An 87,922-nucleotide genomic window follows, 5' to 3' on the forward strand; every position below is an offset into this window, starting at 1 on the left:
GGCGCCCACGGTCGACGGCTCTTCTACGCGCTCGGCCTCGACCACCCGACCACGGTCGAGGGATCGTCGACGCCCTTCGGCGGACCCGCACCAATGCGGCCTCCTTCCCGATGGCGACCAACGTGCAGTAGAGTTTGCAGCCACAGCGACGCGCCCGGCCTTCAAGATGTATTGGTATGATGGCGGACCGGCTCACGCGCCGCGGCCAGGCCGCGCTCCCGGACGACTTCAAGTACGTCACCGAGGGTGGTGTCTTCATCGTCGGCGAGAAGGGAGTGCTGGTGCACCAGACGTATGGTGCCAAGCCGCAACTCTTCCCGGCCGCCCTCATGGAAGAGGCCAAGAAGGTGCCCAAGACCGAGCGGCGCGTCACCACGACCCACGAGATGAACTGGGTCAACGCCATCAAGGGCACCGACGTCGCCTCGTCGCCGATTGAGTACGCCGCGAAGCTCGTCGAGACGATGCACCTCGGCGTCGCCGCCGTGCGTCACGCCGCCGCACTCAACTCGGGTCCGCAGAAGTTGCAGTACGACGCAGCGAAGATGGCCTTCACCAATCAGGTCGGTGCCAACCAGTACCTCACGCGACCCTATCGCGCAGGTTGGAACGTGGTCTGAGCCTGACGGACCGGCTCCCCGCCATCGGTGGCGGGGGGCGTGTGCGAGGGGTATCGTAAAGGAGAAATAGTTCTCACCCCTCTCGCGCAGGTGCCTCATGCGCCACTCGTCGTACCTTCTGGCGTGCGCTCTTCTTGCGGTCCTCGGCTGTGCCGAGGACCCTGTTGTCGCGCCCCCGGTGGCCAGTGCGCTGCAGGTCGTCAGCGGGAACTCGCAGAGCGGCACGCCGGGATATCGGCTCGGCGCCGAGGTGGCGGTGCGCCTCGTCGATCAGCGCGGCGATCCGGTCGCGGGCGCCACGATCAACTTCGCGAGCACCGAGTCGGGTGCGGTGGCCGAACCGAATCGCGCCGTCACCGATGCCGAAGGTGTCGCGCGCACGGCGTGGCGCCTAGGCTACGGCATCGGGAGTCAATCGCTCGCGGCCACGGTCGCTGGTGCAGAAATTCCCGCCGCGAACTTCACCGCGGCGGCTGCGAGTCAATCGCCGAAGTACGTCACTGGTGGCGGCCCCGGCATGTGCGTGGTGTATGCCGACGGCGTCTTGCGATGCGGCCTGCCGCCGACGCTCGGCGCGGCGAATCCGGCCTGGGCTGCGGTCGGCGGGACGATGCGGTTCAACGAGGTCGTGCTCGTGGATGACACCGCGATCGGCATGAAGGGATGCGCGATCGCGGAATCGGGGCGAATCTGGTGCTTCACACTGGGCGTTGACGGGACGGTCACCGGTCTGGCCGAGTTGGCGGGCAGTTATCCGATGCTGCACGGGATGAGTGGGAGTGGCGTGGCAACGCACGTACCCGCCTATTGCGCACTCAGTGCCGTGGGCGAGGCAATGTGCTGGGGTCGCAACGACAAGTTTCAGTTCGGCTTCATCCCCTCCGATGGTGTCGTGGTGCCCTCACCCACGCCGATCAACACCACGGAGCGTTTCACGATGATCGAGATCGGCTGGGAGGGCGGCTGCGCCCTGACCGCAGTCGGTGAGGTGTGGTGCTGGGGTCGCAATCGGCAGGGCCAGACAGGGCAGCTCCCCCCCACGACCACGACGATTCCCGCGCGCGTCTCCACCCCGACCCGTTTCTCGCGGATCGCGATGGGCGATTGGGACGACACGGCGTGTGGTGTTGCGATCACCGGCGGCCTCTGGTGCTGGGGGCTGGGGACGGGCATGCGTGGCACCGACGTGACCACACCGATTGGTCGGGTACCAGTCGCGATCCCGGGCCGGGAGAATGCGACCGACCTCACGCAGATAGCCTACGCGCTGGTCACCCTCAACGGCAACCGAACCGGCTCCGCCTGGGGTGCCTTCCCCTTCGTGGACGGGGCGGCCGTCAGCAATGATTTCGTCACCTACACGGCCGTACCGATCAGCGATTTCACCAACCGCACCGGCCGCGACGTCACCTGCGGTGCGGCCGCAGGCGCCTCTGGTACGCTCTGCGTCTCTGCGCGAAATCTTGTCGTCTCACGATATCCTGGCACCGGCCCGCTCCCGCCAGTGTTCGGCATTCCCCCGCAGTAGCACGCTCACGCTTCACCCACGAGGTCACCATGCGCATTGCCATGTCAGTGCTCGTCGCGGCCGGGGTCCTGGCCGCCTGTGGTGAGGATCCGGTCACCGGCCCCCCCGTCGCCACCGCCGTGCAGGTCGTGAGCGGCTCGGGTCAGACCGGGACGCCCGGCTACCGGCTCGGCAATGAAGTCGTCGTCCGCGTCACCGACCCCTCGGGTGTCCCCATCCCCGGCGAGACGGTCACCTTCACCACCACCGACGCCTATGCGGTTCCGGAACCGGCAACGGTTATCACCGATGACGATGGGATTGCACGGACCTGGTGGCGGCTCGGCGCCGTCATCGGGACGCAGCGCCTCCTGGCACAGATCGGCGATCTGCCATCAGCTCAGCTGACTGCCACGGGGTCGAGCCTCGCCATCCGTTCGATGACGAGCGGCTTTAATTTCGGTTACTGCATCGTGGATTCCGATGGCATCCTCTCCTGTGGTGGTCATCCCGGCTTCGGCGCTGCCAATCCGTCGGCGCGCGTGGTCGCGCCTGGAACGACCCGCTTCACGGAAGTCGTGAGCAGCTGTGCCGTCGCCGAATCGGGGCGGCTCTGGTGCTTCACCCGTGCCGCCGACGGCAGCTTCGCGACGTTCAATGAGGTCGCCGGGACGTACCCGGCGTTGCATGGCCTCACGAGCGGCTCCTCCTCAACCTCGGGCGCGTACTGTGGCCTCTCGGCAACCGGTCAGGGATGGTGCTGGGGGCGCAACACCGGCGACAATATCCTCGACGCCCCGGCCGCATCGAATACCGAGATTCCGCCGACGGCCATCTCCACCAACCAGCCGTTCGCGCGCATTCGCCTCGGCTTCGACACCGGCTGTGGCCTCACTGCGGAAGGGGTCGCGTGGTGCTGGGCGAGGAACGACGCTGCCAGGGTGGGCCAGCCCCAGCCGGGCGCCAGCATGCGCCCTACCGTCGTCAATTCGGCGGTGCCGTTCGCCGACCTCGCCCTCGACGATCTCCACTCCACCGTCTGCGGCGTCGCGTTGCTGGGCGGTGTCTGGTGCTGGGGGGAAGGATGGAGGTTCTCCGATGGCGCCGTCGTCGCCCTGATGGGCCCGACGCCGGTCGCGCTCGCCGGCTTTGGCAACGTCCGTGACATCACGATGAACCGGCTGCAGTTCTCCTCGCTCCATGCGGGCACGTCTGGCGCCACCAGTCATGTCGACTTTGAAGGAAGAGGGTCGATTGTCTGGCGGGCGGCCGACTTTGGTGGGCTCGTGCTTGAAAGCTGGCTCGACGGGGTTCAGGTCTTCCATGCGTGCGGCCGTGTCGCGGGCTCGTCCGCCGTCGTCTGCCGCGCCGTCGGTCCGAAGGCAGACGCGGTGCTGTTTGGGCCCAGGAACTACCGCCCCCTCGTCATCGGCGTCCCGCCGCAATAGTCTTCCGGAGACACCGCCGCGATGCTTACCCGCCTCCTCGACCACCTGATCTGGGCCGACCTCCGTACCGCGGATGCGCTGGCCACGTTGCCGATGCCCGACGCCGAGCTGCTGCGGCTTTACGCGCACGTCCTCGGCGCCGAGGCGGTGTGGCTGGCCCGGATTGCCGGCCGGAGCGGTGATGTGCTGGTGTGGCCGACACTCTCCCTCGAGGAATGTCGCCAGCTCGCGGCCACCAATCATGCCGAGTTCGTGATGATGCAGGGCGCGCTCGACGATGGTGATGGCGAGCGGGTCGTCAGCTACGCCAATACCCGCGGCGAACGGTTCGACAACACTGTCGCCGAGATCCTCCACCACGTCTGCCTGCACGGGATGTATCACCGCGGCCAGGTGATGCTCGGCATTCGCCAGGAAGAGGGGACGCCAATCTCGACCGATTTCATCGTCTTCGCCCGCGGCGCGTAACCACCCCCGCAGGACCGGCGGCCGAGGCAGGGAACTTCCCGCCTCGGCCGTTTTATTATTGGCGCATGATCACCCTACTCCTGGCGATGAGCGCCCTCGCGCCCGCCGACACGGCCAAGACCGTGAAGTTCACCGTGGACGCCGGCTTCGTGAATACCACCGGCAACACCGAGATCACCTCCGTCAACCTCGGCAACAAGCTCGAGGCCACCCAGAAGGGGTGGAAGTTCACCCAGACCGGTGGCGTGGTGTACGGCAAGAACGACGGCGAGGTGAACACCTCGCTCTGGCTCGCCTCGCTGCGCGGCGCTCGGGAGCTCTCCTCCAAGGTCTCGCTCTTCGTGGTCACCGAGTTCGACCGCAACACCTTCGCCGGCATCTCGTCGCGCTATGCGCCGCAGCTCGGCATCGCCGCGAAGCTCGTCGACGCGGAGAAGGACAAGCTCCGCGCCGAGATCGGCGGCGGCTACACCTGGCAGAATGCCGTGGCGGTCGGCGAGAGCGCGGAGTTCGCGGCGGGACGCGGGGCGCTGCTCTACGCGCGCCAGCTCGGACCCAAGGCGAGCTTCGGGCAGACGCTCGAGTTCCTGCCGAATTTCAAGACCAGCGACGATCTCCGCATCAACAGCGAAACCGCGCTCACCGCCCCGCTCGCGAGCGGGGTCGCGATGAAGGCCAGCTACGTGATTCGCTACGACGGACTTCCCGAAACGGGCTTCCGCAAAACAGATCGGATTCTCACCACGGGACTGCAGCTGGCATTCTGATCAGGCCGGGGGCGTCCGGGCCGCGGAAGGGTTACTTTCTGGGGATCCGGGCGCCTGGCAGGTGGCGGGCGTCGTCCTGTCGCGTCGTGCCCGCCGGAGCCACTCCATGTTCCCCATCGCCCGCCGTGCCCTCGTCCTCGCGCTGCTGCCCGTTGGGCTGGCGGCGCAGGCCGGCACGACGCCACCGCCGACCGGTGCCGTGGCCCCGCCGGTGGCACCGACGCCCGCGCCGAAGCCCCCCAACGTGATCAAGTTCACCGGCGACCTCGGCTACGTCAGCACCGCGGGCAATTCGTCGGTCCAAACCTTGAACCTCGGCGACCGGGTCAGCGCCAAGTTCGGCGTGGTCACCATCTCGCAGCAGTTCTCGCTGGTGCACGGGCGCAGCAAGGGGAAGACGGTCACCTCGCTCTATCGGGCGCAGGTGCGCTCGGACTATTCGCTGCAGACCACCTTCGGCATCTACGCCCAGGTCAACTACGAGCGCAACGTCTTTCGCCGGCCTCGCGTCCCGCATCGCGACCAACACCGGGCTGACGGCGTTGCTCCACGCTGACCCGCGCCACCGCCTCACCCTCGAGGGCGGCGTCTCGGTGACGGCACAGCGATCGGTCGACCCGACCAAGCGGCCGAATCAGGACTTCCTCGGTGGGCGCGCGGCGACGGCCTATACCCAGAAGCTCGGCGCCAAGGCCTCGTTTGCACAGACGATCGAGTTGCTGCCGAACTTCCGCGAGAAGGAAGACCTCCGCATCAACACCGAGAGCACCGTCGTCGCCCCGATCACCAAGGAGGTCGGCGTGAAGTTGAGTTATGTGATCCGCTACGACGGCCTGCCGCAGCCGGGCTTCCTTTCGACGGACCGCCTCTTCACCTCCGGCATCCAGATCACGCTCTGATGATGGCGCGCTCGATCCCCGGTCGCGAGCCATGCGCATGACCTCGCCCCGACCGCCGCTGGCCGAACCGCCCGATCTGCGGGCGGCGCTCCGCGCGGAGCCGGCGCTGCGCAAGGTGTTCAGCGCGCTCGCCTATACCCATCAGCGGGAACACATCGAGGCCCTGCTCACCGCGAAGAAGCCGGAGACGCGGGCGCGGCGGCTGGCGAAGACCCTCGACATGTTGCGCAGCGACCAGCCGGCGCGCGTCGCCACCAATTCGACCCGGCCGACCGTCGCCAAGATGAGCCTCCGCGCCGGGCAGCGGCTGCTGGTCCTCGATGCCGACACGGCGGCGCGCGCGACCTTCGCCGCACTGCCCGCCGGCGTCGAACGCGTCAGTCGAGCGGCAACGGCGAACGCTGACGTGGTGGTCCTCTACGCCCTCACAGCCGAAGCACTCGTCCGCCGTCTCCCGACGGCCCTCAAAGCACTCGTCCCTGGTGGCACCCTCTGGGTGGCGTACCCGAAGCAGTCCTCCGGCCGCGCCACGACGCTCACCCGCGACCATGGCTGGGCTGCGGTACACGCTGCCGGCTGGCGCGGCATCAACCTGATCGCCTTCGACGACCACTGGTCTGGAGAGAAATGTCGCCATGAGTGACCCACGCTACCCGATCGGACCCTTCGTCGCGCCCACCGGGTGGGACGAGCATCTCGTGGCCATGTGGCGCGGCGCCATCGCCGAGCTGCCGCGCGCACTCCGCGCGACCGTGTCGAGCCTCGACAATGCCGCGCTCGACACGCCCTATCGCGACGGCGGCTGGACCATCCGCCAGATCGTCCACCATCTGGCGGACTCCCACCTCAACGCCTATATGCGCTTCAAGCTGGCGCTGACCGAGGAGAATCCGGTCATTCGCCCCTATTCGCAGGAGGCGTTCGCCAAGCTCCCCGACTCGACGCACCTCACGGTGGCGCCGTCGCTGGAGATGCTCGAAGGACTCCACGTTCGCTGGGGGATGCTGCTGTCCACCCTTGACGACGCGGCGCTGCACCGCACCTTTGTGCACCCCGAGTACAACAAGACCTTCACGCTCGGCCACACCCTGGCGCTCTACGCCTGGCATGGTCAGCACCATACCGCGCAGATCATCGCCCTGTGCAACAGCCGGGGCTGGTAGCGGCACCGCAGCTCACGCTCGTTTCTTCCTTACTTGGAGATCGCAGATGGAGCGACAGAAGGTCGTCGGGATCGGGGGCATCGTCCTCTTTGCCGACAATGCGGATTCCCTCGCGCACTGGTACGAGCGCCACCTCGGCCTCTTCTTCACCCGCGAACCCGGCAGCCACGAGTGGTGGTGTGACTTCGGCGGCCTCTCCTTCTCGATTCATCAGGCGAAGCACCCGCTCGCGCATGACCGTCGCCAGGTCGAGATCACCTGGTACGTGAACGACCTCGACGCCCTCACCGAACAGCTCGGTGAACTCGGTGTCACCCTCGCCGAACGCCAGGAAACCATCGACGGCGACTTCGCCTGGCTCGATGACCCGGAAGGGAATCGGGTGGAGTTGTGGCAGGCGCCAGGGGTGTAACGAGAAGCGAGAAGGGAGAAGCGAGAAGCGTGGCTCGGCGGGAAGATCTCTCCGCTGGGCCACGCTTCTCGCTTCTCGCTTCTCGCTTCTCGCTTAGGGCCGTCTCGTCCGATCCGGAAACTCACTCCTCAGCTGTGCCGTCCCCTCGATCATCACCCGCATCGCCGCTTCGGGCAGGGCACTCACGCCGACCACGGTGAGGGCGGGTGGCGCGTCCTTCCCGAGCACGTCGAGGATGGCGGTGCGCACGGTCTCGACGGCCTCGGTCGAGGGATCGCGGAGGTAGACGGTCAGGCGGACCACGTCGCCGGGGACGCCGCGCGCGGCGCGCACGACGGTGACGAAGTTGCCCAGTGCCTGGCGGACCTGGCCGTTGAGGTCGGTCCCGACGAGGCGGCCGGCCGAATCGACCGGCACCATCCCCGAGACCTGCACCGTGAAGCCGACGCGAACCGCGGCCGGCATGCCATCGAGCGTCGGGACGGAGGGCGCGACGATCCGCTCCGGCGTGGCGGAGGGCGTCGGCATCACGCCCGGCGGTGTGCGCGGTGCGGGGGGTGCGCAGGCGGTGAGCGTCAGTCCGATGGTCAGCAGGGCAGCAGCAGTCGGTCGCATCGTCGTCCGGGGGAAGTGGGGAATGAGTCTCATGGCGCGCCGTACACCGCGCGGAGCCGATCGATCACGGCCTGGCGGATGTCGCGGTAATTGATGATCGGGCCGAGGCCGGCGTTGCCCGGGGCAAGGTAGCCGAGCCCCTTCTCCTTCCCTGTCAGAAGGAAGTCAGTGGTCGCCACGGTGTAGCGCCTCGCCGGGTCCAGTGGTGCACCGCCGACCAGCCAGCGCTCTCCGTCGCGCGTGACGCCAACGGGATGGAGATAACCGCCGGTGCCGCGATTGGTCTCGCCCTGCTGCAGCACCTGCTCGAGCAGCGCGCCGGTCATCGTGGTGCCGCTCACCCGGCCCCCGAAGGGAAGCACGCGGATCACGTCGTACTGGGTGATCGGCCCGGGGGCGATGACGTCGTCGATCCGGATCGATCCGCCGTTCATCAACCCCACCTCGGCGCCCGGCACTTCGGCCCGCAACGCCTCGGCGATCACGGTGGTGAGGCGACCCGGGCGCACCCGCACCGTCGCCTCGCGGCCGTCGAGTGCCTCGGTCAGCTTCGTGACGGTGGCGGTCGGGTCCATCCCGGCGGCACGATAGGCCGAGTCGCCGCGGGCCACCCAGGTGGATACCTCCCGCGCGACGGCTGGATCTTCGCGCAGGGACGAATCGATCGGCACGAAGCGCACATCGACCACAGGCCGGGCACCCCGACCCGGCAGGGTCAGCCGCACCAGCGCCACGCTGCGGATATTGGCGTCGGCCTTCACGATCGGCGTGAAGTGCGGTCCGCGGCGGATCAGGTAGTTCTCGTGTTCGTGGCCGCCCATGATCAGCGCGATCTGGGGAATCTGTTCCGCCAGCTGCTGGTCGGCGGCGAGCGTCAGGTGCGTCAGCGCGATGATCACGTCGACGTTGCTATCGGCGAGGGCGGTGACCTCGCGGGAGGCGGCCGCGAGCGGCTCCTCGAAGCGGGTCCACGCCGGGGCGTTGTCGCGGAGCACCACCCCGATCAGTCCCACCCGGAGCGTGCCGCCCGCCGTGCGGAGCCGCAGCACCGCCGAGGCGACGGTGTTCGGGAAGCGCGTCCCGCTGCTGTCGACCACGTTCGAGACCACCACCGGAAAGCGCGCCTCCGCCATCCGGGCGCGGAATTCGGCCTCGCGGACGTCGAACTCGTGGTTGCCGAGGGTGGCCCAGCTCACGCCGACGGCGTTCAGGACCGATACCATCTGGCGGCCGGCCAGTCGCTCCCCCCCGATCTCCGCCAGGCCGAGGGCCGAGGGAGAGAGGAAGTCGCCGCCGAGGGTGGTCACCACCCCGGGCAGGGTCCGCCGGAGCTGCTTGGCGAAGGTCGCCACGCGGGCCAGTCCGCCGATCTTCCCGCCGTCAATGGCGCCGATTTCGTAGACATCGTTGAAATGCAGAAAGGTCGCGGTCCGGGGGCCCCGCCCCTGCGCCTGGGAGGCGCCAGGGAGGGTCAGGACCAAGGCAATCAGCAGGTGCAGGGCACGGCGCATGGCGGGTCCGGGAAAGGGGCAACCCCGCAATCTGCCCCCGGGGGGCTGGCCCGCCAGCGCCCTTCTGTGCATCGTTCCGCCCGCGGGGCGTCCCCCCCGTCGTTCACCTTACAGAGGATGTTGCCATGCGGAAGATCGGTCTGGCCATTGCGGCCGTCGTTGCACTGAGCGGTTGTGTCAGCAAGAAGTCCTACGACCAGCTCGTGCTGGAACAGCAGCGGGTCACCGAACAGAAGGACTCCCTCGTGGCCGATGTGCTGGCCGCCACGCAGATGGTCACCGAGATCAACACCGATCTCGCCCGCGTCAAGGCGCTTGGCGTCTCGCCGGTCGCCGGTGGAGATCGGCCGCTCGCCGGCCGCGCCGAAGAGCGCGCGGTCCTCCTCGGCAAGGTACGCGAGGTGATCGCCCGCCTCGACGCCGCCGAGCAGCAGATCGAGGCCCAGAAGAAGCGGATCGGCGGCCTCTCGGCGGAGCGGACCAAGCTCGTCGCCCAGCTGGACACCTTCCAGAAGTCGATCAACGACCTCCGCACCGCCGCCCAGGAGCAGGAGGCGATGATCACGGAGCAGAAGGTCCAGATTGCGACCCTGACCTCGAAGGTCGACACGCTGAATCAGAAGACGGCGCAGTTGACCACCGAGAAGACCGCGGTGCAGGACACCCTCGTCCGCGTCATCGACGAGAGCCACGTCGTGTACTACGCGGTCGGCACCAAGGAGGAGCTGCTCAAGCGCGGCATCCTGGTGACCGAGGGGAGCAAGTTCCTGGTCTTCGGGAGCAAGACGCTGCAGCCGGCGCGCGATCTCAAGCCGGAACTCTTCCAGCGCCTCGATCGTCGTCGTGACACCGTCCTCACGGTGCCGGAGCCGAACAAGGAATACCGCATCGTGACGCGGCAGAGCGCCTCCTTCCTCGCCTCGACCGTGATGTCGAACGGCAAGGTGAAGGGCGACCTGCACATCTCGTCGCCGGAATTCTGGGACGGCGGGAAGTTCCTGATCCTGGTCCGCGATTGATGCGGGTCCGCTCGATCGTTGCGGCGACCGTGCTCCTCGTCGGGGCGGCCTCCTTGGCCGCCTCGACGGACGCACCGCCGGCACCGCTCGCGATTCGCGTGGTGAAGTCGCCGTCGTGCGGCTGCTGCCAGTCGTGGGTGGACTACCTGAAGACCAAGGGCTTCACCGTCACCGTCGAAGCGCGTGAGGAATTCACGGCGCTGAAGCGGGCGAACGGCGTGACGCCGGCGCTGGAGTCGTGCCACACCGCCTTCATCAACGGGTACGTGGTGGAGGGGCACGTTCCGGCCGAGCTGATCAAGAAGCTCGTCGAGACGAAGCCGGCGGGCGTGAAGGGGATCGCCGTGCCGGGCATGCCGATCGGCTCGCCGGGAATGGAGCAGGGGCCGCCACAGCGCTACACCGTCTACACCTTCGATGCGAAGGGGAAGGCGACGGTCTTCGCCGAGCGATGAGTATTCAGGACCGGGTGGCGCAGATCCGCGCCGCCGTGCTACGGATGGTGATCGGCGTCGTCGCGGTGGATGCGGTGGCGCTGATCGTCTTCTTTGTGGGGCACATCGACCAGCGGCCGACCTGGCGCTGGCCGATGCTCGGCATCTGGCTGCTGGCCACCCTCGCCGTGATCCTGCCGGGCCTCCGCGCCGTGCGGCTCGTCCGACGCAGCTAGGGCTGCGGCAGCGGCTCGCGCGCCAGTTCGTCCCGCAGTCGGTTCCGCGCCGCCAGAATCCGTTCCCGCACCCGCTCCCGCAATGCCGGGACATCGGCCTGGGTCAGCCCTTCCGTCGGTTCCGGCGCCAACACTTCGACAATCGCATGCGTCGCCCCGATGCGCCAATCGTGCTTGGCGATCGCGTAGCGCGTGCCGTAGAGGGCCAACGGGAGGATCGGGACACCCGCCTCGACCGCCAGCCGGAAGGCGCCGTCCTTGAACGGCAGCATCGCCTCCTCCGGTGAGCGCGTCCCCTCGGGGAAGATCATCACCGAGACACGGTCCGTCAGGCGCCGCTTGCACTCGTTCATCGCATCCTTCGCGCTGGTGCCGCGGCCCCGCTTCACGCCGATGTCCATCGCCGCCCAGAGCAGCCAGCCGAGGAAGGGGATCCGGAAGATCTCGACCTTGCTGAGCCACTTCATCTCCCACGGCAGGTGGGTGAGCAGCAGCATGTCGGCGAACGACTCGTGGTTGGACACCACCACATACGGGTGCCGCGGATCGGCCGGCATCACGCCCCGGGTCTCGAAACGCCAGCGTGGCGTGATGAACGCCACGAACGGCCCGATGTTCCGGAACCAGCGGCCACCCCGGTAGTTCCAGCGGTCCCACGGCCACGCCACCGCCCGGTAGAGCAGCACGCACGGCAGCGTCACCACCAGCGCCAGCGCCAGGAGTGTCCAGGTCCAGATGGAGGCGAGGGTGGTTCGGAAGCGGGTGAGCATGGGCCGGAAAAGTAAGTGACCGGTGACCTGTGACCAGTGACCCGTGCCTTGATCGCTGTTCCGGGTCACAGGTTACTGGTTACTGGTTACTCGTCACCCTATACTCTCCGCATGAACCAGACATCGATCGACCTCCTCGCCCGCCTCCTCGACGCCCCCGGGCCCTCCGGCTTCGAGCGTGCCCCGGCCCGCCTCTGGCGCGAGGCCGCCGCCTTTGCCGATGACGTGCACGCCGATGTCGGCGGCAACTCCTTCGCCACGGTGCACCCCGCCAGCGGGCCATCCGACGCACTCCGGGTGATGTTCGCCGGGCACATCGACGAGATCGGGGTCATGCTCGTCCACGTCGACGAGCACGGCTTCTGCTACTTCGAGCCGATCGGCGGCTGGGATCCGCAGGTCTTCGTCGGCCAGCGCGTCGTCCTGCTGGGGCGGAACGGCGCCGTCCCCGGGGTGATCGGCAAGCAGGCGATCCACCTGATGGATCAGGTCGATCGCGACAAGCTCTCGAAGCCGCACGACCTCTGGATCGACATCGGCGCCACGTCACGCGCCGAGGCGCTCGCGCTGATCGCGATCGGCGACGCCGGCGTGCTCGGCTCGACCGTCACGCACCTCCCGAACGGCCGCATCGTCTCGCGTTCCCTCGACAACCGCATCGGGGCGTTCGTCGTGCTCGAGGCGCTGCGCCGCCTCGCCGCCGATCGTCCCGCCCTGTCCGTCACGGCGGTCGCGACGACGCAGGAAGAGATCGCGTACACCGGCGGCGGAGCGCGCACGTCGGCCACCGCACTGGCCGCCCATGCCGCCATCGTGGTGGATGTCACGCATGCGACCGACTCGCCCGGGATCGAGAAGAAGCGCCATGGCGAGGTGAAGCTCGGCAGCGGGCCGGTCCTCTCGCGCGGTGCCGCCGTGAACCCGGTGCTCTTCGATCTGTTGGTGGAGACCGCAACCGCCGAGGGGATTCCGTTCACGGTGCAGGGCGCAGCGAAGTACACCGGCACCGACGCCGATGCCATCTTCACCGCGCGCGGCGGCGTCGCGACGGCACTGGTGTCGGTGCCGCTGCGGTACATGCACTCACCCAACGAATTGGCGGCGCTGAGTGATATCGAACATGCCGCGGCGCTGTTGGCGGCAACCGCGCGTCGACTCGAGCACGGCACCGACCTCATCCCGCGCTAACGCCAGCGCAGCTCAGGCCAGGGCGCGGCGGGCATCCGGGGTGTCGATCTGTTCGAGGGCGCGCCACGCCGCGGTGCGCACGACCTCCTCGTGGTGCTTGAGCAGTTGTGCCAGCGTCGGCACCGCGGTGAACATCATCCGACGGCCGGCCGCTTCTGCCACATCCGACACCACCTGCGGGTCGCTGCCGGTCAAGGCCGCCAGGATCGTCCCTTCGGCGTCCGGCATCTCCGCCAGCGCCGCGATGTAGGTGTGCCGGGCCGCGCGGTGATGGGCATCGCGCATCACTTCGACGATGGCGTCGGCGGCCTCCGCCCCGAAGGTCGTCAGCGCCTTGGCAATCACGGCAGGGGACATCGGCTCGGTGAGTCGACGCGCCATCGCCTCGAGCACGCGCGGCGGAGCCAGCCGACGCCGCTCGGCCCGGACACTCACCGCGTCGGCCGCCGAGACATCCAGGGTCGACAACTCGAGCAAGACCTCCGCCAGCGTCGCCTCATCGTTCGCGTCCACCGCCGCTCGGCCACGCTCGAGGATCGGGTCGAGGCGGGTCGACATCCCCGCGCGCTCGACGTCGGTGGTCCCGAGGGTGATCATCTCACTCCCACCCCATTCATCGGTCGGCATCGGACGCGGTGCCACGCCCGCATCACCGACCGGCGTCCGGGGGGAGGACATCGGATGCACACTGGCGCCCGGGACAATGAGGAGCAGTGCAGCGACGAACGAGGCCGGGTCGGGGTATTGCACCGGCGCCCCGACGAGCAGTTCGACGAGATCCCGCCACCGCGACGCCTCCACCTGGGGTGGAATGCTCAGGCCACCCAAGCGGAGTTTGGCCAGCGCCTCGACGACCTGCGAGACACCCGGGGCATTCGCCGGCACCGGAATGCCGTTGACGAGCAGGGCATCGTCGTCAACCGCAATGGCAACCGCCGAGCCTCCGACGGCACGCGCCAGCAACGACACCGCGCGCGCGTAGCTGGCCGGATCCTTTCCGGAGGCACTCGCCTCGTGCAACGACGAAGCGAGCAGGGCGATGAGTGGCACGGGCATATGCGCAATCTAGCGCGTTTGGCGGCGCGAGAGCGCGGCCGCGACCGCCACGTGGCGATCCTCTCCCGGCGGGAGGCCGAGGGCAAGGGCGGCGAGCAGCGTCGCGGGAAGGTCATGCCCCCCGGCGGAGAGGACGCTCCGGGTCGCTCCCTCCATGGTGATCCGCCCATCGCGCAGCCAGAGGGCGCGGTCGAGTGCCTCGTGGGCAAAGGCCGCATCATGCGTAATCGCCACCACCGCCCGCCCGCGCGCCACCCGCGCGCGAACGACCCCCGCGACGCGCGTGCGTGAGGCACCGTCCAGCGCGGCGGTCGGCTCGTCGAGCAGCAGGAGTTCGGGGTCGGTTGCCAGCACCGCCGCGAGTGCCACCAGGCGGCGGCGGGGCACTGGCAGGTCATACGGGTGTTCGTCGGCCACGTCCTCCAACCCGAGTTCGGTGAGCACGGCCGCGACCGCGTCGGCCACCTGCGTGCTGTTCCATCCAGCGAGCCGTGGGCCGACCGCGCATTCGGCCCGCACCGACGCCGAAAAGAGTTGTCGTTCCGGCTGCTGAAAGAGGAATCCAACGGCGGGGGCCAGGTCCTCGGGGTGCCGGCCGCGGGTGTCGAGCCCGCGGGCCGCGACGACGCCCTGCGTCGGATGATCCAGGGCCATGGCGAGCCGCAACAGCGTCGACTTGCCGGCACCGTTCGCGCCGAACAACCCGACCGCCTCGCCGGCGTGCACCGCGAGCGAGACGCCGCGAAGCACTGCGGGGCCGTCGCGATAGGCGAACTGCACGTCGCGGCATTCGAGCAGCGGTGCGCCGCTCCCGATCGGCGCCGCGAGCGTACTCGACACCGCGGCCGGTGCCGTGAGGCCCGCCGCATCCAGCAATGACGAGGTGTGGATCGGGCGCGGGGCCGGCATCTGCGCCGCGGCGGCGAGCGTCGCTGCCTCGGTGGTTGCCGCACCGGTGGCGAGGATCGCATCACTCGCGAGCAAGGTGGACGGCGCGCCGTCGAGTGCCACGGCACCACGCTGCAGCACGACCAATCGATCAGCCAGGTCGGCCATCGTGTCGGCCTCGTCGCAGGCGATCACCACGGTGGCGCCGCCCGCGGCGAGCCCGCGCAGCCACTGCTGTACGTGGGCGCGGCTGCTCGCGTCGAGGGCCGAGAAGGGTTCGTCGAGCAGCCAGAGCGTCGGAGACGTCGCGGCAAGCGCCGCGAGCAGCACGCGCTGCTGTTCGCCACCGGACAGGGCACGAGGCGCCCGATCGGCGAGATGCCCTATACCAAGCCGCTGCATCGCGTCGTCTGCCGCGGCGCGAATCTGCTCCACCGGCCAGCCGAGGTTCATCGGCCCGACGGCGATCTCATCGCGCACCGTGGCGGCGATCCCGCTCAACTGCAGCGCCGGGGTCGGCCCGAGGTGAGGCGATGCCGTGCGGCAGCGGTGCCAGCGTCGCCACGTCGCGCCCATCGAGGAGGACCGCTCCGGTCCGCTCGCCGCCCGTCAATCGGGGTGCGAGTCCGGCCATCGCCAGCAAGAGCGTGCTGGTGCCGCTGCCGAGCGCGCCGGTCAGCCAGGTGATGGCGCCGGGCGCGACGTCGAGCGTCACGCCGTCGAGGGCCCAGTGCGATTGCGCCGGGTAGCGAATGCGAAGTGCCTGCGTCGCGAGCGCGCTCATCGCGTCACTCGCCACCAGAGCATCACCAGCACCACCGCGAGCGCACTCCAGCGGACCAGATGATCGAGGGCACCGTCGGCCGGCGGATCCAGTGCCGTGCGGCGCCCCGGGGCGGTGAGCCCGCGGGTCTCGAGCGCGAGCGCCTGCTCGTCGGCCTCGGTCAGCGACGCGAGCAACAGCGGGAAGACCAGGGCGGGGATGGCGCGGGCGCGGGTCGCGATCGATCCGCGCACCTTGAGGCCGCGGGTGCGCTGGGCCTCACGCAGCCGGGTGGCCTGTTCGCCGAAGCGGCCCATGGCATCGAGGGTGGCGACGACCAGGAACGCCACGCTGAAGGGCCAGCGCCGGGCAATCGCCGCCTGAAGAAAGCGGTGCGGATCGAAGGCAAGGGCAAAGGCGAGCGAGGCGGTGACGATCGCGGCGAGTCGACTCCCTTGCTCAATGGCCCACGCGATGCCGGACGCGGAGAGCGTGCCACCCCACGGGGCGTCGATCCGCGGCCCCTCGCCCAGCACGCCATGCATCAGGAAGAGGAGGATCCAGAGCGGCGCGGCGAGCAGCATTCCTTGCCGCACAGCGCGCCCGACGCCGGTGAGGAGGGCGATCAGGCAGACCGCCGCGTAGAGCAGCGGCGGGCCATTCGGTGCCGGGACCAGCACGGCCAGCAGCACCATCGCCAGCGACACGCTCCCGGCGGTGAACGGGTGCGCCCGCGCGGCCAGGCCACGGCTCATCGGCCGACCGCCTTGGCACCGAGGGGGAAGCGGCCAAGAATCCGCCGCGGCAGGGCACGGAGCAGGGCGCCGACGACGAGGAAGGCGGCCGTCTTGTCGAGGACGTCGGTCGAAAGCGAGGCGGCGGTGACCGCCACCGACAGCGGCGCCCCCAGCGAGCGGAGCAGGGTGCTGACCGCCGTCACCCCGCCGGCCGTCACACCCCGAAACAACAGGTAGGAGATGACCGCGGAGGCCGCGCCGCAGGCCAGCCCGGTGCCGACGCCCCAGAGGCCGGTCCGCCACGACCCCCGAAATCCGCCGCTGCGTGCCGCCGCCACCGCCAGCAGCGCGACCAGCCACTGCAACGGGGTGAACGCCATCCACTGGTAGCCGGAGAGCATCCCGGAGAGCAGTTGGGAAATCGTTCCCACCAGCAACCCGCCGGGGAGGCCAGCCAGGACCGCGACCAGCATCGTCCCGAGGGTGTCGAGGTAGACCGGGAGCGAGAGCTCGTTCACGATCCGCCCGATGACCAGGTTGATCGCGACGGCGGCAGGGATGAGGGCGAAGAGGCGTGGTGACACGGCACCCGACGTGGTCTGGGGGGAGTGGAGCCGCTAGAATCTAGGGGTACCTCAACCCGGAATGTCTCATGCGCGTCCTCACTGCGCTCGCTCTCGTAGTTCTTGCCGCTTCGCCGGCGGCCGCCCAGCGGCCCGTCGATCCCAAGAAGCCGGCCCCCGCTCCCGCCCCGGTCACCGGCTACGGCGCCTGGTTCGGCTCGATCCCCGACATGGACAACTCCACGGCCGGGATCTACCTGAACGGCGTCACCGCCGGCTCGCCTGCCGAAAAGGCCGGGCTCAAGGCCGGGGACACCCTGCTCAAGATGGCCGGCAAGCCGACCATCGACCTGCAGTCGATGACCGAAGTGCTCCGGAACCACAAGCCGGGCGACACCATCACGGTCGTCTTCCAGCGCGAAGGCGCCGAGAAGTCGGTCGCGGTGATCCTCGGCGTGCGGCCCGGTTCGTGAGTCAGCCGGTGCTCGATGCCGATCGCGTCGTCACGCGACTGCGCTCGGCGTTCAACCACGCAGTCCCGCGGCAGGAGATGCTGACCCTCGCCGCGGAGCTGATCCAGGGAGCGGGTGCACCGTACACCTCGGTGTACCTCTACATGCTGCACGGCAACGAGCTGGTGCTCGAGGCCTACAGCGGGCGCGACACCGAGCACGATCGCATTCCGGTCGGCAAGGGCGTCTGCGGCACTGCCGTCGCCACGGGACAGGATCAGAACGTCGGCGACGTGCAGGGCCGCGAGAATTACATCGCCTGCAATCTCTTCACGCGCTCGGAGCTGGTCGTCCTGATCCGCCGCGGCACCCAGATCCTCGGCCAGATCGATGTCGACTCCGATGTCCTCGATCCATTCACCCCCGAGGAGGAGCGCGCCGTGCGGCAGGTGGCGGAGGCGCTCGCGGTCCTGCTGTGACGGAACGCACCATCACGCGCCAGGTGCGCGGCGTCTCGCTCTTCGAACGACGCATCGGCGAGGGCCCCGAGGTCATCGTGCTGCATGGCGGCCCCGGTGCGCATCACGACTACCTCCTCCCCGGCATGGATGCCCTCGCGACCCACCGCACGCTGGTCTACTACGATCAGCGCGGTGGTGGCCGCTCGCCGGTGGCGCGCGATGTTGCCGTCGGTTGGCGCGAACAGGTCGCCGATCTTGAGGCGCTGCGCGATGTCTGGGGGCTCGAGCAGCTGCATCTCCTCGGCTACTCGTGGGGCGGGCTGCTCGCGATGCTCTACGCCGTGACGCACCCGACGCGCGTCGCGTCGCTCGCGCTCGTCTCGCCGGCACCGGCGGCGAAGCAGGAACGGGCCGTGTATGAGGCGGCACTCGCCGCCCGCAATGCCACGCCGGAGCTGCTCGCCCAGCGGAAGGCACTGCAGGAGAGTGGCCTCCGGGCGCACGACATTCCGGCCTACAATCAACGCCTCTTCGAGCTCGCCGTCGCCGGCTACTTCCACGATCCGTCGCGGGTCGGTGAGTTGACGCCGTTCCGCCTCACCGGCCGCACGCAGCAGGAAGTCTGGAACTCCCTCGGCGAGGACTTCGACCTGCGCCCCGCGCTCCGTGCACTCGACGTGAAGGCCATCGTCGTGCACGGCGACGACGATCCGATTCCGCTCGCGACCGCCGAGGCCACGGCGGCCGCCCTGCGCGCGCCCTGCGTCGTGCTGCACGATTGCGGGCACGTGCCGTACGTCGAGGCGGCAGCGGACTTCCGTGCGGCCCTCGACCCGTTCTTGCCGCGCGCATGACAGACCGCCCGCATCCGTTCACGCTCGTCTTCGGCGGGCTCGCCGAGGAACATTTCCCGGCGGTACGCGACGCCGTCGGCGATGCGCCGGATCTCGACCACTTCCTGCTGGCCGAGGCGGTGGTGGAGCTGCTGCGGGGGATGCGGCCGGACGAGGGCGTCGGTGAGGCGATGGATGATTTCGTCGCCTTCACCCACGCCGCCTACTGTTTCTGGGCCGCGGGGTGTCACACGCAATCGATCGACCTCGCCACCACGCAACGCCTCTGTGCGCCGGCGATGGCGATCGGCACGCCGCCCCGAACCACGCAGTACATTCAGATCGCTCCGCGCCTGGTCTGGGCGCAGTTGTCCGATGGCGAGCCGCACGAGCCGCTGGACGGCTGGTTCGCGCTCCCTGATGGCAACGGGCTCCGGATGGTGGCGTGCTTCGGCGTGCATCCCGAGCGTCCGGGGTTGGCGGTGGTCGTGGTGCAAGGAGATGCCCCCGGGCCGATGGCACGCGAGGACGGCGTCGCGTTGTTTGCGCCGACGATGCCCGGTGGCGACACGGCAGGATTGCATTCGGTCGCGGCCCCTGAGGAGCTGATGCTGCTCGGGTGGCGCGCGGCCCGGATCGGAGAGGAGCGCTGAGATGGCGGTGATGGATCGGACGGCAGTCGCGCGCGCGCTCGACCAGATCGCGGCGTACCTCGAACTCAAGGGCGAGAACACCTTCCGCGTGCGCGCCTTCACCGCCGCCGCCAAGACGGTGGAGGGCTTTGCTGCGCCACTCGAGGAAGCCATCGCCGACGGCTCGCTGGCCGACGCGAAAGGCATTGGTCCCGCGATCCTGCAGACCATCACCGAACTGGTCCAGACCGGCCGTGCCGAACTCCTCGAGGAGTTGCGCCGCGAAGTCCCGCCCGGCCTCGTCGAGATGCTCCAGCTCTCCGGCCTCGGCGTCTCCAAGGTGCGCGCCATCCATCAGACGCTGCGCATCGACACGCTCGCCGAATTGGAAGTGGCGGCTGGTGATGGTCGCCTCGCGGCGCTGCCGCGATTCGGCGAGCGAACCGCGCAGAACGTCGCCAAGGGAATCGCCTTTCTCCGGCAGGCGAGCCAGTCGCGGCTGATCCACCACGCGCACGACGAGGCCGAAGGGCTCGCCGAGGCGCTGAGCCGCATGCCGCACGTCGTCGCCGTGCACATTGCCGGCGAGGTGCGCCGCCGGATGGAAACGGTGCGCGAGCTGGTCGTGGTGCTGGTGGCCGATGTCCCTCCGGAGGAGATCTTCCGGGCCTTGAGCGCGCTGCCTGGGGCCCGTGAAATCGCCGGACAGGACGAGCGTCGCGCCACGCTGCGGCTCGCAGCCGGCACCGCGGTGCAGGTCATCGTGACTCCGCCGCAGAATCTCGGCGCCGTCCTCGTGCAGGCCACCGGCAGTGCCGAGCACCTCGCCGACCTCGCGGCCCACGCGACGTCGCGCGGCTTCACGCTCGCCGGCACCGCGCTCTGGCAGGGGAGTCGCTTCGTCCCGACGCCAAGCGAGGAGTCCCTCTACCACGCGCTCGGCCTGCCCTGGATCCCGCCCGAGCTCCGCGAGGCCGGCACCGAACTGACGGCGCCGGTGCCGCGGCTGCTCGAGCGCAGTGATCTGCGCGGCTTCCTGCACTGCCACACCACCTATTCCGACGGCAGCAACTCGGTGGCGGAGATCGCGGCGGCCTGCCTCGCCGAAGGCTATGCCTACTGCGGCATCACCGATCACTCGCGCGCGGCGGCCTATGCGGGCGGGATGCAGCCCGATGACTTGCGCCGGCAGTGGGACGAAATCGACGCCGTCAACGCGGCGATGCCCGGCATTCGCGTGCTCAAGGGGATCGAGAGCGACATCCTCGCCGATGGTGCGCTCGACTATCCCGACGACATCCTCGCCGGTTTCGACTTCATCATCGGCTCGGTCCATTCGCGCTTCACGTTGACGCGCGAGGAGATGACCGTCCGGATCTGTCGTGCCCTGACCTCGCCGTATCTCGCGATTCTCGGCCATCCCACCGGGCGGCTGCTGCTGGCGCGGGAGCCGTACCCACTCGATCTCGACCGCATCTTCGAGGTGGCGGCTGCCAACCGGGTGGCGATCGAGATCAACGCGGACCCGCATCGCCTCGATCTCGATTGGCGCGTGCTGCGCGCGGCACGTGCCGCGGGCGTGATGATCACCATCGGCAGCGATGCGCACACCGTGGCGGGGCTCGCCAATGTGCGCTGGGGCGTCGGGGTGGCACGAAAGGGCGGCCTCGGCCGCGACGACATCCTCAACTGTCGCGACGCCGACGGCTTCCTCCGCTTCGCACGCGCTCGTCGTCCATAGATGGCACGGGAGGCCAAGGCCGCCAGGGCGAGCCGCGTGCTGGAACTGCTCGCGCGGCTCAAGGCCGAGTACCCCGACGCCCACTGCGAGCTCGACTACCGCAACGCCTTCGAGTTGCTCGCCGCAACGATCCTCTCGGCCCAGTGCACCGACGTGCGGGTCAACCTGGTCACGCCGGCGCTCTTTGCGCGCTACCCCGATGCGCACGCGCTTGCGGCGGCGAAACAGGAAGACGTCGAGGAGCTGATCCGCTCCACCGGCTTCTTCCGCAACAAGGCGAAGTCGCTCATCGGGATGGCCCAGGGGCTGGTGGCGGAGTTCGACGGCGAGGTGCCCCGGACCATGGCCGAGCTGCGGCCGCTGCCGGGTGTCGGCCGGAAGACGGCCAACGTCGTCCTCGGCAATGCCTTCGGGCTCAGCGAGGGGATCACGGTGGACACCCATGTCCTCCGCCTCTCCCGCCTGCTGGGCCTCTCGCGGGCCACCGATGCGGTCAAGCTGGAACAGGAGCTGATGCCACTCATCCCTCGGGATGACTGGGCCCTGGTCTCCCACCTGCTGATCTGGCACGGGCGGCGGGTGTGCATCGCGAATCGGCCGAGGTGCGGGGAGTGCGTGCTGAATGACCTGTGTCCGAGCCGGCAGGATGATCGATGATCGATGATCGATCATCGATGGACGATCATCGATCATCGTATATTGTAGCTTCACTTTTTGAGGATCTTTCCGATGTCCAAGACTGCCACTCTCGTCACCGCCCGCGGCACCATCACGGCCGAGCTCTTTCCTGAGGCCGCGCCGGGAACGGTCGAGAATTTCGAGAAGCTTGCCAACAGCGAGTTCTATGACGGCGTGCGCTTCCACCGCGTCATCAACAACTTCGTGATTCAGGGTGGCGATCCGCTCTCGAAGGATCCGAACAACCCGCGCGTCGGCACCGGCGGTCCGGGCTGGACCATCAAGTGCGAGACCAAGGGCAACCCGCACAAGCACGCGGCCGGCTCGCTCTCGATGGCGCATGCCGGCAAGGACACCGGCGGCTCGCAGTTCTTCATCGCGCATTCGCCGCAGCCGCACCTCGACGGCATCCACACCGTCTTCGGGCAGGTCACCGAGGGGATGGACGTGGTCAATGCGATCAAGCAGGGCGACGTCATCACCTCGATCCGGGTGAGCTGACCCTGCACGTCGAACTCGCAGCCCTCGCCGACTATGCCCTGGTCGATCAGTACGGCAAGCTCTCCATCCTGGGGATCTGGCGGCACCTGATGGTCGGGCAGTTTCCGGGCGTCCACCCGCGCGCGCACCTGGTGGTGCATGTGCGCGGGCGGCGCACGGAGGTGGGCCAGCATCAAGTCACCGTGCGATTGGTCGATCCCAATGGCGACTCCCTGTTCGAGCAGAACGGGATGATGGAAGTGAACGAGCCGCCGGCCGGCGTCATGGACCTCGACGCACCGCTGGTGCTGGTCTTCGACGTGCCGCTCTCGGTGCCGGGCGAGTACGCGTTCGTCGTGTTCCTCGACGGCGACGAGGCGGCGCGGGTGCCGTTTCTCGCCTCCGCCGCCGCGCCCCAGGGCGGGATGGTGCACTGATGACCGCCACGGCGTGGCCCCGCGAGCGCGCCTGGCAGCTGATGACCGAATGGACGGCGTCGCCCGCACTCCGGGCGCACATGCATGCCGTCGAGCTCTGCATGCAGCATCTGGCGCCCCGCTACGACGGTGATCCGGCGTGGTGGGGGGTCGTGGGGCTGCTGCACGACTTCGACTACGAACGCTTCCCCAACGCCGATCAGGCCGCCGACGCCGAGCATCCCTCGGAGGGCGTCCGTCACCTCCGCACGCTTGGCTTTCCTGACGAGGGGTGCGAGGCCATCCTCGGCCACGCGGCCTTCACCGGCGTGCCCCGGGTGACGACGCTGGCCAAGGTGCTCTTCGCCGTCGACGAACTCGCCGGTTTCCTGGTGGCCTGTGCGCTGGTGCGGCCGTCGAAGTCGTTGGCCGACCTCAAGGCACCCTCGGTGCTCAAGAAGCTCAAGGACAAGGGGTTCGCGCGCGGCGTCTCGCGCGATGACGTCCGGGTCGGCGCCGAGGAACTTGGTGTGCCGCTCGACGCCCTGATCCGCGACCTGCTCGTCGCCCTTCGCCCGCACGAACAGGCCCTCGGTCTGGGCAACGCATGACCCCCTCGCCGGTGCGCCTCCGCCCGGGAAGCGGTGGGCTCGCGCGCGCGCTCGATCGCGCGGCCGGCATCCAGGTCATCCCCGGCAACGCGGTCACGCTCCTGATCGATGGTCCCGACACCTACGCGGCCATGCATGCGCAGATCGCCGCCGCCTCCCGCCGAATTCATCTCGAGAATTACATCATTCACGATGATGCGGTGGGGCAGGGCTTCGCCGATGCCCTAATCGCGAAGGCGCGGGCCGGCGTGAAGGTGCGCGTACTCTATGATTGGGCGGGGTCGTTCGGCACGTCGCGTCGCTTCTGGCGGGCACTCCGCGAGGCCGGCGTCGAGGTGCGGGCCTTCGGACCACCGCGCCTCCGCGATCCGCTCCTCTTCTTTGCCCGAGACCATCGAAAGTTGCTGGTTGTCGATGGGGCGTCTGCGGTCACGGGCGGCCTCTGCATCGGCGATGAGTGGGTTGGCGACGTGGCCCGGTCCCGACGCCCCTGGCGCGACTCGGCGGTGGCCATCGTCGGTCCGGCGGCCCGGGCCCTCGAGGGAGCCTTTGGCCGGGCCTGGACCTTCGCCGGGGGCGCGTCGCCGGATGACGCCAACGAGCTCCCCCCCGACGTGGAGGAGGCCGGTGACACCGCCGTTCGGGTCGTGGCCACCGAACCGGGTCGGGAGCGCGCCTACCGGACGATCGACCTGATGCTGGGCGTGGCGGGGGAGCGGATCTGGGTCACCGAGGCGTATCTTGCGGCGCCCCAGCGGATGTATCAGGCGTTCCAGGACGCGGCCCGCGACGGGGCGGACGTCCGGTTGCTCCTCCCCGGATCGAGCGACCTGCCGACGATCAGGAACTTCGCGCGGGTGGGATATCGTCCGCTGTTGCGGGCTGGGGTCAGGATCTGGGAGTGGACTGGTCCGATGCTGCACGCCAAGACGATCGTCGCCGATCGGCACTGGACCCGGGTCGGTTCCAGCAACTTGAATGCGTCGTCGCTGTTGGCGAATTGGGAACTCGATATCTTTATCGACGATGAGGCTATTGGCGAAGCGATGGAACAGCAGTTTCGGTTGGACCTGACCATGGCTCGCGAGGTCCTCCTCCGGCCCCGCCGCCTCCCGGCCCTCTTCGGGCGAGTGGTCCCCGGCAAGCTTGCCCTGGCCGCGCCTGCCGGCGAGGTCCCGGCCCACGTCCGGAGCGGCTGGGAGCGGGTCCGGGTGGCCGCGGTGATTGCCGGCGGGCTGGCCCAGGGGGCACGGGCCGCCGTCTTCGGTCCGCTCGCGCTGCTCCTGCTGTTGCTGGCGGTGGCCTTCGTCCTCATCCCGGGGCCGATGGCCGTGGCAGCCGCCATTCTGACCGGGCTGGCGGGGACCGCCTTGGCCACGCGGGCGCTGGCCCATCGGGAGCGGGGATGAGGGTCAACCTCCCCCAGCGGGGAAGCGTATGACGGGCGTGGATGAAGCCGCGCTCGCCGCGCGTGCCGCCAAGGGAGATGCCGAGGCCTTCGGGGCGCTCGTGGACCGGCACGCACCGATGGCTCGACGGGTGGCCTACACCATCCTCGAGGACCGGGAAGACGCCGACGACGCGGCCCAGGAAGGGTTTCTCTCCGCCTGGCAGGCAATCGCCCGGTACGACCCCCGTCGGGCCTTCCGGCCCTGGCTGATGCAGATCGTGGTGAATGCCGCCCGGGACCTCCGGCGGCGTCGCCGGGTTCGCACGACGGAAATGCTGGACCACGTGTCGGCCGCCTCGCGCGACGACCCGGCGAGAGAAGTGGGAGCGATGGATCTGGGCGAACGGCTGAACGCCGCGCTGGCCACCCTCCCCGAGCGGCAACGACTGGCAGTAGTGTTGTTCGATGCAGAAGGGTATCCGCAGGCCGAAATTGCGGCGATGTTGGGGATTCCTGAAGGGACAGTGAAGTCGGATGTGTTCCATGGACGTCGAGCGCTCCGCAAGGTGCTCGGCTCGGTGAAGGAGGAGTGGGATGAGTGACATCAGTCCGTTTTCGGCGACGCGCGACGACGAGCTTGGCTCGGCGGTGCGTGCTGCGTTGGAACCGATGCATCACGAGGCGTTCGTCGCCCGCGTCCGGGCACGGATCGGCCAATCGGGACGCGCCTGGGAAGACGAGCTTGCCGGCTGGTTCTGGCAGGGCCTCGTCGCCGCGTCCCTGGCGACGGTCCTGGCCGGCTGGGGCTGGAGCCGCCCTGCAACCAATACCACGGTCGAAGCATCGGTTGCCAGTGAGCTCCTGGACGGCAAGCAGCCTGGCGCCGACATCCTGTTGGTTGCGATGACGTCGGGGGATCGTTGACCACCTCGCGCACCCGCGCGCTCACGCTGTTGATCACGGCCCTGGTGGTCGGGATCATCGTGGGCGGCACGGCCCTCACCATTGCGGTGCGCGAGGGGAAGGCCGACTTCGTCTTCCGTGGCCTGCGTGGCCCGGGCGGGCGTGGGTTCGGTGGTCGCGACGGTGGCGGGAAGCACACGGATTGGCTGACCCGGGAGCTCAATATCACGGTTGACGCGACGGTGGCGGACAGCATCAACGCGATCTATTGCCGACGCGTCGTCGGCATCGATTCGGTGCTCGCTTCGTACCAGGAACGGAATCGCCCGATGATGGATTCCCTCTACGAGGGCATCCGTCCGGAGATCGAAGCCCGTCGCGATCAGTCACGCTCCGGCATCCGGGCACTCCTGACGCCCGACCAACGTGTGAGGTACGACTCGATGATTGCTGTCGACGATTCCAGCCGCCGCGCCATGCGCAATTCCGGTCCACGACCGTTCCGACCGTCTGGACCCTGTTACCCAGGCACCACCGACGGACCGACCGGACGAGGAGGAGCACCCCGTGGCTCGCGCTGAACATCTCTTCCGCGCCGCAACTGCGGCGCTTTTGTTGACGGCTTCGGCCACCGCGCCGCTCGTGGCGCAGCAGGCCCCCGCGGCGATCACGCTCGCCGAGGCGCTTCGTCGGACGGAAGAGGTGACGCCGGGCGTCGTCTCCGGCCGCGGCTCGGTGCGCAGCGCCGAACTGGCCGTGCGTCAGGCCAAGTGGGCGTTCATTCCGCAGCTGACCTTGGTTCCGCAGGCCAACCTGCTGATGAACTCGGGGCAGCAGCGCGTCGACCCGATCACCGGTGCGGTCGTCAGCGGCAACACGACCAACCCCAGCTACGGCATGAACGTCTCGGCGTCGCTGCCGCTGTTCGACGGCTTTGCGCGCAACCACACGCTGCGCGCCGCGCGCGCCCGTGAGGATGCCGCCGATGCCAACTACACCACGTCGCGCTTCTCGGCGGCGCTGGCGGTGACCAACGCCTTCTTCGATGCCCTCGCCAACAAGGAGCTGCTGCAGGTGAGCGCGGCGGCCGTGGCACGGGCCGAAGAACAGCTGAAGGTGGCGACGGCCCGGCTTCGGTCTGGCTCTGGCCAGCGCACCGACTCGCTCACCGCCCTGGTGACGCTCGGCCAGGCCCGCCAGAACCGGTTGACGGCGCAGGCCAATCTTGCCAACGCCGAGGCCACCCTCGGCCGCCTGGTCGGCAGCGAGTCGCGGGTCGCGGCCATCGCCGATTCGGCCTTCTACCGCACACCCTCGTCCCTCGATACGACCGCGCTCCGCGGCGAGGCGATGCAGCAGGCGCCGGCGCTGGTTGCGTCAGGTGCCAACCTGCGCGCTTCCAAGGCGCAGCTCTCGCAGCAGAAGTCCGCCTACTGGCCGACGCTCAACATCTCGGCCGGCAGCAACTTCAACGCGAGCAAGACCAACGACTACACCCTCGAAGCCCGTCGCCAGCTGCAGATCGCCTTCACGATCCAGCCGTGGACGAACTACACGCGCGAGACCCAGATCGAGAACCAGTCGATCGCCGTCGACAACGCCGAAGCCACCCTCGCGGACCAGCGCCGGCAGATCTCGGCGCAGCTGACGCAGAACTTCGCGTCGCTGGCCAACGCGCAGGAAGCGATCGAGGTCGCCAAGGCTTCCGTGCAGGCCTCGGAAGAGAACGTGCGGGTGGCGGAGCAGCGCTACCGGCTCGGCGTGATGACGATCGTCGAGATGATGCAGATCCAGGAACAGCTCACGCAGGCGCAGGTCAACGAAGTGCAGGCCCGCTTCACCTATCTGCGCACCAAGGCGCAGATCGAGTCGATCGTGGGCCGGAGGTTGCCGTAATGGCGAAGGACATCAGCACGACCGCCGAGCGCATGGCGATGTTGCCGGCGGACGTGCCGCGGGACGCGATCATCGTGACCCGCAACCTGCAGCGCGAGTACATCATGGGCTCGGAGCGCGTCCGGGCCCTGCAGGGCGTCGACATGACGATCCGGAAGAACGAGTTCGTCGCCATCATGGGGCCGTCCGGCTCCGGCAAGTCGACGATGATGAACATGATCGGCTGTCTCGACACGCCGAGCGAGGGCGAGTACTGGCTCAACGGCTACCGCGTGAGCGAGCTCGATGACGACGCGCTGGCGCGGATCCGGAACAAGGAGATCGGCTTCGTCTTCCAGACGTTCAACCTGCTGCCGCGTGCCTCGGCGCTGGCCAACGTCGAGTTGCCGATGGTCTACGCCGGCGCCTCGTCGAAGGAGCGCCGGACCCGCGCCGAAGAGGCGTTGCGTCAGGTCGGCCTGCAGGACCGCATGCACCACCGCCCGAACGAGCTCTCGGGCGGGCAGCGCCAGCGCGTGGCGATCGCCCGCGCCCTGGTGAATCGTCCGTCCATCATCCTGGCGGACGAACCGACCGGCAACCTGGACTCGGCCACGTCGGTCGAGATCATGGCGCTGTTCGAATCCCTGCACAAGCAGGGGCAGACGATCATTCTCGTGACCCACGAACCTGATATTGCCGCGCACGCCAAGCGCCAGATCGTCCTCCGGGACGGCAAGGTGGCCAGCGATGCGAGCAGCATGGAGAAGCACTAAAGTGAAGCATCGCATCCGCTCCCTCGCCGTCCTCGCCCTCGTCGTGGCCACCGCCTGCAAGAAGGAAGAGCCGGCGCCGGTCTATGAGGCCGTGGCCATCGGCAAGCGCGACATCATCGTGACGGCGCAGGCCGCCGGCGCGATCAATCCCGACACGATCGTGGACGTGAAGTCGCGCGCCTCCGGCGAGATCACCGACCTCGCGGTCGAGACGGGGCAGCTCGTCCGGCGTGGCGCCCTGCTGGCGCGCGTCGATCGGCGCGTCCCGCAGAACCGGGTGTCGCAGGCGGAAGCGGCGGCGGAAGTGGCGACGGCACGGCTCCGGAACGCCGAGGCGCAGCTGCGCCGGGCCAAGGAGCTGTTCGCGTCGCGGGCGATCACCGAACAGGAACTCGAGACGACGACGCTCGACGTCGCCAACTCGAAGGCCTCGGTCATCTCGTCGACGATCGACCTCGAGAACGCCAAGATCGCCCTCGAGGACACCGAGGTGCGCGCCCCGATCAACGGGACGATCATCGCGAAGAACGTCGAGCGCGGCACCGTCATCTCGTCGCCGGTGAGCGACGTCGGCGGCGGCACCGTGCTCCTCAAGATGGCCGACCTGACGCTGGTCCAGGTCAAGACCTTCGTCGACGAGACCGACATCGGCAAGCTGCGCGTCGGGCTCGAGGCCAACGTCACGGTGGATGCGTACCCGAACCGGCCGTTCAAGGGCGAGCTGCTCAAGATCGAGCCGCAGGCCGACACGATCCAGAACGTGACGATGTTCCCGGTGCTGGTGCGGATCGACAACAAGGACGGCTTGCTGAAGCCGGGGATGAGCGCCAACGTCCGGATCGGCGTCGGCGAGCGTCGCGACGTGATCGCGGTGCCGAACGCGGCGCTGCGCACCGAGCGTGACGTGGCCAGTGCGGCGACGGTGCTGGGGCTTGCCGAGGCGGATTTCAAGACGATGCTCGAGGCGGCCAAGGCCGCTGCGGCGCCGCCGGCCGGGACGCCGAGCCCCGATGGCGCGCTGGAACTGCAGGGCAAGGGTGGCGCGCCGACCGATGCGAAGCCGGCGGCCGACCCGAAGGCGGCTGCCACGCCGGGTGCGGCGGGGCAGCGTGGCGGCGCGGGCGGGCAGACCGGCCGCGGTGGCGCCGGCGGGCAGATGGGTGGCCGTGGCGGGCGCGGCGGCGGCAACAGCGATGCCTTCAGCGGCGGCACCTATATCGTCTTCGTGCAGCGCGAGGGGAAGCCGACGCCGGTGTACATCAAGACCGGATTGACGGACCTCGACTACTCGGAAGTGAAGAGCGGGCTGAAGGAAGGCGACATGGTGCTCATGCTGCCGAGCGCCTCGCTGATCCAGGGCCAGCAGAACCTGCAGAACCGGATGAAGTCCATGAGCGGCGGCCTCCCGGGCCAGTCGAACACCACCACGCCGGCCGCTGGTGGGGCGGGCAAGGGTGGGGCGACGCCGGCGGCTGGTGGCGCGAAGCCCGGAGGGCGTTGATATGCTGATCGGCGAGACGATTCGAGTCGCGTTGGCCTCGATCCGGGCCAACAAGTTGCGGGCGTTGCTCACCATGCTCGGCGTGATCATCGGCGTCGCCGCCGTCATCACCGTCGTCGCGATGGGCACCGGCGCGCAGAAGGCCGTCGAGGACAAGATCAACTCGCTCGGCGCCTCGCTGGTCCAGATCAACGCCGGCCAGGGGATGAACCGCGGCGTCGCCACGCAGGATCGCGCGGCGCTGCTCGTGGCCGACTACGAGGCGCTGCGCCGCGACGCCACCACGCTCAGTGACGTGGTGCCGGAGCTGCAGAAGAACCAGCAGGTGCAGCTGGTGTCGACCAACATCAACACGTCCATCGTCGGCACCACGGCCAATTATCCCAAGGCGCGGAACTACACGCTGACGCACGGCCGGATGTTCACCGATGGCGATGACGCGGCGCGGCAGTTGTATGCCGTGGTCGGGTCCGACGTGCCGAAGATGCTGAACGTCAACGCCGGCGCCATCATCGGCCAGCAGATCCTGATCCGGAAGCTCCGCTTCGAGGTCATCGGCGTGCTGTCGTCGAAGGGCTCGCAGGGGTGGCAGAATCCGGACGAGCAGATCCTCATCCCGCTGAACACCGCGCGCTACCGCGTCTTCGGCACCGACCGGCTCCGCTCGATCGCCGTCGTCGTCCGCGACAAGGTGCCGATGGAGCAGGGGATGGTCGAGGCCGAGCGGATCATGCGCCGCGAGCACAAGATCCGCCCGGGCGCCGACAACAACTTCCAGATCGTCTCGCCGAAGGAATTCCTCGCGACGCAGCAGCAGACGTCCGAGACCTTCTCGCTCCTGCTCCTCGCGATCGCCGGCGTCTCGCTGCTGGTCGGCGGCATCGGCATCATGAACATCATGCTGGTCTCGGTCACCGAGCGCACCAAGGAAATCGGGATCCGGAAAGCCCTCGGCGCGACCAAGTTCACGATCATGGGCCAGTTCCTGATCGAGGCGCTGGTGCTCTGCCTCGCCGGCGGCCTGGTCGGAATTCTCCTCGGCTGGGGTGCCTCGTCGATCGTCTCGCAGAAGCTCGGCTGGAGCACGGTGATCTCGCCGGTCGCCGTCGGCGTCGCCTTCGCCTTCTCGGCGCTGGTCGGCCTCTTCTTCGGCCTCTGGCCGGCCCGTCGGGCGGCGAGCCTCGATCCGATTCAGGCGTTGCGGTACGAATAGCCGAGAAGCGAGAAGCGAAGCGAGGAACGAGCGGTGGCCCAGCGGAGAGATCTTCCCGCCGAGCCACGCTTCTCGCTTCTCCCTTCTCGCTTCTCCCACCGCTATCTTCGCCACCATGAAATTCCTCCCCATCGCCCTCGTTCTGGCCCCCGCGCTGCTCCCGGCACAGTCCCCGACCCATGCCGTGACGCCGCCGCGCGTCGTGGCCGAGGTCGTGATCGACGGGAAGACTGGACGAGGCGGTCTGGCGGCAGGCCACCCGGCTCGACGGCTTCCACCAGTTCCAGCCGGTGGATTCGCGCCCGGCGGAGGACTCGACGGTCGTGCTGGTGTGGTACTCGCCGACCGCGATCCACTTCGGCGTCCTGGCCTACGATCGGGTCCCCGAGGGGGTGCGGGCGACCGTCTCCGACCGCGACAACATCGGCAGCGACGATCAGGTCACCGTCTTCCTCGACACCTTCAATGACCGTCGCCGTGCCTACTTCTTCGGTGTGAACCCCTACGGCATCCAGGACGACGGGGTCCGGAGCGAGGGCGGCTTCTCCACCAGCAGTGGCATGTCGGGCAGTACCGACCGCAACCCCGACTTTCTCTGGCAGAGCAAGGGGATGAAGACGGATTTCGGCTGGGTGGCCGAGATTCGGGTCCCGTTCAAGTCGTTGCGGTGGGGGGGCGGGGAGGTGCTGACGTGGGGCCTGAACGTGCAGCGCACGACGCGCCGCACGGGGTACGACGACACCTGGACCGACGTCCGGCGAGCGAGCGCCTCCTTCCTGGCCCAGGCCGGCACGATCACCGGCATCCACGACATCACCCGCGGCGTCGTCACCGAGCTCCAGCCGACGCTCACGGCGGAACTCCCCGGGAGCCGGCTCTCGAACGGGACCTTCGATCGTGGCGACATCCGCACCGAGATCGGCGGCAACTTCCGCCTCGGCTTCACGCAGGTGACGCTCGACGGCACCATCAATCCCGACTTCTCGCAGGTCGAGTCCGATGCGGGGCTGGTGACGATCAACGAGCGTTTCGCCCTCTTCTTCCCGGAGCGGCGGCCGTTCTTCCTCGAGGGGATCGAGCTCTTCGCCTCGCCGAACAACCTCGTGTACACCCGCACGGTCGCGAATCCGCTCGCGGGCGGCAAGGTGACCGGGAAGTACGGCGCGTGGACGGTTGCGCACTTGACGGCGCTCGACGAATTCGGCGCCGCGCGTGATGGCAGTGCGACCGCCGACACCAAGAGCCTCGCCAACCTGACCCGCTTGCGCCGCGATGTCGGCGACAACTCGGTGGCCGGCATCACCCTCACCAACCGCGATGAGGATGGCCACCACAATCGGGTCATCTCCGCCGACACGCGCATCGTCTTCAACAAGCTCTACTACTTCCAGGGCCAGCTCGGTGCCTCGTTCACCAAGGACGACCGCTCCGACAAGTTCCGTTCCGATCCGCTCTGGGATCTCGAGGTCGACCGCACCGGCCGCGCCTTCGGCTTCAACTACAAGATCACCGCCATCGGCAACGACTTCGAGACGTGGAGCGGCTTCGTCAATCGCACCGGCATCGCCACGGCGCGCGCCTTCAACCGCTACTCGGTCTACGGCGCGCGCGGCGCCATGATCGAGCAGGCGACCGTCTTCGGCGGGATCTCGCGGATCTACCGCTACAGCGAACTCGGCGGCAAGGCACTCGAGGGCGGCCAGGAGCTGAACGCGTCGATGCGGCTCCGTGGCGGATGGAATCTGAGCAGCCGGGGTGAGCTGGCGTTTGTGCGCTTCGATCCTGCCGCGTATGCCAACTACACCGTCGATCGGACCACCGTCGGCCTTGGTGCGATCCCCGCGCCGTTCCCGCTCTCCTCGGGCATCTTCGATGCCTTCGGCGCCTCCCTGTCGATCACCACGCCGACCTGGCGACTCTGGCAGGGCTCGCTGCGCGTCGAGCGCGGCACCAAGGCGATCTTCCCCGAAGCGGCCGAGGCGCGCGGAACGTCGGCCACGGCGTCGATCACCATGCGCCCGTCGCCGGCAGTGCGCGTCTTCGGGACGCTCGCGGTGCAGAAGCTCGAACGGAAGCGCGACGGCAGCGAGTTTGCGCGCACGGTGCTGCCGCGCCTCAAGGTCGAGGTGCAGCCGAACCGGTCGCTCTTCTTCCGCATGGTGGGGGAGTACCGCAGCGAACGGCAGTCGATGCTGATCGATCCCGTCTCCGGGGATCCCATCCTGATCAACGGCAGCGCCTCGCCTGCTCGGCAGACCGACCGCCTCCGCGTGGACTGGCTCGCGTCCTACGAGCCCACGCCCGGCACCGTCGCCTTCCTCGGCTACGGCTCCACCCTCCGCGGCGACCGGCCGCTCACCTTCCGCGAGCTGGAGCGGACGGAGGATGGGTTGTTTGTGAAGGTGGCGTATTTGTTTAGAAGGTGAACGGCAAGCAGTAACCAGTAACCAGTAACCAGTAACCAGTGACCAGGGCATCGTTCCTGGTCACAGGTCACAGGTCACAGGTCACTCGATCAGCTCACGACTTCGCCCGCGTCCCCGTAATCGGCTGCGGCCCACCCATCTGCACATCCAAGCCCTCGATCGCGCGCTCGACCGTTCCCTTCAGGGCATCAGTCGCGACGTCGAAGACGTAGGTGCTGATGGAGATGCGGGTCATCTCCTCGCCGTTCATCGTCATCTTCGCTTCGCCCTTGGAGACGAAGGTGATGGCGCCCGTGGTGAGCTTGGCGGCGATCCGCTTCGCCGGCCGCGCCGGCTGCCCTTCGATCGGATCGGTCTTCAGCATGCCGATGAGCGAATCGCCGGCGACGGAGAAGACGAGGGTGCCCTTGGCCATGACTGGCGTGGCCTCGCCGTTCTCCATGCGCATCCCGGCGGGAACGTTGACGTCCCACGTCCCGATGAGCGGATGGGACTGGGCGGCGAGGGCACCCGGGAGGAGGAGGAAGGCGGCAAGCAGCAGGGGACGACGCATGGCGGGGCAGCTCCGGTCAGGGTAATGATGGGACGACTCCCCGGAAGGATGCCCCATGGGGCGCGACGGTCGCGACCCGGGGCCCCCGAGTTTGCGATACCTTTACATCACCAGCCCCCATCGCCGTCCTCCTCCAGCCCCGCGGATTCATGCGCCTTCGTGCGGCACTCCTGCTCCTCGTGGTCGGTTGCGGCGGGGCGCCATCTGTCGTGGCTCCACCACCGCCACCGGTCACCTTTCCGGTCGGCGTCCCCGTCTTCGGGCGCAACGATTACGTCGAGTACATCCCCGGCGATCTGGCCGTGATCATCAGTGTGCCGCATGGCGGGGCGCTGACACCCACCGAGATTCCTGATCGCACGGTGGGGACAACCGCGACCGACCTGAACACGATCGACCTCGGGCGGGAAATCGCGGCCGCGCTCATGACCCGGACGGGTCGCACCGCGCACCTCATTGTCAGCCATCTCAAACGCACCAAGCTCGATCCCAATCGCGAAGTGGTCGAGGGTGCTGCCGGCAACGCCGCGGCGATCACCGCGTGGGGAGAGTTCCAGGCGTTCGTCGACACGGCGGCACGCGCCGCGGTGGCGCGCCACGGCTTTGCCGTCTACATCGACTTGCATGGGCATGGCCATCCGGTGGCGCGCCTCGAGCTTGGCTATCTCCTCTCCGCCGCGACGCTGAACCTCGGCGATGCGCAACTCAACGCCGCCTACCTGGCCGGAAGCAGCCTGCGCACCCTGCCTCCGCTGCAACGTCCCTTCGCCGAGATCCTGCGTGGCGAGACCTCCCTCGGCGGAATGCTGGCTGCGCGCGGCTTTCCGGCGGTGCCGAGTCCGGCGATGCCATCACCGGGGAACGATCCCTACTTCGATGGCGGATACAACACCAACCGGCATACCGTGCAGGGCGTGGTCGGCTTGCAGATCGAGAGTCACTACGCTGGCGTGCGCGACAGCGACGCGAATCGCCGCGCGTTCGCGGCCGCGCTGGCCGATGCGCTGGACCAGTGGGTGCAGTTGCATGTGCGCATGGCGTGGTGACGGGCGTCCTTCTCCATCAGAGGATTGATCACCGCTGACCCGAGGCGCCACGTGCGGTCCGCCGGGGTATCTTGCGAGTCCCGCGACGATGGCGACGTTGGCGACGTGGTGGTGCGCGGCATCCTGCCGATTCCCGATTCCCGCCGTCCGAGGTTGCACCCATCGACGTCACCATGCCCCCGCGCTTGCTCGCGCGGCTCTTCCGGTCGTCGCACGACGAATCGGCTGACCTCCTCGCCGGTCCGATCCGCGGCGAGTTGCTTGGCAGCGAGCACCTTGCCGCCCGGGTCCGCGATGCAGCGCGCAACCAGCGGCTGATCAGCGGGCCGCGGTTGCGTAGCCGGCCCCGCCTCCTCACCCGGCTCGACAACACCCGACGCATTCTCGACGACGCCCATGCGCGGCTGATGGCCGTGGATGATCACGTGGATGTCTCGCCCGCCGGTGAATGGCTCCTCGACAACTACCACGTGGTGCAGGAGCAGATGCGGGAGGTCCGCACCACGCTGCCGCGTGGCTACTATCGCGAGCTCCCGGAACTCGCGAGCGGAACGCTCACGGGCTACCCGCGAGTGTATGAGCTCGCCATCCTCCTCATCTCCCACAGCGAAGGGCGTCTCGACGAAGAGAACGTCACGCTGGTGCTGCGGGCCTTTCAGGAGGCGACGCCACTCACGATCGGCGAACTCTGGGCCATCCCGGCGATGCTCCGGCTCGGACTGCTCGAGAATGTGCGCCGCATGGCGCTCCGGACGGTGCAGCGCCTCGACGAAATCGAGGCCGCCGACGAGTGGGTGACGCGCATGCTCGCCGCCGACGAGGAACGCCCGGAAGCGTTGCGCGAGGTGCTGGCCGAGTTCGTCGCGGACCCGCCGACACTCTCGGCGACCTTCGTCTCCCGGCTGTTGCGGCAGCTCCGGATCAGTCGGGGCGCCTTCCCGCCGCTGGCGCGCTTCGAGGCCTGGATCGGGGATCACGCGCTGCCGGCCGACGAGGCCGACGCGCAGGCGATGCAGCGGCTGGCGCTCACGCAGCAGATGATGGCGAACAGCATCACGTCGATGCGCCGGATCGCACAGCTCGACTGGCGCGACCTGGTCGAACAGCAGAGCGCGATGGACGCCGTGCTCCGGGGCGACCCATCGGGCGACTATCCCCGGATGACCTTCGCGACCCGCGACTGGTACCGCCACGAGGTCGAACGGATCGCCAAGCGGACGCGCCTGCGGGAGGATGAGGTGGCCCGACGGGCCATCGCGCTGGCGCTGGAGCACGACGCCCTCCCGGCCAGCGATTGCCGCCGGCACGTCGGGTACTATCTCGTCGATCATGGTTGGCGCCAGCTCGTGGAGCGCACCGGGTACCGCGCGGGCCCGCGCGAGGCGCTCCATCGCTGGGTCTGTCGCCATCCCACGGTGGTGTTCGTCGGCGGCCTGATGGCCGCGGTCGTGGGCGCCGTCGCCGCGCTGCTCTGGCTCGCGGAGCCCGTTGCCCACCCCGATTGGCGACTGCTCATCCTCTTGACGCTGGTCCCGGCGATCGACGTCGCCGTGAACGCCATGAACCAGCTGGTGACCGCGGTCCTGCCGCCGCGCGTGCTCGCGAAGCTTGACCTGAAGGAGCACGGCATTCCCGCGACGTGCCGCACGGCCGTGGTGGTCCCCACCCTCTTTGATAGTGTGGCAGCCGTCGAGGAGGCGCTCGAGAACCTCGAGGTCCAGTTCCTCGCCAACCGCGAACCGAACCTCCACTTCGCCTTGCTGAGCGACTTCACCGATGCCGCGACCGAACACGTCGACGGCGACGCGGCGATCATGGCGGCCGCCACCGAGGGGATCCGCCGGCTCAATGCACGCTATGCCCCCGAGACCGAGGATGCCTGCTACCTCTTCCATCGCCCGCGGCGCTGGAATGCGGCGCAGGGCGTCTGGATGGGCTGGGAGCGGAAGCGCGGCAAGCTCGGCGAGTTCAACCGCTTCGTGCGCGGCGACGACCACGGGGCCTTCAGCGAGACGATCGGCAACATGGCGGCGCTGCGCCAGCTGCAATACGTCATCACGCTGGATGCCGACACGATGCTGCCGCCGGATGCGGCCCCGCTGCTGATCGGCACCCTGGCCCATCCGCTCAATCGCGCCGTGTACGACAGCAACCGCGGCCGCGTGGTGCGCGGGTACGGCATCCTCCAGCCGCGCGTCGCGGTGTCGCTCCCGAGCGCGCATGCTTCCCACTTTGCGGCGATCCACTCGGGGCACCCCGGCGTCGATCCCTACACGACCGCCGTGTCGGATGTCTATCAGGACCTCTATGGCGAGGGGTCCTTCACGGGGAAGGGGATCTACGACCTCGACATCTTCGAGCAGGCCACGGGGGGACGCTTCCCCGAGAACACGCTCCTCTCGCACGACCTGATCGAGGGCAATCACGCACGGGCCGGCCTGGTCACCGACATCACGGTCTACGATGACTACCCCGCGCGGTACCTGACCTGGACGCGCCGCAAGCACCGCTGGATCCGCGGCGATTGGCAGCTGCTGGCGTGGCTGCGTCGGTGGGTGCCGGGGCCGGAGGGGCGGGAACGGAACCGGCTGCCGTGGCTCTCGCGCTGGAAGATCCTCGACAACCTCCGCCGCAGCACGGTCGAGATCGCGCAGCTGCTGATGCTGGTCGCAGGCTGGGCGCTGGTGACAGTCTCGCCGCTCCGCTGGACGCTGCTCACGCTCGGCGCGATCGCCGCCCCGTGGGTCATGTCGCTGCTCCTCGCGGCCGTGCGGCCGCCGCTCGACGGTTCGTGGCGCGCTTTCTACGGCTCCATCGCGCGCGATGCCCTGACCTCGCTCCAGCAGTTCGGGATCGCGGTCGCGGTCCTGCCCCATCAGGCATGGACCTCGGTCGATGCCATCGTCCGCACGTTGTACCGACTCGGGATCTCCCACCGCAACCTGCTGCAGTGGCAGACGGCGTCCCAGGCGGAGCAGGCCGGCCCCGGCACCTTCCGGGCGAGCTGGCGCGCGATGGCGCCGGCCGTGCTGGGGACGGGAGCGCTGGTCGCGCTCGCGGCCTGGGTCGCCTGGCATCGGGGCACCGACGGCGCGGCCCTCGCGATCGGCATGACACCGCTGCTCCTGCTGTGGGCGGCTGCGCCGGCCATCACGTGGCGGCTGAGTGCCACGCACCATGTGGAGCCACAGCTCCGGCCCGGCGATCATCCGGACCTGGAGCGCTACGCCCGGTTGCATTGGGCGTACTTCGAGCGGTTCGTGACGGCCCAGACGCACTGGCTCGTGCCCGACAACTTCCAGGACGAACCGAGGCCGGTGATCGCGATGCGGACGTCGCCGACGAACATCGGCCTTCAGCTGCTCGCGACGGTCAGTGCCCATGAGCTCGGCTTCATTTCGCTGGAAGCGATGACTGCGCGGCTCGAGGCCACCTTCGAATCGCTGGGGCGGATGGCCCGGTATCGGGGCCACTTCTACAACTGGTACGACCTCGACACGCTGGCGGTCCTGCCGCCAGCCTACATCTCCACCGTCGACAGCGGCAACCTGGCGGGCCACCTGGTGGCGCTCCGGCAGGCATGCCTCGCGCTGGCGACCCCGGGACCCTGCGCACCTCGACTGGCCGCGATCGCGGAGCGGGCCTACGGTCATGCGATGGCGATGGATTTCAGCTTCCTCTACGCCGAGGACCGCCAGTTGCTGTCGATCGGCTATCAGGAAGGCAGCCACACGCTCGACCCGTCGTCGTACGACCTGCTCGCCTCGGAGGCGCGACTCGCCTCGTTCGTCGCGATCGCCAAGAACGACGTGCCGGTGGAGCACTGGTTCCGCCTCGGTCGCACGCTGACGCGGGCCTCGGGGGCGACCGCTCTGGTCTCGTGGAGCGGGAGCATGTTCGAGTACCTGATGCCGGCGCTGGTGATGCGCGCCTTCCCCTCGACCCTGCTCGACCAGAGTTGCCAGGGCGCAGTGACCCGGCAGGTGGCGCACGGTGCGATGCACGGCCTCCCGTGGGGGATCAGCGAGAGCGCCTACAACCTCCGCGATCGTCACTTCATCTATCAGTATCGTGCCTTCGGCGTCCCCGATCTCGCGCTCAAGCGCGGGCTCGGCCGCGACCTCGTCGTCGCGCCCTACGCCTCGGCGCTCGCGATGCAGGTCGACGCCCCGCGCGCGCTGGCCAACCTCCGCCTGCTGGAGCGGGAAGGTGCCCTCGGTATCTACGGCTTCCGCGACGCCATCGACTACACCCGCCCGGTGCCCGGTGAACGGCTCGCGGTGGTGCAGTCCTACATGGCTCACCACGTCGGGATGGCGTTGGTGGCCTTCACCAACATCCTGCGCGACGACCTCTGGCAACGGCACTTCCATGCCGATCCGATGGTCCAAGGGGCCGAATTGCTGTTGCACGAGCGGATTCCCCGCCGGGTGACGCTGCAGGCGCCGCAAACGCCGCAGACCGCCGAAGCGCGGCCGACCGCCGACGCCGAGCGCCCCTCGATCCGCACCATCAACGATCCCGACATCGGGCCACCGCACGTGGCGTTGTTGGGCCGGCTTCCATACACGATCATGGTCAGCAGTGGTGGCGGCGGTTACAGCCGATACGAGAAGCTCGCCGTGACGCGCTGGCGCGCCGACGCCACGCGCGACGCCACCGGGCAGTTCTGCTATCTGCGCGACCTGACCACCGGCCGCCGCTGGTCGGCGGCCCACCAGCCGATGTGTGTCCCGGCCGACTGGAGCCACGCGGTCCTCGCCAGCGACCGCGTCTCCTTCCATCGCGGCGACGGCGACATCGAGACGCGCACCGAGATCGCAGTGGTTCCCGACGATTCGGCCGAGGTCCGCCGCGTGACGCTGACCAATCACGGCAACGTCCCGCATGAGATCGAGCTGACGAGCTACGGCGAGATCGTGCTCGCGCCGGGCGCCTCGGATCGGGCCCATCCCGCCTTCTCGTCGCTGTTCGTGCAGACGGAGTGGCACTCGTGGTGCAGCGCCCTCACCGCGACCCGACGCCCGCGGTCGGCGGGGGAGGCGGTGCACTGGTGCGTGCACGTCGTCGCGACGAGCGGTGAACAGGTCGGCACCGTCAGCTGCGAAAGCGACCGTGCCCGCTTCCTTGGACGCGGCCGGACGCTTCGCGACCCCGCCGCACTCGCCGTCGACGGCCCACTCTCAGGAACCACCGGCCCGGTGCTTGATCCGGTCTTCGCCATCCGGACGCGCATCCGCCTGGCGCCTGGACAGTCAGGGTCCGTCGCCTTCACCACCCTCGTTGCCACGTCGCGGGCGCGTGCCTTCGAGCTGGCCGGGCGCTACCACGACCCCCACGCGGCCCAGCGCGCCCTCGACCTCGCCTGGACCTCAACGCAGACCGAGTTGCGCGAGCTGCAGGTCACTCCGCTGGCAGCGTCGCTCTATCAGGACCTCGCCGGGCACCTGCTCTACTCGACCGGGCTCTTCCGCGCGCCACAGGAAGAACTCTTTCGGAGTCGCGGCTCCCAGCCGCTCCTCTGGGCGCACGGGATCTCGGGGGACTGGCCGATCCTGCTCGCGGTGATCGACGGCGAGGAGGGGATGGCGACGCTGCGCGAACTCTTCGCGGCCCACCACTACTGGCGCCGACGCGGCATGATGGTCGACCTCGTCGTGCTCAACGCACAGGCGTCGAGCTACCTCCAGGCGGTGAACGACAACATCACGGCCATGATGTTCTCGCTCGGCGAGACCAGCGTCCTCGACCAACCCGGCGGCGTCTTCCTGCGGCGCGCCGACCAACTTGGCGCCGACGACCTCCTGATGCTGCGCACCACGGCGCGCGTGCTGATCACGTGCGATGGCCGGTCGCTTGAGACGATCCTGCGCGACGTCGCGGCCGATGCGCAGGCCACGCCGACGGCCGATCCGGAACGTCGCGCCCCGGCGCCTCGCTCCTCGACGCAACGCGCCTCGCGCGGGAGCCGGATGCGCCAGTGGCTCGGGGTGCCAGCGCCCGTCAGTGCGGCACGCCTCCCGTGGCGCGCGATCGAGCGCCCCGCGGTGCCGCAGGCGGCGGCCCAGGTCGGCCCCGCGCTGCTGCACGACAACGGCTTCGGCGGGCTGACCCCCGCGCACGATTACCAGATCCGCGTCCAGGGTGACGAGCTGCCGCCGGCCCCCTGGGTCAACGTGGTCGCGACGCCGCTGGGCGGCTTCGTCGTGAGCGAGCGCGGGGCGGGCTTCACCTGGGCGGGCAACAGCTACTTCTATCGGCTGACGCCTTGGCACAACGATCCCGTCAGCGACCCGATCAGCGACGTCCTCTACCTCCGCGACGAAGAGAACGGCGAGCTCTGGAGCGCCACGCCGGCGCCGCTCGGCGAGGGGGTCGCGCACGTCGTGCGGCATGCACCGGGACGATCGGTGTTCCAGCACGAGGATCGCGGGATTCGCTCGGAGCTAACCCTCGGCATGATCGATGGCACCGCGATCCGGGTGTCGCGCCTCCGGCTCACCAACACGGGAGCGGCGGCTCGACGACTCTCGGTCACCGCTTACGTCGAGTGGACGCTCGGTGTCCTGCGCGAGCAGACGCAGCACCACGTGCGCACCGAGTTCGTCCCGGAGCTGAATGCCATCCTCGCACGGAACCCGTTCAACCCCGAATTTGCCGATCGCGTCGCGTTCTGCGCGCTGAGCGACGTCGTGACGTCGCACACCGGCGATCGCCGCGCCTTCCTCGGAGCGAACGGCACCGTGGCACGCCCCGCCGCCCTCGACGGACCGCCGGGCCGCGGACTGACGCTGGCCGGTCGGACCGGCGCCGGGATGGACCCGTGCGCCGCGCTGCAATGCCTCGTGACGCTGGCACCCGGTGAGACGCGGGAGCTCGTCATGCTGCTTGGCGCTGCACGCAGCGAGGCGGAGGCACGAACGGCCGTGGCGACGTGGGCGACCCCGCCGGCTGCGAGCGATGCCCTCGGCCTCAGCGAGGCCACCTGGGCGGCGCGGCTGTCCGTGGTGTCGGTGACCACGCCGGAGCCGACGTTCGACGCGCTGGTCAATCGCTGGTTGCTCTACCAGGCGCTGGCCTGCCGACTCTGGGCGCGGTCGGCGCTCTACCAGAGTGGCGGGGCCTACGGCTTCCGCGACCAATTGCAGGATGTGATGGCCTTGGTATACGCCGAACCGGCCCTGGCGCGGGAGCACATCCTGCGCGCGGCGGCGCGGCAATTCGTGGAGGGCGACGTCCAGCACTGGTGGCATGCGGAGAGCGGCCGGGGGACCAGGACACGCTTTTCAGACGACCTCGTCTGGCTTCCCTACGTCGTCGATCACTACGTCCGAGTGACGGGTGACCATGGGGTGCTGGACGAGATGGTGCCGTTCCTTGCCATGCGCGTGCTGGAACCGCACGAGGACGAACTCTACGACCAGCCGCGGACCAGCACGGAGGTGGCGACGCTCTACGAGCACTGCCTCCGCGCGATCCGGAAGGCCTCGACGATCGGGCCGCACGGATTGCCGCTCATCGGCAGTGGCGACTGGAACGACGGGATGAGTCGCGTCGGCGTCGGCGGTGTCGGGGAGAGTGTCTGGCTCGGTTGGTTCCTGGTGACGGTTGCCCGCGGCTTCGCGGAGCACGCCGGTGCGCGGCATGATCACGCCGCCGCCGCGACCATGCGGGCGCAGGCGATGACGTATGTCGCGGCGATCGAAACCCATGGCTGGGACGGCGACTGGTATCGCCGGGCCTTCTTCGACGATGGTACTCCGCTCGGCTCGGCCAGCAACGAGGAGTGTCGCATCGATGCCATCGCGCAGAGCTGGAGCGTGCTCTCGGGGGCGGCACGGCCGGAGCGCCAGACCAAGGCGATGCACGCACTCGAGGAACAGTTGGTGCGCGATGACGGCCGGCTGATCATGCTGCTGACGCCCCCCTTCGACCGCGGCAGCACCGATCCCGGGTACATCAAGGGCTACCTGCCCGGGGTGCGCGAGAATGGCGCGCAGTACACCCACGCGGCGCTCTGGGCCGTCCTCGCCGTGGCGGAACAGGGCCGCGGCGCGCGCGCCTTCGAACTCTTCCAGATGCTCAACCCGCTCATGCATGCGCGGACGCCGGAGGAGGTCGCGACCTACAAGGTCGAGCCGTACGTCGTGGCGGCCGATGTCTATACCGTGGCCGGACAACTCGGTCGCGGAGGATGGACCTGGTACACCGGCGCGGCGAGCTGGATGTATCGTGTCGGTCTCGAAGGCATCCTCGGCTTCCGGAAACGTGGAGCCAGCTTCACCATCGCGCCGACCGCACCACCCGCCTGGCCGGTGTACACCATCGATTACCGCTTCGGCGCGAGCCACTATCGCATCGAGGTACGGAATCCCGATGCGGTGACGTCAGGCCGGATGCGCATCACCGTTGATGGCACGCCGGTCGAGGGCGGAGAGGTGCCGTTGATCGATGACGGGCAGGCGCATGAGGTGGTCGCGGTACGAGAGCCGTAGCGGACGGCTACCGCCTCCGGCTGACGATCGCCCGCCGCACCGCCTGCATCTCGGCATCGATTCCCGCCGCGATGTCGCGCGGCGTCGGCGTCACGAGGATGTCGGGCACCACGCCGGCATCGGGTTGCGGGGTGGTCGGGAAGCCGGCGATGAGCGGGAGGTCGATCTCGAGTCCCGTCGTCGGCAAGCGGAGAAAGAAGAAGGCGCCGCCGTTGATGCCACGGCGATTGCCGCCAGTGGGCTGCCCCACCAGGGTCGCGACTCCGCTCTCCTTGACCGCCAGCGCGAACTGAAAGGTCGCCGACGAATTGACGGCGCCGACGAGCACCCAGACGCGGCCACGATACCGTGTGGCAGCCGGGGCAACCACGTCGGCGCCGTCCTTCGTGTCATCGAAGCGCACCAACCGATAGAACAGCGAGTCGACCGGACCGACCGCCGCTGCGCCCCAGTCGCGGAAGGAGGGATCCCAGGTGTCGAGGTACGGCGCGAGATCATCCGGGACGCGGCGATATCGCACGTGCCGCTGATAGGTCGGCAACTGGAGCGGTGAGTCGATCAGTCGCGCGAGGAGCTGGTTGCCGGCATCGACGCCCCCTTCATTGGCTCGCAGGTCAACCACGAGATCGGGAAGCCTGCGGGCCGTCGCGGCGTCGAGCACGGAATCGAGCCAGCGCGTCCCATTCCACTTCGAGTTGAAGGTCGCCCACGTCGGCATCGTCAGCACGCCGATGCCGTTCGCCTCTGCATAGCGCCAGAGCGGGGTGTCCGCGGCGGGTTCGGCGCTGCCACCACCCTGGGCGCGCCGTTCGGCAGCGGTCAGTGCCGCCACGACCACGCGCCGCGTCGCCGTCGTGCCCGGCCTGCGCACCACCAGCGTGAAGCGCGGCTCCCGCACGGGGAAGACGAGTGGGTACAGCACATCGAATGGCTGGAATCGCTCCTGCCCCTGCACCTCGAGGTAGGCGACGCGCTTGGCGTCATTGCCGCCGTCCGCGCGCGCGAGCGGCAAGAGCGAGTCGAGAATGGCGTGGGCCGGCACCCCGTCGATCGAGAGGATCTCGGTACCGCGCGGCAGGTCGGCGTCGGGGGCGTGGTCTGCCGTGACGATCATCCGGCGGCCGAGCCAACGGAAGGCCACCGGCACTTTGTCCTGCCCCTCAAACAATGCTTCCCTGATGGCCTTCGACTGGTTGTAGAAGTTCGGGTAGCTGTGCCCGCACCGGATGGCGGCCGTCAACCGCGTCAAGGCGAGGAACGCCTCGGCCACCGTGCGGTCGGTGCCGAAGTACCGGTCGACCGCCTCGAAGCGCCTGACGACGTCCTCGCGAGTGCGGTAGCGATAGAGGCCCGGGTGGAGCGTCTCATACGCGCGTCGGAGCACGCCGAGGTCGGCGCGAAGCGAGGCCGCGGCGAGCGGAGTGTCGCGCCGGAGGGAGTCCTGTTGTGCCGGAAGCGGTCTGGCCGCGGTGATGGTGGCGGTCAGGATCATCGTCTGGGTGAGGCGAGACAGCATCAGGGGGCTCCAGGGGAGGGGTGCTCCCTGACGGTTCGCCATGGGGGCCGCGATGGATGCAACGGGGACTGCGCGCCAAGCCGCTCAGGCGTCGCGGTCCTCCCAGTCGACCTTCTTCATCAGGTGGTGCACCCCGGGGGCGAGCAGCAGGCCGGTCACGGCAATCACCACCAGGCCGCAGTAGAGGGCGTAGATCCCCGCGAAGAGCTTGCCGGGCTCGGAGAGCTCGACTGCCACGGGCCCCATCCCACCCAGCAGCATGGCGCTGTTCAGGAAGGCGTCGAGCCAGGTCATCCCCTCGAAGTGTCGGTAGCCCACCATCCCGATCACCAGGGAGAGGGCGAGCACGGCGAACGACACGACCGAGTGCAGCAGTTGCCGTCGGTAGAAGCGACGGCGATTGGGCTGGGCGACGCTCGACGCCGTCATGTCGGCGCCTCCTCGCGACGGAGCAGAAAGCCGACCCCGCGTATCGTCTGGAGGAGCGGCACGCCAGCCGCTGCATTCAGTTTGCGTCGCAGATTGCCCACGTGGACGTCGATCACATTGCTCTCGGGGTCGAAGTGAATGTCCCAGACCTTCTCGAGCAGGGTGGTTCTTCGGATCACTTCTTCGGCGTGCAGCAGGAAGAACTCCAGCAGCTGGAACTCCTTCGGCGTGAGGTCGAGCGGGGTCCCATGGGCGGTCGCTCGATGCTGCAATCGATCCATTCCCACGCAGTCATACTGGAGCGCGTCGAGTCGCTGTGCGCCGCCTCGACGGGTCAGCGCCCGCAGCCGTGCGAGCAACTCGTCGAAGCGGAACGGCTTGGAGAGATAGTCATCCGCCCCGGCGTCGAGCCCGCGGACCACGTCCTCCGGGGCATCGCGGGAGGTGAGCATGAGGATCGGCGTGGTTCGGCCCTCCCGCCGCAGCTCGATCGCCACCTGGAAACCGTTCTTCTTCGGCAGCATCACGTCGAGCAGGATCGCGTCATAGTCGCCCACGTGGGCCAGCAGCGTCGCCTCCTCCCCATCGACCGCGACGTCCACCGTGTATCCCTCTTCCTCGAGGCCGTGCTTGATGAAGGAGGCAACCTTCCGCTCGTCTTCCACGACCAGCAGCTTCATGAGTGGGTGCTCCAGGTCATGGGGACTTCCGGGCAATCGGAAGGTCGAGGTGGAAGAGCCCGGCGCCAGCGCGGGGCATCGTGTCGAGGTCCCCGCCCAGGAGGCGGGCCAATCGTCGCGAGAGCGGCAGCCCGAGCCCCACGCCCTGCTTCTCCCCCTCGGCGGTGGTCACGTACACGTCGAAGATCCGCTCTGCCTCCTCCTCGCGGATGCCGGGGCCCTCATCCTCCACGAGATAGCGAACCATCTCGCCCTCGGGGCGGACGGAGAGGCGCACCCGGGTCCCTGCCGGACTGTACTTGATCGCGTTGGTCAACAGGTTCATCAGGATCTGCTCCACGCGACTCGCATCGGTCTCGATCGTGGGCACGCCCTCGGCGAGCTCGAGGTCAAGGCGGATGCGCTTGGCCTGCGCGGCGGGGGTCACCCGTCCGGCCGCACGGTGGGCCAGCGCGACGGCGTCGACCCGCCGCACGACCGGCTTGAGCCGATCCTCGTCGAGTCGGCTCAGGTCGAGGAGGTCGCTGATCAGGTCGATGGCCTGCTGGGCGGCGTCATACACCTCGAAGGCCTCGCGCGGAGCCGTCGCGCGATCCTGCTTGCGAACCAGCAGCTCGGACCAGCCATACACGGCGGCGAGGGCATTGCGCAATTCGTGGTTGACCATCGCGAAGAACCGCTCGCGGGTCCGTTGCAGGAGATGGACTTCGGCCAGCAGCTGCGCGCTCTCTTCGTGCAGGCGCGCGTTCTCGACCGCCGCCGCCGACATGGCGGCGAGCAGGATGGCGACGTGCTCGTCATCGGCGGTGAACTGGTCGTTCCCCTGCTTCTCGGTGAGGTACAGATTGCCGATGATGCCACGGCGGCCGGTGATCGGGACGCCGAGAAAGGAGTGCATGGGAGGGTGATGCGGGGGAAAGCCGTGGGAAGCGGGGTGGCGCACCAGATCGGGCAGGCGAATGGGGCGCCCCTCTCGCAGCAGGAGCCCGAGCACGCCATGCCCCACGGGAGGCGGGCCCATCGCCTCGCGTTCCTGGTCGCTGATGCCATGGGTGACGAACCGCTCGAGGACTCGACCATCCGGCGCCAGGACGCCGATGGCCGTGTAGCGCGCACCGATCACCTCGGCAGCGATCGCCACGACGCGGTGCAGCACGCCGTCGAGTGACGCCTCCGAGGTCAGGGCGAGCCCGGCCAGGACCAGTCGCTCCAGTTGATCGTTTTCCGGCATGGCAGGGGTGTTCGTGGGCGTCGCCTCCGTGAGTGTCTGGTGCCGACTGCCTTGTGCTGGCGATGAAGAAAGCTTCATCCCCGGCCCATCCTCCCTTCCCGTGCCACCGTGCACTTTTCCTGCGTGAACGTCTCCGTCTTACCCTTGCCGTGCGGGAGTCCCGAGATGTCGCTTCGCGATGGCGACGCAGCGACGGCAGGTTCAGGGTCGCATCCACGCTCCGTCGATGCCGGGCCGCGCTGGGGCTGGCGGAGCTTTGACCACCGTCCGCGGCAATGGCACGAGGCCCTTCGCCACGCCCTCCCGACCGGGTGGGGTCAGATGCGATCCGAAACTTATCTCCTGTCGCGACGGTCCACGAGTCTGGTGAAGCTCCAGCAGGGCCGAGTGGACGTCAAACGGAGGATGGCGACGGAGCCAAACGGACTGGAAGCCTGGCAAACAGTGCGGCGGGTGGGGTTTCCGATCCCACCCGAGGACATCGCGGCACTCTGCCGCTGCTGGCAGGTCGACCCCCCAGGCCCGTCCCGGGTGGTTGCGACGCTCGACGAGTTCCATGCCCTTCTGGCACAGCAGCTTCCCGAGGTGCACGTCCTTCCGGCCAGAAGCTGGTGGCGCGAGTATGGCCTGCTTGGGTGTCTGGTGCAGCGGCGCACAATGTTGGTGCGCGGGACCGTGCTCGAGATGCTGGCTGTCGAGCACCCGGAACTGGTCACCCTTCGCACCGCGCTGCAGGCGATGCAATTGACGGAGGTGCCACACACCTCGTCCCGGACGGCGTTGCGGCACTTGCTCGGGTGGCCAACGCATGACGGTCACCTGGAGTGACGGCCCCGATCGCGCGAACCGGGAATGATTCGACGACTAATCCGGTCCCCATTCCGTGGCCGTGTTGGCGGTTGCCGATCACGCGTCCTTGGTAGTGATTGCACACCGGCGCGTGAGTATCGCTTCCGTGGTGATGCTCGAATCACGCTGACCTCTGGGAGCTGCTCATGCGCAGGTTCGCCATTCTCCTCGCCATCTCGTCGACTTCGGCGATGTCGCTCGCCGCGCAGCAACTCGCCACGTCGACGACCCCCCTTCGTGAGTGCGGCGCGTGCGTGGCCTCGCTTGCCGTCGGCATTCATCAGGTGCCTGCGGACACCGGTCGCCTCAGGGCGATCGAATACAGCGATGCGTACGCCGTCCGGTTGAAGATCCATCGCATCGCCAGTTACGCGGAGTTGCCGCTCTTCGCGGCAGAGTACTTCCTTGGCGAGAAGTTGCTGCGTGACCAGCGCAACGGAGTGAACCAGGGTGGCGAGGACGGCGGGAACCGATCCAGCGCGCGTGGCGCGCACTCGGCGGTGGCAGCCGGACTCGGGGTGCTCTTCACCGTCAACACCGTCACGGGCGGCTGGAATCTCTACGAGTCGCGGAAGGATCCCTCGGGACGGACTCGCAAGTGGATCCACACCATCGCCATGCTCGCGGCCGATGCCGGATTCCTGTGGACCGCTGCGGCGGCCGAAGGGGCGCGCGAATCGGATGCCGGCGCGCGGACGCACCGCACGCGGGCCATCGCCTCGATCAGTCTCGCGACGGCCTCCACCGTGATGATGTGGCTCTGGAAGGATTGATGCTCGCCACGCTGATCGACACGCTCACCCGCTGGTGTGCGCCATGGCAGGCGTTCTATGCCGATTCCCGACTGACCGAGATCGCGGTCACTTCGGTGCACGTCGTGGCGATGCTGCTTGGCGGCGGCTTCGCCGTCGCGGCGGACCGACTCACGCTGCGCACGACGCGGCGCGAGACGGCCGACCGGATGGCGATGCTTGAGGAGCTGCAGTCGGTGCACCGGCCGGTGAAGATCGGATTGGCGGCGCTGTTCGCGAGCGGGGTGGCGCTTGCGGCTTCCGATGTCGAGACCTTCTCGGCCTCGCCCGCGTTTCTGGTGAAACTGGCGTTGGTCGCGCTTCTCTCGGTCAACGGGCTGGTCATGTTGCGTGCCGAGCGGTTGCTCCGGCGCGATCCGACCGACGCGCGATGGGGAACGTTGCGCCGGGTGAGTTGGTTCTCGCTGATGCTCTGGATCAGCACCGCCGTCGTCGGGGTCGTGCTGGTCAATGCGGCGTGAGTGCGCTGCACCGACGTCGGTCCTCCACCATTGTCCTGCCCTGAGGTTGCCGTGAACGAGAGCAGCGAACACAACGATGACGCCGCCTGCGAAGGCTGCGAATTGACCCGGCCCCGCCGGGAATTCCTGAAGGAGATCGGCTTGGCCGCGATGGGCGCGTTGCTCCTGGCCGGCATCCCGGCCGAGGTGGCCGCGGCGATGGAGCCGCGTCGCGTCACGGCCAGCGGCCGCGTCGGGGCCGATCCGACCTATCCGGTACCGGCCGCCGACGGCGTGCAGATCGACAAGGTGAACGAGGTGATCCTGGTTCGCTGGCAGAACAGTGTCTGGGCCTTCAACCTCTCCTGCCCGCACCAGCGGACGGCGTTGCGGTGGACCGAGGCCAAGCACGAGTTCCAGTGTCCGAAGCACAAGTCGCGCTACCAGCCCGACGGCACCTTCATCGCCGGCCGCGCCACCCGCAACATGGATCGCTTCTCGATCACCCGGACCGGGACCGACGTCATCGTGCACGTCGGGGCGATGCACAAAAGCGACGCGGACCAGTCAAGCTGGTCCGCGTCGGTGGTGAAACTCTGATCGGAATCGCGCGGCGCCCTAGCGCGCCCGGCCCAGCCGGCGATCTTCCGGGTCCGTGGTAAACCGGCCGCGCACGATCAGGGCGACGCTCTTCCGGAAGATCGAGGCGCTCGGGAAGGGCAATGCGGACTGCGTGGCGGAGCACCCAGGCGGCGGTGAGCAGTTCTTGCCCGGCGCGCAGGGGCCGCCGTTGAAGTTGATGCGCCGACCATACCCGCCATTCGGCAGCTGGAAGCGGAGCACCAGCTCGGGCTGACGGTTTCGCGTCACCAGCTGCGCGTTCGGCAGCGGACCGATGTCAAACTGGAAGGTGACCAGCCGATCGACACCGCCGGTGCCTTCACTCTCGCCCCCCAGGAACGCGATCGCCGAGGCGCTGAACGACTGCGTCTGCGGCGCGCCCGTCGTGGCGTTTTTCACCACGCGCTCGGCCACCAATGTCATCGGGTACGCGATCGGACCGCTCTGCCCAGGCGTTGCCTCGGCCGAGAGGTACAGGCCGATGGAACGCACCAATCCGCCGCCACCCACCGGACCGGGAATGGTGAAGTAGTACGCGGCGATGTCGTCCCGAAACGCGGCGGGGGTGCAGGCGTTGATGGTCGTGTAGGCGGAGGAATGCGTCGCGGTGTAGAAGAGCTCCGCGCCCCCCGGCGTCGACTGCAGCGAGGCGCGCAGTTGATTCTCCCCTTCGCCAGGCACCCAGGTGACCGAGGCACTCCCGTCGGCCCCGGTGGGGGTCGTGGCCGTCAGCGGCGCGCCGTTCACGGTGGCACCCATGGCGCCGCCTGGTGTCCAGAAGACCGGGACACCAACCTGCGGGTTGTTGAATTGGTCGGTGACCCGGACGGTCGGCGTCGGGCTGACCGCACCGCCGTTCACCTTGCCATACGCCGTGGGGCCGACCGCCACAAACCGCAACGCGGCACCGGGTGCGACATCGAAGAGGTTGCTCCCCGTGGTGCTGGACACGAGCCCCGCGTCGCCGAGCGTGGCAGAGGCGGCGAATCGATAGCCCGTGGCCGCCTGCAGGATCGTGGTGCTGAAGGTGGCCACCCCGTTGACCGCATTGGTGACCTTTGTCGTGGCACCGCCGTCAAAGCTGTTCTTGTTCAGCGATAGCGTCACCGGGTTCGACGCGGTCGGCACGATCGTGCCCAAGTCGGAGCGCACCTCGACGCGGGCGGGGATCAACGCACCGGCGCTGTAATTGCCCGCGGCCGGTTGGGTGAAGACGAGGCTACTTGCCCCATACGCGGCGATCAGCCAGCTCGGCACCTCCGGGACAAACTCGATCACGGTCGGGTCGAGGTTGGCCGGTGGCGTGAGCGTCGCAGTCAGCTTGGTGTACGCGGTGCGGAGGTCGGACGTCGTGCCGAAATTGATGCAGCCGACGGCCGCAGTCCCGGCGGCGTTGGTGGCGGCGTCGGCGCCGCAGACCGAGGCGTTGCCCGGCTTCGCGCTGTAGGGCGCCACGGTGGACGGTGCCGTCGTCCAGGCGGCGGTGACGCCCGGAATCGGCGTCCCCTGGCGGGTCTTGACCGTGATCGTCGGGAGGCCCGCGCCGGTGCGGGTCGTGCCGACGGTGCCATCGATCGTGGTCACGAGGAGGGCGTCGCGGACGAACTCGCTGGTCGACCCGCCGACGCCGCCCGAGGCGAAGAGCTGCGGGTCAACCGGCTCGAACGGCGAGAACTCGCTGGTCGCGCCGCCGATGCCGCCGCTGCCCGCGAGGCGACCGGCAGCGGCGAGCGGTGCGGGGCGCACCACGCTCGCCAGCGCGTCGAGGAGCCGACCACCCCAGCTCGACGGCATCGCGGCCGAGGTGATCGCTCCGCACGCGAGCGTCATCTCCGGCGGAATGTTGACGCGCGGGAGCACCTCGAAGGTGGCCGGGTTCTTCTGGTGGCCGAGCACCAGCCGCGCCAGCAGCGAGTCGATTTCATTCGCCGGCACGTTGATGAGTTCTACGGGATCCGGGCAGACGCCGACGATCGCCTTCGTGCCCGGCTTCAGCGTCTGGGCAGGCGACACCGTCCACTCATAGATGAACGCGTACTTGTCGAGCGGCGTCGTGAGGGCGTTCGGGTCAGTGAGCCGGCGCGCCGTCACGATGGTGTTCTCGACGACCGCATCCGGCGGGAACTGGGCTCCGGACTGGCGGTCCAGCGTCTGCAGCGTGGTCATCGGGTCGCCGACGTGCACGACCCACGTCTCCTTGGGGTTCGCGATCCCGGCGTCGATGCCGACGTAACAGAAGATCTGGTTCAGCACCGAGGCGAGGGTCGCCGGCGACAGCGCCACCTGCTGGTTCGCGTCGTTGGCGAGGAGGAAGTCGACCAACTCGAACGCCTTCGCCTTGGCCAGCGTCGCATTGTTCGCGTTCGTCGCCTGCACGACGGCGTTCCAGGTGCTCGTGGCGGTGAAGCTGTTGGCGAGCGACGAGAAGCCGCTCGACAGTGCGCCCTGGATCTGCACGGGGTCCGCCGTGCACGCGGCAGCGTCCGCCGCGCGGCCGCGCGTCGGGACGGCGCCAGTGGCCTGATCGGCCAGCGAGGCGGAGTCTCCGCATGCCGTGGCAAACAACAGCACCGCGAGCAGCGGCAACCGGGTGGAACGGAACACGACGCCTCCAGGGGGAATCAGAAGGGAGTGCGGTGGGATGGACGCCGAGCGTGCCGCCGCGGCGATTCATCCTGCCACCCCCAATGGCGATTGATATACGCCACAGTCGAAAGGTCCGCAATGGTGTTGCGCACGCGTTACACCCCTGTGGGCCAGTCGCGACGGGGCATTTCCCGGGTCCCGGATGCCAAACGCCCCACCCGGTGGGGGGTGGGGCGCCGTGGGATCCGCTGGCCGGTGCCGGCTAGTTGGCGAGCAGCTTCTTGAAACCGGGAGTCTCGGCGATCGGGCGATACCACCACCCCGGGTAGGCCGCGAGCGCCTTCCGCCGATCGTCGCTCTTGGACAGATAGGTCTTCAGGTCGGCCAGGGCAGCCGTCGTGTCGCCGCGGAGCGCGCCGACGAAGGCCGCGAACTGTGGCAGTTCGAGATTGGGGTCGATGTCCGGGTTGCCGCGCGACCGGTCGACCACCCGCTTGGCACTGTCGCCGAGGCCGGCGCGCGCGAGCACCGCCGCCACCAGCAGGTCGCTCTTGAAGCGCTCGAACTGCTGCTGCGGCTTCGGCGCCATCGCCGTGATCGAGTCGGCCAGCTTCCACGCGAGCGGGACGTCCCACTCCTTCTTCTTCGACGTCTCGAGGTAGAGCTTGCAGCGCGGCGCCTGGGACGAGGCGGGGTAGCGGCGCTGCATCTCGTCGCACCAACGCGTGGCAGTTGTCCACTCCTCCGTGTCATACGACGCGAGGATGAGCCGGTTCAAGACCACCTGCGCGTTGCTGAGGAAGGCGTCGGCCTCCCATGCCTTCTCGGCAGCCCGGTAGATGTCCGCGGGTGAGACTTCCGGAATCGCGTAGTAGAGGTGTGAGAGCGACGCCCACGCCCCGGCCTGATTGGGGTTGAGCTCCGTCGCCTTCTCGAGGTCGGCGCGCGCCGCCGTGAGCAACGCCGACTGCTTCTCCTTCTCGGCGTCGACCTTCACGAGGTAGCGCCAGTACTGCAGGTTCCCGCGCAACTCGAGCGCGTTCGGGTCCTGCGGCTGCAGCGCCAGCGCCCGGTTGATGTGCGCGAGGCCCGCGTCGATCGGCGCCTTTGCCTCGAGCGGGTCGGCATTCCGCCGTGAGGTCTCGTACGCCAGCCGGGCCCGTCCGATGATCGGGTCGGGCCACTTCGGGTCGAGCGTCTCCGCCTGCGCGAACAGCGTGTCGGCCTGGGCGCGGATCAGCAACGCACTGTCACCCTTCGTGGCCGCTGCCTGCTTCCGGAGCCGCTCGGCGCGCTGCACCAACAACCACGCGTCGTTGTTCGACGTGGCTCGGCGTTGTTCCTTCAGCAGCACTTCGCCGCCGATGCGCTCACGGATCAGGGTAGCCACTTCGGTCACAGTCGAATCACGCACCGCCGCGAAGTTGCGGCCATCGACCGTGAAGCTCTTGGGGTCGCCGAAGTCGACGCCGGAATTGCCGTCGATCAACCGGATCGTGATCTTCGTCTTGTCGCCCTGCTGGTCGAGCGTCCCCTGACCAGCGTCCCCGCGTTCAACGCCTTGCCGATGTCCTCGGGCGGGATCGAGTCATTGCCGCGATACTGGCCGACACCACCCGCGGAGATCACGGCGAGGCTCGGGATGGTGTTCAGGTTCTCGATCAGCGCTTCGGTCAAACCATCGGCGAGCGTGGCGAGTGAATCGCCAGTCTGGAAGTAGAGCACCGCGATCCGCTTCTTGGACAGCCCGCCGCTGTCGGCCAGCGGCACCGGCTTGCCACCCGCCGTCAGCTTGTACGCCCCGAATCCTCCACCAACCAAGACCAGCAGCGCGATCGCGAGCACCATCGGCCGCTTCCAGAGCGGCACCGGCATCGGAGCGGCGACCCCGAAGGCGCTCGTCATCCCGCTGGTGGTGCGGCGCGCGGTCGTGTGCCGCATCGTCATCATGCGGGTCGACGTTGCGCCCGCCGGCATCGGCGCCGCGACCAGCAGGGCGGCAAACGCCGCCGCGCTCTGGGGCCGATCGGCCGGCGACTTCCCCAGCGAGCAGAAGATCGCGTACTCGACTTCCTCGGGTACGGACTGCCGGATGATCCGGAGCGACGGCACCTGCTCCATCACGTGCTTCGCGAGGATCGCCGAGGCGTTCTTCCCGCTGAACGGCGGCTCGCCGGCGAGCATCTCGAACAGCATGCAGCCGAGCGAGTAGATGTCGGCGGTGACGCCGACCTTCTCGCCCATCCCTTGTTCCGGCGCCATGTAGGTCGGCGTGCCGAGGGCCATGCCGGTCTGCGTCAGTTGCTGCGCGCCATCCTCGACGGCGCGGGCAATGCCGAAGTCGGCCACCAGCGCGTGGCCGCCGCTGAGCAGAACATTCTCCGGCTTGATGTCGCGGTGGATGACCTGCTGCTTGTGGGCGTACTCGAGGGCGTCGGCCACTTCGAGCGTGATCTGCAGCGCATCCTCGACGGAGAGCTGGCCCTCGCGGTCGAGCCGGTCGCGCAGCGACTCCCCCTCGACGAACGGCATGACGTAGTAGAGCAGCCCGTCGGAGACGCCCGAGTCATACATCCCGAGGATGTGCGGGTGCTGCAGGCGCCCGGCTACCCGGATCTCGCGCTCGAAGCGCTCGCCGCCGATCGAGGCGGAGAGGTCCGGGTGGAGGACCTTCACGGCCACCTTGCGGTCGTGCTTGATGTCGCGGGCCAGGAAGACCGTGGCCATGCCCCCACGGCCAAGCTCCCGCTCGAACGCATAGCGATCGGCGAGGTGGGTCTGCAGTCGTTCGAGGGTGGTATCGGCCAAGCTGGAGGCCTCGGGCCGGAGAGGGTTGAGAGCTAAAGGATAAGTCCGGCCCCGAAGAACGCGCCAGCGGTGGAGGGGCCAATCCGCCGCCGGAGGCTCGATTCCGGGTACCCCCGCTTAGCTTTCCCCTGCGGCCACTTTGCCGTCCTTCGTCCCCGGCACGAGTGAGTTCGCATGAGCGCCTACAAGACCCTGCAGCGTCGCCTGACCCTTGGCGGGCGCGAATACCATTTCGTCACCTGTGAGGGTCAGCGGGCCAATCCGTCGCGCAATCACCCCGAGGTGCCCCCCACCTGGGCGCTGATGGCCGCCGGCAAGCGCTGGACGGTCATGCCGGAGCTGGCGGATCAGGACGAGGCCGAGATCGACCGCCAGTTGCTGGCGTGGCTGGGCGAGCACATGGGCAGCGAGCCGGGGATCATCGCCGACCGGGGCGATCCGGCCAGCGGCCGGAAGGGCTAGCCCCCGCCGCCGCCGCGCCCTGCGGCGGCGGGTAGCTCCGGCATCCCATCGAAAAAGGTGACCACCCCGGTCTCCAGCGAATACTCCGCGCCCACGACCAGCAGTCCATCCTCCCGAATCAACTGTTCCAGGATCTCCGAGCCATGACGCAAGTGGTCGGCGGAGGCGCGGATGTTGGCGCGGACCGCTTCGGCCACCAGGGCGTCGTGGTCCTGCGCGAGCGGCGTGTCGAGGAGCGACTCGACCGACGGCCGCACCAGGTCGACAATCGCCCGGATGTTGCGCGAGTGGGTTGAGCTCGGCGAGGGGTGCTGCAGTTCCTCGATGGTCGCCACGATCGCTCCGCACTGGGAATGGCCCAGGACCACCACCAGCCGGGTGTGAAACCGCTCGGCCGCGAACTCGACGCTCCCGACCAGCGAGGGGGCGACGATGTTGCCGGCGACCCGGATCACAAAGAGATCGCCGAGTCCCTGGTCGAAGACGATCTCGGCCGGGACCCTGGAATCGGCGCAGCCGAGGATGATGGCGAACGGCTCCTGACCCTCGGTCAGCTCCGCTCGGCGCGCCTGGTGGAGCACCGGCGCGCCGCCGCTGACGCTGGTGTTGAAGCGGAGATTGCCGGCCCGGAGTCGGGCGAGGGCTTCGTGGGCAGGGATCATGGAGGAAGGGTACTACCGCGGCGGGGTGGGCGGTGAGGGGATGGTCCGAAGTTCTCCGGAGGGAACGACGAACGGCCTGGTGAGAGTAGGTTCTCGCCAGGCCGCCAAAAGTGTCGATTTTCAATACACTTTGCTGGTCACTTATTGATCAGCCCTTCGCGCTATTGCCCGCTACTTCGTCGGCGTCGTCTTCAGGAAGTCGTCGAGCAGAGACCGGTGGGCCAGGTACTCGGGGCGCTTCAACGCGACCTCGGTATCGAAGTGTTGTCGGAACGCGAGTCGCGCCGCGCGCCCGGCAGCGACGTTCCCCTGATAGTCCGCGATGAGGGCGCGGAGATAGTCGACCAGGAGGTGATTCTCCGCGCTGGCGACGATCGTGTCGACCTGCGCCACTGCACCAGGGAAGTGACCGACCTGCGCACGCAGCAAGGCGAGGTGAAAGCGCAAATCGTTGTTGCGATCGGCGGTCGGGAGATTGGTGAAGGCCTGCTCCATCATCGGGAAGAACCGGACGACGGTGGCGGTGTCGCCCGACTGCACCGACGCCTGGATCCGATCGGCCAATCGCAGGAATTGCTCTTGGGGACTGAGGTTCGAGAGATCTGGCGGGGTGCCATCCGATACCACGGCACCACTCGGCGACGTGGTCTCACCGCTGGTGACGGTTGGACTCGGACGCGATGCGGCCCACCCCAACGCCGCAATCGCCGCGACCCCGATCATCGCCGGTATGGTCCAGCTGCGCGTCCCGCGCGCGGTGACCACGCTCGGTGTGTCGGGGGCCGACGGTTGCGCGTCACCACCGAAACTCGTCCCACAATTCGCGCAGAACATCGCACCCGGCGCCGCCACGATGCCGCATTGCCGACACGCCGATTCGGCGATTGCCGTGCCGCAGCTCTCGCAGAATTTGCCGTGGACCGATGCGCCGCACTGGGGACAGGATGTCGAAGATGAATGGTGCAATGGGCCTCCGCCGCATCAACTGATTGACCTGAATCATTCACGGGGCACGCTGAAATTCGGCCCGCAATCTGCTTTGCGTACAAGTGTACAAAGAATGCACACCGATTCCGATACTCGCGGGTTGTTGCCTCCGTAACTGACCGGACAGAACCACGTCGGCGAACCCCTCGCCGACTCGATGCACGATCTGAGGGAAGGGATGACCGAACCGGCTCGTCAACTCCACCCCGCCTACGAGATGCCCCGCCACCCTGAACTGGTCCGGGCGCCTCAAGTATCGACGGCGGTCGATGCTCCCCCGAGCACCGCGGGCCGGCCGACGCCAACGCCGTCAGCGACCGACGCTGCGCGCCGGGGCCGTTGGAAGATCTGGGGCTGGACCTTTGGCGTGGCGTTGCCGTTGGCTGCCGTGAACCTGATCGGTGCCCCGTACTACCTGGAACCGATGGCCGAGCGGGTTCGCCATCCGTGGCACGCCATGCTCCGCCCGTCGGGGACCGTCGGCCTGACCGCCGGGATCATCGCGGTCGCGATCTTCATTTTCCTCTGGCTCTACCCGCTCCGGAAGAAGTACAAGCGCCTCGCCTTCCTCGGCTCGCTCGGCAAATGGATGGATGTTCACGTCGCCACGGCCCTGGCGATGCCCCTCCTGTTGGCGATTCATGCGACCTGGCGCGCCGATGGCGTGATCGGACTCGGGCTCCTCTCGATGATGGTCGTGATCGCCAGCGGCGTGATCGGCCGCTACCTCTACGTCCGGATTCCGCGCGCCCGGAATGGCGTCGAGCTGACGCGCGAGGAAGTCGCCGGGCGGCGGCGCGAATTGATCGGTGAGCTGGCCGAGACGACCGGACTCGGCGTCGACGTGGTCGAACGCACGCTTGCGGTCGGGGCGCCGGTGGAGGCCGAACAGAGCCTCGGCAAGATCTTCCTCCGACTGCTCGCCGACGATCTCACGCGGTGGCGCCGCACCTCGGAGCTGCAGCGCCGGTGGGCCGGTGTCGCGCCTGCCGGCCGGCCGCTGAGCAAGGCTGCGCTCGGCGAGGCGGTGCGCCTGGCGTCGCAGGAGATGTCGCTGGAGCAGCAGTCGCGCATGCTCGAGGCGACCCATCGGGTCTTCCGGTTCTGGCACGTGGCTCACCGTCCCTTCGCGGTGACGGCAATGGTTGCGGTCATCATCCACATCGTCGTCGTCCTCGCCGTCGGCGTGGTGCGGTACTAGGCCGCGACCATGGAATCCCTCGCGACCCTCCTCGCCTTCGTCCTGATCACCGGGCTCGCCATCCGCATGCACCTGCGCGCAACGGCGAAGGCCGGCGGCGGGTCGGCCATGATGCCGAATTGTCCGCGGTGCGGCACGGCGCTCCACGTCGGGGCGATGCGGTGCCGTCAGTGCGGTGCGCCGCAGCAGGCCTACGAACTGGTCTCGGCGCCGGTCGTCGAGGGGGAGCTCGCGGCCGGGAGCGGGGCGCCCAAGGCGATGGTGCGAGCCGATGTCTGCGTCGGCTGCGGAACGTGCGTGGACGCCTGCCCGGAGCCGGGCGCGATCACCATGCACAAGAAGCTTGCGGTGGTGGATGACGCGCTGTGCAAGGGCCACGGCGAATGCGTGGCGGCCTGCCCGGTCGGTGGCATCCTGGTGACGACGGGCGCGGCGGTGAACCGGGTCTCGGTCCCGCTGGTCAATGCCAACTTCGAGAGCAATCTCCCCGGCCTCTACATCGTCGGCGAACTCGGCGGACGCGGGCTCATCAAGAACGCCGTGAACGAGGGCCGACTGGCGGTCGAACACATCGCGTCGACGCTGGCACCGGCGACGGCCGACGAACGCGATGCGGTCGACGTGCTGATCGTTGGCAGCGGTCCGGCCGGCCTCAGCGCCGGTGTCGAGGCGATCCGCAGCGGGCTCAAGTACGTGATGGTCGAGCAGGGCTCGTTGTCGGAGAGTGTGCGGAAATATCCGCGCCACAAGTTGCTGCTCGCGGAACCGATCCAGATGCCGCTCTACGGCAACCTCTGGGTCGCGGACACCTCCAAGGAGGCGTTGCTTCGCGCGTGGGAGAGCATCGTGGCGAGCAGCGGGCTCCAGGTGCGCACCGGTGAGCGCGTCCTGAAGGTCACGCCCGAAGGGACGCTCTTCGACGTCGAGACGTCGGCCGGCCGCTATCGGACGCGCCGCGTGGTGCTCGCGATGGGGCGCCGTGGCTCACCGCGGAAGCTCGGCGTGGTCGGCGAGGAACTGAGCAAGGTCGTCTACGAGATCGTCGAGATGGAGCAGTTCGCCGGGCGGCGGGTCTTGGTGGTCGGTGGCGGCGACAGCGCGATCGAATCAGCAGTGGGTCTCGGGAATCAGGATGGCACCACGGTGCAGCTCTCCTACCGTGGTGAGTCGTTCCCACGGATCAAGCCGCGGAATCAGGAGAAGCTCGATCGGGCGGTGGCGGCCGGGCGGATCACCTTGCTGCTGCAGACGCAGCTGCGCGAGGTGCGCGCCGAGGTGGCGGTCCTGGAGGGGCCGGCCGGCGCGATGATCATCCCGAACGATGACGTGGTGATCCGGATCGGTGGTGATGCGCCGTTTGCATTCCTCGAGCAGATCGGCGTGCGCATCGTGCAGAAGGACGTGCCGATCCCTCGCGACGTCGAGAAGGTGAGCTGATTGCGCTGGCTTCGGTGGCTTGGGCTGGTGGTTCTGTTGCTGCCGGGACGAGTGGATGCGCAGATCTCGCCGGGTGCGCTGGCGAAGGCGCACCAGGCGCTCGAAGGGGCGACCAAGTGCTCGCAGTGCCATGGCCCCGCGAAGGACGCGATGCCACGACTCTGTCTGAGTTGCCACAAGGAAGTGACGCTGCTGGTGTCGCAGGGGCGTGGGTATCACGCGCGCGAGGCGAAGACGTCGGGGAAGAGCTGCGCGTCGTGCCATCCGGACCATGCCGGTCGCGAGTTCGCGATGATCGCCTGGCCGGCCGGCGGCCGCGACCGCTTCGATCACCGCGGCGCGGGGTGGGCGTTGGAGGGGAAGCATGCGCCGCTCGCCTGCGCCAAGTGTCACGTGGCGAAGTACCGGACCGACCCGGCGGCGCTGATCTCGCCGCGAAAGGGATCACCGGGGTGGATGGGGCTGGAGACGGCCTGCGCGTCATGCCACGCCACGGACGACCCGCACCAGAAGTCGCTGGGGCCGAAGTGCGAGAAATGCCACACCGCCGAAGCATGGGATCCGGCCCCGAAATTTGATCACATGAATTCCCGATATCGTCTGACGGGGGCCCATGAGCAGGTGACCTGCAACGCCTGTCACCTCGCGCCGACACTCCGTATTGCACCGGATGCCACGGGGAAGCGGAACCCCCTGTACCGCCCCCTGCCGTTCGCCGAATGCTCGAGTTGCCATGCCGACCCGCACAAGGGACGGCTGTCATCGAAATGCAGTGATTGTCACGTTACGCAGGGGTTTGATGTGCTCGATCGTCGCGGCTTCAACCACTCGCTGACTCGCTACCCACTCCTTGGCAAGCATCGCCAGGTGGGTTGCGACGCATGTCACGGGCGGGACATGGCGAAGCCACGACCGGTCTCCACCACCTGCACCTCCTGCCATGCCGACCGGCATGCCGGGGAGGCGACGCTGGCCGGCGCGGTGGTCGACTGCGCCGCCTGCCATCGCGTCGAAGGCTTCGCCCCATCGACCTTCACCGTGGCCCAGCACGGCACGGCGCGGTACCCGCTCGGCGGCAAGCATCGCGTGGTCCCCTGCGCCTCCTGCCACAAGGCGACCAAGGCGCCCGGGGCTGCCGCGGCGGCAAGCGTGACGCACCTGCGGGTCGCCTTCGCCACCTGCACGTCGTGCCACGTCGACGCACACGGCGCGCAGCTCCCCGGGACGGCGTGCGAGAGCTGCCACAGCGATCTCGGCTGGAAGGAGCTCCGGTACGATCGGGCCACGCACAGCACGACGACACTGCCCCTCGAGGGACGGCACGCGGCGATTGCCTGCACGGATTGCCACTCGGCGTCCCGCAGCGGCCTGCCGACCTTCGCGAAGACGACCGCGCTCGGTACCGCTGGCCTCCGGTTCAAACTGCCAGAGACCCGCTGTGCCGCGTGCCACGCCGATCCGCACGCCATTGCCGGCGAGACGCGCCGTCGTGACACGACCCTCACCTGCGGCGACTGCCACTCGGCGACGACGTTCCGCCCGTCGACGGTCGGGATGGAATCGCATGCGCGGTTCTCGTTTGCCCTCGAAGGCGCCCATCGCGCGGTGCCCTGTCGAGAGTGTCACAGCGGACTGCCGGCGTCGAGCGGCGTTGCGACGGGCCGGGCGTCGCTCGTCGGGGCGTCCAGGACGATGCCACGGGTGGCGCTGGGCGTGCCGAAGGGCACCAGCTGCGCCAGCTGCCATCAGACTCCGCACGGCACGCAGTTCGACGCGAGGGCCGACAAGGGCCGGTGCGAGGCGTGCCACACCAGCGATCGCTTTGTCGGGACGCTCCGCTTCGATCATGAACAGCAATCGGCGTTTTCGCTCAAGGGGGCACATGCCACGGTTCCCTGCGCCAAGTGTCATCGCACCGAGCAGGTTGGTGGAACCGCACGGGTGATCTATCGGCCCGTCGCCACGAGCTGCGAGAGTTGTCACAAGGCCAAGCCGGCCGGAGGGGTGCAATGACACGCGTCTTGCTGCGCGGCCTGTCGGCCGCCGTGGTGCTGCTGTCGCTCCTCGTTGGCCGCGCCCCGGCGCAGTCCGGCGCCAATCCGCACGGTCCGGCGATCGGGGCCTGCGCCACCTGCCATCGTCCCGAGGGGTGGAAGCCGGTGCGGATCGCAGCCACGTACCGGCACGCCGAGCGGACCTTTCCGCTCGACGGGGCGCACGCGACGGCGACGTGTACCGCCTGCCATACGACCTTGGAGTTCTCGAAGACCAAGGCCACCTGCGCGTCATGCCATCAGGACGTCCACCGCAGCGAGCTCGGCACCGAGTGCGCGCGATGCCATACCACGCGCAGCTTCACCGACCAGGCGCGGCTCTCCCGCCTGCACGAGGAGAATCGCTTTCCGCTCCGCGGGGCGCACGTGGCGACGGCCTGTGAGGCGTGTCACACCCCGACCAGCGCCGGGCAGCCCCAGTTCGCGAATCGTCCGTCGACCTGCATCAGCTGCCACCGCGCGGACTACGACAAGGCGGCGGCGCCCAAGCACTCGGCCGCGGGGTTCCCCACCAACTGCCTCACCTGCCACAGCGAGACCGCCTGGCGAGGCGCCCCGTTCGACCACCAGACGACCCAGTTTCCGCTGACGGGGGCGCACTCGGCGACCCAGTGCGCCAGCTGTCACGCGGACGGTGTCTATCGCGGCAAGCCGACGACCTGCATCTCCTGCCATCAGCCGCAGTTCGACCAGACCACGATGCCGGCGCACCGCGCGGCCGCCTTCTCCACCGATTGCACCACCTGCCACACCACCACGGTATGGCGCGGGGCGACCTTCGACCACAATACGACCACCTTCCCGCTGACCGGTGGTCACCAGGCGACGCAGTGCGCCGCCTGCCATACCGATGGCGTCTTCAAGGGGAAGGCAACCAGCTGCGTTTCCTGCCATCGCCCGAATTTCGACCAGACCAAGACGCCGCCGCACGGCGCGGCCGGTTTCTCGACCGATTGCACCACCTGCCACACGACCAGTCGCTGGCTCGGGTCGCCGTTCAATCACACGACGACGCGCTTCCCGCTTACGGGTGGACACCAGCCGCTGACCTGCGCCTCCTGCCACGCTGACGGCGTGTACAAGGGGAAGGCGATGACCTGCGTGTCGTGTCACCGGCAGAACTTCGACCGCACGACCGTGCCGCCGCACGTGGCGGCCGGCTACTCCACCGACTGCGCCAGCTGCCACAACTCGACGGCCTGGCTCGGTGCCGGCTTCAATCACAACACCACCCGCTTCCCGCTGACCGGCGGGCACCAGGCGGTGACCTGCGCGTCGTGCCATGCCGATGGCGTCTACCGCGGCCGGTCGATGACCTGCGTCTCCTGCCATCGGCAGAGCTTCGATCAGGCGCGGACCCCGCCGCACGCGTCCGCCGGCTTCTCGACCGAGTGCACCACCTGCCATACCACCACCCGGTGGCAGGGGGGGACGTTCAACCATTCGACGACGCAATTCCCGCTGACGGGCGGACACCTCACCGCGACCTGCGCCTCGTGTCACGCCGACGGCGTGTACCGCGGCAAGTCGCAGAACTGCGTGTCGTGCCATCGCACCAACTACGATGCCACCCGGACCCCGGCCCATGCGGCGGCGGGGTACACGACGGACTGTACCGCCTGTCACACCACGACCCAGTGGCTCGGCGCGACGTTCAACCACACCACGACCCGCTTCCCGCTGACCGGCGGGCACCTCACGGCGACCTGCGCGTCGTGTCACGCCGATGGCGTGTACCGGGGCAAGCCGACGACGTGCATCTCGTGTCACCGGACCAACTATGACGCCACCCGGACGCCGGCCCATGCGGCCGCGGGGTACTCGACCGACTGCACCACCTGCCACACGACGACGCAGTGGCTCGGCGCCAACTTCAATCACAGCACGACCCGCTTCCCGCTGACCGGTGGCCATCTCACGGCGACGTGCGCCTCCTGTCACGCCGATGGCGTCTATCGGGGCAAGTCGACGGCGTGCCTGTCGTGTCACCAGGCCGACTTCACGCGCACCACCACGCCGCCGCACGCGGCCGCAGGTTTCGCAACCGATTGCACCACCTGCCATACCACGACCCGGTGGCAGGGCGCGACCTTCAACCACGGGACTACGCGATTCCCGCTGACTGGCGGTCACCAGGCGGCGTCGTGCGCTTCCTGCCACGCCGACAACGTTTACCGCGGCAAGTCGATGACCTGCGTCTCGTGCCACCGCACTGACTATGACGGTACGCGGACGCCGGCACATGCCGCGGCAGGCTACTCCACCGACTGCACCACCTGTCACACCACCACGCGGTGGCAGGGTGCGACCTTCAACCACAGCACCACGCGGTTCCCGCTGACCGGCGGCCATCTCACGGCGACGTGCGCGTCCTGTCACGCCGATGGCGTCTATGCCGGGAAGTCGACCACCTGCGTGTCGTGTCACCGCACCAACTACGACGCGACCCGGACCCCGGCGCACGCGGCGGCCGGCTACTCGACCGACTGCACCACCTGCCATACCACCACCCAGTGGCTTGGCGCGACGTTCAATCACAGCACGACGCAATTCCCGCTCACCGGGGCCCACCAGGCCGTGAGCTGCGCGAGCTGCCACGCCGACGGTGTCTATCGCGGCAAGCCGACGACCTGCATCTCGTGCCACCAGACGGACTTCAGTCGGACCACGACGCCCCCGCATGCCGCGGCCGGCTTCTCAACGACCTGCACGACCTGCCACACGACGACGCGGTGGGAGGGGGCGACCTTCAACCATGGCACGACTGCGTTCCCGCTGACCGGCGCGCACATCACGACCAGCTGTGCCACGTGCCACCTGAACAACGTCTATCGCGGCTTGCCGGCGACCTGCATCTCCTGCCACCAGCAGGACTACACCTCGGCGACCAATCCGTCGCACTCGGGGTCGGCGTTCCCGACGACCTGTGCCACCTGCCACACCACGACGCGCTGGCAGGGTGCGACGTTCGACCACGACGGCCCCTACTTCCCGATCTATTCGGGCAACCACCGCGGGCGTTGGGCGAGCTGTGCCACCTGCCACACGGCCCCGGGCAACTACGCGGTGTACACCTGCATGAGCTCGGGCTGCCATTCGCGCACCAGCACCGATTCCGAGCATCGCGGGCGGAGCGGGTATCAGTACGTCGCGACCGCCTGCTACTCCTGTCACCCGCGGGGTCGCTCATGAGCAATCGACGGAGCCACTTCAGGGTGGTGGCGATGGTGATCCTCGGTCTCGGACTCCCCTCGGTGTGCCTCACTGCGCAGATCACGAAGACGCCGAAGACGACCCCGAAGAGTGCACCGAAGCCCACGCCGGCCTCCGCCGCCAAAGGCACCGCGACGAAGCCCGCGGCCGAGCCCGCGAAGACCCTGGTCACGCCGCCTCCCGGTCCTCCGCGGAGCTGGGCGGCGGTGACCTACGTCAGCGGTTCGACCATTTATCTGGAGGTCGGCAGCAAGCAGGGCGTCAAGGAAGGGACGATCTTCACGGTCGTGCGCGCCGGGCAGACGATCGGCGAACTCTCCGCGAGCTTCGTCTCCTCGAGCCGCACCGCCTGCGCGGTCACTCGGAGCAGCAGCGCAATCACGGTGGGCGATTCGGTCTCCTATGTCCCCGTCGTGGTGGAACAGGTGCCAACCACGCTCACCGCCGCGGGGAGCCGGCCCGTCACGCGTGCGGGGACTCGTCGGTCCCCAGTGCGCGGGCGGGTCGGACTCCGCTACCTGACGATCAATCAGCCTGGTGGCAGCACCCTGCGGCAGCCGTCGGTCGACTTGCGGCTCGACGGCGCACAGATCGGCGGGTCATCGATGGGACTTGCCGTCGATGTGCGGATGCAGCGCACCAGTGTCACCGGCGGCTCGTCATCCGCCACCTCGGCACCAGCCGGGGCGACCCGCGTCTACCAGGCGGCGCTGATCCGGCAGAGCTCGCCGACCGGAACCCGACTCGCCATGGGTCGCCAGTTCGCGACCGTCCTCTCGCCGATCGGCATCTTCGATGGCGTTGCCCTCGACGTGAATGGCAGCAAGTGGAGCGGCGGCGGCCTCGTTGGCACCATGCCCGATGGCGGCAGCTTCGCGCCGTCGGCGGCGACCACCGAGGCCGGGCTCTGGTTGCAGCGGCACAGCGCCCAGGGGAGTGCATCGCCGTGGAGTGCGACGGTCGGCGCCATCGGCTCCTACAATCGCGGCGAAATCGATCGCGAGTTCGCGTACCTGCGCGGGACGCTCAACACGCGGGTGGTCTCGATCTACGCCGCCGAGGAGATCGACGTCAATCGCGGCTGGAAGCGGCAGGCCGAGGGGTCATTCGCGACCTTCACCTCCACCGTATTGACCGCCCAGGTGAGCATGAGCCGAGCGCTGTCGATCTCGGGCGGCCTCGACTCGCGCCGCAGCGTCCGCCTCTACCGCGACTTCGTCAATCCCGAAATTGCCTTTGACGACGCGCTGCGGCAGGGCCAGTGGGGCGAAGTCTCGCTGCGCCCCTCGCGTCATTTCCGGTTGAGCAGCGACATCCGCTCCAGTGGCGGGGGCTCGGAAGGGAAGTCCCAGGCCTTCACCGCTTCCGCGTCGGCGACGCAACTGACGCCCCTCGGCCTCGGCCTCCGTGCCCGCACCACCCAGTACACCGGCGCGATCACCGAAGGGCGGCTCTCGTCCGTGGCGGTCGAAGTCGCCCCCGGGCAGGCCGTCCGCCTCTCGCTCAACGCCGGTGTCCGAACCAGTCTCATGCCCTCGGCCGGCCTCCCTGCCACCCGCCTCACCTGGGCCGGTGGTGACCTCGACGTCGCCGTGGGCCGCTCGCTCTACATCATGCTCTCCACCTACCGCGAGTCCGGAACGGCTTCGGCGTCGGTGCAGACGTATGCGGCGGTGACCTGGCGGTTCTAGCGAGAAGCGAGAAGCGACCAGCGACCAGTGACCAGTGACCAGTGACCCCCCTCCCGGGTTACTGGTCACTTTTTACGGGTTACCTTTCTGGCTTCCCCCACCGTCGCCCAACCGAGGTCCCCCCATGCTCGCCCGCTTCCGCCCGTTGGTGGCCGCCGCGCTCGCCCTGCTCGCTGCTGGGGTTCCGGCGAATTCAGGGCCGGTGGATTGGCCGATGGTCGCGAAGATCCGCGCCGAGGGGTTGCAGCGCTCCCGGGTGATGGACCTCGAGGGGTACATGGCCGACGTCCTTGGCGCCCGGCTGACCCTCTCGAAGGACATGCAGCGCGCGCAGCTCTGGGTGCGCGGGGAGATGGAGCGGATCGGGCTGGTCAATGTGGCCGCGGAGCCGTTCATGAACTTCGGCGCGGCCTGGGACAACGAGTACGTCTCGATCCACATGCTCGAGCCCGACTATCAGCCGATGGTCGGCTACCCGCTCGCGCACACGCCCGGCACCGACGGCAAGCAGGTCGTGCAGGCGATGATCGTCGATCTCCAGTCGAGGCAGGACCTCGAGCGCTACCGTGGCAAGCTGGCCGGGATGGCCATTCTCGCCACGCCGCCCGCGGTGATCGACCTCGTGGCGATGACCAATGGCGTGCGGCGTCGGACGGAGGCGGAGCTGGATTCGCTGGAGCGCGTGGTCATCGTGCCGCGACCGGCCCCGGCGCCGCGTGCCGTCCGGAATCCCGACGTGCTGACCGCCGTCGAGAAGATGGCCTTCTACAAGGCCGAGGGCGTGGCGGTGGTCTTCCAGTGCGAGAGCGGCTGGCTTGGGGCCGTGCGCGGCTTCTCGCGCCCCGGGTCCGCGACCGACCGGTGGTCGCGCGAGGGGGACTTGGCGGCCCCGGTGATGGTGGCGGTCACCCCCGAGCACTACAACCGGATGTATCGGATTCTCCAGCGGAGCATTCCGGTGAGGGTCGAGGTCGAGGTTCGCAACCGGATCGGCGAGCAATCCGAGCAGGCGATGAACATCGTCGGCGAGATCCCCGGGAGCGACCTCAAGGACGAGGTGGTGATGATCGGCGCCCACTTCGACACCTGGCACGCCTCGCCGAATGCGAGTGACAACACCTCCGGCGTCGCGGTGGCGCTCGAGGCGGCGCGCATCCTCAAGGCGATCGGCGCCAAGCCGCGCCGGACCATTCGCGTGGCGTTGTGGGGCGGCGAGGAGCAGGGGTTGTGGGGGTCGCGCGCCTATGTGCTCAAGCACTTCGGCAATCCGCGTGATCCGAAGGTCGGCACCACGCCGGACTTCGAGAAGTTGCAGGCCTATTTCAACCAGGACTACGGTTCGGGGCAGTACCGCGGCATCATGCTGCAGGGGAACGAGGGCGCGCGCGAGCTGCTCACCGCGTGGATGTCGCCGTTCAAGGACCTTGGCATGACCGCCGTGTCGAACCAGAGCCTTGGCAGCACCGACCACGTCGCCTTCGACGAGATCGGCCTCCCCGGCTTCCAGTTCCTTCAGGACCGGACCCCGGGGCAGGGTGGCCACACCAACCTCGACTTCTTCGACACAATTCAGGCGGACGACCTGATGAAGAACGCCGTGATCATGGCATCGTATGCCTGGCACGCCGCCAACAGCGCCGAGCGGATTCCCCGCAAGGGCGCGCGCTAACTCCCCTCGCCGGAGCCGCCATGTCCTCGCGCCGCCACTTCGTCCGGACCCTGATGGGCACCGGTGCCGCGCTGCCGATGTTTCGCCACGATGCGATGCGCCAGGTCGTGCGGGCCACCGACCGGCTCACCTCTGGCGATCCGCTCGCCGCCGCCGAGGACGAGGCGTACTGGACCGAGATCCAGCGCGCCTTCGACGCCGACCGGACCATGGTGAACCTGAACAACGGCGGCGTTTGCCCCACGCCGAGCCACGTGCTCGAGGCGATGATCCGCGACCTTCGCTTCAGCAACGAACTGCCGGTCCACCACATGTGGGCGGTGCTCGAGCCGCGCATCGAGAGCGTGCGGCGCGACCTGGCGCACGACTTCGGCTGCGACACGGAGGAGATGGCGATCACCCGTAACGCCTCGGAGGCGCTCGAGACGCTGATCCTCGGCCGCGACCTGCAGCCGGGCGACGAGGTGCTGGTCACCAACCAGAACTACGGCCGGATGCTCACCACCTGGGAGCAGCGGGTCCGCCGGCAGGGGATCGTGCTGAAGCAGGTGTCGTTCGACGTGAAGAACCCGACGCCGGACTATCTCGTCGACGTCTTCCGGAAGGCGATCACGCCGCGGACCAAGATCATCGAGGTGACGCACATCACCAACCTCACCGGCCAGATCTTCCCGGTGAAGCAGGTGATCGACATGGCGCACGAGAAGGGGATCGAGGTCTTTGTGGACGGCGCGCATGCCTACGCGCACTTCCCGTTCACGCGCGATGCGCTCAACGTGGACTACTACGGCACGTCGCTTCACAAGTGGCTTCTCGCCCCGATCGGCACCGGCTTCCTCTACGTGCGCAAGGCGAAGATCGGCGGCATCTGGCCGATGATGGCCGCCCCCGCCACGATGAACGACAACATCCGGAAGTACGAGGAGATCGGCACGCACCCCGCCGCCAATCACAACGCCATCTCCGCGGCGCTGGCCTTCCACCGCGGCATCGGCAGCGAGCGGAAGATTGCGCGCCTGCGCTACCTGCGAGACCGCTGGGCAAAGCGGCTACTGGCCGAGAGCCCACGCGTGCGCATCCCCACGCCGCTCGAGGGAACCACGGCGGGTGCGATTGCCCTGCTCTCGGTCGAGGGGATCGACGCCAGCAAGCTGTCGGCCTGGTTGCTCGACAAGCATCGCGTGGTGACGGTCGCGATCAATCACCCCGAGTTCTCGGGGATTCGCGTGACGCCGAATGTCTACACCACGCCCGACGAGATCGACGTCTTCGCCGACCTGATCGGCAAGGCGATCAAGCAGGGCATCGCCTAGTGGATACCAAGCGCCTGGAGGCCTTCAGCGACGGCGTGATCGCCATCATCATCACCATCATGGTCCTCGAGCTGCGGCCGCCCCACGAGGCGACCCTCGCCGCGCTCACGCCGCTCCTGCCCGTGATCCTCTCCTACGTCCTCTCGTTCATCTACCTCGGCATCTACTGGAACAACCACCATCACATGCTGCAGGCCACGAAGCACGTGAATGGCACCATCCTCTGGGCCAACCTCCACCTGCTCTTCTGGTTGTCGTTGGTCCCCTTCGGCACGGCGTGGCTGGGCGAGGCACACCTGGCCCCCGCCACGACGGCGCTCTACGGCGGCATCCTGCTGATGGCGGCGATTGCCTACACGATCCTGCAGCAGGCGATCGTGCGGCTGCACGGCCGTGACTCGGTGCTGGCGAAGGCGATCGGCGATGATGGGAAGGGGAAGGTGTCGGTGGGCTGCTACGTCGCAGCGATCGCGCTCTCCTTCGTGAGCGTCTGGGCGGCCATCGCCCTGTATGTGGTGGTCGCGCTGATCTGGCTCGTGCCGGACCGGCGCATCGAGCGGGTGATCGGCACGACCGACTGAGCCCAGGCGCGGGTCAGTCGGCCGGGCGATCCTTCGCGAAGGTCCGGACCGGCGGCGCGCCCTCCTGCAAGACCCGCGGCGCCTCCTCCACGAAGCCCAGCTTGCCGAGGAGACGCTGGGACGGGTCGTTGTGGTCGTTGGTGATCGCCAGCACGCGCGGCATAGCCGAAATCCTGCCACGCCGATGCCAGGATCACGCTCGCGGCCTCGCGCGCGTAACCAACGCCCCACGCCTCCGGGACGAAGGCATATCCGATGTCGGGCGCCTCGAGCGTGTCGCGCTTGATGAGCCCGCACATGCCGATTGGCGCGGCCGTCTCGCGCAGCACGACCAGGTTCAGCCCGTGGCCGTGCTTCGCGTAGCTGGCGATCGGTCCGCTGCTGAGGTAGCCGTGCGCCCCTTCGAGGGTGCGCACCCCCTTGTCGCCGATGTACTCGTGGAACGACGGCTCGTTCAGCAAGCGCAGCACGAACTCGCCGTCGTCCAGCGTGAAGTGCCGCAGCAGGAGTCGCGGCGTCTCCCAAGGGCCCTGACTCATCGCTTCGGGGCCGCCGCTTTCAGCGCCGTCCAGCGCGCCATGATCGCGACATATGCCTGCTCCGCCTTGGCTGCAGCGGCGAGCTGGTTGGCCGTCGGCGCCACATCGGCGCCCTGCATCGCCAGCGCGGCAGCATGCAGCGCATTGCTCACGCCGTCGAGCGTCGCCGGCGGGGTGGCACCGGCACCCGCACCGCCGCGTCCGCCACCACCCCGTCCGCCAGCGGCGCCGCCACCGACCGGCGCGGGCGCGAGGGAGTCGACCTTCCCCTTGAGCGCGGCAGCGGCCGGCGTTCCCGCCTGGGCCAGCGAGGCGGAGAGGGCCCGCGCCTCGGTCCACGCGGCGCGGGCGGCGACAGCCTTGCTGCGCAGCGTGCGCGTCATCGTGAAGAGTTGCGTCAGGGCCGGCGCTGGGGTAGTGACACGGGGGTCGAGCCGAAGGGTGAACGGCTCGGTGAATTGCGCTCCGTCGACGGTGAGTCGTGCGACGTACCGCCCTGGCGGTGCCCACGGCGCGCCCACGACGGTCATCATCCGCCCCGGCACCGCACCAGTCGATCCACCACCACCACCCGGCACGATCGGATCGTAGTGCATGTCCCAGAGCCAGCGGTGCATCCCCGCCTGGGCCGAGAGCGCCGTCGAGGCGGCGGGCCAGTAGAGTGGGAAGGCGCAGTGCTGCGCGTTCGGTGTCCGCTGACAGAGCGCCACGTAGGCCGCCGGGTCGCGCACCGGATCAGGGTTCAGGACGGGGTCGGTGCTGGCGTAGGTCCGCACCACGGCACCGGTCGCGTCGAGGATCTCCAGCGTCACGGGACCGCTCGCAGCCTTCGGCAGGAAATAGTCGAGTACCGCGCCGACCGGGCCACTCTCGCCGGCGGGCACTTCCGGCGGCCAAGGCGTCGGGTCGTTGATGAAGTTGCGAAGCCGCACCGCCGTCATCGGCTTGACGAGGTGCGCCGACTGGGTCGCAGCCGCCTGACGCAGGGCGGCGGCCTCGCGCAGCGGCGTGAGGTTGTCGAGAATCCAGAAGCCACGACCGTGGGTGCCCGCGACGAGGTCGGCGCAGTGGCAGGTCGAGTCGTCCTTCACCTTGATGTCGCGCACCGAAATCGCCGGCATGTCGAGTCGCAGTGACTGCCAATGGTCACCGTCGTCGAACGACACCCATACCTGCGTGTCGGTGGCACCGTAGAGCAGCCCCTTCACCCGGGGATCCTCGCGGATCGAGTTGACCACCGCGCCCGGGGCGATCCCCGTGTTGATCTCCTGCCACGTCTTGCCACCATCATGCGTGCGCCAGAAGTGCGGATTCAGGTCGTCGATCCGCAGGGTGTTGGCCGCCGCATAGGCAGTGAGGTTGTCGAAGTGGCCCGCTTCGATGTTGAAGATCCGGGTCCACGGCTTGATGGCTGGCGGAGTGACATTCGTCCACGTCGTCCCGCCATTCATGGTCACCTGGATCAGGCCGTCATCGGTGCCGGCCCAGAGGATCGCCACGGAGCGCGGCGAGGCAGCGAGCGCGGTGATGGTGCCGAGCGGTGCTGGCGTCACGGTGCTGGCATACTTGCCGGCGGTGGCAGGGACTTCCCAACTCTGGCGAGAGAGGTCGGGCGAGATCCGCGTCCAGCTGTGGCCACGGTCGAGCGTCTTCCACACCGCGTTGGATGCGTAGAAGAGCGCGTCGGGATTCACCGGCGAGAACAGCAGCGGCATCGTCCGCACGTTGCGGTTGAAGCCGGTCATGTCGGGGCCGACGTTGGTGGTCTGCCCGGTCTTGCGATCGTACCGCGACACGTTGCTGCGCGAGCTGCCGAAGACGATGTCCGGGTTCCGCGGATCGGGCGCGGCGATGCCGTATTCCTGGATGTTGACCGGGTGCCAGTCGTGGAAGGTGATGATGCCGTCGCTCGACCAGCTGGCGACGCACGCCGACCCAGAGTCCTGCTGGCCGCCGCAGAGCCGGTAGGGATAGGCGTTGTCGGCGGTGACGTGATACATCGCCGCCGTCGACTGGGTGTACCAGTTGGACCAGCTCTGTCCGCGGTTGCCGGAGATCACGGCGCCCTGATCGGCGACGACGCCGATGATGTTCGGATTGAGCGGGTTGATCCAGCTGCGCTGATAGTCATCGCCGCCGGGCGCGCCGCGCACAGCGGCCCATGTCCGGCCGCCGTCCTCGGTGCGCCAGAAGACGGTCGACGCGCTGTAGACGACGTTCTCGTTGGTCGGATCGACGGTGATGGTCGGGAGGTCGCCACCGCCGATGCGCCCGAGGGGCCGGGGGTCGGCGGCGGGGACCGCGGCACCGGCCGGGGCGTTCGGGTCGCGCTGGGCCGGGAACCAATGTTCCCCGCCGTCGACCGACTTGAACAGCGTGATCGAGCCCGCGCCGCCACCCCGGCCACCGCCGGGGCCCGCCGGCGCCGTCGGCGCTGGCCCGGCCGCTGGCGCCACTGTGGCGTAGAGGACCAGGTGGTTGCTCGGCGCCATCGCCAGGTTGGCCTGCCCCACCGTGGGAAGCCCTTCCGTCAACTGGCGCCACGTCGTGCCGCCATCGGTCGACTTGAAGATCCCGCCGCCTGGGCCGCTGAAGTCGCGCCCTTCGATGAACTGCTGTTGCTGCTGCCAGAGCGCCGCGTACACGATGTTCGGGTCGGTCGGATCGATCCGCACGTCGTTGCCGCTGGTGTATTCGTCCTTGTAGAGCACCTTCTGGAACGAGGCGCCGCCGTCCGTCGAGCGGAAGATGCCGCGCTCCGCGTTCGGGCCGTACGGGTGGCCGAGGGCGGCGACGAAGAGCCGCTCGGGATTCTTTGGATCGACCTCGACCCAGGCGATCATCTGGCTCTCGCGCAGGCCGAGATGCGTCCAGCTCTTGCCGGCGTCGTTGGAGCGATACATCCCGTCACCCACGGCGAGGTCGGGGCGGATGATCCCGGCGCCGGTGCCGACGTAGAGAATGCTCGGATTCGACGGCGCCACCGCAATGGCACCGATCGACCCGGTCGACTCCTTGTCGAACAGCGGCTTCCAGGTCGAGCCGAAGTCGGTGGTCCGCCAGACCCCGCCGTTGTCGAAGCCGGCGTAGAAGACGTTCGGCTGCGTCGGCACGCCGACCATCGAACGACCCCGCCCGGCACGCACCGGGCCGATGGAGCGCCAGTGCATCGCGGCGGCCGGATCGGGGGATTGCGCGGGGAGCAGCGAGGGGAGGGCGAACAGCGAACAGGCCACGAGCGTGAGGCGGGACGCGGAAGCGCGCACGGGACGATCTCCGGGGTGGGGCGGGGGATGGTTGAAGATACGGCGAAAGCCAGTGACCTGTGATCAGTGACCTGTGACCTATGACCCGTGACCTGTGACCCGTGACCTGTAACCCGTAACCCGTAACCGCTGGCGGCTCACAGGTCACTGGTCACAGGTCACTTTGCCATTCTATTCTTCACGGCTTCTCCCTCATCGTCGTGGAGCTCCCATGCGTTCCCTCTCGCTTTCGGCCGCGCTGCTGCTCGCCGTCGCCGCGCCGCTGGTGGCCCAGTCCGGCCTCGCGGTGGCCGACTCCTCCCCCTTCCGGCCGCTGAACCTGCCCGCGCCGAACGAGTATCGCGGCGGGTCGGGGCGGCCGGGGCCGCGCTACTGGCAGCAGCGGGTGGACTACCGCATTCGGGCGACGCTCGACCCGGTCGCGAACGAGATCAGCGGCCGCGAGACAATCCACTACGTCAATCACTCCCCCGATGCGCTGCCCTATCTCTGGCTCTTCGTCGAGCAGAACATCTGCGACGCTGCCAGTGTCACCAACCTCCTCAATCAGCCGCCCCTGGTTTTCCTCGGCTCCACCTTCGACTTCTCCTGCCAGGGCTTTGCCGGAGGCGGGCGACTCGAGACGATGACGCTGCGGGGCAAGGAGGTGAACCGGAGTCGGTCGGGCACCACGATGCGGGTCGAGCTGCCCAAGCCGCTCGCCCCGGGGGATTCGCTCGATCTCGAGGCGGTATGGCGCTTCAAGGTGCCGACCCAAGGTGCCGGCCGCATGGGGCACGATGGCGCGCTCTACGAGATCGCCCAGTGGTATCCGCGGATGGTGGTGTACGATGACGTGCGCGGTTGGAATCACGAACCCTACATCGGCGCCGGGGAGTTTTACCTCGAATACGGCAACTTCGACGTCTCCCTCACGGTGCCGGCGACGCACCTCGTCGCGGCGACCGGCGATCTCCTGAATCCGTTGCAGGTGCTCACCGCCACCCAGCGCGCCAGGCTCGCGCTGGCCAGGCGCTCCGACACGGCGATCGCGATCGTGACCCGGACCGAGGCGGGCAATCCGGCGGCGACGCGGCCGACGGCCCAGGGCACGCTGACCTGGCGCTTCAGCGCGAAGAACGTGCGCGATTTTGCCTTCGTCTCCGGCCCCGACTTCCGCTGGGATGCCAGTGGCTACGACGGCATCCTGATCGAGACGCTCTATCGGCCGCGCGCCGAGGCGTGGACCGAGGCCAACCGGATGTCGCGCGAGGCGATCAAGCATTTCAGCGAGAAGTGGTATCGCTATCCCTGGTCACACGCGACGACCGTCGAGGGGCCGATCGAGGGGATGGAGTACCCGATGCTCACTTTCGTTCCGAACTCGCCGACCCGGGAGGAACTGCAGTGGGTGCTGGCGCACGAGTTCGGTCATCAGTGGTTTCCGATGATCGTCGGCTCCAACGAGCGGCTCTATCCGTGGATGGACGAGGGCTTCAACACCTTCATCGACCTCGCCAACAGCGCCAACTACTTCCGCGGCACCGCGTACGGCGACTCGATCGAGGTCCACCCGCTGCATCTGGCCGCACTCCACACGACGCCGGGGGAGGAGCAGCCGCTGATCACCAAGCCCACGTCGGTGCGCGACCTCTTCTGGACCGGCTACCAGAAGCCGGCGCTGATGCTCTCGCTGCTCCGCGATGAGGTCCTCGGCCGCGAACGCTTCGAGGCCGCCTTCCGCGAGTACATCCGCGCCTGGGCCTTCAAGCATCCGACGCCGACCGACTTCTTCCGGATCATGCGCGACGCGTCGGGGATGGAACTCGACTGGTTCTGGCGCGATTGGGTCTACACCACGGCGCGCCTCGATCAGGCCGTGGACTCGATCACGGCCCGCCCCGATGGTGGCTCGAACGTCCACCTGAGCAACCGCGGCACGATGACGATGCCGGCGCAACTCGCGCTGGCCTTCGGCGACGGGACCTCGATCACCATTCGCCTGCCGGTCGAGATGTGGAACCTCGGTCAGCGCTTCACCTACCGCGTCCCGGGCACGAAGCGGGTGACGCGCGCGACCATCGATCCGCGCGGCGCCCTGCCCGACACGGATCGGAGCAACAACACGCGGGGCGCGCCCTGACGCGCAGACGCCCGCCGTGTGTAAGGGCGACGCATGCGTCGCCCCTACGAAGGTCCGGATCGGCCCGCGCGATCCGGCATCAGCGCCGCGGGCAATCGGGATCGGCCCGCGCGGCCCGGCATCATCGCCGCAACTGCGCCAGCACCTGCCCCAACGCCTTGATCTCCTCGCCGTACTTGGCCCAGTTCCCCTCGCGTTGCGCGGTCATCGCCGCGTCGTAGTGGCGCTGGGCCTCGGCGAGGAGCGCCGCTGTGGTCGGCGCGGGTGGCGCGGTGGTCACCGGCGCCCCGGCCAGTGGCGCCGGCGTGTCCGAGGTGATCCGCTGCGCCCCGCTGCCGCCGAAGAGCGTGTTCAGCGCCCCATCCAGCGATTCGTCCATCACCACCTGCGTCTGGTACGCCACCACGACCCGCTTCAGCTCCGGGATCTTGCCGCCCTCGGCCTGCAGGTAGAGCGGCTGCACGTAGAGCAGGGAATTCTCGATCGGAATGACCAACAGGTCGCCGCGCAACACCTTGCTGCCGCGCTGGTCCCAGAGCGAGACCTGCCGGGAGATCTCGGTGTCCTGGTTGATGCGATTCTCGATCTGGGTCGGCCCGTAGACGGTGCTCTGCCGCGAGAAGGTGTACGCCCGGAGCTTGCCGTAGGCGGCGCCGTCATTCCGCGCGACCATCCACGCCGCGAGGTTGTCCTTCCCGCGCGGCGTGAAGGGCACCATGTAGACGAATTCCGCGTTCTCCTCCCCCGGCAACCGCATCACGATGTGGCGCATGAACGGCACCGCACCGCTCGACCCTTCCTCCATCTCCGGCACGGCCCACTGGTCCTCGCGATGATAGAACGCATCGGGCGAATCCATGTGGTAGGTCGCGTACAGGGCGGTCTGCATCCGATAGAGATCATCGGGGTAGCGGATGTGGGCGCGGATGTCCGCGGGCATCTGCTCCATCGGCAGCAGGATCCCGGGGAAGATGCGACTCCAGGTCTGGATCAACGGATCCGTTGGTGCCGTGACATAGGCGTGCATCGAGCCGTCATACGCATCGAGGACCACCTTCACGCTGTTGCGCATGTAGTTGGTGCCATTCGACAGTCGCTGCGAGTAGGGATAGCGGGTCGTGGTCGTGTAGGCGTCGAGAATCCACTGCAGGTGGCCATTGTCGGCCACCACCATGTACGGGTCGCGGTCGAGCGAGAGGAAGGGAAGCGCCTTCTCGACGCGTTGCCTGATGTTGCGGACGTAGAGGATGCGGGAGGCGTTCGTGATGTCGCCCGACAGGAGGAGCTTCGAGGTCTGGAACCGCGAGGCCAGGACCAGGCGCCGCCAGAAGGAGCCGATCGGCACCCCGCCGGTCCCGGCGTAGGCCGCGTAGACGTTGTCCTCACCGGCGGGGTGGTCGAACTCCCGTTGCGCCGTGCCGACGACGGCGAAGTCGTAGTTCATCTCGCCGAAGTAGATCTGCGGACGGGTGATCTTCAGCGAGACGCTCGATGCCGGTGGCAGGTCCTTGATGAAGAGGACCGGCAGACCCTCGGCGGTGATCTGATTCACCGGACCGAGGGTGAGCCCCATGCCGTGCGTGAAGGTCAGATGTTCGTTGATGAAGGTCCGCGTCGGCAGCGACGCCGCGTTCAGTTCGCGAGGCGAGAGCAGCACCTGGCGCAGCTTGCCGTCGATCTGGTAGCGGTCGTCATCGACGGAGAGGAAGTCGTAGTAGGTCCGGATTTCCTGCAGCTGCCCGAAGGTCTGCAGCAGCGGGTCCCGGTCCCAGAGCCGGACGTTGTCGATGGTCGGGGCGTTCCGCTGCAAATCGGCCAGCGACAGCGTGCCGCCCTCGGCGAGCTCACTCGACTCGACCGAGTCGATGCCCCACGCCGCGCGCGTCGCGGCGATGTGGGACTGCAGGTAGGGTGCCTCGCGGGTCAGTTCGGTCGGCGCCACGATCAACTTCTGGATCGCCAGCGGAAAGAGGACGCGGGTGACGATGGCGAGGAGCATCCAGCCGCCCAGCACCCGGATCAGGTACTTGCCGAGATGCCCCTGCCGTCCGCCGAGGAACACCAGCCCCGCGGCGAGGAGGGCTGCGACGGCGGCCAGGCGAATTGCCGGAAGCGACGCGTGCAAGTCGGTGTAGCTGGCGCCAACCAGCGGACCGGTGGTGGAGTAGAGGAGCCCCGGCGCGTCGACGAACCAGAGTTGAAGTGCCCAGAGCACGAAGAGCATCCCGAGCACGGTGCCGATATGGCGCGATGCCTCGATCCGCATGCCGACCGCGCGTGGCGGCGCGAAGGTGATGTCGCCGCGAAGCAGGTAGGCAGGGAAGAGCAGCAACAGCGTGACGATCGTCAGGCCGACCAGGATCGACAGGACCCCGCTGATGGCGGGGAGCAGGAAGACGTAATAGGAGATGTCGCGCTGGAAGACCGGATCGACGCTCCCGAAGGGCGTCCGATTGAGCGCCAGCAGGGCCGTCTCCCACGACGCCGCGCCGCTGCTGCCGAAGAGGAAGCCGAGGAAGAGGGCCAGGGGGAGCGACACGCGCCGGAGGAGGGCCGACAGGTTGATCGGCGGGAAGTTCGGCCCGAGCTGCACCGCGAACGGGAGCGGATGGAGGCCGCGGCGCACCACCCGCAGGCTGCCATAGACGATGGCCGTGGTGAGGCCGCCCACCAGGAGGAAGAGCGCCATGCGCGCGATGATCTCCTTGGTGAAGATCACCTCGTAGCCAACCTCCTTGAACCACCACCAGTCGGACAGCGTCGTGCTGAAGGACGGCCACGCGATGGCCACCACCACGAACAGCGGGACCAACAGGACGAGCGAGCGGCGGGCGGTCATGGCGTGCTCCTGAACCGGCGGGAGCACGGAAGATAGCGTCCCGTCGGGGCGCTCAGGGGCCCGTGTGCAACGCGAACCCCGGTTCGACCTCGTCAGCAGCCGGGCGCAGGGCGTCGAGTACCTTCGGTGCGCCGACCGGTTCGAAGCGTGCCTGGAAGAAGCGGAGGTACTCCGGCTCGTAACAGAACTCGAGGCCGTGCACCCGCTCGCGGTCCTCGTACAGGGCGATCACGCTCTCGGTGACCACGTCCATGTGCGCCTGCGTGTAGACGCGTCGCGGGATGGTCAGTCGAACCAACTCGAGCTTCGGATAGCGATTCTCGCCCGTCGCGGGGTCGCGGCCCGCCGACACGGCGCCACGTTCCATCGCCCGCACGCCGCCCTCGACGTAGAGCGCAGCGGCCAGTGCCTGGGCAGGAAACTGGCTCCGCGGAACGTGCGGGAGCATCGCCGCCGCATCGAGAAAGACGGCATGCCCGCCGATCGGGGTGACGATCGGCACGCCAGCCTCCTGCAGTCGCTCGCCCAGGTAGTACACCTGCCCGATCCGGCTCCGGATATAGTCCTCCTCCACCGACTCGCCGATGCCGATCGCCATCGCCTCGAGGTCGCGCCCGGCGAGGCCGCCGTAGGTGTGCAGCCCCTCGTAGACGACGACAAGGTTCTGGGCCTTGGCGACGAGTGCCGGGTCGCGGAGACCCAGCCAACCGCCGATGTTGACGAGGGAGTCCTTCTTCCCGGACATCGTCGCGCCATCGGTGAGGTCGCAGAGCATGCGCAGAATCTCGGCGACCGTGTGGTTGCGGAGGCCCGGTTCGCGCTGCTGGATGAACCACGCGTTCTCGACGGCGCGCGTGGCGTCGAGCATCACCTTGATGCCGCGCGCGTGGCAGTACGCCGAGACTTCGCGCAGGTTGGCGAGGCTCACCGGCTGGCCGCCGGCCAGGTTCACCGTCACCGCTACGCAGATGTAGGGGACCCGCTCGGCGCCAACCTCCTGTACCAGGCGGTCGAGCTTGACGAGATCGACGTCGCCCTTGAACGGATGCAGCGACGCGGGGTCGTGCGCCTCGTCGATGATGACGTCGTGGAAGGTCGCCCCGGCCAGCTCCTGGTGGAGCCGGGTGGTCGTGAAGTACATGTTGCCGGGGACGTGGTCGCCGGGCTTGATCAGCAGCTTCGAGAGGAGGTGCTCGGCACCGCGCCCCTGATGGGTCGGGATCAGCTCTTCGTAGCCGTAGGTCTCGCGGACCGCCTTCTCGAGGTGGTAGAAGTTCCGTGACCCGGCGTACGCCTCATCGCCCATCATCATCCCGGCCCATTGGCGATCGGACATCGCGCTGGTGCCGGAATCGGTGAGGAGGTCGATATAGACCTCCTCAGAGCGGAGCAGGAAGGTGTTGTAGCCGGCGTCCTGGATATGTCGTTCGCGCTCGGCGCGCGTGGTCATGCGGATCGGCTCGACAACCTTGATCTTCCAAGGTTCGGCCCAGCTGCGGTGGCGCATCGGTCCCGTGCTCCCGGCGGGCGGCGGGCGCCGCGCCAGTGGAAGGCAACGCCGGTGCAGGGAACGGGGGGACACCGGTGCCGAATCATAGCGCCCCCAGCCCGACGGGGGACTGGTGGTAGCGGCGGCGGCCGGGAGTCGAGAGATTTCTCCGTCCTGTTCCCCCACCCTTCGGAGCGACCCACATGCCCGCATCCGTCCTCGTTCGTCCCGCCACCGACGACTATGCCGCCTACTACCAGCGCTACATCGAGCTCGTCCCGCCGGGCGACCTGGTGGCCATCCTCGGGGCCCAGCGTGACGAACTGCTCGCCCTGATGGCTCCGATCAGCGAGGCCGGTGCCGGATATGCCTATGCCCCGGGGAAGTGGACCATCCGCGAGGTGATCGGACACCTCACGGACACCGAGCGGGTCTTCGCCTACCGGGCCACCGCCTTTTCACGCGGTGACGCCGCGCCGCTCCCGGGTTTCGACCAGGACGCCTGGCTGCCGTACGGTGAGTACCAGCAGCAGCCGCTCCCCGACGTGGTGGCCGAGTGGCGCGCGGTGCGCGACGCGACAATCGCGCTGCTCCGCGCGATGCCGGCGGAGGGGCTCGCACGGCGAGGCGTCGCCAGCGACAATCCCGTCACCACGCTGGCGGCGCTCACCATGATTCCCGGGCATGTGGAGTATCACCTCCGCCTATTCCGCGAGCGCTACCTCCCCGGCATCGGCTGAGGCCGACACCGGGGAAGCAGGCTACGGTTACTTCGGTTCTTTCATCGTCTCCTTGGCGATGAACGGCACGCCATCGGTCAGCCACTTCGGAGCCGGCTTGCCGAGCAGGTAGTGGTCAAAGAACTGGAAGTAGCGGATGGTCAGGTCCTTCCGATTGGCCAGGCCGCTCAACCCGTGCCCTTCGCCGGGATACGCAAGCATCACCGCGTTCTTCCCGTTGAAGCGAAGGGCGTTGTAGAAGTTCATCCCTTCCGTGAACGACACCGTCGGGTCGGCGGCGCCATGCATGATCAGGAATGGTGCCGTCACTTCCGGAACGTGCGTCAACGCCGACTCGAAGTGATACCGCTCCGGGTTTTCCCAGGGTGAGAAGCCCCAGCGGCCCTGCCCGAAGAGGTAGTAGTTGTTGCCGTTGGCGCCGCTCCCGCCGCTGACCTGGTAGCTCCAGCCCCAGCTCTGGGAGAAGTCGCTGAAGAGATCGGTGACGCCCGCGCCCATCCCCACGGCGGCGAAGAGCTTCGAACGCGTCCCGATGAAGGCGGCGCCTTCGCCGCCATAGCTGTGGCCGTGCACGCCGATCCGCTTCGGGTCGACGTAGCCCATCGCGATCACCTTCCGGGTGGCGGCTTCGACGGCGTCCAGCATGTCGCTGTGCGACGAGCCGGTGTGGAAGTGCACGTCCGGCAGCATCGTCGCATAGCCGCGGCTCACCGCCTCCACCGGCATCCCGCCCATCCCCGTGAGGAAGGAGGGCGTCGGGTAGCGGTGCATCGTCTGCGAGTTCTTCTCGTAGAAGGTGACCAGCATCGGCAGCTTCTGGCCGGTGACATAGTCATCGGGAAGGGCCAGGATCCCCTGCAGCTTCACGCCCCGCTTGGTGGTGTAGTCGAACAGCAGGCGGCGTCCCCAGCGGTACTCGTTCTGCTGCGGGTTGGCGTCGCTGATCTTCTTCGGAGCCGCGAGGTCGCTCGCGGCGAGCAGCAAGTCTGGATACTCGGCGAACGTCTGCCGCGTGTAGAGCACCAGGTCGGCATCGCGCGCTCGGCTCGGCGTCGAGAACGCCGCGTCCTCGTACACCAGCGACTGCAGCTGCCCGTTGGCGAGCCGGTAGAATCCCGCCTTCTTGGTCCATTCGCCGTAGGCCGACAGCGTGATCGGCTTCGAGAGATCGAGCTCGCGCGTGACGCGGGCGGCCTTGCGGACGGAGGAGTCGATGGGCTCCATGCGCACGGGCCGCAGCACGATCTCCGACTTGGCGCCGACGCCGTTGGTCAGGTTGCGCGCGGGCCCACCGTCGAACGGCAGGAACCAGAGATCGTAGCGCGCCGGCACGATCACCCCGCTCCCGTCCGCGGCATACGAGGCGATGCCGTAGGCGGGCTTCGGCCCGGGGTAATCGAACTCGGTGTTGGTGAAGCGCGGGGCGGTGGCCCCGAGGGTACGCGTGGTGCCGGTCGCGAGCTCAACCGCCTGCCACATCGCGTCCTTCCAGTACAGGAAGTACCGGCCATCCGTGGAGATGCCCCCCACATGCGGGCCGGTGAGCTGGCCGGTGAGGAATTTGATCCGCTCCCCGGTGGTGGTGTTGACCCGATAGAAATCGGCGGCGGGGCTCTTGTAGTCGGAGATGTACGGACGCGGGTCGCGGCCGACCGCCCAGCTGCCGGCCAGCGGCAGCTCGAGCTCGCGCATGCTCGAATCGGTCAACGTGGTGTAGACACCCGGATGGGCGAAGACCTGTCGGAAATTCCTGTTCCGCTCGCTCTCTGCCTGGATCATCTGCTGCGACTGGATCCGTTCGTCCTGGGTGCGCCAGACATCGACGTCGGCAATCGAGTCGGTGCTCTTGCGGCGCGCGGTGTCCGGGGCGGAGGTCTGCGGCATGATGCTCAGGAAGACCTTCTGGCCGTCATCGCTCCACTCGAGCGTGGTCCGCTCCGTCACCACGAAGCCCTTCGGAAAGCCGGCGGTGGTGGCCGGGTCGAGGATCGCAGGAGTGCGCGTGGCGGCGAGGTTGCCGAAGACCACGAGGCGGTTGCTCCGCTCGCGCATCTTCTCGACCTCGCGGCCCTTGAGCACGGCCAGCCCGGTGCCGCCGTCATTCCAGGTGAGACGGGCGTAGCGCAGCGTGTCGACGTCGAGTGGCTCGATCCGCCCCGTGGACAGTGTCGCGAGGTAGACGCCGTTGACGTCGCGCACCGTCGCATCGACGGTGTAGGCGAGCAGCTCGCCGCTCTTGTTGAAGCCGATCTCGTTCACGCTGCCGAGAAAGAGCGAGCGTCCGGTGGTGAGGTCATGGACGATCGCATCGAGGCCGCGGGCCGCGTTGGCGCCGCCCGCTGGCGCGCCACCGGTCGCGGGCGTGGCGGGCCGGCGTCGCAGCACCAGATGCCGCGCGGTGGGTGAGAAGGTCGCACTGGCGATGTCCTGCCAGACCTGGACCTTCCCGGTGGCGAGCTCACGCAGTTCCCAGCGTCGGGTGACCTGGTTGCCCCCGGCTCCGCGCCCTCCCGCGGCGGGCGGCGTCGCAGGGGTCGGCGTCACCGCCGGCGGGGCCACGGCCGAATCCTTGGCGGGCGTCGCGGGCTTCTTCGGCTGCGTCTCGACCAGGTAGGTCAGCCACTTCCCGTCTGGCGAGAAGCTCGGCTGCGACGCATCGACGATCTCCGTCTCGGTGCCAGTGGCGACATTCCGAAGCCGCAGTACCGGCTTCGCATCGGTCGGCAACGTGTTCACCTGCCGCAGGCCATAGACGACCCATTTGCCGTCGGCCGAGAGCTCGGAGCCGGCGATGCTGCGCCAGCGGGTGTAGTCCTCAATGCCGAGCACCTTCTTCCCCGACGCGGGCGGGGACTGCGACGGCAGTGCGGCTGGGAGGAACAACAGGAGCAACGCGATGGATCGGACGATTCGCATCAGGAGGGGTCCGGGGCGGTGGTGAACGGTGAACAGTGAACGGTGAACGGGTTCCAGCTGCGGCCGTCAGGCCGCGGCGCCGGGAGAAGATATCTCACGGGTGACCAGTGACCAGTAACCAGTGACCAGTGACCAGTGACCAGGCCGCGGGCATTTTCGTCGAATGTACCGCGCAAACCGCGGAATGCCGAGCGTGGCGGTCCCGTTATGGGCCCAACGTTTTCGGGTGTCAGTAGTATATCTCAGTGCGGGAATGACCCCGCTCCGGAGGCCCCATGCGATTTCCGATTGCGCGCCGTGTCTCGACGCTGGCGCTTGCGTTCGGCGCGATGCCGCTGGCGATGTCCGCCCAGGCCGCGCCCTTGCCCCGTCCGATTCACCGCGAAGTCCCGCTTACCAACATGATCCGGCGCGCCTTCACCGCCGGCACGCGCGACTCCACCGGCCGACCAGGCCGCAACTATTGGCAGCTGCGCACCGACTATCGCATCGCGGCGCGACTCGACCCCGCGACCGGTGTGTTGTCGGGCAGCGAGACGATCGCGTTCCAGAACAGCAGCGACATGCCGATGCGCCAGGTCGTGCTGCGCCTCGACCAGAATCTCTTTGCCCCGAATGTTCCGCGCGGCGAAGCGGTGCCCGCCCTGACGGCGGGGATGAAGGTCACCCGTCTCCTGGTCAACGGTACCGCCGTGGATCTCACGCCGGCAGTCGGCGCGCGCGGTGGTGCGGGGCGAGGCGGCGGTGGTGCACCAGCCCCCACGCGGATCTTCGTGAATGGCCTGACCCAGACGGTCGCGACGCTGACGCTGCCAACGCCGATCGCGCCGGGCGCCTCCGCGACGATCGAGGCGGACTGGAACTTCCGCGTGCCGCTGATCGAGGGCGGGCGCGGCCTCCGCATGGGCTCGTGGGGTGACTCGCTCTTCCAGGTGGCGCAGTGGTACCCACGCCTCGCGATGTACGACGACCTGCGCGGCTGGGATACCGATCCCTACCTCGGCCCCTCCGAGTTCTACAACCACTTCGGCCACTTCGACGTGACGATTGATGTCCCGGCGGGATGGGTGGTCGGCGCGACGGGCGTGCTCCAGAATCCGGAACAGGTGCTCACGCCGGCCGTCCGCGAACGACTCTCGCACGTGCTCGAATCCGACTCGACGCGGATCATCGTCGGGCCCGCCGACTTCGGCCCTGGCAAGGCGACGGTCGCCGGCGATCGGCTCGTCTGGCGCTTCGTGGCCGACACCGTCAGCGACTTCGCCTGGGGGACGTCGAACCAGTTCATCTGGGATGCGACGCGCGCCACCATTCCCGGGAAGGGGCCGATCCCGGTGTACGGGATGTATCTCCCCGGGCACGCCACCGCGTACGCGCGTGGGGGCGCGATCAACCGGCACGCGCTCGAGTTCTACTCGAAGCTCTGGATGCCGTACGCCTTCCCGATCCTGACGATGCTCGACGGCCCCGACGGCGGGATGGAATACCCGATGACGATCTTCTCGGGGGTCGGCGCGGCCGATCACGAGACCGGGCACCAGTGGTGGCCGATGATGGTCGGCGTCAACGAGACCTGGTACGGCTTCATGGACGAGGGCTTCAATCAGTACATGAATCAGCTCTCGAGCGCCGACAGCCGCGGCCAGCCCGCGCGGCTCGATGGTGCGGGCCAGAGCTACGGCCGGACCAGCGGCGACGAGCGCGAGGCGCCGCTGATGTGGAACGCCAACTACGGCGGCCCGCAGTACTCGTTCCAGGCCTACGGCAAGGCACCGCTCATGCTCTCGATGCTCGGCGGCGTGGTCGGTGACAGCGCCGTGCAGCGCGCCATGAGCGAGTATGCCAAGGCGTGGCGCTTCAAGCACCCGTCGCCGTGGGACTACGCCAACTTCATGAGCAACGCCCTCAAGAACCGCACGCCAGAGCTCGGCTGGTTCTGGTATTCCTGGCTCTTCACGACGGATGCCGTCCAGGGCTCGATCCAGCAGGTCGCCACCAAGGGACCGAGGACCACGGTCACGGTCCGACAGGACGGCGCCATGCCGTCGCCGGTCGTGTTGAAGGTGCAGTTCGCGGCCAAGGGGCCGGCGATCCGCCCGATGCGGGGCGTCACGATGTCCGACTCGGTCACGGCGATCATCACCTATCCGGTGAGTGTCTGGTTCGACGGCCGCCGCACCTTCGACGCAGTGCTGACCTTCGGCGCCCGCCCGATCGAGAAGATCACGCTCGATCCGTTCGGCCGCTTTCCCGATCGGGATGTGACGGATAATGTGTGGCCGAAGGCGGCGAAGCCCTAGAACGCCGGTGAACGGTGAACGGTGAACGGTGCGCGGCCGATGGCCGCGCTGGGTGAGGAGTGAGGGGGCACTGCATTGGTGTCATCCTGAGCGAAGCCCGCGAAGCGGGCGCAGTCGAAGGACCTCTTTCCGGATCAGCGGGGAGAGGTCCTTCGACTACGCAGCCCTGTGGGCTGCTCCGCTCAGGATGACACGGGCGGGGAAGCCCCCCTCACCCCTCACCCCTCACCATTCTGCTCGACGATCCGCTTCACCCGATGCCTCTCCACCTCCGTCGGCCTTCCCGCCGCATCGAACGCCTGCTTGAAGGTGAATGCCGCCGGCGTCGATCCCATCGCGTGCAATCGCTCCAGCTTCGTGACCGCCTCGTCCCAGGTGGGTTGGTGCGTCTCGTCGACCCACCACGCCACGTAGGATGGCCATTCAGGCGGGCGGAACCACGCCTTCCGCTGGCGTAGCGACTCGGCGTGCTGCCCGCCGTAGGCGTAGGCGAACACCGTCTCGAGGTCTTGCCAGAGCGAGAGGGAGCGCGTCACCTGGGGTGCGTCGTCGGGCGCGACGAACGACGGCAGCACCGGTTCGCCCCAACTGTGGCGGCCGGTGTCGGGGTCGACGCGTGACTGGTCGAGAAATCCCTCGGCGCGTTCTGCGGCTGCGTTGGTCGGGTCGATCGCGGCGAGGAACGGCGCCGAATCGGGATGCTGCCGAGGGGCGCGGAGAATGGCGAAGGTGAAGAAGGCGAGGCGTGGCATGGCCCCGAAAGCTAGCGCCCCACCCGATAGCGGACGACACCCTGCAGGTCGTCGGCGTCGGTGATGGTACCCCAGACCGTGCCGAGCTCGGCAGCGCGCAGCGTGATCTCGCTCGGCACGGTGACCACGCCGACGGTCACGCCCTTCGGATCGAGGACCAGCCACCGATGG

At 68.5% G+C, this 87,922-nt stretch carries 74 protein-coding genes and 1 pseudogene; 50 read left to right on the forward strand and 25 right to left on the reverse strand.

Going from position 1 to position 87,922, the window contains the following annotated elements:
* The first annotated feature begins 179 nt into the window (after positions 1 to 179).
* The 10 genes from IPG05_15290 (at position 180) to IPG05_15335 (ending at position 7,284) form a co-directional block, all read left to right on the forward strand.
* Complete coding sequence (locus tag IPG05_15290; protein MBK6496440.1) at positions 180 to 620, forward strand: hypothetical protein; 441 nt, start codon at positions 180 to 182, stop codon at positions 618 to 620.
* A 178-nt stretch (positions 621 to 798) separates the two neighbouring features.
* The gene (locus IPG05_15295) at positions 799 to 2,148 is read left to right on the forward strand and encodes a hypothetical protein (GenBank protein ID MBK6496441.1); all 1,350 of its coding nucleotides are present in this window, start codon (positions 799 to 801) and stop codon (positions 2,146 to 2,148) included.
* A 29-nt stretch (positions 2,149 to 2,177) separates the two neighbouring features.
* Positions 2,178 to 3,575, forward strand: a complete 1,398-nt coding sequence (locus tag IPG05_15300) for an Ig-like domain-containing protein (GenBank protein MBK6496442.1) — start codon at positions 2,178 to 2,180, stop codon at positions 3,573 to 3,575.
* A gap of 21 nt (positions 3,576 to 3,596) precedes the next feature.
* Complete coding sequence (locus IPG05_15305; GenBank protein ID MBK6496443.1) at positions 3,597 to 4,043, forward strand: DinB family protein; 447 nt, start codon at positions 3,597 to 3,599, stop codon at positions 4,041 to 4,043.
* A gap of 65 nt (positions 4,044 to 4,108) precedes the next feature.
* A complete protein-coding gene (locus tag IPG05_15310; protein ID MBK6496444.1) occupies positions 4,109 to 4,810 on the forward strand; it encodes a DUF481 domain-containing protein in 702 nt (233 codons plus the stop codon).
* 106 nt (positions 4,811 to 4,916) lie between these two features.
* Positions 4,917 to 5,366 carry a DUF481 domain-containing protein gene (locus tag IPG05_15315; protein ID MBK6496445.1) on the forward strand — a complete coding sequence of 150 codons (450 nt, stop codon included), beginning with the start codon at positions 4,917 to 4,919 and terminating at the stop codon, positions 5,364 to 5,366.
* On the forward strand, positions 5,248 to 5,709 hold the full coding sequence (locus IPG05_15320) for a DUF481 domain-containing protein (GenBank protein MBK6496446.1): 462 nt from the start codon (positions 5,248 to 5,250) through the stop codon (positions 5,707 to 5,709). Before IPG05_15315 ends, IPG05_15320 begins: the two co-directional genes overlap by 119 nt.
* A gap of 37 nt (positions 5,710 to 5,746) precedes the next feature.
* Positions 5,747 to 6,352 (forward strand): YdeI/OmpD-associated family protein, encoded by a 606-nt coding sequence (locus tag IPG05_15325; GenBank protein ID MBK6496447.1) that lies wholly within the window; start codon positions 5,747 to 5,749, stop codon positions 6,350 to 6,352.
* Positions 6,345 to 6,872: a putative metal-dependent hydrolase gene (locus IPG05_15330; protein MBK6496448.1), complete on the forward strand. Its 528-nt coding sequence runs from the start codon at positions 6,345 to 6,347 to the stop codon at positions 6,870 to 6,872. Before IPG05_15325 ends, IPG05_15330 begins: the two co-directional genes overlap by 8 nt.
* A gap of 46 nt (positions 6,873 to 6,918) precedes the next feature.
* The gene (locus tag IPG05_15335; GenBank protein MBK6496449.1) at positions 6,919 to 7,284 is read left to right on the forward strand and encodes a hypothetical protein; all 366 of its coding nucleotides are present in this window, start codon (positions 6,919 to 6,921) and stop codon (positions 7,282 to 7,284) included.
* 93 nt (positions 7,285 to 7,377) lie between these two features.
* Here IPG05_15335 and IPG05_15340 read toward each other — a convergent pair whose 3' ends face one another.
* The gene (locus IPG05_15340; protein ID MBK6496450.1) at positions 7,378 to 7,932 is read right to left on the reverse strand and encodes a RidA family protein; all 555 of its coding nucleotides are present in this window, start codon (positions 7,930 to 7,932) and stop codon (positions 7,378 to 7,380) included.
* A complete protein-coding gene (locus tag IPG05_15345) occupies positions 7,929 to 9,410 on the reverse strand; it encodes a bifunctional metallophosphatase/5'-nucleotidase (GenBank protein MBK6496451.1) in 1,482 nt (493 codons plus the stop codon). The genes IPG05_15340 and IPG05_15345 overlap by 4 nt, the downstream gene beginning before the upstream one ends.
* Positions 9,411 to 9,535: 125 nt before the next feature.
* Here IPG05_15345 and IPG05_15350 point away from each other — a divergent pair, with 125 nt between their 5' ends.
* From IPG05_15350 to IPG05_15360, 3 genes are read left to right on the forward strand one after another with little or no spacing between them, the layout of a single operon-like run.
* Complete coding sequence (locus tag IPG05_15350) at positions 9,536 to 10,429, forward strand: hypothetical protein (protein ID MBK6496452.1); 894 nt, start codon at positions 9,536 to 9,538, stop codon at positions 10,427 to 10,429.
* Positions 10,429 to 10,884 carry a DUF411 domain-containing protein gene (locus tag IPG05_15355; GenBank protein ID MBK6496453.1) on the forward strand — a complete coding sequence of 152 codons (456 nt, stop codon included), beginning with the start codon at positions 10,429 to 10,431 and terminating at the stop codon, positions 10,882 to 10,884. Before IPG05_15350 ends, IPG05_15355 begins: the two co-directional genes overlap by 1 nt.
* Positions 10,881 to 11,099: a hypothetical protein gene (locus IPG05_15360; protein ID MBK6496454.1), complete on the forward strand. Its 219-nt coding sequence runs from the start codon at positions 10,881 to 10,883 to the stop codon at positions 11,097 to 11,099. The genes IPG05_15355 and IPG05_15360 overlap by 4 nt, the downstream gene beginning before the upstream one ends.
* Here the strand turns inward: IPG05_15360 and IPG05_15365 are convergent.
* On the reverse strand, positions 11,096 to 11,869 hold the full coding sequence (locus tag IPG05_15365) for a 1-acyl-sn-glycerol-3-phosphate acyltransferase (GenBank protein ID MBK6496455.1): 774 nt from the start codon (positions 11,867 to 11,869) through the stop codon (positions 11,096 to 11,098). The two genes, IPG05_15360 and IPG05_15365, sit on opposite strands and share 4 nt — an antisense overlap.
* A 111-nt stretch (positions 11,870 to 11,980) precedes the next feature.
* Between IPG05_15365 and IPG05_15370 the strand changes: the two genes are divergently transcribed.
* The gene (locus IPG05_15370) at positions 11,981 to 13,057 is read left to right on the forward strand and encodes a M20/M25/M40 family metallo-hydrolase (GenBank protein ID MBK6496456.1); all 1,077 of its coding nucleotides are present in this window, start codon (positions 11,981 to 11,983) and stop codon (positions 13,055 to 13,057) included.
* Positions 13,058 to 13,069: 12 nt separating this feature from the next.
* On the opposite strand, the gene IPG05_15375 is transcribed toward IPG05_15370, so the two are convergent.
* The 5 genes from IPG05_15375 to IPG05_15395 are packed head-to-tail and all read right to left on the reverse strand — an operon-like array spanning position 13,070 to position 17,085.
* Positions 13,070 to 14,113 (reverse strand): HEAT repeat domain-containing protein, encoded by a 1,044-nt coding sequence (locus IPG05_15375; GenBank protein ID MBK6496457.1) that lies wholly within the window; start codon positions 14,111 to 14,113, stop codon positions 13,070 to 13,072.
* A gap of 9 nt (positions 14,114 to 14,122) precedes the next feature.
* The gene (locus tag IPG05_15380; GenBank protein MBK6496458.1) at positions 14,123 to 15,577 is read right to left on the reverse strand and encodes an ABC transporter ATP-binding protein; all 1,455 of its coding nucleotides are present in this window, start codon (positions 15,575 to 15,577) and stop codon (positions 14,123 to 14,125) included.
* Positions 15,471 to 15,785, reverse strand: coding sequence for an ATP-binding cassette domain-containing protein (locus tag IPG05_15385; GenBank protein MBK6496459.1), 315 nt, complete (start codon positions 15,783 to 15,785; stop codon positions 15,471 to 15,473). The genes IPG05_15380 and IPG05_15385 overlap by 107 nt, the downstream gene beginning before the upstream one ends.
* The gene (locus tag IPG05_15390; GenBank protein ID MBK6496460.1) at positions 15,782 to 16,519 is read right to left on the reverse strand and encodes an energy-coupling factor transporter transmembrane protein EcfT; all 738 of its coding nucleotides are present in this window, start codon (positions 16,517 to 16,519) and stop codon (positions 15,782 to 15,784) included. The genes IPG05_15385 and IPG05_15390 overlap by 4 nt, the downstream gene beginning before the upstream one ends.
* Positions 16,516 to 17,085, reverse strand: a complete 570-nt coding sequence (locus IPG05_15395; protein MBK6496461.1) for a hypothetical protein — start codon at positions 17,083 to 17,085, stop codon at positions 16,516 to 16,518. Before IPG05_15395 ends, IPG05_15390 begins: the two co-directional genes overlap by 4 nt.
* Positions 17,086 to 17,153: 68 nt before the next feature.
* Here IPG05_15395 and IPG05_15400 point away from each other — a divergent pair, with 68 nt between their 5' ends.
* The 18 genes from IPG05_15400 (at position 17,154) to IPG05_15485 (ending at position 33,452) form a co-directional block, all read left to right on the forward strand.
* Positions 17,154 to 17,537: a PDZ domain-containing protein gene (locus IPG05_15400; GenBank protein ID MBK6496462.1), complete on the forward strand. Its 384-nt coding sequence runs from the start codon at positions 17,154 to 17,156 to the stop codon at positions 17,535 to 17,537.
* Positions 17,534 to 17,995, forward strand: a complete 462-nt coding sequence (locus IPG05_15405; protein ID MBK6496463.1) for a GAF domain-containing protein — start codon at positions 17,534 to 17,536, stop codon at positions 17,993 to 17,995. Before IPG05_15400 ends, IPG05_15405 begins: the two co-directional genes overlap by 4 nt.
* Positions 17,992 to 18,831: an alpha/beta hydrolase gene (locus IPG05_15410; protein ID MBK6496464.1), complete on the forward strand. Its 840-nt coding sequence runs from the start codon at positions 17,992 to 17,994 to the stop codon at positions 18,829 to 18,831. The genes IPG05_15405 and IPG05_15410 overlap by 4 nt, the downstream gene beginning before the upstream one ends.
* A complete protein-coding gene (locus IPG05_15415) occupies positions 18,828 to 19,463 on the forward strand; it encodes a hypothetical protein (protein MBK6496465.1) in 636 nt (211 codons plus the stop codon). The genes IPG05_15410 and IPG05_15415 overlap by 4 nt, the downstream gene beginning before the upstream one ends.
* Position 19,464: 1 nt before the next feature.
* On the forward strand, positions 19,465 to 21,183 hold the full coding sequence (gene polX, locus IPG05_15420; protein ID MBK6496466.1) for a DNA polymerase/3'-5' exonuclease PolX: 1,719 nt from the start codon (positions 19,465 to 19,467) through the stop codon (positions 21,181 to 21,183).
* Positions 21,184 to 21,840, forward strand: a complete 657-nt coding sequence (gene nth / locus IPG05_15425; protein MBK6496467.1) for an endonuclease III — start codon at positions 21,184 to 21,186, stop codon at positions 21,838 to 21,840.
* Between the two features lie 72 nt (positions 21,841 to 21,912).
* A complete protein-coding gene (locus tag IPG05_15430; GenBank protein ID MBK6496468.1) occupies positions 21,913 to 22,362 on the forward strand; it encodes a peptidylprolyl isomerase in 450 nt (149 codons plus the stop codon).
* Between the two features lie 89 nt (positions 22,363 to 22,451).
* Positions 22,452 to 22,778, forward strand: a complete 327-nt coding sequence (locus IPG05_15435; protein ID MBK6496469.1) for a hypothetical protein — start codon at positions 22,452 to 22,454, stop codon at positions 22,776 to 22,778.
* Positions 22,778 to 23,368, forward strand: a complete 591-nt coding sequence (locus IPG05_15440) for an HAD family hydrolase (protein ID MBK6496470.1) — start codon at positions 22,778 to 22,780, stop codon at positions 23,366 to 23,368. The genes IPG05_15435 and IPG05_15440 overlap by 1 nt, the downstream gene beginning before the upstream one ends.
* Positions 23,365 to 24,777 (forward strand): cardiolipin synthase B, encoded by a 1,413-nt coding sequence (locus tag IPG05_15445; protein MBK6496471.1) that lies wholly within the window; start codon positions 23,365 to 23,367, stop codon positions 24,775 to 24,777. Before IPG05_15440 ends, IPG05_15445 begins: the two co-directional genes overlap by 4 nt.
* Positions 24,778 to 24,805: 28 nt before the next feature.
* Complete coding sequence (locus IPG05_15450; GenBank protein ID MBK6496472.1) at positions 24,806 to 25,360, forward strand: sigma-70 family RNA polymerase sigma factor; 555 nt, start codon at positions 24,806 to 24,808, stop codon at positions 25,358 to 25,360.
* Positions 25,353 to 25,682 carry a hypothetical protein gene (locus IPG05_15455; protein MBK6496473.1) on the forward strand — a complete coding sequence of 110 codons (330 nt, stop codon included), beginning with the start codon at positions 25,353 to 25,355 and terminating at the stop codon, positions 25,680 to 25,682. Before IPG05_15450 ends, IPG05_15455 begins: the two co-directional genes overlap by 8 nt.
* Positions 25,679 to 26,242, forward strand: a complete 564-nt coding sequence (locus tag IPG05_15460; protein ID MBK6496474.1) for a hypothetical protein — start codon at positions 25,679 to 25,681, stop codon at positions 26,240 to 26,242. The genes IPG05_15455 and IPG05_15460 overlap by 4 nt, the downstream gene beginning before the upstream one ends.
* A complete protein-coding gene (locus IPG05_15465) occupies positions 26,229 to 27,557 on the forward strand; it encodes a TolC family protein (GenBank protein MBK6496475.1) in 1,329 nt (442 codons plus the stop codon). Before IPG05_15460 ends, IPG05_15465 begins: the two co-directional genes overlap by 14 nt.
* Positions 27,558 to 27,625: 68 nt before the next feature.
* Complete coding sequence (locus IPG05_15470) at positions 27,626 to 28,312, forward strand: ABC transporter ATP-binding protein (protein MBK6496476.1); 687 nt, start codon at positions 27,626 to 27,628, stop codon at positions 28,310 to 28,312.
* A gap of 1 nt (position 28,313) precedes the next feature.
* Positions 28,314 to 29,813, forward strand: a complete 1,500-nt coding sequence (locus tag IPG05_15475) for an efflux RND transporter periplasmic adaptor subunit (GenBank protein MBK6496477.1) — start codon at positions 28,314 to 28,316, stop codon at positions 29,811 to 29,813.
* A 7-nt stretch (positions 29,814 to 29,820) separates the two neighbouring features.
* Positions 29,821 to 31,026: an ABC transporter permease gene (locus tag IPG05_15480; protein MBK6496478.1), complete on the forward strand. Its 1,206-nt coding sequence runs from the start codon at positions 29,821 to 29,823 to the stop codon at positions 31,024 to 31,026.
* Positions 31,027 to 31,316: 290 nt separating this feature from the next.
* Positions 31,317 to 33,452, forward strand: a complete 2,136-nt coding sequence (locus IPG05_15485; protein ID MBK6496479.1) for a carbohydrate binding family 9 domain-containing protein — start codon at positions 31,317 to 31,319, stop codon at positions 33,450 to 33,452.
* Between the two features lie 94 nt (positions 33,453 to 33,546).
* Here the strand turns inward: IPG05_15485 and IPG05_15490 are convergent, their stop codons facing one another.
* Entirely contained in the window at positions 33,547 to 34,005 is a 459-nt protein-coding gene (locus IPG05_15490; protein MBK6496480.1) for a hypothetical protein, read from the reverse strand.
* A 149-nt stretch (positions 34,006 to 34,154) separates the two neighbouring features.
* Between IPG05_15490 and IPG05_15495 the strand changes: the two genes are divergently transcribed.
* Positions 34,155 to 35,051, forward strand: coding sequence for a hypothetical protein (locus tag IPG05_15495; protein ID MBK6496481.1), 897 nt, complete (start codon positions 34,155 to 34,157; stop codon positions 35,049 to 35,051).
* A 173-nt stretch (positions 35,052 to 35,224) separates the two neighbouring features.
* Positions 35,225 to 43,546 carry a carbohydrate-binding protein gene (locus IPG05_15500; GenBank protein MBK6496482.1) on the forward strand — a complete coding sequence of 2,774 codons (8,322 nt, stop codon included), beginning with the start codon at positions 35,225 to 35,227 and terminating at the stop codon, positions 43,544 to 43,546.
* 7 nt (positions 43,547 to 43,553) lie between these two features.
* On the opposite strand, the gene IPG05_15505 is transcribed toward IPG05_15500, so the two are convergent.
* The 4 genes from IPG05_15505 to IPG05_15520 form a co-directional block, all read right to left on the reverse strand.
* Positions 43,554 to 45,062: a peptidase S41 gene (locus IPG05_15505; GenBank protein MBK6496483.1), complete on the reverse strand. Its 1,509-nt coding sequence runs from the start codon at positions 45,060 to 45,062 to the stop codon at positions 43,554 to 43,556.
* 84 nt (positions 45,063 to 45,146) lie between these two features.
* Complete coding sequence (locus IPG05_15510; GenBank protein ID MBK6496484.1) at positions 45,147 to 45,491, reverse strand: hypothetical protein; 345 nt, start codon at positions 45,489 to 45,491, stop codon at positions 45,147 to 45,149.
* Positions 45,488 to 46,171 (reverse strand): response regulator transcription factor, encoded by a 684-nt coding sequence (locus tag IPG05_15515; protein MBK6496485.1) that lies wholly within the window; start codon positions 46,169 to 46,171, stop codon positions 45,488 to 45,490. The genes IPG05_15510 and IPG05_15515 overlap by 4 nt, the downstream gene beginning before the upstream one ends.
* 16 nt (positions 46,172 to 46,187) lie before the next feature.
* A complete protein-coding gene (locus tag IPG05_15520; protein MBK6496486.1) occupies positions 46,188 to 47,402 on the reverse strand; it encodes a GAF domain-containing sensor histidine kinase in 1,215 nt (404 codons plus the stop codon).
* 531 nt (positions 47,403 to 47,933) lie between these two features.
* On the opposite strand from IPG05_15520, the gene IPG05_15525 reads away from it, so the two are divergent.
* From IPG05_15525 to IPG05_15540, 4 genes are all read left to right on the forward strand, one after another.
* Entirely contained in the window at positions 47,934 to 48,230 is a 297-nt protein-coding gene (locus IPG05_15525) for a hypothetical protein (GenBank protein MBK6496487.1), read from the forward strand.
* Positions 48,231 to 48,397: 167 nt separating this feature from the next.
* Positions 48,398 to 49,024, forward strand: a complete 627-nt coding sequence (locus tag IPG05_15530; protein ID MBK6496488.1) for a hypothetical protein — start codon at positions 48,398 to 48,400, stop codon at positions 49,022 to 49,024.
* A complete protein-coding gene (locus IPG05_15535) occupies positions 49,024 to 49,524 on the forward strand; it encodes a hypothetical protein (GenBank protein MBK6496489.1) in 501 nt (166 codons plus the stop codon). The genes IPG05_15530 and IPG05_15535 overlap by 1 nt, the downstream gene beginning before the upstream one ends.
* 102 nt (positions 49,525 to 49,626) lie before the next feature.
* Entirely contained in the window at positions 49,627 to 50,103 is a 477-nt protein-coding gene (locus tag IPG05_15540; GenBank protein MBK6496490.1) for a Rieske (2Fe-2S) protein, read from the forward strand.
* A gap of 18 nt (positions 50,104 to 50,121) precedes the next feature.
* Here the strand turns inward: IPG05_15540 and IPG05_15545 are convergent, their stop codons facing one another.
* The 3 genes from IPG05_15545 to IPG05_15555 form a co-directional block, all read right to left on the reverse strand.
* Entirely contained in the window at positions 50,122 to 52,728 is a 2,607-nt protein-coding gene (locus tag IPG05_15545) for an Ig-like domain-containing protein (protein MBK6496491.1), read from the reverse strand.
* Between the two features lie 244 nt (positions 52,729 to 52,972).
* A complete protein-coding gene (locus IPG05_15550; GenBank protein MBK6496492.1) occupies positions 52,973 to 54,199 on the reverse strand; it encodes a hypothetical protein in 1,227 nt (408 codons plus the stop codon).
* A complete protein-coding gene (locus IPG05_15555) occupies positions 54,196 to 55,518 on the reverse strand; it encodes a protein kinase (GenBank protein MBK6496493.1) in 1,323 nt (440 codons plus the stop codon). Before IPG05_15555 ends, IPG05_15550 begins: the two co-directional genes overlap by 4 nt.
* Positions 55,519 to 55,692: 174 nt before the next feature.
* Here IPG05_15555 and IPG05_15560 point away from each other — a divergent pair, with 174 nt between their 5' ends.
* Positions 55,693 to 55,980: a hypothetical protein gene (locus IPG05_15560; GenBank protein MBK6496494.1), complete on the forward strand. Its 288-nt coding sequence runs from the start codon at positions 55,693 to 55,695 to the stop codon at positions 55,978 to 55,980.
* Here IPG05_15560 and IPG05_15565 read toward each other — a convergent pair.
* Both IPG05_15565 and IPG05_15570 read right to left on the reverse strand, forming a co-directional pair.
* Entirely contained in the window at positions 55,977 to 56,642 is a 666-nt protein-coding gene (locus IPG05_15565) for a carbonic anhydrase (protein MBK6496495.1), read from the reverse strand. The genes IPG05_15560 and IPG05_15565 overlap by 4 nt on opposite strands.
* A gap of 171 nt (positions 56,643 to 56,813) precedes the next feature.
* Complete coding sequence (locus tag IPG05_15570) at positions 56,814 to 57,608, reverse strand: zinc ribbon domain-containing protein (GenBank protein MBK6496496.1); 795 nt, start codon at positions 57,606 to 57,608, stop codon at positions 56,814 to 56,816.
* Between the two features lie 199 nt (positions 57,609 to 57,807).
* On the opposite strand from IPG05_15570, the gene IPG05_15575 reads away from it, so the two are divergent.
* From IPG05_15575 to IPG05_15610, 8 genes are all read left to right on the forward strand, one after another.
* Positions 57,808 to 58,830, forward strand: coding sequence for a hypothetical protein (locus IPG05_15575; protein MBK6496497.1), 1,023 nt, complete (start codon positions 57,808 to 57,810; stop codon positions 58,828 to 58,830).
* A gap of 9 nt (positions 58,831 to 58,839) precedes the next feature.
* Positions 58,840 to 60,267, forward strand: coding sequence for an NAD(P)-binding domain-containing protein (locus tag IPG05_15580; GenBank protein ID MBK6496498.1), 1,428 nt, complete (start codon positions 58,840 to 58,842; stop codon positions 60,265 to 60,267).
* Positions 60,268 to 62,280, forward strand: coding sequence for a cytochrome c3 family protein (locus tag IPG05_15585; GenBank protein MBK6496499.1), 2,013 nt, complete (start codon positions 60,268 to 60,270; stop codon positions 62,278 to 62,280).
* A complete protein-coding gene (locus IPG05_15590) occupies positions 62,277 to 65,513 on the forward strand; it encodes a hypothetical protein (GenBank protein MBK6496500.1) in 3,237 nt (1,078 codons plus the stop codon). The genes IPG05_15585 and IPG05_15590 overlap by 4 nt, the downstream gene beginning before the upstream one ends.
* Positions 65,510 to 67,225: a hypothetical protein gene (locus IPG05_15595; GenBank protein ID MBK6496501.1), complete on the forward strand. Its 1,716-nt coding sequence runs from the start codon at positions 65,510 to 65,512 to the stop codon at positions 67,223 to 67,225. The genes IPG05_15590 and IPG05_15595 overlap by 4 nt, the downstream gene beginning before the upstream one ends.
* 124 nt (positions 67,226 to 67,349) lie before the next feature.
* Positions 67,350 to 68,894 carry a M20/M25/M40 family metallo-hydrolase gene (locus IPG05_15600; GenBank protein ID MBK6496502.1) on the forward strand — a complete coding sequence of 515 codons (1,545 nt, stop codon included), beginning with the start codon at positions 67,350 to 67,352 and terminating at the stop codon, positions 68,892 to 68,894.
* Between the two features lie 20 nt (positions 68,895 to 68,914).
* Positions 68,915 to 70,207, forward strand: a complete 1,293-nt coding sequence (locus IPG05_15605) for an aminotransferase class V-fold PLP-dependent enzyme (GenBank protein ID MBK6496503.1) — start codon at positions 68,915 to 68,917, stop codon at positions 70,205 to 70,207.
* Complete coding sequence (locus IPG05_15610) at positions 70,207 to 70,788, forward strand: DUF1211 domain-containing protein (GenBank protein ID MBK6496504.1); 582 nt, start codon at positions 70,207 to 70,209, stop codon at positions 70,786 to 70,788. The genes IPG05_15605 and IPG05_15610 overlap by 1 nt, the downstream gene beginning before the upstream one ends.
* Before the next feature lie 13 nt (positions 70,789 to 70,801).
* Here IPG05_15610 and IPG05_15615 read toward each other — a convergent pair.
* Positions 70,802 to 71,327: pseudogene (locus IPG05_15615) on the reverse strand (GNAT family N-acetyltransferase).
* Positions 71,324 to 74,497: a glycoside hydrolase gene (locus tag IPG05_15620; protein MBK6496505.1), complete on the reverse strand. Its 3,174-nt coding sequence runs from the start codon at positions 74,495 to 74,497 to the stop codon at positions 71,324 to 71,326. The pseudogene IPG05_15615 and the gene IPG05_15620 overlap by 4 nt, the downstream one beginning before the upstream one ends.
* 307 nt (positions 74,498 to 74,804) lie before the next feature.
* On the opposite strand from IPG05_15620, the gene IPG05_15625 reads away from it, so the two are divergent.
* Positions 74,805 to 76,715, forward strand: a complete 1,911-nt coding sequence (locus IPG05_15625; protein MBK6496506.1) for a M1 family metallopeptidase — start codon at positions 74,805 to 74,807, stop codon at positions 76,713 to 76,715.
* A 121-nt stretch (positions 76,716 to 76,836) separates the two neighbouring features.
* On the opposite strand, the gene IPG05_15630 is transcribed toward IPG05_15625, so the two are convergent.
* Positions 76,837 to 79,554 (reverse strand): UPF0182 family protein, encoded by a 2,718-nt coding sequence (locus IPG05_15630; GenBank protein MBK6496507.1) that lies wholly within the window; start codon positions 79,552 to 79,554, stop codon positions 76,837 to 76,839.
* Positions 79,555 to 79,606: 52 nt separating this feature from the next.
* A complete protein-coding gene (locus IPG05_15635; protein ID MBK6496508.1) occupies positions 79,607 to 81,061 on the reverse strand; it encodes a tyrosine phenol-lyase in 1,455 nt (484 codons plus the stop codon).
* A 185-nt stretch (positions 81,062 to 81,246) separates the two neighbouring features.
* On the opposite strand from IPG05_15635, the gene IPG05_15640 reads away from it, so the two are divergent.
* Entirely contained in the window at positions 81,247 to 81,783 is a 537-nt protein-coding gene (locus IPG05_15640; GenBank protein MBK6496509.1) for a DinB family protein, read from the forward strand.
* Between the two features lie 27 nt (positions 81,784 to 81,810).
* On the opposite strand, the gene IPG05_15645 is transcribed toward IPG05_15640, so the two are convergent.
* Positions 81,811 to 84,699, reverse strand: coding sequence for a S9 family peptidase (locus tag IPG05_15645; protein MBK6496510.1), 2,889 nt, complete (start codon positions 84,697 to 84,699; stop codon positions 81,811 to 81,813).
* Between the two features lie 275 nt (positions 84,700 to 84,974).
* Here IPG05_15645 and IPG05_15650 point away from each other — a divergent pair, with 275 nt between their 5' ends.
* The gene (locus IPG05_15650) at positions 84,975 to 86,999 is read left to right on the forward strand and encodes a M1 family metallopeptidase (GenBank protein ID MBK6496511.1); all 2,025 of its coding nucleotides are present in this window, start codon (positions 84,975 to 84,977) and stop codon (positions 86,997 to 86,999) included.
* Between the two features lie 218 nt (positions 87,000 to 87,217).
* Here IPG05_15650 and IPG05_15655 read toward each other — a convergent pair whose 3' ends face one another.
* Both IPG05_15655 and IPG05_15660 read right to left on the reverse strand, forming a co-directional pair.
* Positions 87,218 to 87,751 (reverse strand): DUF3291 domain-containing protein, encoded by a 534-nt coding sequence (locus IPG05_15655; protein ID MBK6496512.1) that lies wholly within the window; start codon positions 87,749 to 87,751, stop codon positions 87,218 to 87,220.
* Between the two features lie 11 nt (positions 87,752 to 87,762).
* On the reverse strand, positions 87,763 to 87,922 hold a 160-nt coding region (locus IPG05_15660), incomplete at its 5' end, for a hypothetical protein (GenBank protein MBK6496513.1).

The organism is Gemmatimonadota bacterium (assembly GCA_016704275.1).
GTDB lineage: Bacteria > Gemmatimonadota > Gemmatimonadetes > Gemmatimonadales > GWC2-71-9 > Palsa-1233.

Coding starts and splice junctions, on each gene's coding strand:
- IPG05_15635 (MBK6496508.1), bottom strand. CDS start 81,061: ATGCGCCACCGCAGCTGGGCCGAACCTTGGAAGATCAAGGTTGTCGAG.
- IPG05_15440 (MBK6496470.1), top strand. CDS start 22,778: ATGACCGCCACGGCGTGGCCCCGCGAGCGCGCCTGGCAGCTGATGACC.
- IPG05_15370 (MBK6496456.1), top strand. CDS start 11,981: ATGAACCAGACATCGATCGACCTCCTCGCCCGCCTCCTCGACGCCCCC.
- IPG05_15315 (MBK6496445.1), top strand. CDS start 4,917: ATGTTCCCCATCGCCCGCCGTGCCCTCGTCCTCGCGCTGCTGCCCGTT.
- IPG05_15595 (MBK6496501.1), top strand. CDS start 65,510: ATGAGCAATCGACGGAGCCACTTCAGGGTGGTGGCGATGGTGATCCTC.
- IPG05_15505 (MBK6496483.1), bottom strand. CDS start 45,062: ATGCTGTCTCGCCTCACCCAGACGATGATCCTGACCGCCACCATCACC.
- IPG05_15655 (MBK6496512.1), bottom strand. CDS start 87,751: ATGCCACGCCTCGCCTTCTTCACCTTCGCCATTCTCCGCGCCCCTCGG.
- IPG05_15400 (MBK6496462.1), top strand. CDS start 17,154: ATGCGCGTCCTCACTGCGCTCGCTCTCGTAGTTCTTGCCGCTTCGCCG.
- IPG05_15325 (MBK6496447.1), top strand. CDS start 5,747: ATGACCTCGCCCCGACCGCCGCTGGCCGAACCGCCCGATCTGCGGGCG.
- IPG05_15445 (MBK6496471.1), top strand. CDS start 23,365: ATGACCCCCTCGCCGGTGCGCCTCCGCCCGGGAAGCGGTGGGCTCGCG.
- IPG05_15640 (MBK6496509.1), top strand. CDS start 81,247: ATGCCCGCATCCGTCCTCGTTCGTCCCGCCACCGACGACTATGCCGCC.
- IPG05_15605 (MBK6496503.1), top strand. CDS start 68,915: ATGTCCTCGCGCCGCCACTTCGTCCGGACCCTGATGGGCACCGGTGCC.
- IPG05_15345 (MBK6496451.1), bottom strand. CDS start 9,410: ATGCGCCGTGCCCTGCACCTGCTGATTGCCTTGGTCCTGACCCTCCCT.
- IPG05_15290 (MBK6496440.1), top strand. CDS start 180: ATGGCGGACCGGCTCACGCGCCGCGGCCAGGCCGCGCTCCCGGACGAC.
- IPG05_15565 (MBK6496495.1), bottom strand. CDS start 56,642: ATGATCCCTGCCCACGAAGCCCTCGCCCGACTCCGGGCCGGCAATCTC.
- IPG05_15455 (MBK6496473.1), top strand. CDS start 25,353: ATGAGTGACATCAGTCCGTTTTCGGCGACGCGCGACGACGAGCTTGGC.
- IPG05_15620 (MBK6496505.1), bottom strand. CDS start 74,497: ATGCACTGGCGCTCCATCGGCCCGGTGCGTGCCGGGCGGGGTCGTTCG.
- IPG05_15390 (MBK6496460.1), bottom strand. CDS start 16,519: ATGAGCCGTGGCCTGGCCGCGCGGGCGCACCCGTTCACCGCCGGGAGC.
- IPG05_15385 (MBK6496459.1), bottom strand. CDS start 15,785: ATGAGCGCGCTCGCGACGCAGGCACTTCGCATTCGCTACCCGGCGCAA.
- IPG05_15590 (MBK6496500.1), top strand. CDS start 62,277: ATGACACGCGTCTTGCTGCGCGGCCTGTCGGCCGCCGTGGTGCTGCTG.
- IPG05_15380 (MBK6496458.1), bottom strand. CDS start 15,577: ATGGGCGCGACGTGGCGACGCTGGCACCGCTGCCGCACGGCATCGCCT.
- IPG05_15530 (MBK6496488.1), top strand. CDS start 48,398: ATGCGCAGGTTCGCCATTCTCCTCGCCATCTCGTCGACTTCGGCGATG.
- IPG05_15375 (MBK6496457.1), bottom strand. CDS start 14,113: ATGCCCGTGCCACTCATCGCCCTGCTCGCTTCGTCGTTGCACGAGGCG.
- IPG05_15450 (MBK6496472.1), top strand. CDS start 24,806: ATGACGGGCGTGGATGAAGCCGCGCTCGCCGCGCGTGCCGCCAAGGGA.
- IPG05_15360 (MBK6496454.1), top strand. CDS start 10,881: ATGAGTATTCAGGACCGGGTGGCGCAGATCCGCGCCGCCGTGCTACGG.
- IPG05_15510 (MBK6496484.1), bottom strand. CDS start 45,491: ATGACGGCGTCGAGCGTCGCCCAGCCCAATCGCCGTCGCTTCTACCGA.
- IPG05_15435 (MBK6496469.1), top strand. CDS start 22,452: ATGGTCGGGCAGTTTCCGGGCGTCCACCCGCGCGCGCACCTGGTGGTG.
- IPG05_15415 (MBK6496465.1), top strand. CDS start 18,828: ATGACAGACCGCCCGCATCCGTTCACGCTCGTCTTCGGCGGGCTCGCC.
- IPG05_15430 (MBK6496468.1), top strand. CDS start 21,913: ATGTCCAAGACTGCCACTCTCGTCACCGCCCGCGGCACCATCACGGCC.
- IPG05_15330 (MBK6496448.1), top strand. CDS start 6,345: ATGAGTGACCCACGCTACCCGATCGGACCCTTCGTCGCGCCCACCGGG.
- IPG05_15500 (MBK6496482.1), top strand. CDS start 35,225: ATGCCCCCGCGCTTGCTCGCGCGGCTCTTCCGGTCGTCGCACGACGAA.
- IPG05_15350 (MBK6496452.1), top strand. CDS start 9,536: ATGCGGAAGATCGGTCTGGCCATTGCGGCCGTCGTTGCACTGAGCGGT.
- IPG05_15535 (MBK6496489.1), top strand. CDS start 49,024: ATGCTCGCCACGCTGATCGACACGCTCACCCGCTGGTGTGCGCCATGG.
- IPG05_15305 (MBK6496443.1), top strand. CDS start 3,597: ATGCTTACCCGCCTCCTCGACCACCTGATCTGGGCCGACCTCCGTACC.
- IPG05_15520 (MBK6496486.1), bottom strand. CDS start 47,402: ATGCCGGAAAACGATCAACTGGAGCGACTGGTCCTGGCCGGGCTCGCC.
- IPG05_15365 (MBK6496455.1), bottom strand. CDS start 11,869: ATGCTCACCCGCTTCCGAACCACCCTCGCCTCCATCTGGACCTGGACA.
- IPG05_15495 (MBK6496481.1), top strand. CDS start 34,155: ATGCGCCTTCGTGCGGCACTCCTGCTCCTCGTGGTCGGTTGCGGCGGG.
- IPG05_15490 (MBK6496480.1), bottom strand. CDS start 34,005: ATGCGTCGTCCCCTGCTGCTTGCCGCCTTCCTCCTCCTCCCGGGTGCC.
- IPG05_15335 (MBK6496449.1), top strand. CDS start 6,919: ATGGAGCGACAGAAGGTCGTCGGGATCGGGGGCATCGTCCTCTTTGCC.
- IPG05_15650 (MBK6496511.1), top strand. CDS start 84,975: ATGCGATTTCCGATTGCGCGCCGTGTCTCGACGCTGGCGCTTGCGTTC.
- IPG05_15645 (MBK6496510.1), bottom strand. CDS start 84,699: ATGCGAATCGTCCGATCCATCGCGTTGCTCCTGTTGTTCCTCCCAGCC.
- polX (MBK6496466.1), top strand. CDS start 19,465: ATGGCGGTGATGGATCGGACGGCAGTCGCGCGCGCGCTCGACCAGATC.
- IPG05_15625 (MBK6496506.1), top strand. CDS start 74,805: ATGCGTTCCCTCTCGCTTTCGGCCGCGCTGCTGCTCGCCGTCGCCGCG.
- IPG05_15340 (MBK6496450.1), bottom strand. CDS start 7,932: ATGAGACTCATTCCCCACTTCCCCCGGACGACGATGCGACCGACTGCT.
- IPG05_15515 (MBK6496485.1), bottom strand. CDS start 46,171: ATGAAGCTGCTGGTCGTGGAAGACGAGCGGAAGGTTGCCTCCTTCATC.
- IPG05_15575 (MBK6496497.1), top strand. CDS start 57,808: ATGACCGAACCGGCTCGTCAACTCCACCCCGCCTACGAGATGCCCCGC.
- IPG05_15600 (MBK6496502.1), top strand. CDS start 67,350: ATGCTCGCCCGCTTCCGCCCGTTGGTGGCCGCCGCGCTCGCCCTGCTC.
- nth (MBK6496467.1), top strand. CDS start 21,184: ATGGCACGGGAGGCCAAGGCCGCCAGGGCGAGCCGCGTGCTGGAACTG.
- IPG05_15300 (MBK6496442.1), top strand. CDS start 2,178: ATGCGCATTGCCATGTCAGTGCTCGTCGCGGCCGGGGTCCTGGCCGCC.
- IPG05_15580 (MBK6496498.1), top strand. CDS start 58,840: ATGGAATCCCTCGCGACCCTCCTCGCCTTCGTCCTGATCACCGGGCTC.
- IPG05_15355 (MBK6496453.1), top strand. CDS start 10,429: ATGCGGGTCCGCTCGATCGTTGCGGCGACCGTGCTCCTCGTCGGGGCG.
- IPG05_15560 (MBK6496494.1), top strand. CDS start 55,693: ATGAGCGCCTACAAGACCCTGCAGCGTCGCCTGACCCTTGGCGGGCGC.
- IPG05_15630 (MBK6496507.1), bottom strand. CDS start 79,554: ATGACCGCCCGCCGCTCGCTCGTCCTGTTGGTCCCGCTGTTCGTGGTG.
- IPG05_15310 (MBK6496444.1), top strand. CDS start 4,109: ATGATCACCCTACTCCTGGCGATGAGCGCCCTCGCGCCCGCCGACACG.